This is a genomic window from Serratia sp. JSRIV004 (genome assembly GCF_019968705.1).
Lineage (GTDB): Bacteria > Pseudomonadota > Gammaproteobacteria > Enterobacterales > Enterobacteriaceae > Chania > Chania fonticola_B.
Map to the genome: position 1 here is coordinate 403700 of NZ_CP074140.1, position 115343 is coordinate 519042.

Genomic DNA, 115343 nt, shown 5'->3' on the forward strand with positions numbered 1-115343 from the left:
GTGAACAACAGATTTTCGGTATTGCCCGCGGTATTGATCAGCAGGGTGCATTGCTGCTTGAACAGGAAGGAGTCATTAAACCCTTTATTGGTGGTGAAATATCTTTGCGGAGCGCTGAATAAGCTAAAATAAGAGAGGCCATTGGCCTCTCTTACGCTATCGATTATTTCCGCAACCGTACACTTTCCACAGCGTGATTGGCACTCTTAGTCATGATTAAGCTGGCTCTCTCGCGAGTCGGTAAGATATTCTGCTGTAAATTCAATCCATTAATCTCATTCCACAGCTGGGTGGCGATATTTATCGCCTCCGTTTCCGGCAACTGAGCATAGCTATGGAAATAGGAGTCTGGGTTAGAGAACGCACCCTGACGGAATTTCAGGAAGCGGTTGATATACCAACTTTGCAATAGATCGCCAGGGGCATCGACATAGATTGAGAAATCAACAAAGTCGGAAACAAATACCCGGTGAGGATCGTGTGGATAGTCCATACCGCTTTGCAAAACATTCAATCCTTCCAGGATCAGAATATCAGGCTGTTCGATAACTTTATTGCCTTCAGGCACCACGTCATAGATCAGGTGAGAGTAAACCGGGGCAGTAACACGTTTGGCACCGGATTTAACTTCCGAAACGAATTTCACCAGGCTATGCATGTCGTAGGATTGCGGGAACCCTTTTTTCTTCATCAGGCCGCGCTCGTTCAGCACCTTGTTCGGGTGCAGAAAGCCGTCTGTGGTGATCAGCTCGACGCTACGATGTTCCGGCCAGCGGCTCAACAACGCCTGCAACAAACGCGCCGTGGTACTTTTACCCACGGCTACGCTGCCAGCAATGCCGATCACATAAGGAATGCGTTGGCCATCTGTACCAAGGAATTGCTCCAGAACTGCCTGGCGACGCAGGTTTGAACTGATATAGAAGTTCAGCAACCGTGAGAGCGGCAAGTAGATCTGCGCGACTTCCTCCAGGGAGAGATCTTCGTTAATCCCTTTGAGTTTAACAATCTCTTCTTCCGACAGCGTCAGCGGCACCGAATCCCGTAACGCGGCCCACTGGCTGCGATCGAACTGAAGGTAAGGCGTCGCTAAAGATTGATCTCTTTTTATCATAAGCCAAATTCTGCCTGTTAACGCAGGTTGGGAAAGGCGCTGGACGCCAACTCCAGATAATAATCAAACTGCATATTATAGACAGCGGGCTTTTAGGCGTAGACTTTTTTCGCAAATGTGGTCGATTAGCGGCAGTTTTTACCAATAGTGCGAACAGGCACGCAATTGAGAAAGGGCCTGTTGCAAGGCGGTATCACTGGGCAATGATACCGTTTTCAGGTCAGCTGGCGGCGGCGCGGGAGGGTTGCTGAACGGCAAACAGCCGCTTGTAGTAAATCGCTGTAGGGTGGTAATACCCGTCGGGAGCCGCGGCGTAATCGGGTATCTCCCCGAGGCAACGATAGCCCAACGAGCGATACAGCCCTTCGGCTGCAGAACCGGCCTGGGTGTCCAGATAAAGCAGCCCACGGCGGATCTCAAGCGCCATTTTTTCCAGCGTTTTCATCAACGCCTGTCCAACGCCATTGCGACGGGCGCGGCTGTGCACCAGCAGTTTTTGTACTTCGGCCCGGTTGCGGCCGTTAGGCTTTTGACACAGGGCGAGTTGGACGGTGCCAATGACGCCGCTTTCGTCTCTGGCAATCCACAATAGCAACTCTCCTTTGGCCAACGCTGGGCGCAGGCTATGGAAGTAGCTCTCAGCATCCTCGTGGGGAATTTGTGTGTCGTAACCTACTGAAGCCCCGTGAGTGACCGCATCGGTGAGCAACTGCGCCAGCTCGGCGCGGTATATGGGAAGCGTTGCCGCATTGATCAGGACAATTTTCATCGGTCATTCCTCCTGGCTATTAGGGATAATGATGATAAGCAATAAGCGCGCCAACGCGGCTAACCTGTGGGGGAGCCGCCAACCCAGGGACGAAAGCGGTATATCAGCACCATCAGAGAGCACCGTCCTCTTTGTGGTGCACCATCCCGATCGCGGCTTTAAACCGATAGACTATCTTTGATTGAGCGATATGCAAAAGTGCAGGGAAAGCATCAGCAGGGTAGGTCTAAAATAGTTTAGATTAATGCCCATATTTGATGAAATTTTGCGCCTCAACGGTGAAAAACTGCGAGCCGGATGCAGAAATCGGCTGATTTATGAGCGATAGGGCTTAGATCGCAATTTTTTTGTTGCATAGCCCGTCAGCTCTACCTAGAATGCGCTGCACTTGATGCCGGCTTAGCTCAGTAGGTAGAGCAACTGACTTGTAATCAGTAGGTCACCAGTTCGATTCCGGTAGCCGGCACCATTCAAGTATGAAGTGGTCAGTAAAAGTAGTTAAAATCTGGTGGGGTTCCCGAGCGGCCAAAGGGAGCAGACTGTAAATCTGCCGTCACAGACTTCGAAGGTTCGAATCCTTCCCCCACCACCATATTAGACCCGAGGCACTGGGTCACACCGAGCGGTAATGCTGAATCAAGCGCCGAGCGGGGAAGGTGAAAACCTTCAAACAGTTCGCGCCGCGTAACGGAAGTTGCTGGCACGAAGGGTGAAGAGTTAAGCGACGAACAATCCTTCTCTCCACCTTTAAAGTCTACAGAAAAGTCAGGTAGCCGAGTTCCAGGATGCGGGCATCGTATAATGGCTATTACCTCAGCCTTCCAAGCTGATGATGTGGGTTCGATTCCCACTGCCCGCTCCAAGATGTGCTGATATAGCTCAGTTGGTAGAGCGCACCCTTGGTAAGGGTGAGGTCGGCAGTTCGAATCTGCCTATCAGCACCACTTCTTAATTTCTCGCCCCCTGATTTTCTTTCTGTTTCCTGAATTCAACAAGCAAATGCTTGGTTGATGTGGTGATACCACCGATTTATCCGTGTCTTAGAGGGACAATCGATGTCTAAAGAAAAATTTGAACGTTCAAAACCGCACGTTAACGTCGGTACTATCGGCCACGTTGACCACGGCAAAACTACCCTGACTGCTGCAATCACTACCGTTCTGGCTAAAACCTACGGTGGTTCTGCACGTGCTTTCGACCAGATCGATAACGCGCCAGAAGAAAAAGCTCGTGGTATCACCATCAACACTTCTCACGTTGAATATGACACCCCGACTCGTCACTACGCGCACGTTGACTGCCCAGGGCACGCCGACTACGTGAAAAACATGATCACCGGTGCTGCTCAGATGGACGGCGCTATCCTGGTTGTCGCTGCGACTGACGGCCCTATGCCTCAGACTCGTGAGCACATCCTGCTGGGTCGTCAGGTTGGCGTTCCTTACATCATCGTATTCATGAACAAATGCGACATGGTTGATGATGAAGAGCTGCTGGAACTGGTAGAAATGGAAGTTCGTGAACTTCTGTCTGCTTATGACTTCCCTGGTGATGACCTGCCGGTTGTTCGTGGTTCAGCGCTGAAAGCACTGGAAGGCGAAGCTGAGTGGGAAGCTAAAATCATCGAGCTGGCCGGTCACCTGGATTCTTACATCCCAGAACCAGAGCGTGCTATCGACCAGCCGTTCCTGCTGCCAATCGAAGACGTCTTCTCCATCTCCGGTCGTGGTACCGTAGTTACCGGTCGTGTTGAGCGCGGTATCGTTAAAGTTGGCGAAGAAGTTGAAATCGTTGGTATCAAAGACACCGTTAAGTCTACCTGTACCGGCGTTGAAATGTTCCGCAAACTGCTGGACGAAGGCCGTGCTGGTGAGAACGTTGGTGTTCTGCTGCGTGGTATCAAGCGTGAAGACATCGAACGTGGTCAGGTACTGGCTAAACCAGGTTCCATCAAGCCACACACTCAGTTCGATTCAGAAGTGTATATCCTGAGCAAAGAAGAAGGTGGTCGTCATACTCCATTCTTCAAAGGCTACCGTCCACAGTTCTACTTCCGTACAACTGACGTGACCGGTACCATCGAACTGCCAGAAGGCGTAGAGATGGTAATGCCAGGCGATAACGTGAACATGGTTGTTACCCTGATCCACCCAATCGCTATGGACCAAGGCTTGCGTTTCGCAATCCGTGAAGGCGGCCGTACCGTTGGCGCTGGTGTTGTTGCCAAAGTTATCGCTTAATCGCGGATAATATTTGACGCGACATGCGATAAAAGGGCATCATTTGATGCCCTTTTTCTACGCTGTGAACTAGAACCTATCTCATCAGCGATTTTGCAGTCATAATCATTGGTGAGATGGGCTCTTAAACGGTATTGACTGAAATACGTCATGGCGTAAAACACCGGGATGCTGCCAAGCGGCATCTGTTCGGTTTGGTTTGCCTCGCATTGCGAGGCAAAGTTGTTTGTTCGAATCATTAGTGACAGGTTGGTTTATGAGTGCGAATACCGAGGCTCAAGGGAGCGGGCGCGGCCTTGAAGCGGCCAAGTGGTCAATCGTCGCCGTTCTGTTGGTTGTGGCTATCGTCGGTAACTATTACTACCGTGATTTCAGCCTGCCGCTGCGTGCGTTGGCCGTTGTCGTGGTTATTGCCGTTGCTGGTGCAGTGGCATTGATGACCACTAAAGGCAAAGCCACCGTTGCGTTTGCGCGCGAAGCGCGTACTGAAGTACGTAAAGTGATCTGGCCAACTCGTCAGGAAACGTTACACACCACGTTGATCGTTGCCGCGGTAACCGCCGTGATGTCACTGATTCTGTGGGGCCTGGATGGTATATTGGTCCGTCTGGTATCGTTTATTACTGGCCTGAGGTTCTAAAATGTCTGAAGCCCCAAAAAAACGCTGGTACGTCGTTCAGGCGTTTTCCGGTTTTGAAGGTCGCGTAGCGCAATCGCTGCGTGAACATATCAAACTGCACGATATGGAAGAGCTGTTCGGCGAAGTCATGGTTCCCACCGAAGAAGTGGTGGAGATCCGTGGTGGTCTGCGTCGTAAGAGTGAGCGTAAATTCTTCCCTGGCTATGTACTGGTTCAGATGGTGATGAATGACGCCAGCTGGCACTTGGTGCGCAGTGTTCCTCGTGTTATGGGCTTCATCGGTGGAACTTCCGATCGTCCTGCACCGATCAGCGATAAAGAAGTGGACGCGATTATGAACCGCCTGCAGCAGGCTGGTGATAAGCCACGTCCGAAAACGATGTTCGAGCCGGGTGAACTGGTGCGCGTCAACGATGGTCCATTTGCTGACTTTAACGGCGTCGTTGAAGAAGTGGACTACGAGAAGAGCCGCCTGAAAGTGTCTGTCTCCATCTTTGGCCGTGCAACGCCGGTGGAACTGGACTTTAGCCAGGTAGAAAAAGGCTGATCAAATAATCAGCAAGGCGAGCGGGTTTGTAGCTTGTCAGAGGCGCGAGATTGAACTATAATTTCGCGCCTTTTGTTTTTAGATGTCCTGCTCTTGCAGCGGGACGAAACACGGGGAGCCTCTCAGGAGGCGATATTACCCAAACGAGGAAATTTCAATGGCCAAGAAAGTACAAGCCTACGTTAAGCTGCAAGTTGCAGCCGGTATGGCTAACCCAAGTCCACCAGTTGGTCCAGCTCTGGGTCAGCAAGGTGTTAACATCATGGAATTCTGTAAGGCATTCAACGCTAAAACTGACAGCGTTGAGAAAGGCCTGCCGATCCCGGTTGTTATTACAGTTTATTCTGATCGCTCCTTCACTTTCGTTACCAAAACCCCGCCAGCAGCAGTTCTGCTGAAGAAAGCGGCTGGTATTAAATCTGGTTCCGGCAAGCCGAACAAAGATAAAGTTGGCAAAGTGACTAGTGCACAGGTTCGTGAAATCGCAGAAACCAAAGCTGCGGACATGACTGGTTCTGACGTTGCAGCGATGATTCGCTCCATCGAAGGTACTGCTCGTTCCATGGGCCTGGTAGTGGAGGATTAAGAAATGGCTAAGCTGACCAAGCGCATGCGCGTGATCCGTGACAAAGTTGATGCTACTAAACAGTATGACATCCTCGAAGCTGTTGCTCTGCTGAAAGAGCTGGCCACCGCTAAATTCGTAGAAAGCGTTGACGTTGCCGTTAACCTCGGCATCGACGCTCGTAAATCAGACCAAAACGTACGTGGTGCTACCGTTCTGCCACACGGCACCGGTCGCAGCGTTCGCGTTGCCGTATTTGCCCAGGGCCCTAACGCTGAAGCTGCTAAAGCTGCAGGCGCAGAGCTGGTAGGTATGGAAGATCTGGCTGACCTGATCAAGAAAGGCGAGATGAACTTCGACGTGGTTATTGCTTCCCCGGATGCAATGCGCGTTGTAGGTCAACTGGGCCAGGTTCTGGGTCCACGTGGTCTGATGCCTAACCCGAAAGTGGGTACCGTTACTCCTAACGTTGCAGAAGCTGTGAAGAACGCTAAAGCAGGTCAGGTTCGTTATCGTAACGACAAAAACGGTATCATCCATACCACTATCGGTAAGGTTGATTTCGACACAGACAAGCTGAAGGAAAACCTGGAGTCTCTGCTGGTTGCGCTGAAAAAAGCCAAACCATCTCAGGCAAAAGGCATGTACATCAAGAAAGTTAGCCTCTCCACCACCATGGGTGCTGGCGTTGCTATCGATCAAAGCGGTCTGAGTGCTGTAGCGAACTAATCACCTGGTGATTAATCGCTTTGACTTGGGGGTGGGATTCATCTAGAATCTTATCCCCCAAGGTTCTGCTACGTGCGGAACAACAGATTTTTCGGTTGGAGCCTGGCCTATCCAGGCCTCCGTCCAAGACCGCAGGTGTGCCGCAAGGCACTTAATCCTTCCTGCGTAGACGGTGACAGAGCCTAAAGAAATTTTTTCTTTTTTAAAAAGAATGGTCTTTGCTGGATTCTGCTCACCGTGTTAAGCCGCTCAACGGCGCGTGTTCGCACAAGCTGTTGAGTGAAGTGAGTTCCGGGGATTTCCCCGGCTAAATCCAGGAGCAAAAAGCTAATGGCATTAAATCTTCAAGACAAACAAGCGATTGTTGCTGAAGTCAACGAAGTAGCCAAAGGCGCGCTGTCTGCGGTAGTTGCGGATTCTCGTGGCGTTACCGTTGATAAAATGACTGAACTGCGTAAAGCAGGTCGTGAAGCTGGCGTTTACATGCGTGTTGTTCGCAACACCTTGATGCGTCGCGTAGTTGAAGGCACTCCGTTCGAATGCCTGAAAGACACGTTTGTCGGTCCAACCTTGATTGCATTCTCTACTGAACACCCGGGCGCTGCTGCTCGTCTGTTCAAAGAGTTCGCGAAAGCGAATGCAAAATTTGAGGTTAAAGCTGCGGCCTTTGAAGGTGAGCTGATCCCTGCGGCACAAATCGACCGCTTGGCAACGCTGCCTACTTACGAAGAAGCAATCGCACGCCTGATGGCAACCATGAAAGAAGCCGCTGCCGGCAAATTGGTTCGCACTCTGGCTGCAGTACGCGATCAGAAAGAAGCGGCATAAGCCTTTCTCTTTCTTAGCCTTTGCTTACGTATTTAAACTATTTCTGAATTTTAGGAACTTTTGTTATGTCTATCACTAAAGACCAAATTATCGAAGGCGTTGCAGCCCTGTCTGTAATGGAAATCGTTGAACTGATCGCCGCTATGGAAGAGAAGTTCGGTGTTTCTGCTGCTGCTGTAGCTGCAGGCCCTGCTGCTGCTGTTGAAGCTGCTGAAGAAAAAACTGAATTCGACGTTGTACTGAAAGGTATCGGCGCGAACAAAGTTGCAGTAATCAAAGCAGTACGTGGCGCAACTGGCCTGGGTCTGAAAGAAGCTAAAGACCTGGTTGAGTCTGCACCAGCAGCACTGAAAGAAGGCATCAGCAAAGACGACGCTGAAGCACTGAAAAAAGCTCTGGAAGAAGCTGGCGCTGAAGTTGAAGTTAAATAAGCCACTGCTTTTGGAGTGCAGTCTGTTTTAACTAACAGACTGATGGCTGGTGACTTTTTGGTCACCAGCCTTTTTGCGCTGTAGGGCGTCAGTAGAGTTTCACACTGTTTGACTACTGGCTAACCCCAATATTTCTTTCTATCGACGACTTAATATACTGCCCTCTGCGCCGCAGCCGAATCTGCCGCCACGGCAATGAAATGATTTAAGCGTGATAGAAACGAGTATTGCGGAAAGTGTTCTCGCTTTCCGGTCAACAAAACGGTGTTGCATGAACCGTCCCCTACCCGGACGGACAATAGGTTCGACTTTCCAGCGAGCTGAGGAACCCTATGGTTTACTCCTATACCGAGAAGAAACGTATTCGTAAGGATTTTGGTAAGCGTCCACAAGTTTTGGACATACCTTATCTCCTTTCTATCCAGCTTGACTCGTTCCAGAAATTTATCGAGCAAGATCCAGAAGGGCAATACGGCTTAGAAGCCGCATTCCGTTCTGTTTTCCCGATCCAGAGCTACAGTGGCAATTCGGAGCTGCAATACGTTAGCTACCGTCTTGGTGAGCCGGTGTTTGACGTTAAAGAGTGCCAGATCCGTGGTGTGACGTACTCTGCACCGCTGCGCGTAAAACTGCGCCTGGTCATCTATGAACGTGAAGCACCAGAAGGTACGGTCAAAGACATCAAGGAACAAGAAGTCTATATGGGCGAAATTCCGCTCATGACCGAAAACGGTACCTTTGTCATTAACGGTACTGAGAGGGTTATCGTATCCCAGCTGCATCGTAGTCCTGGTGTGTTCTTCGACAGCGATAAGGGCAAAACCCACTCCTCGGGCAAAGTGCTGTATAACGCACGTATCATCCCTTACCGTGGCTCATGGCTGGATTTCGAGTTTGACCCGAAAGACAACCTGTTCGTGCGTATCGACCGTCGCCGCAAACTGCCTGCGACCATTATTCTGCGCGCGCTGAGCTACACCACTGAGCAGATCCTTGACCTGTTCTTTGAGAAAATTGTTTTCGAGATCCGTGATAACAAGCTGCAGATGGAGCTGGTTCCAGAGCGTCTGCGTGGTGAAACTGCGTCCTTCGATATCGAAGCCAACGGTAAGATCTACGTTGAGAAAGCACGCCGTATCACCGCTCGTCATATCCGTCAGCTCGAAAAAGACGAAATTCGCAGCATTGAAGTACCGGTTGAGTACATCGCGGGCAAAGTGGTCGCGAAGGACTATATCGATACCAATACCGGCGAACTGATCTGTGCAGCCAACATGGAGCTGTCACTGGATCTGTTGGCCAAGCTGAGCCAGTCAGGCCACAAGCGTATCGAAACGCTGTTCACCAACGATCTGGACCACGGTGCGTACATCTCTGAAACCGTACGTGTCGACCCAACCAGCGATCGTCTGAGCGCTCTGGTAGAAATCTACCGCATGATGCGCCCTGGTGAGCCACCAACGCGTGAAGCGGCGGAAAGCCTGTTCGAGAACCTGTTCTTCTCTGAAGACCGCTACGATCTGTCTGCGGTTGGCCGGATGAAGTTCAACCGTTCTCTGCTGCGTGACGAGATCGAAGGTTCGGGCATCCTGAGCAAAGACGACATCATCGAAGTGATGAAGAAGCTCATCGATATCCGTAACGGTAAAGGCGAAGTGGACGATATCGACCACTTGGGCAACCGTCGTATCCGTTCCGTTGGCGAAATGGCCGAGAACCAGTTCCGTGTCGGTCTGGTACGTGTTGAGCGTGCGGTGAAAGAACGTCTGTCCCTGGGCGATCTGGATACCCTGATGCCTCAGGACATGATCAACGCCAAGCCAATTTCGGCGGCGGTGAAAGAGTTCTTCGGTTCAAGCCAGCTGTCCCAGTTTATGGACCAGAACAACCCGTTGTCCGAGATCACGCACAAACGTCGTATCTCTGCATTGGGCCCAGGCGGTCTGACCCGTGAACGTGCCGGCTTTGAAGTTCGAGACGTACACCCGACTCACTACGGTCGCGTGTGCCCAATCGAAACGCCGGAAGGTCCAAACATCGGTCTGATCAACTCCTTGTCCGTGTACGCACAGACCAACGAGTATGGCTTCCTGGAAACCCCGTACCGCCGCGTGCGTGACGGCGTGGTGACCGATGAAATCAACTATCTGTCTGCTATTGAAGAAGGCAACTTCGTTATCGCTCAGGCGAACTCCAACCTGGACGAAGAAGGCCGCTTTGAAGAGGACCTGGTTACCTGTCGTAGCAAAGGCGAATCAAGCCTGTTTAGCCGCGACCAGGTTGACTATATGGACGTATCAACCCAGCAGGTTGTCTCCGTTGGTGCTTCACTGATCCCATTCCTGGAACACGATGACGCCAACCGTGCATTGATGGGTGCGAACATGCAACGTCAAGCGGTGCCAACCCTGCGTGCTGACAAGCCGCTGGTAGGTACCGGTATGGAACGTGCCGTAGCGGTTGACTCCGGTGTTACTGCCGTTGCCAAACGTGGTGGTGTGATCCAGTACGTGGATGCTTCCCGTATCGTTATCAAAGTTAACGAAGACGAGATGTACCCGGGCGAAGCAGGTATCGATATTTATAACCTGACCAAGTACACCCGTTCTAACCAGAACACCTGTATCAACCAGATGCCTTGTGTGAATCTGGGTGAGCCAATCGAGCGCGGCGACGTGCTGGCAGATGGCCCGTCTACAGACCTGGGTGAACTGGCATTGGGTCAGAACATGCGCGTCGCGTTCATGCCTTGGAACGGCTACAACTTCGAAGACTCCATCTTGGTCTCCGAGCGTGTAGTACAGGAAGATCGCTTCACCACCATCCACATCCAGGAACTGGCTTGCGTGTCTCGCGACACCAAACTGGGGCCGGAAGAGATCACCGCCGACATCCCTAACGTGGGTGAAGCAGCGCTCTCCAAGCTGGATGAATCCGGTATCGTGTATATCGGTGCAGAAGTGACCGGTGGCGACATTCTGGTTGGTAAGGTAACGCCGAAAGGTGAAACCCAGCTGACGCCAGAAGAGAAGCTGCTGCGTGCGATCTTCGGTGAGAAAGCGTCTGACGTTAAAGACTCTTCTCTGCGCGTACCAAACGGCGTTTCCGGTACGGTTATCGACGTGCAGGTCTTTACCCGCGATGGCGTGGACAAAGACAAACGTGCGTTGGAAATCGAAGAGATGCAGCTGAAGCAGGCGAAGAAAGACCTGACTGAAGAACTGCAGATCCTGGAAGCTGGTCTGTTCGCTCGTATCCATGCGGTACTGGTTTCTGGTGGTATCGAAGCCGAGAAGCTGAGCAAACTGCCACGCGATCGCTGGTTGGAACTGGGCCTGACCGACGAAGACAAGCAAAACCAGCTGGAGCAGCTGGCAGAGCAGTACGACGAACTGAAATCCGACTTCGAGAAGAAGCTGGATGCCAAGCGTCGTAAGATCACCCAAGGCGACGATCTGGCACCAGGCGTGCTGAAAATCGTCAAGGTGTATCTGGCCGTTAAGCGTCAGATCCAACCGGGTGACAAGATGGCAGGCCGCCACGGTAACAAGGGTGTTATCTCCAAGATCAACCCGATCGAAGATATGCCTTACGATGAAAACGGTACGCCGGTTGACATCGTTCTGAACCCGCTGGGCGTTCCATCGCGTATGAACATCGGTCAGATCCTGGAAACTCACCTGGGTATGGCGGCGAAAGGCATTGGTGAGAAGATCAACCAAATGCTCAAGCAGCACCAGGAAGTGGCCAAGCTGCGTGAATTCATCCAGAAGGCTTACGATCTGGGTGACGGCGTTTGCCAGAAAGTTGACCTGAACACCTTCACCGACGACGAAGTCTTGCGTCTGGCAGAGAACCTGAAAAAAGGTATGCCGATCGCAACCCCAGTCTTCGATGGTGCGAAAGAGTCAGAAATCAAGCAACTGCTGGAAATGGGCGGTATCCCGACTTCAGGTCAGATTACGCTGTTTGATGGCCGTACCGGCGAGCAGTTCGAGCGCCAGGTAACCGTCGGCTATATGTACATGCTGAAACTGAACCACTTGGTTGACGATAAGATGCACGCGCGTTCTACCGGTTCTTACAGCTTGGTTACTCAGCAGCCGCTGGGTGGTAAGGCGCAATTCGGTGGTCAGCGCTTCGGTGAGATGGAAGTGTGGGCGCTGGAAGCATACGGCGCAGCTTACACCTTGCAGGAAATGCTTACCGTTAAGTCGGATGACGTCAACGGCCGTACCAAGATGTACAAAAACATCGTGGATGGCGATCACCGTATGGAACCAGGCATGCCGGAGTCCTTCAACGTACTGTTGAAAGAAATCCGCTCGCTGGGTATCAACATCGAACTGGAAGGCGACTAATCGCTATTCCAGCTCTGGCTCCCGACCTTAGGGAGCCAGAGGGTGGTTGTTCAGGTCACACGGGCGCACGATTTGTCAGCGTGCTCCCAACAGGTTTAACTCCGACAGGAGCCAATCCGTGAAAGACTTATTAAAGTTTCTGAAAGCGCAAACTAAGACCGAAGAGTTTGATGCGATCAAGATTGCTCTGGCATCGCCAGACATGATCCGTTCATGGTCGTTCGGTGAAGTTAAAAAGCCGGAAACCATTAACTACCGTACGTTCAAACCTGAGCGTGACGGCCTTTTCTGCGCCCGTATCTTTGGGCCGGTAAAAGATTACGAGTGCCTGTGCGGTAAGTACAAGCGCTTGAAACACCGCGGCGTGATCTGTGAGAAGTGCGGCGTTGAAGTGACCCAGACCAAAGTACGCCGTGAGCGTATGGGCCACATCGAACTGGCTTCTCCGACTGCGCACATCTGGTTCCTGAAATCGCTGCCTTCGCGCATCGGTTTGCTGCTGGATATGCCGCTGCGTGACATCGAACGTGTACTGTACTTCGAATCCTACGTGGTAGTCGAAGGCGGTATGACCAACCTCGAGCGTCGTCAGATCCTGACTGAAGAGCAGTATCTGGATGCGCTGGAAGAGTTTGGTGACGAATTCGACGCCAAGATGGGTGCGGAAGCTATTCAGGCCCTGTTGAAAAACATGGATCTGGAAGCCGAGTGTGAGCAGCTGCGTGAAGAGCTGAACGAAACCAACTCCGAAACCAAGCGTAAGAAGCTGACCAAGCGTATCAAGCTGCTGGAAGCGTTCGTGCAATCTGGTAACAAGCCAGAGTGGATGATCCTGACCGTGCTGCCGGTACTGCCGCCAGATCTGCGTCCATTGGTTCCATTGGATGGTGGCCGTTTCGCGACTTCAGATCTGAACGATCTGTACCGCCGCGTGATCAACCGTAACAACCGTCTGAAACGCCTGCTGGATCTGGCTGCGCCTGACATCATCGTGCGCAACGAAAAGCGTATGCTGCAAGAAGCGGTAGATGCCCTGCTGGATAACGGTCGTCGCGGTCGTGCTATCACCGGTTCCAACAAGCGTCCTCTGAAATCTTTGGCCGACATGATCAAAGGTAAGCAGGGTCGTTTCCGTCAGAACCTGTTGGGTAAACGTGTTGACTACTCTGGTCGTTCTGTCATCACCGTAGGTCCATACCTGCGTCTGCATCAGTGCGGTCTGCCGAAGAAAATGGCACTGGAGCTGTTCAAACCGTTCATCTACGGCAAGCTGGAACTGCGTGGCCTGGCCACAACGATCAAAGCCGCCAAGAAAATGGTTGAGCGCGAAGAAGCTGTCGTTTGGGATATCCTGGACGAAGTGATCCGCGAACACCCGGTACTGCTGAACCGTGCACCAACCCTGCACCGTTTGGGTATCCAGGCGTTTGAACCGGTTCTGATCGAAGGTAAAGCGATCCAGCTGCACCCGCTGGTTTGTGCGGCCTACAACGCCGACTTCGATGGTGACCAGATGGCTGTTCACGTACCGTTGACGCTGGAAGCCCAGCTGGAAGCGCGTGCGTTGATGATGTCTACCAACAACATCCTGTCACCAGCGAACGGCGAGCCAATCATCGTTCCTTCTCAGGACGTTGTATTGGGTCTGTACTATATGACTCGTGACTGTGTTAACGCCAAAGGCGAAGGCATGGTTCTGACGGGTCCTAAAGAAGCTGAACGCGTTTACCGCGCCGGTTTGGCCTCTCTGCATGCACGCGTAAAAGTGCGTATTACAGAAGAGATCAAGAATACCGAAGGTGAATCTGTTCACCAGACTTCGATTATTGATACCACCATCGGTCGCGCCATCCTGTGGATGATCGTACCGCAAGGTCTGCCTTACTCGATCGTTAACCAGCCTCTGGGCAAGAAAGCGATCTCCAAGATGCTGAACACCTGTTACCGCATCCTGGGCCTGAAGCCGACCGTAATCTTCGCTGACCAGATCATGTACACCGGTTTTGCTTACGCTGCCCGTTCAGGCGCATCCGTAGGTATCGATGACATGGTTATCCCAGCCAAGAAAGCAGAGATCATCGAAGAAGCGGAAACCGAAGTTGCCGAGATCCAGGAGCAGTTCCAGTCTGGTCTGGTTACCGCGGGCGAACGCTACAACAAAGTGATCGATATCTGGGCTGCGGCGAACGAACGTGTTGCTAAAGCGATGATGGAAAACCTGTCGGTTGAAGACGTGGTTAACCGTGACGGCGTGGTGGAACAACAAGTTTCCTTCAACAGCATCTTTATGATGGCCGACTCCGGTGCTCGTGGTTCTGCCGCTCAGATCCGTCAGTTGGCGGGTATGCGTGGCCTGATGGCCAAGCCAGATGGCTCCATCATCGAAACGCCAATCACAGCGAACTTCCGTGAAGGTCTGAACGTACTCCAGTACTTCATCTCCACGCACGGTGCTCGTAAAGGCTTGGCGGATACCGCACTGAAAACGGCAAACTCCGGTTATCTGACCCGTCGTCTGGTTGACGTGGCGCAGGACCTGGTAGTGACCGAAGACGACTGTGGTACTCACAACGGCATCATGATGACTCCGGTTATCGAAGGTGGTGACGTTAAAGAGCCACTGCGTGAACGCGTTCTGGGTCGTGTGACCGCTGAAGATGTCATCAAGCCGGGTACGGCAGACATCCTGGTGCCACGCAACACCCTGCTGAACGAGAAGACCTGTGACCTGTTGGAAGAGAACTCTGTCGACAGCGTTAAAGTCCGTTCCGTAGTTAGCTGTGAAACCGACTTTGGCGTGTGCGCCAACTGCTATGGTCGCGACCTGGCACGTGGCCACATCATCAACAAAGGTGAAGCTATCGGCGTTATCGCGGCCCAGTCCATCGGTGAGCCGGGTACACAGCTGACGATGCGTACGTTCCACATCGGTGGTGCGGCATCTCGTGCGGCAGCAGAATCCAGCATCCAGGTGAAGAACAAAGGTAACCTGAAGCTGAGCAACGTGAAGTTCGTTATGAACGCCTCAGGCAAGCTGGTCATTACCTCGCGTAATACCGAACTGAAGCTGATCGACGAATTCGGCCGTACCAAAGAAAGCTACAAAGTGCCTTACGGTGCCGTAATGGGCAAAGGTGATGGTGCAGAAGTTAACGGCGGCGAAACCGTTGCTAACTGGGATCCACATACCATGCCGGTTGTGACCGAGGTGAGCGGTTTCATTCGCTTCGCCGATATGGTTGACGGCCAGACCATTACCCGCCAGACCGACGAACTGACCGGTTTGTCTTCTCTGGTGGTACTGGACAGCGCAGAACGTACCGGTAGCGGTAAAGACCTGCGTCCGGCACTGAAAATCGTTGATGCCAAAGGCGACGACGTATTGATCCCAGGTACTGATATGCCTGCTCAATACTTCCTGCCGGGTAAAGCGATTGTGCAGCTGGAAGACGGCATTCAGATCGGTGCGGGTGATACCCTGGCGCGTATTCCTCAGGAATCCGGCGGTACCAAGGATATTACCGGTGGTCTGCCACGCGTTGCGGATCTGTTCGAAGCACGTCGTCCGAAAGAGCCGGCAATCCTGGCTGAAATCAGCGGGATTATCTCGTTCGGTAAAGAGACCAAAGGCAAACGTCGCCTGGTAATCTCTCCACTGGACGGCAGCGACGCTTACGAAGAGATGATCCCTAAATGGCGTCAGCTCAACGTGTTCGAAGGTGAAATTGTGGAACGTGGTGACGTTGTTTCTGACGGCCCAGAATCTCCACATGACATTCTGCGTCTGCGTGGTGTGCATGCGGTTACCCGCTACATCACCAACGAAGTGCAGGAAGTTTACCGTCTGCAAGGCGTTAAGATTAACGATAAACACATCGAAGTTATCGTTCGTCAGATGCTGCGTAAAGGGACCATCGTTAGCGCTGGTAGCACCGAGTTCCTGGAAGGCGAACAGGCTGAAGTATCACGCGTTAAGATTGCTAACCGTAAACTTGCTGCTGAAGGCAAGATCGAAGCAACCTTCTCACGCGATCTGCTGGGTATCACCAAGGCTTCCTTGGCGACCGAGTCCTTCATCTCTGCTGCATCGTTCCAGGAAACGACGCGCGTTCTCACCGAAGCGGCTGTTGCCGGTAAGCGTGATGAACTGCGCGGCCTGAAAGAGAACGTGATCGTGGGCCGTCTGATCCCAGCCGGTACCGGTTACGCTTATCATCAGGATCGTATGCGCCGTAAGGCTCTGGGTGAAACTCCGGTTGTTCCGCTGGTGAGTGCGGAAGAAGCGACAGCCAACCTGGCCGAATTGCTCAACGCTGGCAACCTGGGTGGCAGTGACGAATAAGTCACCTGATCCCTGACTGTACGTTTTGCAGTGAATGACTAAAGCCCTGGCTATCCTAGCCGGGGCTTTTTGTTGTACAGTGCTGTAAAGTTAAAATAACGGAACAGGCATGGACACCTCAACTTCAGTCAGTGGCAGCCGCGCTGCCAACAGCGAAATAACCTCACCAACCCAGTACTCTCAAAGCCGTGCGCGGCGTGCCGCCTGGGGAAGCTTTGTTGGCGCCGTAGTCGATTGGTACGACTTCCTGCTGTACGGAATAGTTGCCGCTTTAGTCTTTAACACCGAATTTTTCCCGCAGGTCAGCCCAACGATGGGCACGCTGGCCGCCTTTGGCACCTTTGGCGTCGGTTTTCTGTTCCGCCCGCTAGGTGGCATGGTGTTCGGGCACTTTGGCGATAAGCTGGGCCGTAAGCGCATGCTGATGATCACCGTCTGGATGATGGGGATCTCTACGGCGTTGATTGGCCTGTTGCCCTCTTTCGATTCAGTCGGCTGGTGGGCCCCGGTGATGCTGGTACTGCTACGAGCGGTGCAAGGGTTTGCCGTGGGCGGCGAATGGGGCGGTGCAGCCTTGCTGGCGGTAGAAAGCGCGCCGAAGAAGAGAAAAGCCTTTTACAGCAGCGGCGTACAGATTGGTTTTGGCGTCGGGTTGCTGTTGGCTACCGGCTCGGTTTCCCTAGTCAGCCATTTCACCAGCAATGCGGACTTTATTAGCTGGGGCTGGCGTTTGCCGTTCCTGTTCAGCCTGGTGCTGGTCGCCATTGCCTGGTGGATCCGTAACGGCATGGACGAGTCTCAGGAGTTTGAAGCCAATAAAACGCTGCACGAACGGGCCGAGAAAATCCGCAAGTTCCCAATCTTTGAGGCGCTGCGCCAGAATCCCAAAGCCTTCTTGTTGATCATTGCCCTACGCTTTGGCGAACTGCTGACGATGTATATCGTCACGGCCTTTGCCATGAACTACTCGACCACCCATCTTGGCCTGTCACGGGATCTGTTCCTGAATATCGGCTTGTTGGTGGGAGCGGTGAGCTGTGTCTCGATCCCTTGCTTTGCCTATTTGGCCGATAGCTTTGGCAGACGCCGGATCTACGTGACGGGAGCATTGATTGGTGTTGCCAGCACGGTACCGTTTTTCATGGCGCTCGAGAGCCGTAACACGGTGATGATTATCTTCTTTGCCATCATGCTGGGAAATATGGCGCACGACATGCTGGTTAGCGTGCAGCAGCCAATGTTTACCGAACTGTTCGGCACGACATATCGTTATAGCGGTGCTGGAGTGGGTTATCAGGTCGCAAGCGTGGTCGGCGGGGGCTTCACGCCGTTTATTGCCGTGTTGCTGGTGGAGTTGATGGACGGCTCCTGGCATCTGGTTGCCGCCTATCTGGCGCTGGGATGTTTGCTTTCGGCCATTGTAGGTATGCGTATGAAACCCCAGACGGCCGAATAAAGCAGAGGAACCGGAAGCGTGCGGCCAGTCCCCGCACGCTCCGGCGTTTGGTAAGCAAGGTTATCAAGAGGGGGAGATAACCTTGGTTGGCTTAGAAACGCCTGCCAACACCGCCACTATAACCAGGCCATTTTTCCCTGCCAGCTCGCCTTGGCGGCTTTGCGTAGTGTTTCCAGACCTATTGGCTTGATGGTGCAACCGTTGCAGGCAGTTGCGTAGCGCGTCCCAGATAATCATCCCAATCTTTCCACACCGGCTGTAGCCCCGCGGCACCGATTGCCTGTGCCACCTGCTGCGGCGTTCGGCTGTCGTGCGGTTCGAACTGTTCCAGCTCTGGCGGCACATCGTCGGCATAACCGCCCGGCTGGGTTTTGGAACCGGCACTGACGCTGTTGATGGCTACCGGGATCATATGGTCGCGGAAGAAGGCCGACTCTCGTGTAGATAATGAAAGCTCCACGTCAGGAGCGAATAACCGGAAAGCACAGATCAACTGTACCAGTTGCGGTTCACTCATGATCGAGGCCGGCTCAATACCCCCGGCACAGGGCCGCAGGCGAGGGAACGAGATCGAGTAACGGCTCTGCCAGTAAGTCTGTTGCAGGTAAAACAGATGCTCTGCCAGCAGATAGCAGTCCGTGCGCCAACTGCTGGAAAGCCCAATCAGCGCCCCTAGCCCGATCTTGTCGATCCCGGCGCGCCCCAGACGATCCGGTGTACTCAGTCGCCAATGAAAATCCTGTTTCTGGCCACGCAGATGGTGCTGCTGATAGGTCGCGGGATGATAGGTTTCCTGATAGACCAATACGCCGTCCAGCCCAAGGGTTTTCAGCTCGGCGTAGTCTTGTTGTGCCAGAGGCTGCACCTCCATCATCAGCGAACTGAAATGACGGCGAATGGCGGGCAGATGCTGGCGGAAATAATCCATGCCGACTTTGCGCTGATGTTCTCCGGTCACCAGCAGCAGGTGCTCAAATCCTAATGCTTTGATAGCCGCGCATTCCCGTTCGATCTCTGCCGCATCCAGCGTTTTGCGCTTGAGGTGGTTACTCATCGAAAAGCCGCAGTAGGTACAATCGTTGGCACACAGGTTAGAAAGATATAACGGCACATAGAAGCTCACCACGTTACCGAAACGCTGGCGGGTGAGCTGCTGTGCTCGTTGCGCCAGGGGCTCCAGATAGGGAGCGGCGGCAGGGGAGATAAGCGCCATAAAATCCTCCCGCGTCAGCTTGGGGCTATTCAGTGCCTGCTCAACGTCACGCGCCGTTTTGCTGTTAATACGCAGCGTCAGGTCATCCCAATCCCACCCGAGCAGGCGCTCGCTAAAATCACTGGCCATCAGCGTGTCTCCTCTGAATGACTGAGGAACGCCGTCAGCGGGCTGGATGCGGCGGCGATAGACTGGCGGCTGCCTAGCCCTGAGTTGCGTGCTAACTCTCCGGCCTCCAGTGCCAGCCGGAAAGCACGGGCCATTTGCACCGGATCCCGCGCCACGGCGATGGCGGTATTGACCAGTACCGCATCGGCTCCCAGTTCTATCGCCTCTAACGCATGGCTTGGGGCACCGATCCCGGCATCAATGACTACCGGCACTTTGGCCTGTTCAATAATGATCTCAAGGAAATCACGGGTCAGTAAGCCACGGTTAGAACCGATCGGCGCGCCGAGTGGCATCACGGCGGCACAACCCGCTTCTTCCAGCCGCTTACACAGTACCGGATCGGCACCGCAGTAAGGCAGCACCACAAAGCCCTGTTTGACCAGGGTTTCCGCCGCCTTGAGCGTTTCGATCGGATCTGGCAGCAGGTACTTCACCTCTGGGTGAATTTCCAGTTTGACCCAGTGAGTCCCCAGAGCTTCACGCGCCAGGCGGGCGGCAAACACCGCCTCATCTGCCGTTTTTGCCCCTGAAGTGTTGGGGAGTAATTTCACGCCCAACCGTTGTAGCGGTGCCAGAATGGCGTCATTCCCGCCGCGCAGGTCGACGCGTTTCATCGCCATAGTGACCAGTTGTGAGCCGGAGGCTTGTAGCGCAGCCAGCATTAACTCGGGCGTGGCGAATTTCCCCGTGCCGGTAAACAGGCGTGAGGTAAAGGTGGTATCGGCGATTTGCAGCATGTCAGCCTCCGGCAATCGCTTGAAACAGCAAGATGTCATCACCGTCCTGCACCTGACGGGTGGCCCAGTCGCTGCGTGGAATGATGACCTGGTTGATCGCCAATGCGCTGCCTGGCTGGTGGCGTTCCAGCCGTTCGAGCAGTGCGCCAATGCTTAACGGCTGCTCCAGCTCCAGCGGTTGATCGTTGAGGGTGATCTTCATGCTGGCTCTCCGCAGAGGGGGCAGGTGCTGGCTTTGCTCAATTGCAGGGTGCTCCAGCTTTGCTGCTTACCGTCGAACAGGCGCAGCTTGCCGCTAAGTGAGGAGGGTAACCCAGCCAGCATTTTTATCGCTTCCAGCGCCTGCAGCGTTCCGATCACACCGACGACCGGGCCGAGCACACCCGCCGTGCGGCAGTTGCGCTGCGGTTCGGTTTGTTCCGGGTAGAGGCAGGCATAGCAGCCGTGGGCATACGGCGGCTCAATAACCAGCAACTGGCCGCTGAACCCTACCGCGCTGCCGCTGATCAACGGCACGCTGGCTTGGATGCAGGCGGCATTCACCGCATGACGGGTGGCCATGTTGTCGCTGCAATCGAGCACCAGATCGGCACGGGCGACCGCATCGCTCAGCGTAGCCCCTTGCAGGCGTTGCTCCAGCGCGATCGACTCCACCAGAGGGTTCAGTGCTTGCAAGTGGTGCTTTGCCAACTGAGCCTTGTTGGCGGCGATATCACCAGTGCGGTACAGAATTTGCCGTTGCAGATTGGTGAGGTGTAGCTGGTCATCATCGGCCAACAGCAAGATACCAACGCCAGCGGCAGCGAGGTATAGCGCCGCCGGAGAGCCTAATCCCCCCAACCCGACGATCAGCACCGTGGCTTGTTTCAGCTTTTCCTGCCCCTCGGGACCGACATCTTCCAGCAGTAGCTGCCGGCTGTAGCGCAAGAACTCTTGGTCATTGAGCATCGCGCGACTCCTTGCCTTCAATCAGTTGCAGCAGCGTTGCCGTAGCGGCGCGCCAGTCTGGTGCCTGGGTGATGGCGCTGACCACCGCCACGCTGCCAACCCCGCAAGCCAGCACGGCGGGGACGCGCTCGATGCTGATCCCGCCAATGGCTACGGTTGGATACTGCTGTAATCCGGCGACGTGGCGTTGCAACTCGGCCAAACCTTGCGGTTCAGAGGGCATCTCCTTGGTTTGCGTTGGGAAGATATGTCCCAGTGCGATATAGGAAGGTTTGACGGCGATCGCCCGCGCCAGCTCGGCATCGTCATGGGTGGAAACGCCCAGGCGCAATCCTGCACGATGGATAGCTGCCAGATCGGTGGTGTCCAAATCTTCCTGCCCCAGGTGGACGCCGTAGGCATCATGCTTAATCGCCAACCGCCAATAATCATTGATAAACAGCCGGGCCTGATAGCGCTTGCCAAGAGCGATGGCGGCGGCAATGTCCGCCTCCACTTGCTCGTCTGGCAGATCTTTGATGCGTAGTTGGATAGTGGTAACGCCTGCCTCCAGCAGGCGGGCGATCCATTCAACGCTGTCGACAACCGGGTATAAACCCAGCCTGTGCGGTGTTGCAGGGAAGGGAGAGGTGAGGTTAGTCATTATTTATCTCCTCCTGCAAATTGGCCGCGCTGTGGTAGATCTCGCTGCCGCGTGAGCGGAATTCAGCCGACATTTTCTCCATCCCGGTCAGTTGCACTTCGATCGGCTTGGCGGCTTCCTGTGCGGCAGCATAGTCACGCACTTCCTGGGAGATTTTCATGGAGCAGAACTTCGGCCCACACATGGAGCAGAAGTGGGCGATCTTGCCGGATTCTTGCGGCAGCGTTTCGTCGTGATAGGCGCGGGCGGTTTGTGGATCCAGCGCCAGGTTGAACTGATCTTCCCAACGGAACTCAAAGCGCGCCTTGGACATGGCGTTATCGCGGATCTGTGCGCCCGGATGGCCTTTTGCCAAGTCGGCGGCGTGAGCGGCGATCTTGTAAGTGATCAGCCCCTGTTTCACGTCTTCTTTGTTAGGCAGCCCCAGATGTTCCTTCGGCGTCACGTAGCAAAGCATCGCACAGCCGAACCAGCCGATCATTGCCGCGCCGATCCCGGAGGTGAAATGGTCATAACCCGGTGCGATATCGGTGGTCAATGGCCCCAGCGTGTAGAACGGTGCTTCATGGCAATGTTCCAGCTCCTCGGTCATGTTGCGGCGGATCATCTGCATCGGCACGTGGCCTGGGCCTTCGATCATCACCTGTACGTCATATTCCCAGGCAATCTTGGTCAGTTCACCCAGCGTATGCAGTTCAGCGAATTGTGCTTCGTCATTGGCATCCTGGATCGAGCCTGGACGCAGGCCGTCGCCGAGTGACAGCGAGACATCGTAAGCGGCGCAAATTTCGCAGATCTCGCGGAAGTGCTGATAGAGGAAGTTTTCCTGATGATGCGACAGGCACCACTTCGCCATGATCGAGCCGCCACGGGAGACAATGCCGGTCAGGCGTTTGGCGGTCATCGGCACATAGCGCAGCAACACCCCGGCGTGAATGGTGAAGTAATCGACGCCTTGCTCAGCCTGTTCCAGCAGGGTATCGCGGAACATTTCCCAGGTCAGGTTCTCCGCTACGCCGTTCACTTTTTCCAGCGCCTGATAGATCGGCACCGTACCAATCGGCACCGGGCTGTTACGCAGGATCCATTCACGGGTTTCGTGGATATAACGGCCCGTGGAGAGATCCATCACGGTGTCAGCGCCCCAGCGGGTTGACCACACCAGCTTCTCGACCTCCTCTTCGATCGAAGAGGTGACCGCCGAGTTGCCGATATTGGCATTCACCTTCACCAGGAAATTACGACCAATAATCATCGGCTCGGATTCCGGGTGGTTGATGTTGGCGGGGATGATGGCGCGGCCAGCGGCCACTTCCTGGCGCACAAATTCCGGCGTGATATTTTCCGGTAGATTGGCGCCCCAGCTTTGGCCGGGATGCTGGTGGCGCAGCACTTCACCACGAATGCGCTCACGGCCCATATTTTCGCGAATGGCGATAAATTCCATCTCTGGGGTGACAATACCGGCGCGAGCGTAATGCAACTGCGTAACGCATTTACCCGGCAGGGCTTTGCGGGGCAGCGGTAGGTGCTCAAAGCGCAGATGGTCTAACCCAACATCCGCCAGTCGTTGTTGGGTGAAGCCGGAACTGACGCCGTTTAACGCTTCGGTATCGGCACGTTCGGCGATCCAGTCCGCTCGTACCTTGGCCAAGCCACGATGTACGTCGATCAACGCTTGCGGATCGCCATACGGCCCTGCGGTGTCATACACCGGAATGGCTTCGTTCTGTTCATATTGGGGCTGGTCTTTGTTGCCGCCAATCAGCGTCGGGCTGAGCTGGATCTCACGCATGGGTACCTGAATATCGCTGCGCGACCCTGCGAGATAGATCCGCTGTGAGTTAGGGAAGGTAACGCCTTGCAGAGAGTCGATAAAATCTTGCGCTTGGTCACGCTGCTGTTTACGGGCACGAGGTTGGTTCACGGTAGACATAGCAAATTCCTATCAGTGTAGTGATGTGTGGAAAATTGCTTGTCTGGAGCTCGGAGGGAGTAATGATGGTAGCCGGTAAGGCAGGCACAGCCCCTGGCGGGAGCATCTTGCCTATGGCGATAGATTACTCTTGTTCCCTTCGCGGGTATTAACCCGATCAGGTTCCGCGGATCCCGAATTAACGGTCTCAGCCTGGCCAATTTAATGAAAAATCAGCGCTAGGCACTCCGACAAGAGCCCTCAGTATAAGAGGGTAAACAAAAACTACAAGCCATCCCCCATCATCTTTCAGGCCGTAGCGTTGTTGGCTGCCTAGCTACGGCTTGAAATCTATGGGGGGATAATTAGGCTGGATGAGACATAGATTCAGTGTTCGTGGGGCCCGGTTGGCCCTGCTGCCAGGTTTCTGCCGCCAGCTGGATCAACTGATCTTCCAAGGCGAAACGTGATGCCAGGGCTTCGCCGATATCTGACAGCGCCTGATTGAGTTCTTCACACACGTCCTGATCGATAACGACTTCGGTGTAGCGGTCGTGGAACGCCATCACGGCTTCGGTATTGGCCTGTAATTTTGGGTAGAACTTGGTGGCTAGCGCCATTTTGGGGCTGGCGGATCCTTCCACTTGTTTGATAATTTTGTCATAAATGTGAAAATGCCCGGCAGAGAGATAATCCACCAGATTCTGGCAAAAGTTCTCCAGCGCTTTTTCATTGAGCGGCGTATGCTTTTCTTTGTTGGGTTTAATGCCGACTAAACTGCAGTAGGCCACCAGTAGCTGTTTGCGTGCCTGCAACCATTGATCGACTAATTCGTTACTGCCACCAACGCGCTGAGTCAGGCTTTCCAATCGGTTGAGCATGGTTGACTCCGTGTGTAAGAGAAAGAAAAAGTGGTAAGTTAATAAAATGTAACAAAGAGCATTCCTAGATTGCCAGTGAAGCAGAGGTTGTGCAACAACATATGGAACTTGCATTAACGGGTAACGAAAATGGCTGGTGGATCGTCAGCCATGAAAGCAAAATTTGGTTACCAAACGGTGAATTGCCGTTTGGTTCTGCCGCATTATTTTCCTTGCAAGGCCGACCGGCTCGGCAAATTGGCGAATGGGAGGGGGCACCGGTCTGGCTGGTGCGCCAGCCAATGCCGAAAGAGATGGGATCGGTGCGGCAACTGCTCAGTCTCGATCGCGGCCTGTTCCAACTGGCCGGGCGCGGCGTACAGCTGGCCGACTTTTATCGCTCGCACCGGTTCTGTGGCTACTGCGGTCATGAGATGCACCTTAGCCGCACCGAAAGCGCTTGTCTGTGCGACAACTGCCGCGAACGCTATTACCCGCAGATTGCCCCTTGCGTCATTGTCGCTATCCGCCGCAATGATGAGATCCTGCTGGCACAGCATGTGCGCCACCGTGGGGGGATCCATACCGTGCTGGCGGGGTTTGTGGAGGTGGGGGAAACCCTGGAGCAGGCCGTAGCGCGCGAGGTGATGGAAGAAAGTAATATCGCTATTACCAACCTGCGTTACGTGACTTCGCAACCCTGGCCGTTCCCTCATTCGCTGATGATGGCGTTTATGGCCGAGTATCAGGGCGGTGAACTGCGCCACGATCCGAAAGAGTTGCTCAATGCGGGCTGGTATCGCTATGACCAACTGCCGCTGCTGCCACCGCCTGGTACCGTGGCGCGCCGCCTGATCGAGGACACCGTGGCGCTGTGTCGGGCAGAATAAGGTACAATGGCGGCAGATAATCAAGGGAGCCCAAGAAATGAATGAGTTGAAGAACGATCGCTATCTGCGTGCGCTGCTGCGCCAGCCGGTGGATCTCACCCCTGTATGGATGATGCGCCAGGCCGGTCGTTATTTGCCAGAGTACAAAGCCACCCGTGCTCAGGCCGGGGATTTCATGTCGCTGTGCAAAAATGCCGAACTGGCCTGTGAGGTGACATTACAGCCCCTGCGCCGTTATGCGCTGGACGCCGCCATCCTGTTCTCCGACATTCTCACCATTCCCGATGCCATGGGGCTTGGGCTCTATTTCGAAACCGGGGAAGGTCCGCGTTTTTCTTCGCCAATCACCTGCCGTGCCGACGTAGAGAAGCTGCCTGCATTTGATCCGGAAGACGAGCTGGGCTATGTCATGAACGCGGTGCGTACCATCCGCCGTGAATTGAAGGGTGAAGTGCCACTGATCGGTTTCTCCGGCAGCCCATGGACGTTGGCGACCTATATGGTTGAAGGCGGCAGCAGCAAGGCATTCACCAAGCTGAAGAAAATGATGTACGCCGAGCCGCAGACGCTGCATTTGCTGCTGGATAAGCTGGCAGACAGCGTGATCCTGTATCTCAATGCCCAAATCAAAGCCGGGGCGCAGTCCGTAATGGTATTCGATACCTGGGGCGGCGTGCTGACGGGCCGTGATTATCGCGAATTCTCACTGCATTATATGCATAAAATCGTCGATGGCCTGCTGCGTGAAAATGACGGACGCCGGGTGCCGGTGACGCTGTTCACCAAAGGCGGCGGCCAGTGGCTGGAAGCGATGGCGGCCACCGGTTGCGATGCGTTGGGCCTGGATTGGACCACCGATATTGCCGATGCGCGCCGCCGTGTGGGCGATAAAGTCGCGCTGCAGGGGAATATGGATCCTTCCATGCTATACGCCGCACCGGAACGCATCGCCCAGGAAGTGGAAACCATTCTGGCCGGTTTTGGCCAGGGCGAAGGTCATGTCTTCAATCTTGGCCACGGTATTCATCAAGACGTGCCACCGGAACATGCCGGGGCCTTCGTTGAAGCGGTGCATGCGCTGTCGGCCAAATACCACGGCTAAACCGCAAGGAGACGCTGTGATCGATACTCAGGCTCTGCGCGCCGAACAGCTAAGGCGCGCCGGGGAAGTCATTCGTCACGATGATTTTCTGCAAGACCCACCGGCGTTTATCGCCGGTGCGGACGTCGGTTTTGAACAAGAAGGCGCGGTAACACGCGCCGCTATTGCAATCCTGCGCTATCCTTCACTCGAGCTGGTGGAGTATCAGATCGCCCGTATCAGCACCACCATGCCCTATATCCCCGGATTTCTCTCGTTTCGCGAGTACCCTGCGCTGATTGCTGCCTGGGAGCAGCTGCAACAGAAGCCCGACCTGATCTTTGTCGATGGCCATGGCATTTCCCATCCAAGACGCCTGGGGGTTGCCAGCCACTTTGGCCTGCTGGTCAACGTGCCGACCATTGGCGTGGCCAAGAAGCGTTTATGTGGTAAATTTTCCCCGCTGGACGTTACCGTTGGCTCGTTGGCCGCGCTGGAGGACAAGGGCGAACAGCTGGGATGGGTATGGAGAAGCAAAGAGCGTTGTAATCCGTTATTTATCGCCACGGGCCATCGCGTGAGCACCGACAGCGCCTTGGCCTGGGTACAACGCTGCATGGCTGGCTACCGCTTGCCGGAGCCCACGCGTTGGGCCGATGCCATTGCCTCACGCCGCCCGGCCTTTGTACGCTGGTTACAGCAGCATCCAGAGGTGTCGTAATGAGCGATTTCGGGTACACTGCGCGGCAGATAATGAGTAAGAGAGTAGACAATGCTACGTAACCCGATTCATTTACGCTTGGAAAAGCTGGAAAGCTGGCAGCATTTGACCTTTATGGCCTGCCTGTGCGAGCGTATGTACCCGAATTACCAGATGTTCTGTCTACAGACGGAATTTGGCGACCCGGCGGTTTATCGCCGTATCCTGGACTTGGTCTGGGAAACGCTGGTGGTGAAAGACGCCAAGGTCAACTTTGACAGCCAGCTGGAAAAGTTGGAAGAGGCGATCCCGTCGGCAGAAGATTACGATCTTTATGGCGTTTACCCAGCGATCGATGCCTGCATCGCATTAGGGGAATTGATCCATTCGCGCCTCAGCGGAGAGACGTTGGAGCACGCCATTGCCATCAGCGAAACCTCAATTCGCACCGTGGCGATGTTGGAAATGACCCAGGCTGGCAAAGAAATGACCGACGAAGAGCTGAAAATTTTGCCTGCCGTTGAGGAAGAATGGGACATTCAATGGGAGATTTTCCGCCTGTTGGCCGCCTGCGAAGAGCGTGATCTGGATCTGATCAAAGGGTTACGATCTGACCTGCGCGAGGCCGCGGTGAGTAACATTGGGATAAATTTAACGCAATAAGGCAAGAAAACGTGATTTAACGTCTGATTTGTCGTGCCTTAAGGCTTCACATCCGCACCCTGTCTGGTCTACATTTGGGGGGCGAAAAAAAAGTGGCTATCGGTGCGTGTATGCAGGAGAGTGCTGTCCATCGGCATATCCGTCGCACTCGATGCTTTGCAAACGATAAACACACTGTAAGGATAACTTATGAACAAGACTCAACTGATTGACGTAATCGCAGAGAAGGCTGACCTTTCCAAGGCTCAAGCTAAGCTGGCTCTGGAATCTACCTTGGCTGCCATTACTGAGTCCCTGAAAGAAGGTGATGCAGTACAATTGGTTGGTTTCGGTACTTTCAAGGTAAACCATCGTAGCGAGCGCACTGGCCGCAACCCACAGACTGGTAAAGAAATCAAAATCGCAGCAGCTAACGTGCCTGCGTTCGTTTCTGGTAAAGCACTGAAAGACGCGGTCAAGTCTTAATCGCGTGTTCCAGAAAGGTTTAAACAGGGGGGCGTTGGCGCCCCTTTTGTTTATTCAACGGGCACTCATGGCGGTTACGGTTGTTGCTGCCTTGAGTGCTTGTAGTTTCCGTTCAGCCCCGCCAACCTTTACCGCCAGCGGCTTTGTGGCCGATCAAGGGGTAATGCGGGTGTGGCGGATAGATGACGGCCAGCAGCGGCCAGTGGTGCTGTTGAGTGTCTACAGCCCTTATCGCGGGCCGGGTACCGTCACAACGTTGTATGAATATCAACGCGGCGTGTTGTATCAAATCAAACGCAACGATGCGGATGGCGATCGCGACTCTATTCAACTGCGTTTCACCGCCAACGGTACCGTCAGCTTTATGCAGCGCCAACTGGCCACTCAGCGCCAGAAACTCTCCAACGATGAAGTTGTGCTCTATCAATATCAGGCACGGCGGATACTGGAATTGAGCGATGCGCTAAATGCCGGTCGAGTACGGCTGTTACAAGGGCACTGGCAGCAAGGCGCGGTGAAGCTGTGCAACGGCGAAGTCGTGAAGCCGGGTTTGGATCAACAGGCTGAAGAGTGGATCATGCGGCGTGCGGCCAACAGCAGTCAGCCAGTGAACGTAGCCTGGTTGGATGGGCCGGAAGGTCGTGAGCTGTTATTGGTGGCAAATAATGACTTCTGCAGTTGGGAACCCACCAAAGATACCCTTTAGCGCATAAAAAAGGCCCTGCGAACAGAGCCTGCTGGTATCTCAAAGAGTTGTTATTGCTCGCGTGCGATAGCGCGGTAGCCGATATCCTTGCGGCAGAAGCTGTCTTGCCACTGAATACCTTCCGCTAGCTGATAAGCTAACTGCTGAGCCTGAGCCACCGTTGTGCCCAAAGCCGTAACGCATAGCACCCGCCCGCCGTTGGTCACGACGTCATTCCCTTGCATACGCGTTCCGGCATGGAACACTTTGCCATTGGCATCTTCTTGCTGAGGCAAGCCGTAGATCACATCCCCTTGGCGATAATCCGCAGGATAGCCGCCAGCCGCCAACACCACGCCGAGAGCAGGGCGTTCATCCCACTCGGAAGTCATCTCATCCAGCTTGCCTTCGGCCCCAGCCAGGCAGAGTTCAACCAGGTCGGAGCGCAGGCGCAGCATGATCGGCTGAGTTTCCGGGTCGCCAAAGCGGCAGTTGAATTCGATCACCTTGGGTTGACCATCCTCAGCAATCATCAGGCCAGCGTACAGGAAGCCGACATAGGTGTTGCCTTCAGCCGCCATGCCGCGCACGGTTGGCCAGATCACCTGGTCCATTACGCGCTGGTGGATTTCATCCGTCACCACTGGCGCTGGCGAGTAGGCCCCCATGCCGCCGGTATTCGGGCCAGTATCGCCGTCACCGACACGTTTATGATCCTGGCTGGTGGCCATTGGCACCACGTTCTCGCCATCGACCATGACGATAAAGCTGGCTTCTTCGCCTGTCAGGAACTCCTCGATCACGATGCGATGCCCGGCGTCGCCAAACGCATTACCTGCCAGCATATCTTGAATGGCGTCCTCGGCTTCCTGTAACGTCATCGCGACGATCACGCCTTTGCCTGCCGCCAGGCCGTCTGCCTTGATAACAATCGGCGCGCCTTGGCTGCGTACGTAGGCCAAGGCAGGTTCCACTTCGGTAAAGTTCTGGTAGGCAGCGCTTGGGATAGCGTGGCGAGCCAGGAAATCCTTGGTAAAGGCTTTGGAGCCTTCAAGCTGTGCTGCGGCCTGTGACGGGCCAAAGATTTTCAACCCGGCGGCCTTGAAGGCATCTACCACGCCGATCACCAGCGGCGCTTCCGGGCCAACGATGGTCAGATCGATGGCATTATCCTTGGCAAAGGCAACCAGCGCCGGGATATCTGTTGGGGCGATATCGACGTTGGTCAGATTGCTTTCCAATGCGGTACCCGCATTACCCGGGGCCACGTAAACCTTGTCTGCCAATGGCGATTGGGCTGCTTTCCAGGCCAGCGCATGTTCACGCCCGCCGTTGCCAATAATTAAAATATTCATCAGGTGCTCCATAAACGGCGTGCGCATTGAGCGCACGCAGCAAAAGGGATTAATGGCGGAAGTGGCGCATGTCGGTGAAGATCATCGCGATGCCGTGTTCGTTGGCTGCTGCAATCACCTCATCATCACGAATCGACCCACCCGGCTGGATCACGCAGGTAATACCAACCGCTGCAGCCGCATCAATGCCGTCACGGAACGGGAAGAAGGCGTCAGACGCCATGGCGGAGCCTTTGACTTCCAGCCCTTCGTCAGCGGCTTTGATCCCGGCGATCTTGGCGGAGTAAACGCGGCTCATCTGCCCGGCGCCTATGCCGATGGTCATGTTGTCGCGCGCATAGACGATGGCGTTGGATTTGACGAACTTGGCCACTTTCCAGCAGAACAGCGCATCACGCAGCTCCTGAGCGGTTGGCTGGCGTTCGGATACCACGCGCAAATCGGCTTCGGTCACCATACCCAGATCGCGATCCTGTACTAACAGACCCCCGTTGACGCGTTTAAAGTCCAGCCCTGCGACGCGATGTTGCCATTGGCCACACGCCAGCACGCGTACGTTCTGTTTCGCCGCCAGCAGAGTGCGGGCATCTGCACTGATGCTTGGCGCAATGATGACTTCAACAAACTGACGGCTGATGATTGCCTGTGCCGTTTTGGCGTCCAGTTCACGGTTAAAGGCAATAATGCCGCCAAAGGCCGAGGTTGGATCGGTTTGGTAGGCGCGCTCATAGGCGGCAAACAGGTTCTCACCGATAGCAACGCCACAAGGGTTGGCATGCTTGACGATCACGCAGGCCGGCTCGGCAAACTCTTTCACACATTCCAGCGCCGCATCGGTATCGGCGATATTGTTGTAGGAAAGTGCTTTACCCTGTAACTGGTCGGCGGTGGCCACGGAGGCCTCTTGCACATTCTCTTCTATATAGAAGGCGGCCTGCTGGTGGCTGTTTTCACCGTAGCGCATATCCTGCTTCTTGATGTAGTTCAGGTTCAGCGTACGTGGGAAGCGGCCGGAAGGCTGTTCGGTCTCACCGTGATAAGGTGGCACCAGGGTACCAAAGTAGTTGGCGATCATGCTGTCATAGGCGGCGGTATGCTCAAACGCTTTGATCGCCAGGTCGAAACGGGTTGGGTACAACAGTGAACCGTTGTTGTTATCCATCTCGGTGATCACTGCGGCGTAGTCACTGCTCTTGACCACGATGGCCACGTCTTTATGGTTCTTGGCGGCCGAGCGCACCATGGTTGGGCCACCGATATCGATATTCTCTACGGCGTCTTCCAGCGAGCAATCTGGGCGAGCGACGGTTTGCGCGAAGGGATACAGGTTTACCACAACCATATCGATCGGTTGGATCGCATGTTGTTCCATGATGGCATCATCCTGGCCGCGACGGCCCAGAATGCCACCGTGCACTTTCGGGTGCAGGGTTTTGACTCGTCCGTCCATCATCTCCGGGAAGCCGGTGTAGTCGGAAACTTCGGTAACAGGCAGACCGGCATCGGCCAGCAGGCGGGCAGTGCCACCGGTGGAGAGTAATTCGACGCCTCTCTGGGAGAGGGCTTCGGCGAATTCAACGATTCCGGCTTTGTCGGACACGCTGAGCAGGGCCCGGCGGATTGGACGAGGTTGTTGCATGGTTTTATCCCTTGGCTTTGAGTCGCAATAAAAGAGCGTTACGTGGATCTCCACCTTGTTGCTTCTTATATAGAGGGGATTTCTTCCTATATAAAGAAGGACAGGAACAGATTCAGGTAGCGCCCCGATAAAAACGGGGATTGTTTCGTCGCGGGGAATTGTAGCGAAAACGTTTGCGTGGCGCTCGTAAATTTTCCGACCAAATGCGTTCTGTGGATAAGTTAGTGCATAACCGGGTATAAGGACGGGTTTTGCTGTGGAATGCAGCAAACGGTGTTTTTTGTTGAAAATACCTGTTGCGGCCTGCGTGGAACTCCCTATAATGCGCCTCCATCGACACGGAACATGTGAACAACTTCACAGAGTCTCCGGGGGTCGCAGAGAAAAACCTGAAATTAAGGTTGACTCTGAAAGAGGAAAGCGTAATATACGCCACCTCGAGTTAGCAAGCGAAAGCGCGTAACTCACTGCTCTTTAACAATTTATCAGACAATCTGTGTGGGCACTCACAAGACGATATCCAGCTACTTCGGTAGCAAAAAAATATCAAGTCTTGAAGAGTGACCAAGCAGTCATTCATGCGAATGAATGATTACGAAAGTTAATTTTCGAGCATCGCTTCACGAGTTGAAGCAAATCAAGCTTTTAATTGAAGAGTTTGATCATGGCTCAGATTGAACGCTGGCGGCAGGCCTAACACATGCAAGTCGAGCGGTAGCACAGGGAGCTTGCTCCTGGGTGACGAGCGGCGGACGGGTGAGTAATGTCTGGGAAACTGCCCGATGGAGGGGGATAACTACTGGAAACGGTAGCTAATACCGCATAACGTCTTCGGACCAAAGTGGGGGACCTTCGGGCCTCACACCATCGGATGTGCCCAGATGGGATTAGCTAGTAGGTGAGGTAATGGCTCACCTAGGCGACGATCCCTAGCTGGTCTGAGAGGATGACCAGCCACACTGGAACTGAGACACGGTCCAGACTCCTACGGGAGGCAGCAGTGGGGAATATTGCACAATGGGCGCAAGCCTGATGCAGCCATGCCGCGTGTGTGAAGAAGGCCTTCGGGTTGTAAAGCACTTTCAGCGAGGAGGAAGGGTTCGGTGTTAATAGCACTGTTCATTGACGTTACTCGCAGAAGAAGCACCGGCTAACTCCGTGCCAGCAGCCGCGGTAATACGGAGGGTGCAAGCGTTAATCGGAATTACTGGGCGTAAAGCGCACGCAGGCGGTTTGTTAAGTCAGATGTGAAATCCCCGAGCTTAACTTGGGAACTGCATTTGAAACTGGCAAGCTAGAGTCTTGTAGAGGGGGGTAGAATTCCAGGTGTAGCGGTGAAATGCGTAGAGATCTGGAGGAATACCGGTGGCGAAGGCGGCCCCCTGGACAAAGACTGACGCTCAGGTGCGAAAGCGTGGGGAGCAAACAGGATTAGATACCCTGGTAGTCCACGCTGTAAACGATGTCGACTTGGAGGTTGTGCCCTTGAGGCGTGGCTTCCGGAGCTAACGCGTTAAGTCGACCGCCTGGGGAGTACGGCCGCAAGGTTAAAACTCAAATGAATTGACGGGGGCCCGCACAAGCGGTGGAGCATGTGGTTTAATTCGATGCAACGCGAAGAACCTTACCTACTCTTGACATCCACAGAACTTTCCAGAGATGGATTGGTGCCTTCGGGAACTGTGAGACAGGTGCTGCATGGCTGTCGTCAGCTCGTGTTGTGAAATGTTGGGTTAAGTCCCGCAACGAGCGCAACCCTTATCCTTTGTTGCCAGCGCGTAATGGCGGGAACTCAAAGGAGACTGCCGGTGATAAACCGGAGGAAGGTGGGGATGACGTCAAGTCATCATGGCCCTTACGAGTAGGGCTACACACGTGCTACAATGGCATATACAAAGAGAAGCGAACTCGCGAGAGCAAGCGGACCTCATAAAGTATGTCGTAGTCCGGATCGGAGTCTGCAACTCGACTCCGTGAAGTCGGAATCGCTAGTAATCGTAGATCAGAATGCTACGGTGAATACGTTCCCGGGCCTTGTACACACCGCCCGTCACACCATGGGAGTGGGTTGCAAAAGAAGTAGGTAGCTTAACCTTCGGGAGGGCGCTTACCACTTTGTGATTCATGACTGGGGTGAAGTCGTAACAAGGTAACCGTAGGGGAACCTGCGGTTGGATCACCTCCTTACCTAAAGATATGCAGTTGCGTGCAGTGTCCACACAGATTGTCTGATGAAAAAGTAACGAGCAGAAATACCTTTATAGGCTTGTAGCTCAGGTGGTTAGAGCGCACCCCTGATAAGGGTGAGGTCGGTGGTTCAAGTCCACTCAGGCCTACCAAATTCGCACTTGTGCTGCGTTGCACGCGATACGTTTACACCGTAAACGTCCAGTGAGCATGCCTTGCCTGAGCGAGTGGTAAATAAAGGTTTCTGCAAGTGACTGTATGGGGCTATAGCTCAGCTGGGAGAGCGCCTGCCTTGCACGCAGGAGGTCAGCGGTTCGATCCCGCTTAGCTCCACCATATCCATATGGTCCTTGATAATACTTCAGAGTGTACTGGCAACAGTATGCTGCGAAGTATTTTGCTCTTTAACAATCTGGAACAAGCTGAAAATTGAAACATGACAGCTGAAACTTATCCCTCCGTAGAAGTATTGGGGTAAGGATTAACCTGTCATAGAGTCTCTCAAATAAACAGCACGACAGTGTCTCTGTTTACAGAAACACCTTCGGGTTGTGAGGTTAAGTGACTAAGCGTACACGGTGGATGCCTAGGCAGTCAGAGGCGATGAAGGGCGTGCTAATCTGCGAAAAGTGTCGGTAAGGTGATATGAACCGTTATAACCGGCAATACCCGAATGGGGAAACCCAGTGTGTTTCGACACACTATCGTATGGTGAATACATAGCCATACGAGGCGAACCGGGGGAACTGAAACATCTAAGTACCCCGAGGAAAAGAAATCAACCGAGATTCCCCTAGTAGCGGCGAGCGAACGGGGAACAGCCCAGAACCTGAATCAGTTCTTGTGTTAGTGGAAGCGTCTGGAAAGTCGCGCAGCAAAGGGTGATAGCCCCGTACACTAAAATGCATTAACTGTGAGTTCGATGAGTAGGGCGGGACACGTGACATCCTGTCTGAATATGGGGGGACCATCCTCCAAGGCTAAATACTCCTGACTGACCGATAGTGAACCAGTACCGTGAGGGAAAGGCGAAAAGAACCCCGGCGAGGGGAGTGAAATAGAACCTGAAACCGTGTACGTACAAGCAGTGGGAGCACCTTCGTGGTGTGACTGCGTACCTTTTGTATAATGGGTCAGCGACTTATATTTTGTAGCAAGGTTAACCGTATAGGGGAGCCGTAGGGAAACCGAGTCTTAACTGGGCGAATAGTTGCAAGGTATAGACCCGAAACCCGGTGATCTAGCCATGGGCAGGTTGAAGGTTGGGTAACACTAACTGGAGGACCGAACCGACTAATGTTGAAAAATTAGCGGATGACTTGTGGCTGGGGGTGAAAGGCCAATCAAACCGGGAGATAGCTGGTTCTCCCCGAAAGCTATTTAGGTAGCGCCTCGTGAACTCATCTTCGGGGGTAGAGCACTGTTTCGGCTAGGGGGCCATCCCGGCTTACCAAACCGATGCAAACTCCGAATACCGAAGAATGTTATCACGGGAGACACACGGCGGGTGCTAACGTCCGTCGTGAAGAGGGAAACAACCCAGACCGCCAGCTAAGGTCCCAAAGTCATGGTTAAGTGGGAAACGATGTGGGAAGGCATAGACAGCCAGGATGTTGGCTTAGAAGCAGCCATCATTTAAAGAAAGCGTAATAGCTCACTGGTCGAGTCGGCCTGCGCGGAAGATGTAACGGGGCTAAACCATGCACCGAAGCTGCGGCAGCGACGCTCAGGCGTTGTTGGGTAGGGGAGCGTTCTGTAAGCCGTTGAAGGTGAACTGTGAGGTTTGCTGGAGGTATCAGAAGTGCGAATGCTGACATAAGTAACGATAAAGCGGGTGAAAAACCCGCTCGCCGGAAGACCAAGGGTTCCTGTCCAACGTTAATCGGGGCAGGGTGAGTCGACCCCTAAGGCGAGGCCGAAAGGCGTAGTCGATGGGAAACAGGTTAATATTCCTGTACTCGGTGTTACTGCGAAGGGGGGACGGAGAAGGCTAGGCTAGCCGGGCGACGGTTGTCCCGGTTTAAGCGTGTAGGGGGGTGTTCCTGGTAAATCCGGAACGCTACCAACCCTGAGGCGTGATGACGATGCACTACGGTGCAGAAGTAGTTGATGCCCTGCTTCCAGGAAAAGCCTCTAAGCATCAGGTAACATCAAATCGTACCCCAAACCGACACAGGTGGTCAGGTAGAGAATACCAAGGCGCTTGAGAGAACTCGGGTGAAGGAACTAGGCAAAATGGTGCCGTAACTTCGGGAGAAGGCACGCTGGCGCGTAGGTGAAGAGACTTGCTCTCGGAGCTGAAGCCAGTCGCAGATACCAGCTGGCTGCAACTGTTTAATAAAAACACAGCACTGTGCAAACACGAAAGTGGACGTATACGGTGTGACGCCTGCCCGGTGCTGGAAGGTTAATTGATGGGGTCAGCCGCAAGGCGAAGCTCTTGATCGAAGCCCCAGTAAACGGCGGCCGTAACTATAACGGTCCTAAGGTAGCGAAATTCCTTGTCGGGTAAGTTCCGACCTGCACGAATGGCGTAATGATGGCCAGGCTGTCTCCACCCGAGACTCAGTGAAATTGAACTCGCTGTGAAGATGCAGTGTACCCGCGGCAAGACGGAAAGACCCCGTGAACCTTTACTATAGCTTGACACTGAACATTGAGCCTTGATGTGTAGGATAGGTGGGAGGCTTTGAAGTGTGGACGCCAGTCTGCATGGAGCCAACCTTGAAATACCACCCTTTAATGTTTGATGTTCTAACTCGGCCCCGTGATCCGGGGTGAGGACAGTGTCTGGTGGGTAGTTTGACTGGGGCGGTCTCCTCCCAAAGAGTAACGGAGGAGCACGAAGGTTAGCTAATCACGGTCGGACATCGTGAGGTTAGTGCAAAGGCATAAGCTAGCTTGACTGCGAGAGTGACGGCTCGAGCAGGTACGAAAGTAGGTCTTAGTGATCCGGTGGTTCTGAATGGAAGGGCCATCGCTCAACGGATAAAAGGTACTCCGGGGATAACAGGCTGATACCGCCCAAGAGTTCATATCGACGGCGGTGTTTGGCACCTCGATGTCGGCTCATCACATCCTGGGGCTGAAGTAGGTCCCAAGGGTATGGCTGTTCGCCATTTAAAGTGGTACGCGAGCTGGGTTTAGAACGTCGTGAGACAGTTCGGTCCCTATCTGCCGTGGGCGTTGGAAGATTGAGAGGGGTTGCTCCTAGTACGAGAGGACCGGAGTGAACGCACCACTGGTGTTCGGGTTGTCATGCCAATGGCACTGCCCGGTAGCTAAGTGCGGAAAAGATAAGCGCTGAAAGCATCTAAGCGCGAAACTTGCCTCGAGATGAGTCTTCCCTGGGCCTTTAAGGCCCCTGAAGGAACGTTTAAGACTAAGACGTTGATAGGCTGGGTGTGTAAGTGCAGCGATGCATTGAGCTAACCAGTACTAATGATCCGTGAGGCTTAACCTTACAACACCGAAGGTGTTTTAGAGTAGACGACAATTTTCAGCGACGTTCCGAGATTGGTTCTGGTGGTTACGAAAGTAACGGCCAAGAATGAAACGAATTTGCCTGGCGGCAATAGCGCGGTGGTCCCACCTGACCCCATGCCGAACTCAGAAGTGAAACGCCGTAGCGCCGATGGTAGTGTGGGGTCTCCCCATGCGAGAGTAGGACACTGCCAGGCATCAATTAAGCCAAGAGGCCATCCGCAAGGATGGCCTTTTTGCTATGCGCAGAAAACAGAAATGCCCCTCACCCCCACCCTCTCCCAGAGTACCAGCCGAGAACAACTGAACCCCCGAGTGAGGGAGAGGGAGCCGTCCTGCGTCGTGGATGAGCCCGTACTGCTTCGGAAAGTGGGGAGAGGTTGGGTTTGCCCGTACCGCTTCAGGACGTTGGAAGTAAGCAGAAAGATGAAGTATTACACAGAGAGATCCGCGAGCTCGATCGGTTCCCTCTCCCTGTGGGAGTGTACAGACCGGGGACATGGTAGACAGGTGTTCAAGGACATGGTGAACACTTTTTAACATCCTTTTCCCATGATGATCGACCTATTTCTCAGGTCGATCATCCCCACTTTCGTGCTGTACCACCATATCTCGTAGTAGCCCTCTCTCTCACTTTCCTTCAGCCCGACATATTCACCGATAAAGGCCTTGCCCACTTTCAGACCCATCCCTTTCAGGCTTAGTTTTCCACTGACATCCACTTTCCTGACCAGGACCCCCTCGTCATACTCGGCTGCCGCCGGATTGCCATTGTACTGTCGCGATGAAGGCTGATAACGGGACGCTGGCACCGCCATTGACAGGGCTTCGTGTGGGCGTTCCAGGTTGTAGGTATCTCGCCAGGCGTCGAACACCTCCTGCAACTGCGCGGCATGGGTAAACCACCGTCCCTGCAGGAGCTCTGCCTTCAGGCTGCGGTGGAAGCGCTCCAGCTTACCCTGAGTCTGAGGATGATAAGGCCGAGAGTGACCCACCCGGATACCCTGACGCATCAGCCACAGTTCCAGCGCGGTCCAACTGCCCGTCGTGTCGCCCCAGGGGGCACCATTATCCATGGTCATTCTCTCCGGCAAGCCATAACGTTCGAACACCGCTATCAACTGTGACTGCACGGTGACACGTCGCTCGTCCGGGCAGTGCGCCAGACAGAGCGAGAAGCGCGAATGGTCATCCAGCAAGGTCAGCGGATGACAACGCCCTTCGGCGAAGGGGAAGTGGCCTTTAAAGTCCATCTGCCAGAGTCGGTTCGGGGCGTCATGTTCAAAGCGTCCGACGGTGGGCGCCGGTGACGGACCGCCCGGTAGCAGGTCATGGCGGCGCATGAGGTTATGCACGGTGCTGGCGGCCGGTAACGTATGCCCCTGCATCTCGAGCCACCGCTTGAGCTTGCGTGCGCCCCACATCGGATGGGCCAGGTGTGCAGCGCGGAGATGTTGGACAACGGTGTCAGAGGTTCTGCTGGGGGAATGGTGTGGCGCTCGAGAACGTTCGTTCAGACCGGCGCGCCCATCAGAGTGCCAGCGATGTAACCACTTGTATGCGGTAGCAGGCGCTATGCCGAACTGACGGCATAGCGCACGGATATTAGCGCCTTCTTGCGAGGCGAAAAGCACAAACTCGGTACGTAATGACATGGCAGATCTCTCATCCCACGGCATAAGCAACTCCACTCAGAAGTACTCATACCTATGTTGTAAGTGTCTACCATGTCCCCGAACAAGTGTTCATGATGTCCCCGGTCTGTACAGGGAGAGGGTTAGGGTGAGGGGTAATACTCGATCTGCAAATAAACCTGCCAGAAGACCCAGCAGGCTAACTCTTTAAAGCAGGGCCGAGTCAACCTCAGCCCAAATGAACGCCTTAGTGTGCACTTCCCTGCGAAATCCCCAGCCCGGTTTGTGAACGTACAAACTGGGCGCGGAATTTCACGCGCTCTTGCTGCCCAACCAACGAATTGTCGGTCACAGAGAAGAACCAGGTGCCGATAAACGCGACGAGCATAGAGAACAGCGCTGGATATTCGTAAGGATAAATCGGTTTGGCATGGCCGAGGATCTGTACCCAGATAGTTGGGCCCAGGATCATCAGGATCACTGCGGTTAACAGACCAAGCCATCCGCCGATCATTGCTCCCCGCGTGGTCAGGCGTGACCAGTACATGGAAAGAATGATGATTGGGAAGTTACAGCTGGCTGCAATGGAGAATGCCAGCCCCACCATAAAGGCAATGTTCTGCTTCTCAAACAGGATCCCCAGCGCAATAGCCACCACTCCGAGCAACACCACGGTGATTTTGGAAACTTTCAGCTCATCACGCTCGGTTGCTTTGCCATTTTTGATGACGCAGGCATAGAGATCGTGAGAAACCGCAGAAGCCCCTGCCAAGGTTAGCCCGGCAACCACCGCCAGGATCGTGGCAAATGCTACCGCAGAGATAAAGCCAAGGAAGAAGTTCCCTCCCACCGCGTTAGCCAAATGCACCGCTGCCATGTTGTTACCGCCCAGCAATGCGCCACTGGCATCCTTGAAGGCCGGGTTGGCACTGACCAGCAGGATCGCACCGAAACCGATAATAAAGGTCAGGATATAGAAATAACCGATAAATCCGGTGGCATAGAACACGCTCTTACGCGCTTCTTTGGCATCGCTAACGGTGAAGAAACGCATCAGGATATGTGGCAAACCGGCGGTACCGAACATCAATGCCAGACCCAGGGAGAGGGCGGAAATAGGGTCGGAGACCAGTCCACCCGGGCTCATGATGGCAAGCCCTTTCGGATGCACCTTCACGGCTTCGGCAAACAGGGTATTGAAGTCAAAGTTGACGGATTTCATCACCATCAGCGCCATAAAGCTGGCACCGGCCAACAGCAGCACGGCCTTGATGATTTGCACCCAGGTGGTCGCCAGCATGCCACCGAACAGGACATACAGCACCATCAATATGCCGACCAAGATAACGGCGACGTGGTAATTGAGGCCGAATAACAGCTGGATCAATTTACCCGCGCCCACCATCTGGGCGATCAGGTACAGCGCCACCACCACCAGGGAACCACAGGCCGATAGTGAGCGGATCGGCTTCTGTTGCAGGCGGTAAGAGGCCACGTCGGCGAAGGTATATCGGCCAAGGTTGCGCAGCCGCTCGGCAATCAGGAACAAAATGATTGGCCAGCCAATCAGGAAGCCGATGGAATAAATCAGCCCATCATAGCCGGAGGTATAAACCAGCGCGGAGATACCGAGGAACGATGCCGCAGACATAAAGTCGCCGGCGATAGCCAGGCCGTTTTGCAACCCGGTGATGCGCCCGCCAGCGGTATAGTAATCCTGACGAGAGCGGGTACGTTTGGAAGCCCAGTAGGTGATGTAAAGAGTGGCACCGACGAACAGCAGGAACATGATGATGGCCTGGATGTTCAGCGGTTGGCGCTGTACTGCACCACCAATGGCATCGGCATGGCTTAGGCCTGGCAGGGCCAACAGTGCGGTAGCTGAAAGTAGGCGCTTCATTGCTTCACCTCGCGCAGGATTTCAGCATTCAGGCGATCGAATTCACCGTTGGCACGATAAACATAGATCCCGGTTAACACGAAAGAAATCACGATCAATCCCACGCCAACCGGGATCCCACGGGTAATGGTTAATCCGGGACCGAGTGGAGTCCCCAACCACTGAGGATCGAAGGCGATCAGCAAGATAAAGCCGACGTACAGCGCGAGTGTGATCAGTGACAGGAGCCAGGCGAAACGGCTGCGCTTTTGCACCAGCTCCTGAAAGCGCGGGTTTTCTTCAATCCTTTGATAAATATCTTCATTCATCCGAGTTTCTCCAATAGGTATTGAACAAGTACGCCACGCGATACCCTTCCAGCTGGCAAATTGGCGCTCTGCGGGCCGCCTTGACCCATCCCAGCCAAATGTCTGGGATCGGCTTTACTGCAGTTGAAAGCTTTCAGGTATACAGGCCGTTCAGCTGCGTATGGCAGATGAACGGCCGGAGGCAGCGCGGATTAGGATGGAACTTTCATTGATTGTTTCTCTTCCAACAGTTTTTCGACTACAGCCGGATCCGCCAGCGTTGAGGTATCCCCCAGGTTGCTGGTATCACCGGCGGCAATTTTGCGCAGAATACGCCGCATAATTTTGCCAGACCGCGTTTTTGGTAAAGAGTCGGTCCAATGGAGAATGTCAGGCGTGGCTATTGGCCCGATTTCCTTACGTACCCAGTTACGTACTTCGGCATACAGTTCCGGCGTTGGCTCTTCCCCATGATTCAGGGTGATATAGGCATAAATCGCCTGGCCCTTGATGTTATGCGGAATACCCACCACCGCGGCCTCGGCAATTTTGGGGTGAGATACCAATGCGGATTCAATTTCGGCGGTGCCCAGACGGTGGCCGGAAACGTTCAGCACGTCATCGACACGGCCGGTGATCCAGTAATAACCATCTTCGTCACGGCGTGCGCCGTCACCGCTGAAGTACATACCTTTAAAGGTAGAGAAGTAGGTTTGCTCGAAGCGGTCATGGTCACCGTACAGGGTCCGCGCCTGACCCGGCCAAGAATCGGTGATCACCAGGTTGCCTTCACAGGCGCCTTCCTGCGGGGTGCCCATATTGTCGACCAATGCAGGTTGCACGCCAAAGAATGGGCGAGTGGCGGAGCCAGCCTTCAGCTCGGTAGCACCTGGTAGCGGGGTGATCATGAAGCCACCGGTTTCGGTCTGCCACCAGGTATCAACGATCGGGCATTTGGCGTTACCAATCTTGTTGTAATACCACTCCCAGGCCTCTGGGTTGATCGGCTCACCCACGGAACCCATAATGCGCAGCGAATCGCGTTTGGTGCCTTCGATTGCTTTATCGCCTTCGGCCATTAGGGCGCGGATTGCCGTTGGTGCGGTATACAGGATATTGACCTGATGCTTATCCACTACCTGCGACAGACGGTTTACGCCTGGGTAGTTCGGCACGCCTTCAAACATCAGCGTAATGGCACCGCAGGCCAATGGGCCATATAACAGGTAGCTATGGCCGGTAACCCAGCCCACGTCGGCGGTGCACCAATAGACGTCGCCATCATGGTAATCAAAGACGTATTTGAAGGTCAGTGCGGCGTAAACCAGATAGCCCCCAGTGGTATGCACCACGCCTTTCGGTTTGCCGGTTGAGCCTGAGGTGTAGAGGATAAACAGCGGATCTTCCGCGTTCATCTCTTCCGGTGGGCAGTCGGCAGATACGCCTTCGGTCAGCTCATGCCACCAGAGATCGCGCCCTTCTTGCCAGTACCCCGGCTTGCCGGTGCGTTGGAAAACCACCACGTTGTTGACGCTTTTCACCCCTGGGTTCTTCAGCGCATCATCGACGTTCTTTTTCAGCGGTACCGCGCGGCCAGCACGCAGCCCTTCATCAGCAGTGATCACCAGTTTGGCGTTGGAGTCGATAATACGACCCGCTACGGCTTCTGGGGAAAAGCCCCCAAAGATCACCGAGTGCACGGCGCCAATGCGCGCACAGGCCAGCATGGCGACGGCGGCTTCAGGCACCATTGGCATATAGATGGCCACCACATCGCCTTTTTTCACCCCGAGCTTTTTCAGCACGTTGGCGAACTGGCAGACATCGTGATGCAGCTGTTTGTAAGTCACTTTGGCTGATTGGGTAGGATCGTCACCTTCCCAGATGATGGCGGTTTGGTCGCCGCGTTCGGCCAAGTGGCGGTCCAGACAGTTCGCTGACAGGTTAAGGGTACCGTCTTCAAACCAGCGGATGCTGATGTGGCCGGGATCGAAGGAGGTGTTCTTCACTGAGGTATAGGGCTTGATCCAATCGAGGATCTTGCCGTGCTCGCCCCAGAATGCCGCTGGGTCTTGTACAGATTGTTGATAATACTGCTGGTATTGCTCCGGATTAATCAGGGCACGATCTGCAATTGCAGAAGGAATGGCGTGTTTGTGCAGTTGGCTCATGGTTTTTCTCCTTAGAATTGTTAATGATATGTCAACTGATGGTTAAGTATAGTTTGCCATGACGGTTTGTTTCTTTTTTGGGCGGCAGATCACGCAACGAAGATGTTGATTTGTAATAGTTACTGTCGTAATTGTGTTGTGTAACTGTTTGGTTGACGGTGAAAAGACGGGAATGGGCGTATTTCTGTTAAAAAAGTTTTTAGATAACTAAAAATATAGCGCGAGATATCGGCTTGATGGTGCCGGAAACAATAAGGCCAAGGTTATATTTTACAGCAGATCTGATCTTATTAATGGCTGCTATAAATACTTAGCGCCATTGTTAGCAGCAACCTATCGGAGGCTTATTTTATCTGTCTTTATTATGTCTGTTTTCTTGAAAATACAAATAAGATGTTTGGTGAATGATTTTGCGATCATTTATTAGTTGTGTGAATCATATTGAGAGTTATCTTAGTCTGTTAAAGGGGGCATGTGAGGAGTTTATTTTCTTTTACAAAACTTTTTGTTAACAATATATAAACATAATTTCAGACTAAATATGCAAATGCAATGACAAATCACGCACTTTTATTTGGATTAAAAATCGTCCTATCCAATGGGCTGTTGTTCTGCTCAAGCTAAAATTATGTTTTTTAGAACAAGTAATTATGTTGCGATTCGTTTTTTGTTTGTTGGTTTTTTGCTGGTGAAACGGACAAAATCGAGATGAAACAAGGCTTGCAGAAGCCCGCCTTCAGATGGTACAGATTTATACTGCGTTACACCAAAGGCAGTTGGCGTAGAGGTTCACAAACATAAGCCTGTAATAAATGATTAAGTATTCCTTCCGGAGCCTAGGTGTGTTTAACACGTTGGTACGGAGTCTTTGAGGACTTTTTGGGTATGAAAAATGTAAAAATCAGCCTGGCCTGGCAAATCCTGATCGCGTTGGTATTGGGTATTATCTTGGGCGCAGTGCTGCATAATCAAACGGAATCGCGTGACTGGATGGTCAGTAATATATTGAGCCCCGCCGGTGATATCTTTATTCGTTTGATCAAGATGATCGTGGTGCCTATTGTTATTTCCACGCTGATCGTCGGTATTGCCGGTATTGGTGATACCAAAAAGCTGGGCCGTATTGGATTGAAAACCATTATCTATTTTGAAGTGATCACCACCATCGCCATCATCGTGGGTGTGACATTGGCTAATGTTTTTCAACCCGGGCACGGCATCGACATGTCGGCGCTGACCGCGGTCGATATCTCACAGTATGAAAAAACGACGGAACAGGTGCAAAGCGGCTCACATAGCCTGGTGGCCACCATCCTTTCATTAATTCCTTCTAACGTGTTCTCGTCGATGGTCAAAGGCGACATGCTGCCGATCATCTTCTTCTCGGTGCTGTTTGGCCTGGGCTTGTCTTCCTTGTCGAAGGAGACCAAAGAGCCGTTGCTGAAGGTGTTCAAAGCGGTGGCCGAGAGCATGTTCAAGGTGACACACATGATCATGCGTTACGCCCCTATTGGGGTGTTTGGTCTGATCTCGGTCACGGTTGCCAACTTCGGTTTCGCTTCGCTCTTGCCGTTGGCCAAACTGGTAGTGCTGGTTTATTTCGCTATTGCCTTTTTTGGTTTGGTGGTTCTGGGGGCCGTTGCACGGCTGTGTAACCTGCGTATCTGGACGCTGATCCGCATCTTGAAAGAAGAGCTGATCCTGGCTTACTCAACGGCCAGTTCGGAAACCGTGTTGCCGCGTATTATCGAAAAGATGGAGGCCTACGGCGCGCCAAAATCCATCACCAGCTTTGTGGTGCCTACCGGCTACTCTTTCAATCTGGACGGTTCTACGTTGTACCAGAGTATTGCCGCCATCTTTATTGCACAGCTGTACGGTATTGAGCTGTCGCTGGGGCAAGAGATCATTCTGGTGCTGACGCTGATGGTGACCTCAAAAGGGATTGCCGGTGTGCCGGGTGTCTCCTTTGTGGTGCTGTTGGCGACCTTGGGCAGCGTAGGTATTCCGCTGGAAGGTTTGGCGTTTATCGCCGGCGTTGACCGTATCCTCGATATGGCGCGTACGGCTCTGAACGTGGTGGGCAATGCGCTGGCGGTGTTGGTGATTGCCAAATGGGAACATCAGTTCGACCGTAAAAAGTCGCTGGCCTACGAACAGGAGTTCCTGGCCAGTAAAGTGACCCCTGCCAATCAGGCTTAAGTAACTCCCTCTTTTTCTCTCAAAACCCGCCGTTGGCGGGTTTTTTATTGAATGATGGCCAAATTGTTCCAATACTAGCGCTCTCTGTAAGGTCTGCTCAGGATGAGATTTACCCAATGAAAAGATATGCGCTGTTGCTGGTGTTGTTATCCCCCTATGTTCAAGGGCAGACGCTGGATGCCAACGATCCGCTACGGCGTGTCATTCTGGATCAGATGCGTGCCAATGTCAGCTATCCCACTGATATCCTGTTTGTGGTTAAACAACTGAGCGTTTCCGGCTCGCAGGCGTATTTCTGTGCCACTGCCAAAACCAATGATGGCAGCGGTAGCGCCAAAATTAACGGCAAGACGGTGGTCTACGATCGAGAATTGCAGCAGTCAGCGGAAGGCTTCTGGACGACGGTGAGCAATTTTGACTCTTATGTCGACTCACCAGCGCAGGCCCAATGCCATAGTACTCTTCAAGATGAACCCGCTGCGAGCGGGTGCCAAAACGTCGGTCTTTATGATGCCGAGCGTAAGCCGTTGCTTGATGCGGTCCGGCGCAGTTATCAAGGGGCTATTACCCAACCCAGATTTGTGGTTTCTCACCTGTGCACAACCGGCAAGATGGCGTATTTCTGCGGGCGGCTGGAAGGGGAAGAGAGCCAGGATCGGCAAGGGATGAATTACTACGATGCCATTATGGCCAAAGATGGCAAGGCAGAGTGGCAGGCGCTGATGGTTGAAAGCAAGACCGTGGAGAAGTGTAACTTCAGTGGGCCTGCCGCGGCGATCACCGAACAAAAGTTGCTGGAAGCGGTGAATCAGCCACTCGTTCAGGAGATCGATGATGGCATCAAGGTTGAGATGCTCACTCAGTTCCAGCTATTCCAACAGGCGGTCAAGACGGCGGATATGGCCTATTTAAAGGCGCATATTGTCTTCCCGCTTGAGAACGTCGCTGATACCTTTCTGGCAGGAACGCCTGATGAACATCAACAGAGCATTACCCCTGCACTGTTTGACCACTATGCGCAGCAAATCAGGGATGGCTTGAAGGAAATACCGCTGCTGGGTGTCAATCTCGCTAAAAAGCAGGTGACTGATTTCCGGGTGAACTCATTAACCCCTTTGGAGCAAGCCAGAAAATACTTCCCAGCCGAGGAGGACGGGCAGTTCTATTACAATGATGGGACTAAGAAAGTGTTGGTTGAAGGCACCTGCGATTCGGTCGGATCGGGGGATTTTGAGGGTGGAACGCTCGCTGTATTTATCGGCACTGGCTCAAACCTGATGATCCCTGGGCTGTCAGAGGTTTGTGAAGGGGGAATGCGTGTGGAGTTTACTCTACAGCAAGGGACGTTGATGCTGACCAGAATTGATTTTGTCGGTTAAGCCGCTTACAAACCTTAACCGGCTCACAGCGGGGCGCTGCATGCTGCGCCCGCCTATCTAATCAATCTCTCACTGGCGCTGCATGAACTTACGCAGCGCTATCATGCCGGTCATCAAGATGGCACCTGGCAACCAAACCCACAGTAATTCCGACATGATCACCGCATGCCCAGCAGGAGTCAGGTATTTCTCGAGGCTAAACGGCGCTACGCGGATCACCTGCCAAGGCGCAAAGAAACGCTCATCACTCCATGGCCACAGCCAGCCGACGCCTTTGCCCCCGGTGGTCACCGAATCCAGCAAACTGTGGGATAACAGCGAGATAAACAGGAATAACCAGGTCTTGACGGGGTTAACCTTGAACCAGCGGTAGAACAGCAGTGCCAAGCTAGGCATCAGGAACGCAAACAGCAGTGAATGCGTGAAACCGCGATGGCCAAACTGATTGCCGTAAGCCACGCCGAATTTAAACGCTAATACGTCGGCATCCGGCAGCATAGACAGTATCACGCCCGCGAGCAGCAAGCGGGGCGGTATGATTTTCTGGCCCAACCCTAAACCAAGACATAACGGCACTGCGGCGTGGGTAACGATCGTCGGCATAACTCTCTTCCATGATGAGGGGCAACACTGTGCTTATTATGGCATAGCCATATCGGGCCGATCGCCACTTCGCTGCACCATCGAAATAATGATGCTGAATAACTCTTCCTTTGCCTGGGCTGCCGTAATCGCGCCACAGCTGGTGGCGTAGGACAACCCTTCCGCAGAGCCGAGCATACCCCATAGTGCGGCGTCCTGAAGCTGGTTATCGCAGCAGAAGGGGGCAAAGAGTTGGCGGCATTTCTCGATGAACACCACGGCGTAATCATTCCTGATTTTCTCAAGCTCGGGCGTACCGGCTAGTGCAGCCATGACGCTAGGCATTTCACGGCCTTGCAGCAGCACGCACTCAATGTAGGAAGTGGCAATCACCGAGGCTAAGGCCTCCAGCTCCGGTTGGGTATTTTGGATGGCTTCATCCATCCGCGCGGTTTGACGATAATCAAATTCTTGATATAGCGCGGCAAACAGGCCCGAACGGTTGGTGAAATGGTCATACACGACCGGCTTGGTGACGCCCGAGCGTTCTGCCAGATGGCCGAGCGTCAGCGCTTCGGTGCCTTCTTCATGAATGATTTCCCATGCGGTTGCCAGCAACTGCTGATAACGCTCTTCTCTCGATAGCCGAACTCGCGAATGTGGTTTGGAGACCATAGCCATGTTTACCCGTTGACAGCGTTATATACTAAAGGTAACTTACCGGCGGTAACTTACTGTTGGTATATAGAGTACGTTTTATACCTCGCCCTGACAATAGGAGCCACCCCCAATGCACGCACTCATCGTTGTTTCCCATCCTCTCGATATGTCATTAACCCATGGCGTTGCAGCCGCCATTGCCGAAGGGATAGCGGCCGCCGATCCTGCCAATACGTTTGAAATTGCCGATCTCACTCAGGAAGGTTTCGATCCGGTGTACGGTGCTGCTGATATCGCCGCATTTTTAAAAACGGCCACCGTTCCCGCGGATATTCTGGCCGAACAGAAGCGTATCGATAGCGCGGATGCCCTGGTTCTGGTGTTCCCAATCTACTGGTGGAGTATGCCTGCCTTACTGAAGGGCTGGGTAGACCGCGTATTTTCCAATGGCTGGGCTTATGAAGAGACGGCAGATGGGGCGGTGGTCAAGAAATTGGGGCATTTACCGGTGCATTTGGTTGCTCTTGGGGCGGCAAGCAAGGGTGTTTATGACCGTCACGGCTTTACCGATGCCTTTAACGCACAGATAACGCACGGTATTTTTGATTATTGTGGCGCTTCGGTTAAGACATCTGAAATGCTACTGCTGCCAGAACTGGGGGAGCCAAAGGCTTACCTCGATGCAGCGTGTCAGATCGGGCGCACTGTTTTTCAACCCGCTTACGCCGAGTAGTCCGCTGAGGAGGGAGCGCAATAAAGCTTCAAAAAATCAGTTGCGAGCGCCCCTCACCTTAGGTCGTATTATCCCGTTACTTTCCCTCACTAAAGACTCTCGATCAAATCCCCCAACGTTATCATCAGCATCATCGGATCGAGGGGGGAAGGTTCAAATCCCACTCGTAGATAGAATTCTCTGACTTCAACGGATAACGCATGCACCAGCATCCCGCGAATGCCAATGGTTTCCGCAACCTGGATAACCCGTAATTTTAAGGCTGATCACTTTGAACTGGGGGCTGTTATCCCTACAACTCGGCACATACTGCGATTACGTGGCCCAAGATAATTCTATGTGGCTTAATAATAATTAATCATGAAGGTCACTGCCGCATCCGCTTTCCCCGGTGTTATTTGATCGCCGGTCTGTATGTATCTAGCCACCAATGGCAACGTCTGCGTGGTCGCATCATTATTGATCATGTTAAAGCTTCTGCTACCAGCAAAATTGACCAGGGTAGGGGATGCATCATTGACACTACCATAAGCCATTTGAATACCTACCCCCGTAGCACTTTCCGCTCCAGTCTTAATCCCTAAAATCCCTTTGGCACTATCAATAATAGCGGTATTGGGTGCCAATTTAAGCTCCAGTGAATTAGGGGTGGAACTGTTTGTTGGACTTCCCTCGCGGGTAAAAGTTCTTAACTGAAACTTAGTGCCGTGGAAGCGTGGGCAATTAGTCAAACGTATTGATGCATCTTGCCAGGTAGAGGCAGAAGCTGGCCCCTTAAAGTTCTGAGCGATATTGACGGTTCCCATCGCTACATTCACATCCGGCGTTTGGCAAGTTTGCGACACTATATTGATGCTACCTGAAAAATTGATCGCGTTTAAACTCAGTGGAGAGCCCCCCGTTGGGGTCGCTTGCACATCGACGCTAGGTAAATCACTCCCCCTGATCGTACCTGGTGACACCGGCCCAATCTTAATCAATATCAGATCAAATTCTGTACCAACCGTTCCCGTAAAGGGCACATTACTGCCAACAGGGATGGTTTGTCTGTCAGTTGGAAATGCCCTTCCCCAATAAGACACGACAGCCCCTATACCAGGTACACCTGTTTCATAAACCTGTCCTGGATAGGGTGAACCATTCCAGGCTGATAGAGGTTTTGGCGTGCTGGTAGTCACGTATCTTGCCAGTATGCTGTAACTGGTTGGTGACGAAGTACAAGTAAACGTGGGAGAAGGTGCGTTTCCTGCTGTAGCGCTGCCACCGATATAATGTGAAAGCAGTACGGTTCCATTCGGCGTATCCGGCCCCACGGTAATATTCTGAGCTTGCAGAGGTACCGCTGCGACAAACCTATTATTACCTGCAGCAAACGAACAGGTTGCCGCGCTCGCGCTATGCGCATAGATTGCCGCCATACCCAGCAGCAGTGTTATCAGACTCATTTTATTGATTAATATACTCATTTCTCTACCTTACGAACCGCTATATACAAGGGTTTTATCGCTGCTGTTATGGGGCTGTGCTGCGCTGGGTTGGCACACCGAGTTAAACTGCTGAATAGCGTTCTGCGCATTGCTCTTTGCCTGTGGTATTAATCGGTAACCCAGGCTGCATTGCATTGCACGCCCCTCACCCCATTTCACTGTCAACTGCCCTTTATCCTGCGCCACACGCGCATGCACTTGCCCGCCTTGCCCCACGGAACCGACACTGTTGTCCTTGCTATCAAATACCTCAGCGCCAAAGATCAATGGTTCACCTAGATATGTGGCATCGATCAGGATAGGGGTCCCTTTCTTGGTCTCATATTTCACTTTGACTACCGCACCTGCATGAGGAACTACTCTCTGCCGGGTGTTATCCAGCTCAACATTGGCAGAAGAGCCTTTCGGATCGATGCTGACGTCATTCAACTGATAGGCATTCAGATACGGTACTAGCGCATAACCACGGGAATCGATGGTCACGTTCTGATAAGACGACACGCCAGCCCCCTCCGCCCCTTTGGCTTCAACCAGGGCATAAGTCTCCGAGGTATAGGGGGTTAAGGTCACGCCGCCTGAATGCCCGATCACCGTCCCGCTCATACCTGCCGCCATGCTGCGATAACCTTTGCCGGTGCCGTAGCTACCGTTTACCGCAGTTGCTGAGTTGTTAAAGCTACCGCTGACCGAGCCATTGGTACCCACTCCCTGGTTGGCATTCATCGCCGTTACTGCATAACCCAATTGACTCTGCTCACCTGCCGTACCGGTAATACTGACCTGCTGACCGTAACGGCCACTGCTGTCGTGGGAAAGGTCCGTGCGCAACTGAGGAGTATGCATCCTGTCTTCACGACCCAGCGGCAAGCTAAAGCTGAGCAGATAATTATTCTGGTTATTTCCCAGGCTGGAATAGCTGCGGTTGGCACTAATGCTATAGCTCAAGCGCTGGTATTGGTTGCTGTAACCCACCTGAAATTGCTTCTCGCTACCTTCTCTATTCCAATAGTTCTGCATTGAACCACTTATATTCAACTGCCCCCAGCCTTCAGCCAGCCCCTGTCCTGCCGTGACGGTGAAACGATTTTTGGCACGTGATACCGATTCCGGAAAATCTCCCCTGGTTACCGCATCACGGCTTTCCATGGCGGTCATAAAATCCAGATAACCATCAGAGGAGAAGCGGGACGCCGCCAGCGACAGGTTACTATTGGTTTCAGCAATCACTTTGCTGTAACTGAGGTGATAACTCTGCCCCTTAAAGGTTTTGCCAAGCTGCTCATCTGCCTTATTTTCTACCTGAGCACTCGCCTGGGTGACGTCAAAAGCCACGGCTCCGATGGGGGTACCAACGGCAGCGCCTAACTGCAATGCGGTATAGCCCTGGCTTGCCTGCAAACCGGTGTAACCGGTGATGGTATTGGTCAACCCACGCTGATAGGTCAACTGATAGAGCTCGGGGTTACTACGCAGATTGCCGCTGCGTAATCTGCCAGCGGTAACGGCGTAGTGTGATGAGCCCGGGCGCAACAGTTGCGCTGCAGATGCATAGGGCACCCGGAAGCGTTGCTCAGTGCCATCCGCTTCACGCACCGTCACCTCCAGGTCGCCACCATACCCGGTTGGATACAGATCGTTGATCAGAAACTCACCGGGCGTGACCGTGGTTTCATAGAGCACCTGGTCGTTCTGGCGTACCGTCACTCTGGCATTGGTACGCGCAATCCCTCTGATATCTGGCGCATAGCCGCGTTGTGAGCCTGGTAGCATACGTTCATCACTGCTCAGTTGCAGGCCGGTGAACGGCAAGGTGTCAAACAGCTGCCCGTGCGTATTGGCTTGTCCAACGACTGCGCGACCCATGATTTGCGGAATATCCCGCTGTAAATAGGTGTTGCGGTTGCTATATTGCGCAGGCCCGTTCTCCATCCAGTTGTAAGCACCGTTATGCCGTAAATACCAGGCGTCAATATTCAGCCCTGCATTCACCCCGGCATACAGTGAGTTAAAGGTTTTGCCTTGTGACTCGCTGGAATATCCATTCACGTTATAACCGAACATCAGGGCAGCAATACCGCTGTCCCATAATTCCGTGCTGACGCTGCCACGTGCTGATTTCAACATATAAATCTGAGGGATCAGTAAATCCAGACGCTGTTCGCTGCTGTCAAAATTAACTTGGGCGTCAGGTAATTTACGTAGAAAATCGACACATTGCACTCCTGAATCCGTCGTATTTAAAATTTCCGCCGGCAATTTCTCATAATCAAAGGCGATGTTTTTTATTATTTCAGTGGTCAAGCATGGATAAACGGATTTGTCTTCACGTGACTTAAATTCAATTTCTTTATTATCGACTAGCACATTATTGACATATATCGCGGTGCGGTATATCCCTGGTAGTGCAGAGGCACCGTGGGTAAAACGGCTTAGGTCAACCGACGCCTCGTCATCCATTTTCAGGAAAAAAGCATCAAACTCAATACCCTGGGTAGCTTCTTGAGGCGCTATGGCAACAGTATTAGCATTTGCACTACCAACAAAAAAAGTCGACAAAATAACCAGGGCTAAAGGTGATAATTGACTCTTCAAGCCGTGGGGTGAAGCTTTTAACATGATAACTCTCTTGAAGATTGCTTGCTGAATATTGATGGATGGCTAGTTAAATAAATTACGCGTATAACTTAAACCATTACTATTTAATTTCGGCGTTAAATGAATTAATGGCGCCGTAGTCGTTAACAAATTCACCGCTCACTGTATTCCCCTTATTAGCAGGTATTGCCAAGGTCAGGGCAGATCTCGGTGCTACCATCTCGCCTTCAATTTTTTTGCCATTTACCGTCAGGCTGACAAAAGACACATAATAGGGTGTTGGGTTGAACGCCTGCAGGCTACTGCCTTTTACGCTCCAAGTGACTGCCTGAGCGGCATCATTCGCGTTACCTGCCAATCCTGCTGGGCGATAAAACACTTTAATGCGTGAGCGAAACGCCATTTGCAGGTAGTTTTCATCAGATTTTGCCTGTTTCTTAGTGGGCACTTCCAGTACGTTGAGCCAAAATACCGACTCTTTATCCATGGGTAACGACCCCCCTGAGTAACTAATCCGTAACGTCTGGCCCTTGCCTCCTTCTACCCGGTTTATTGGGGGGCTAAGTATAAAGGGAACCTTAATCGCTGCCGGTTTGGCATTAATATCACCTGTATCCAACCAGCTTTGGATCAAGACGGGAGAATTACCCGTATTATCAAGTCTGACGCTGACTTCTTTTTGATCCGAAGGGTAAATAACTCGTGTCCCATTAATCACGATACTTGCCAAACTATGAGTACTGAATAGGGCCAGCACGGCCAAGCCAGCTACTCGTAAAATGCTTTGAAAGGGAAAACGCATAAAGTCTCCTGAAGTAGATTATTTGGGAGGGGGAGCCCCTCCCTCAAGGCATTACTTGTACTGAATAGAGTAAATAACACTGCTGACGACGGTGCCTGGGGTGGTTGCACCTTCAGCATAATACTCAACAAAATAGGGCAAGTTAGTGCTACCAGACTCGACGTTTACAAACGAGTTGCCGTTGATCTGATCCGCGTTACCCGCTTTGATCACCGCTTGAGAAGCACTGGTACCATCACGCAATTGCAGGCTGACGTTTTGTGCCGTACCGGTGTTCTTAAGGCGGCCGGTAAGCACATCTACCGTTGCACCAGCTTCAAAGAAAGCGGAGGCGGTTTTCAAACTACCGCTGCAGTTGGCCAGTGCCAGGGTGAAACCGGTGAGCCCGGCCGTCTGTGCCGCACTTCCTAGCTGACCAATACTAACAATTGGCAGGGTAACCGTCGGGTTGCTAGCTTGGCCGTCGACAACGACCTCGCAGGTGTTATTACTTAACTGCCCCTGAAAATTGATGGTACCGCCAGAAGCAGCCTGAGCCAGACCAGAAGAGAGCATGACGCCTGCGATAGCAGACAGAATAAATTTGTTCATTTACTTTCCTTAATTACAGTTAACAAAGCGTCGTGTTTATAAAAAGACGCTGTGAATAAGTACGTTAGTTGTTGAATAATATGAGACACCTCTTCCAAATAGAATTATCTCTCACAGACTTATCAGTAATAAGAAGGCTGTATTAAACCTTTCCTATATAAAGAAAAGAGATGATGTTCTCTTTTAAGTGATGTGCCTTTCAACGAGGTGTACTTTAGGGGGTAAATATAATCCCTGTAAATATAGTTTTTTCTATTGGTGATAAAAATAAGTTATTTAAAGCAATAAAACCCTTATAAAACAACGACGGCGTATTTATAATTATTTTTAATATCCCTGAAGTTTTTTGTTATACGGTGAGTTTATTACTTTTAATTATCACCGATAGAAAATACTTCCTTCACAACGACCAAGTAAAATCCTATACTTGCTGAAAATAAAGGTAGGGTTGCGCTTGTTAATGTCTGAGGTACCATCTTTAACTTAAAGCTATTAGCAATGCAAAATATTCTGATGGCTTTCATTACAGGGAAAGGTAATCTCACCGGTAAATATCGTAGCTGCTAGAGTAATGATAGTAGCAATGAGTATGGTGTTTTAAGAAGAAAATCTTACCAAAAGCGTCATATCCCAAAAACCATGAGGAAGTAATGAGAAGGAAAAAAGTCGTTTTGCAATGCTCCTGTAATTTTATGCGAGCAGGGTTAGAGGCATTAATTAAAGAGACGGATTTGTCGGTCTCTCTTGATATTGTAGACAGTAGCGGTAGTTTTTCAGAATGCGAGGACGCTTTAAACATCTTGCCGGTAGTGAATTTAGTCATCCTAACGGTCTGTAACCGTGATTATAACCTGACCTCACTGTTGCAACTTGTTGGAGAGCGTTTGCCGAAAATGCATCCCAACAGCAAAGTGATACTGATAGGTGATATAGCCGATGTCAACCCACTAAAATGTTACTTTAGTGGGTTGAGAAACGTCAGTATGATACTGGATAAGGCAATAACGATTGATGAGTTAAGTAGGGAATTGCTGAGCACGACCGTGAATAAAGAGTCAGGTTTCGGAAAACGTTCCACAATGCTTACACCGCGTGAATTAGAGATTCTGCGCATGCTGCTGGATGGTGACACCGCGAGAAAGATAGCTGACGACTTGAAACTAAATTTCAGAACAGTAAGCCATCATAAACGTGCAGCCTTGGCCAAGCTGGGGGTTCGTTCATTATGCCCCTTGGTGAATCTGATGGGGAAAAGAAAATATAACAAGAGCGCCTCGCCTTGGGAGAGGGTATTGGGTCAAATTAGTCTGTAAGCGATATAGCAAATCGAGTCGTAAAGTAAGATAAATTCATGGATATAAAAGGGAAGGAAAACAGCATAATGCTGGTGGTAGTTCGTTACTGATGTATTAACGGCCTATGCCTTAATACATTACCCACCAATCTTGTGGGTCGTTGCCATAGCGGCATCAGGATAAGCCATCAATATCTCGCTTTATCTTGTTATTGCCTGTTTTTAACTAAGATAAAACGAATTAATAGCAGCGTCGTTCCCTGATCGGTTTTGTCTTAAGAGGGTTTTATGTCCCTATAATGGAATATAAAAATCAATAATATAGTGAGAAACAGATATCATCGTTATGAAAAATCTGCCCAAACCTAACCAGCTTAAAGTGTTCCAGTCGATTATCGAACACGGGAGTTTTCGGGCTGCAGCCAAAGCCCTGCATCAGACTCAGCCTGCATTGACACAATCAATGAATGAACTTGAGAAAATGTTAGGCACTCCACTTCTGATGCGTGGACCGCGTGGGGTGGTACTGACCGAAGCAGGTAAACTTTTTGAGCCGCGAGTTCAATTGGTGCTGAAAGAGCTGGAGCGCGCAGTCAATGAAGCAAAGCAGCTTAGTGCCACCTCTCAGGGAACCATTGAGTTGGGGAGTTCGTCGTTACCCTTTTTTACCATGTTGCCAGCGGCAATCCAGCGTTTTAATAAACGCTTTCCGCAGGTCAACATTAATCTTACGGAAGGCCAAATTTCTGAGCTATTACCTGCCCTGCGAGGGGGAGAATTAGACTTCGTCATCGGTGCAACGTCGCCGGAAACGATCCTGGCTAGCGAATTTATTGAAGAGCCATTCTTTACCACTCCTTTTGCCGTGGTGGCACACCGAGATCATCCATTGGCCAAGAGCACCTCGCTGAGCCAGCTCAAACAGGCCAAATGGTATTTACCCACAGCGAAAATAGGTTACTTCGGTGAACTTGATGCACTGCTGTTCCCAGAAGGTGAAGAGAACTCACAGACTATTATTCGGGGGGACACGGCGGCCATCACGTTGCAGATGGTGATGAATGCTGGCTTTTTGACCGTGGCCGCGAAAGAGATGCTTCGGGTACCTTATCTAAGCCAGCAGTTGTGCATAATACCGATCGAAGAGCAATTACCCGATGCGTCCTACAGTTTTATCTATTCTCATCGTTTACCGTTGACGATGCATGCCAGGACCATGATAGATAAACTGCAATGGGAATGTAAGATCTATCCTTGGTCCGGGGAGGTTGAGTAATCAATGGCTTTACCCGTCGTCCTTCAAGTTGCCGCGGTGGCGACTAGCCGCAACTTGAAGTGACTTGAGGATAAATCGTTCCGCTTCCCCATCTGGGGTTTGTTAATAATCAATAAAAACTAGATAAAGTGAATATTGAATTATGCTTTAGGGCTGATGACAAAATTTACGCTACCCGTGTGCATCCCTTCCTTAGTCGCCGCGTTTTTAAACAGGTTGATCTTTGGCGTCCAACACATCTGGCTACGGTCAGGAGTGCTACTGGCAGTCTGCGTCAATGTGATGTATTTAGTACTTGCTGTCGGGAAACTGAAGTCGTTTGCCGTCACTCCGTCGTTGCTGGCCAACTGCAGGTTATAAAACAACTGGCTAGCAGTGCCTTGTAGGGTAAATAAACTACGTCCACTTTGCATGCTTGCGGTGTTTGTTACACTCAACGCGTAGGTTTTATTTTTTACCCCTGCCGTTACATAGTTGATACACAGATTATTACTGGCGATATTACTAATCGATGCCGCATAACCGTTTCCACTTGCCGAAATATCGGGTAAGTTGCTTACATCAAGGGTATTCATCTGCCACACCGCCGAACTCATGCTGAATGCTGGCTCAGGGATATCGACATCTTCAGGCTTGGGAATATTCGCTATAGAAAGCTGGCATCCATTAGCCGCAATATAAATAACACTGGTCTGAGCACCGCCACTCTGCCCTGCGCCGCTCATGTTTTCGGTTGTGAGGCGAGCACGTAAACCCGGGTATGCCCCCGCAGTGTCCGTAGTAAAATCTATGGAAATAAACGAACTGAACATAATTACGTTAGCGCTCGGAACACCGTAAAAACTCAATGCACGAGTGCCGATATTGTAACCTAAGTTAGCATTGGCAACCACATTACTAAAAGTGCTAGTAGAGCTGTTTTGTGGATGAACGATTAAATTTGTACCCAATGTGGTTGGCACTTCGACATAAAAGTTACTCCGAGTAGTCACACTCCCCCCTGCCACGGGGGTCACCACGTAGGTGAATTTTGCCTGAAACTTATTAGTTCCTAATTTGGTAACAGAGCAATTGGTGATATTTTGGTTATATTGAGTTGCCATTACGTGTGTGCTTAATGCCAGCAGAGAGCAAGCCATCAAACGCGATAAATTTACTATTATCTTCATATCTCTCTCGCGATTAGCGCGTAAACTTCCAATTGATTTTTTCAACTCACGCCATTGCTGTATTCACAAGGGCGTTCTAGTTTTTCTTAAACTTTAACTTCAAACATCATTATCAGTTTACCGACATAATTGCCCGATATCTTCCCCAGCACACCTGTAGGTTGGCGGGCGGAGACGGAAAGCAGATAGCTGCCCGTCGAGATGCCTCCCACCTGTGTAGGATTGCTGAAATCTACCGGCGTAGCACTCAGTGGTTTTAGCGTGGTTGCGTTGCTGCCAAGCCCTACTTGTTCGGTGGTAAAAGACAGAGCTGCGTCGGTTTCATGAGTCAGTATCAGCGGATTAACCAGTGAGACCCTAAAGTCTTGCCCATTGCGGATGCTGACCTGAACCGGTACCTGAGCCTGATAGCGCGTGATGTCACTGCCCACGCTGTTGCTGAGTGTTAACGTGTCATACCAACCACCGCCGGGTTTCTCTACCGTGATCTGAACCAGATTGGTGAGGGTAATGCTGATGGGCACGCTGCCCAGCGCGGTGTCAGCAGCATTTACCGTGCTCCCTGTCAGCAGTAAGACTGCCATTATTGCCTGCTGCCATAACTTCATGCTGTTCATCCCTTTATTATCTGCTCTCATTTGCTGCACTGAAGGCTGAAGGGCTTGTTCTGCACATTACCACTCAATGTGCTCCCTGCCATTTGCCTTGGTGTGCCGGGGTAGACATTAAAATCATCCACGGCTTGGCCATTCAGCTTCAGTTCGCTGAATGCTACTCGCACCGTGCCGGTGGCCTGCAACTGTAGACTGCTGGCTTCACAACTGTGCTGCCAGGTAGCAACCTGCTTAACCGGCAACTGGCGTACCAGGCCGTTAAACCCCAGGCTGACCAACATTACATTGTCTCGGGTACCGCTAATGCTGGCTTTTTGCTGGGGAATAACCGCCAGGCGGTACACCCTCTCTCTTTCCGGCGTTTTTAGCGCCGTTAACTGCACCGGTTTCTGCTGGCGTGGTCCCAGCGAGAGTTTGAATGGTGCAGCATACAGATAAGGATCTTTGCTCATCCCCAGAGGTATCAACTGCTCCTCATCGATAGGCACGCCGGGATTACCGATCTCAAACAGAGTGATGCCAACAAATTCCGGCGAATCGCCGGTGTTGCTGACCTGTACCTCCGCCTGTTCCCCCTGCATCTCAACAATTTTCGGGCTGATATCAATCAGTGCCTGTGCCACCCCAAAAGGGAGGAAGCACAGCAGTAGTGCTGTGACCTCACGGGCAACGGATGTCAAACGGCTGGCCATCGGCATTTCCTTTCAGGTTTTTTACCGGGAACACCAATGGTGTGCCTGGGAACACTTTTTGTTCCTTTGCCATATTGTTTGCCGGGGTCGCTTGCAACTGCTTGAACAACGAGTGCACGCTACCATTGGATGTCAGTTGCAGACCGCCTACAGTACATTGATGGCTCCAGGCCCTGGTCTGTCCCCCTGAAGAAGGCAAGTGATGGACTAAGACGCCATAAGCCACACCGAAGGTCAGTGGGGCGCTGATTTTTTCTTTGTTTTCATCTCCTACCACCTTGATGCTGGACACCGGGACGATATACAGCCGGTAGAGCGTCTCTCTGACAGGGGCTTTCAACGCGACCAGATTGATATCGCGTTTCTGGCCCGGCCCCAGCGTCAGTTTGGCCGGGCTGGCCATCATCTCAGGGACGGTGATATCACCAATGGCTGTCTTGCGCTCTGGGGTCTCACCAGGGTTCTCGACACGCATCAGATCCACCTTCAGATAAAGTGGTTTATCGCCGAGGTTGCTGACCTGTACGGTACGGGGTTGCTGCCCTTCGACGGTGCTACGCGCTGGCATTACCATCAGTTGGCCATCAGCATGGGCCAGGTAACTTAGAGCCAGAAGGCTGACTACCACCCCAGACTGCAATTGTTTAATCATGGTTTTCCTTATTCATTCTCATCAATTCTTCGCTGTTCCCGCAGGCGACATCCTCAGGGATATCCGTTTCAACCTGCTATACAGAGATAGCGTTTATCTTTTGGTTTGCTCATGTCGCAGCGGTATCGCCCCTGCTTACCGGTCACGGTGATTTCTTTAATCAACGTCGTGGACGCCAGTGAGAACAGGCCATTCGGGTAGACCGTATCACCTGTCTCGCTTACCGTGCCGCTCACCGGCCCTCCATGGTTATTGACTAGGAAGCCGTTATACAGCAGGTTCATTTCCACCTCGGCTTGCACCGGATACACCTGCCCAGGGTGGGCGCGTACTACGTTGGCGGGCAGACGGATATTCATGTCCATGTCTGCATCTACCGACTGCGCCTGGGCAAAAGTCACGTCCTGATAGCTGGCCAATGGCACCGCATAAGTACCGCCACCACCAACCGGGTTGCCTTCCACCTTGAAGCCATATTTCGCGTCACCCAGTTTCGGGGTACGAACCAGCATGGCGGCACCACTCGGGCTGGTGCGCCCCAAGGCAAATCCATCCTGGCTTGCGGCAAACATGCCGTTGTAGTTGAAGCTGCCACTGGTGATATGGTCGTCGACCCCAACGCGTAAAGAAGCATCCCCACGGGTGCCGTTGCGGCGGGCATTCAAGCCAACCGCATTGGTGCGGCCAACGTCACTGAAATCAATACCGGCGGTGGTGGTACCGGTGCTGTCCTCAAATTCACGGGCGTAACTCCCACCGGTATAGAGTTTGCCGTTGTTATAGGCGGCGTTCAGGGTGCCGGTATTGCGGTCCAGCATGATGGTGGTATTCAGGTACAGCCCGTAATTGTTGCTGCTGTTGTCATAACCACCTTTCTGCACACCCATGGCGATCACCGCCCAAACCCCGTTGCCACGCCAGTTCCAGGTGCTCTGCAACTGATGTCGTTCGCTGTTGCTATAGCGGCTGTAGTTGTAGCCCAGGCGGGTCGGGCCGAACTGGCGGCTATAGCCAAATGCGGTGCTGTTGTTGGCCGGGTAGAACTCGGACACCGCGGTATTCTGGTACTGCGAGGCGGTCAGGTACCCCAATTGCTGGTTGCCTGCGCTCAGGCTGGCGTAGCCACCAACGCGTTTTTCCCCGGCCATCACGCCCACGGTCGGCGTCACTTCCATGTCCGCGACTTGCATTGGTCGGGTGAGGTTATGTTCCATCGCCCAACGGTTGCCGGTCCCTTTTAGCAGTGCGCTGCTGGCCGCAAACCAGTTGGTCTGAAAGCTGGCCCCTGCGCTGAGGAGGCTTTTCTCTGTATCAAGCTCTTTACCCAGCGTGACATACCAGCCAGTGCTGCCGCCGTAATTGATATTGGCAATCTGTTGGTTCTCACTGCTCACCACTTGGCCGCTGCGATTGACCAATCGAACCTCGACGCTATAGAAGCCGCCGGGCAACTGGTTATAGTCAATCTCGTTACGACCGATCACCGCTGGCAGACGGCGGATAAGACGGCCATCACGATAGAACTCGTAGTCACCGTCAGCGGTAGCGAACAGCACCATCTTGCCGGCGGACTGGTTGTCGCGCTTCAGGTTGTCCTGGCTGCCCAAGGTGACAAACTGGTCAAAGCTCGGGTTGAGTGACGTGCTGACGCTGCCAGCGGCGGTATCGCGGCTGTCCTGACGGCCACTGCGCAGGTAGGTATTGGCGAAATTCTTCTGCAAATACCAGGTACTTACGCCCTGATCGATGGTCCGAGTATCGAAATTTTTGCTGTCGTTGTAATACCAGCTCAGGTAGCCATAGCTCTGTGAAGGCAGACCAAGGTAACCCTGACCGAAGGCGGAGACAGCACGGTACTCGTTGGATGCGGTGCGCACATCCAGCGATTGGTTGTGGATGAAGCCCATCATGGTCTGGGGCTGCACGTAACGCTTGCTGCCATCGGTGATAGTTAGTGACTGCTTGACCTTGTCGAGCGAGACGGTTTGGCCCTTGATGGTATAGTCACAGCCGTTGGGGCAGACCGCATAAGGTATCTGTGCCAGTACCTTGTTCAGTAGCTCGATCTGCTCGGTTGAAATCCCATTTTGGCGATAAAGCGCCTCATCAAAAGTGAGCCGATTTTGCTGGGCAGACCAACTGACCGGGCCAGGTAGAGGAGTGCTGTCGAGGGTGGCGAGAAATTGCATGGAGGAATCCCGCTCGGCCTCAGAGAAACCTGCGGGCACCTGATATTCAATTTGAGCTCCCTCAGCATAAGTGGCTGCTGACGGAGTCAATAATAATAAACCTGTTGCCCATCCTGGGATACTTCTGCCCATCTTATATTCCATATATAGAGACTCAACAATACGGCCAGTAACCTATTATTAATTTTTTGATTTTAATAATTAACAAGCCACACCCTATCTATTTTTTTTACTAGATATACAGAAAGATTCCGTTATAAAAACAGAAGATGGCGTTCGTCGTATGCTATTAGGGTTATCCGGAGATAACCCTAAGTTTATTAAGCAATTAAGCGTCATTTAGCGCTTTGTGATATCTACTCTACAATAATTCGAGTTACATGAAGGTGACACACGGTACCCCCCAAGAATGGGCGAGTAATAACCGTCAACACAGAGGCAACTAGACGTATGAAGAGGATAACGTTATTAAGCCTTTGGCTCGAACAACATGACCAGATCGCCCTGGTATGAACCATTGGTGCTACCGGTCGCATTGGTTGGCGCCTTGGCATCGATTTTCAGCGTATAGGTGTTGTCATATCCACCTGGAGCAGTAGTGGTTTGCATCACTTTCAGCGGGGTACCCTGAACGACGGTTTTACCCGCAAAACTGACCACTACGTTAGACAACTGGGCACCATCAGCACGGTTGATGGTCAGTGGCTGAACCAGAGATACGTTGACTTCGTTGTCGGTGGTGTAAACACGCACTGGCAGATCGTTAGAAGCAAACTCAGTCTGGGTATAATCTTTGGCAAACAATTCTTCTTTGTCATACCAGGTGCTACCGTCTGGCTTAGAAACAAAAATAGCATCGTTGATGTTAGCTACGATGGTAATTTCTTTTTTCACGCCGTTGGCGGCATGTGCCATACCGGCCGACAGCAGAGCTGTAGCAACAACAGACAGAAGGAGCTTTTTCATTGTGACTTTCCTTATTATTAAAACTAACAGACGTCCTTGTCATCAAGGATCGCTTTGATTTACCTGTTCAAACCAAACAGGGTGAAAAAAACCCTTATTAAAGGATTGTTTGCAGTCTGCTTAGCGCTATTTACCTTTGTCCACATTAGACATTATGGAATAAATGAAAACGTACTACATGCAGCTGAGTTTTTAGACGTATCTCTCATGTGCGTGAAGAATATAGCCCCACGCAACAACGATTACAAGCCAATATATTTTTATCAGTGATAGGGGAAGTTAATACTCAATCTATAACTGGAATCGCTATCGATTGAAATTATGTTATCACCGATAAAAATTACTTTATTTACGTTCTTTAAGATACCCAATACAATGGTGAAAATTTGGTGGCAAGATGAACAGGGAAAAGTACAGCCATGAAGTTATCATAGTCAGAAGATCAATGATTATCCTGCAGTGAATATTTCCCATGAAAACTGAAGCTGGACATTAATTTAATCACGGAAGGTCGAGGTTCTTGCTTGCGATGATTTCACCTATCAGCATTTACAGTTAATTCTCGAAATCATCTTTTGCAGGGAGGATCTTAATCTTTTTATTGATGTTTTACATTCCATTGATTTAACTTGTTAATTTCAATTATATGCAATTAATTAAGATATCCATTTTATTGATGTAAGAGTCACATCTTCATTATCACTCAAGTTATAACTTAATGATTAGTATTATTTTTAATTAAGCTAAACATCCTTTAAATACTTGAAAACAGGTAAGCCTGATGCATTGGGCCCCTCCTGCAAGTATGTCTTTTCAATTTATCTATAAGGTAGTTGCAGTGAAAAAGCACGATTTACCTTCACGCCGCAAGGCTGGAGCATTTAAAAAATCTCGGATAGCCACATTGTTAGCTTGGGCTAACATTGTTACCCAAGTGGTTTTCCCGATGAGTATTGCCTATACCCCGGCAGTCATGGCGGCGAAAGATACCCATACTGAGGATGAACAGGCGGTTGCGACGGCAGCAAGCCGTTTGGCGGGTGTGTTAGCCAGCGGCGATCCAACCAAACAGGCCGAATCTATCGCTCGTGGTGCTGCGACCAGTACCGCGAATGACGCCGTTGAAAACTGGCTGAATCAATTTGGTACTGCCAAAGTACAATTGAACCTGGATGACAAACTTAATCTGAAAGGCAGCCAATTAGACGTTCTGTTACCCCTGCAAGATACCCCAAGCCTGCTTACCTTCAGCCAACTGGGTACGCGCTATATTGACGATCGCCTCACGCTCAACGCTGGCATAGGGCAACGTCATTTTATCGATCAGCAAATGTTTGGCTATAACCTCTTCCTGGATCGCGATATCCAAGGCAGTCACTCACGCATCGGTATTGGTGCTGAATATGCACGTGATTACCTGCGGATTGCTACCAACGGCTATTTTGGCGTGAGTGGTTGGAAGAACTCGCGCGATCTGGACGGTTTTGATGAAAAAGCCGCTAATGGCTTTGATATCCGTACAGAAGCCTATCTGCCATCGATGCCACAATTGGGTGGCAAGCTGGTTTATGAGCAGTATTTTGGTGATGACGTCGGTTTATTTGGTAAAGATAAGCGCCAGTCCGATCCTGCTGCCGTCACTTTCGGTGTGAATTATTCTCCTGTGCCCTTGGTTAGCTTCGGCGTAGACCACAAACAGGGAACCAGCGGTATGGAGGATACTCGTTTCAATCTTTCCCTCAATTATTCCTTCGGCACCGAACTGTCAAAACAGCTCGATCCGGCCAATATGGCGGCAAAACGTACGCTGGCAGGCAGCCGCTACGATCTGGTAGACCGCAATAATGAAATTGTTCTGCAATATCGTGAGCAGAAGTTACTGAGCGTGGTGATGGATCCGCTGTTACAGGGGGATTCCGGCCAAACTATTGAGTTACCGATCACCGTCACCAGTAAGCATGGTGTTGCTTCATTTGAGTGGAAAGCAGACCTGTTTACCGCCGCTGGCGGGAAAATCATCCCTAATGGTCAGGGGTGGCAGGCCGTGTTGCCATCGTATAACCTGTTGGAAAATAACAACTATCCTATCAGCGTGACCGTCATCGATAAATCGGGTAACCGTTCTGAGCCTGCTCAAGGGGAAGTCGTAGTTACCGGTTTTGGTATTGCAGCAACCTCTAATCTGAACATTAAAAATGCGCGTTTGCCTGCAGATGGTCGCTCTACAACGCAAGTAGAATTGTCACTGAAGGATGGCAGCGGTCGTCCAATCAGTGGGATCGCCGGGCAGATTACGCTGAACAGCCAATTCCAACCGCCATCAGCGGCAAGCAAAATCAGTCCTGCTTCTGCCACAGTACACCCCATTGCTCATGCCATAGGTGAGGTAAGCGAATCCAAAGATCGCCCAGGTGTCTATCTTGCCACGTTCACTGCTGGCAGCAGCGTGGGTGTAGTGAAGATCACGGCAAGCGTATCCGGGTCAGCGATAGCAGTGAAAGAGGCTTCCGTAACGTTATCGGCAGACAATGCCTCGGCCAAGATCGACGAGAACGGGCTGACCGGCAAGCTGGGTAATACCTTGGCCAACGGCAGCGATGTCAACACCGTGCAGTTGCCGGTGAAAGACGCACAGGGCAACCCAGTGCCGGGCTTCGATGTCACCTTTACTGTGACCAACCCGGATGGCAGCACCCGTCAGCAGACGGTGACCACCGACGAGAACGGCATCGCCTCTCTGCCGGTGACCAGCGACAAAGCGGGCAGCGTGAAGGTGGAAGCAGAGGTGGGCGGCGTGACCAGCAGCACCGAGCTGAGCTTCGTGGCTGACAATGCCTCGGCCAAGATCGACGAGAACGGCCTGTCGGGCAAGTCAGGCAGCACCGTGGCCAACGGCAGCGATGTGAATCTCGTACAGTTGCCGGTGAAAGACGCGCAGGGTAACCCGCTGCCGGGCTTTGATGTCACCTTTACCGTGACCAACCCGGACGGCAGCACCCGTCAGCAGACGGTGACCACCGACGAGAACGGCATTGCCGCTCTGCCGGTAACCAGCGACAAGGCAGGCAGCGTCAAGGTAGAAGCAGAAGTCGGCGGTGTGACCAGCAGCACCGAGCTGAGCTTCGTGGCTGACAACAGCACGGCCAAGATCGACGAGAACGGGCTGACGGCAGAAGCGGGTAACACCGTGGCCAACGGCAACGATGTGAACCTCGTGCAGTTGCCGGTGAAGGACGCGCAGGGTAACCCAGTGCCGGGCTTTGACGTCACCTTTACCGTGACCGATCCGGACGGTTCGACCCGTCAGCAGACGGTGACCACCGACGAGAACGGCATTGCCGCTCTGCCGGTAACCAGCGATAAAGCAGGCAGCGTCAAGGTAGAAGCAGAAGTCGGCGGCGTGACCAGCAGCACCGAGCTGAGCTTCGTGGCCGACGGCAGCACCGCGACCATCGACGAGAACGGCCTGACCGGTAACGCGGGTAACACCACCGCCAACGGCACCGACGTGAACACCGTGCAGTTGCCGGTGAAAGACGCCAAGGGCAACCCACTGCCGGGCGTTGACGTCACCTTTACCGTGACCAACCCGGACGGCTCTACCCGTCAGCAGACGGTGACCACCGACGAGAACGGCATCGCCGCTCTGCCTGTCACCAGTGACAAAGCAGGCAGCGTGAAAGTGGAAGCAGAAGTGGGCGGCGTCACCAGCAGCACCGAACTGAGCTTCGTGGCCGACAGCAGCACCGCGACCATCGACGAGAACGGCCTGACCGGCAAAGCGGGTAACACCACCGCCAACGGCACCGACGTGAACACCGTGCAGTTGCCGGTGAAAGACGCCAAGGGCAACCCACTGCCGGGCGTTGACGTCACCTTTACCGTGACCAACCCGGACGGCTCTACCCGTCAGCAGACGGTGACCACCGACGAGAACGGCATCGCCGCTCTGCCTGTCACCAGCGACAAAGCAGGCAGCGTGAAAGTGGAAGCAGAAGTGGGCGGCGTCACCAGCAGCACCGAACTGAGCTTCGTGGCCGACAGCAGCACCGCGACTATCGACGAGAACGGCCTGACCGGTAACGCGGGTAACACCACCGCCAACGGCACCGACGTGAACACCGTGCAGTTGCCGGTGAAAGACGCCAAGGGCAACCCACTGCCGGGCGTTGACGTCACCTTTACCGTGACCGATCCGGACGGCAGTACCCGTCAGCAGACGGTGACCACCGACGAGAACGGCATCGCCGCTCTGCCTGTCACCAGTGACAAAGCAGGCAGCGTGAAAGTGGAAGCAGAAGTGGGCGGCGTCACCAGCAGCACCGAACTGAGCTTCGTGGCCGACAGCAGCACCGCGACCATCGACGAGAACGGCCTGACCGGCAAAGCGGGTAACACCCTGGCCAACGGCAGCGATGTCAACACCGTGCAGTTGCCGGTGAAAGACGCCAAGGGCAACCCACTGCCGGGCGTTGACGTCACCTTTACCGTGACCAACCCGGACGGTTCGACCCGTCAGCAGACCGTGACCACCGACGAGAACGGCATCGCCGCTCTGCCTGTCACCAGTGACAAAGCAGGCAGCGTGAAAGTGGAAGCAGAAGTGGGCGGCGTCACCAGCAGCACCGAACTGAGCTTCGTGGCCGACAGCAGCACCGCGACCATCGACGAGAACGGCCTGACCGGCAAAGCGGGTAACACCACCGCCAACGGCACCGACGTGAACACCGTGCAGTTGCCGGTGAAAGACGCCAAGGGCAACCCACTGCCGGGCGTTGACGTCACCTTTACCGTGACCAACCCGGACGGCTCTACCCGTCAGCAGACGGTGACCACCGACGAGAACGGCATCGCCGCTCTGCCTGTCACCAGCGACAAAGCAGGCAGCGTGAAAGTGGAAGCAGAAGTGGGCGGCGTCACCAGCAGCACCGAACTGAGCTTCGTGGCCGACAGCAGCACCGCGACCATCGACGAGAACGGCCTGACCGGTAACGCGGGTAACACCACCGCCAACGGCACCGACGTGAACACCGTGCAGTTGCCGGTGAAAGACGCCAAGGGCAACCCACTGCCGGGCGTTGACGTCACCTTTACCGTGACCGATCCGGACGGCAGTACCCGTCAGCAGACGGTGACCACCGACGAGAACGGCATCGCCGCTCTGCCTGTCACCAGTGACAAAGCAGGCAGCGTGAAAGTGGAAGCAGAAGTGGGCGGCGTCACCAGCAGCACCGAACTGAGCTTCGTGGCCGACAGCAGCACCGCGACCATCGACGAGAACGGCCTGACCGGTAACGCGGGTAACACCACCGCCAACGGCACCGACGTGAATACCGTGCAGTTGCCGGTGAAAGACGCCAAGGGCAACCCACTGCCGGGCGTTGACGTCACCTTTACCGTGACCAACCCGGACGGCAGTACCCGTCAGCAGACGGTGACCACCGACGAGAACGGCATTGCCGCTCTGCCGGTAACCAGCGATAAAGCAGGCAGCGTCAAGGTAGAAGCAGAAGTCGGCGGCGTGACCAGCAGCACCGAGCTGAGCTTCGTGGCCGACAGCAGCACGGCCAAGATCGATGAGAACGGGCTGACCGGCAAAGCGGGTAACACCCTGGCCAACGGCAGCGATGTCAACACCGTGCAGTTGCCGGTGAAAGACGCCAAGGGCAACCCACTGCCGGGCGTTGACGTCACCTTTACCGTGACCAACCCGGACGGTTCGACCCGTCAGCAGACGGTGACCACCGACGAGAACGGCATTGCCGCTCTGCCGGTAACCAGCGACAAAGCGGGCAGCGTGAAGGTGGAAGCAGAGGTGGGCGGCGTCACCAGCAGCACCGAACTGAGCTTCGTGGCCGACAGCAGCACCGCGACCATCGACGAGAACGGGCTGACCGGCAAAGCGGGTAACACCCTGGCCAACGGCAGCGATGTCAACACCGTGCAGTTGCCGGTGAAAGACGCCAAGGGCAACCCACTGCCGGGCGTTGACGTCACCTTTACCGTGACCAACCCGGACGGCTCTACCCGTCAGCAGACGGTGACCACCGACGAGAACGGCATCGCCGCTCTGCCTGTCACCAGCGACAAAGCAGGCAGCGTGAAAGTGGAAGCAGAAGTGGGCGGCGTCACCAGCAGCACCGAACTGAGCTTCGTGGCCGACAGCAGCACCGCGACCATCGACGAGAACGGCCTGACCGGTAACGCGGGTAACACCACCGCCAACGGCACCGACGTGAACACCGTGCAGTTGCCAGTGAAGGACGCGCAGGGTAACCCAGTGCCGGGCTTTGACGTCACCTTTACCGTGACCGATCCGGACGGCAGTACCCGTCAGCAGACGGTGACCACCGACGAGAACGGCATTGCCGCTCTGCCGGTAACCAGCGATAAAGCAGGCAGCGTCAAGGTAGAAGCAGAGGTGGGCGGCGTGACCAGCAGCACCGAGCTGAGCTTCGTGGCCGACAACAGCACGGCCAAGATCGACGAGAACGGGCTGACGGCAGAAGCGGGTAACACCCTGGCCAACGGCACCGATGTGAACCTCGTGCAGTTGCCAGTGAAGGACGCGCAGGGTAACCCAGTGCCGGGCTTTGACGTCACCTTTACCGTGACTAACCCGGACGGTTCGACCCGTCAGCAGACCGTGACCACCGACGAGAACGGCATCGCCGCTCTGCCGGTAACCAGCGACAAAGCGGGCAGCGTGAAGGTGGAAGCAGAGGTGGGCGGCGTGACCAGCAGCACCGAGCTGAGCTTCGTGGCCGACAGCAGCACCGCGACCATCGACGAGAACGGGCTGACCGGCAAAGCGGGTAACACCGTGGCCAACGGCAGCGATGTCAACACCGTGCAGTTGCCGGTGAAAGACGCCAAGGGCAACCCACTGCCGGGCGTTGACGTCACCTTTACCGTGACCAACCCGGACGGCTCTACCCGTCAGCAGACGGTGACCACCGACGAGAACGGCATCGCCGCTCTGCCTGTCACCAGTGACAAAGCAGGCAGCGTGAAGGTGGAAGCAGAGGTGGGCGGCGTGACCAGCAGCACCGAGCTGAGCTTCGTGGCTGACAGCAGCACGGCCAAGATCGACGAGAACGGCCTGACCGGTAACGCGGGTAACACCACCGCCAACGGCACCGACGTGAACACCGTGCAGTTGCCGGTGAAAGACGCCAAGGGCAACCCACTGCCGGGCGTTGACGTCACCTTTACCGTGACTAACCCGGACGGCAGCACCCGTCAGCAGACGGTGACCACCGACGAGAACGGCATCGCCGCTCTGCCGGTAACCAGCGATAAAGCAGGCAGCGTCAAGGTAGAAGCAGAAGTCGGCGGCGTGACCAGCAGCACCGAGCTGAGCTTCGTGGCCGACAACAGTACGGCCAAGATCGACGAGAGCGGGCTGACCGGCAAAGCGGGTAACACCCTGGCCAACGGCAGCGATGTGAACCTCGTGCAGTTGCCGGTAAAAGACGCGCAGGGCAACCCGATCCCGGGCTTTGATGTCACCTTTACCGTGACCAACCCGGACGGCAGCACCCGTCAGCAGACGGTGACCACCGACGAGAACGGCATCGCCGCTCTGCCGGTAACCAGCGATAAAGCAGGCAGCGTCAAGGTGGAAGCAGAGGTGGGCGGCGTGACCAGCAGCACCGATCTGAGCTTCGTGGCTGACAGCAGCACGGCCAAGATCGACGAGAACGGGCTGACGGCAGAAGCGGGTAACACCCTGGCCAACGGCAGCGATGTGAACCTCGTGCAGTTGCCAGTGAAGGACGCGCAGGGCAACCCGATCCCGGGCTTTGACGTCACCTTTACCGTGACCAACCCGGACGGCTCTACCCGTCAGCAGACCGTGACCACCGACGAGAACGGCATCGCCGCTCTGCCGGTGAGCAGCGATAAGGCGGGCAGCGTGAAAGTGGAAGCAGAAGTGGGCGGCGTCACCAGCAGCACCGAACTGAGCTTCGTGGCCGACAGCAGCACCGCGACCATCGACGAGAACGGCCTGACCGGTAACGCGGGTAACACCACCGCCAACGGCACCGACGTGAATACCGTGCAGTTGCCGGTGAAAGACGCCAAGGGCAACCCACTGCCGGGCGTTGACGTCACCTTTACCGTGACCAACCCGGACGGTTCGACCCGTCAGCAGACGGTGACCACCGACGAGAACGGCATTGCCGCTCTGCCGGTAACCAGCGACAAAGCGGGCAGCGTCAAGGTGGAAGCAGAGGTGGGCGGCGTGACCAGCAGCACCGATCTGAGCTTCGTGGCAGGGGATGTGGTTGCTGAAAACTCCAGCCTGGAGACGGCCTCCGCCAGTATTGAGGCGAACGGGACAGACGCCACGGTGATTACGTTGACGCTGAAAGACAGCAACGATAATCCAGTCACCGGCCAGACCGTGACCTTTAGCACTACGCTGGGTAGCATAGGTAGTGTAACTGAGGGCAAAAACGGGGTGTATACCGCGACGTTGACAGCAGGTAAGGCTGCGGGTACTGCAACACTGGGGGTTAAAGTAGGTGGAAACGCATTAGGTGTGACAGGCTCCGTCACGTTAACACCAAGAGCAGTAGGCACGGCCCAATCGGGGTTGATTGCAAGCAAAGCCAGTATCAATGCCGATGACCGTACGGGTTCTACTATCACCCTGACGGCCAAGGATGAGTACGGTGACGCAATCACTGGTCTGGATCTTGAGTTTGTTGCCGATCTGGCGAACACCGAGATAACGGCGGTTGTTGACAATAACAATGGTACTTATACCGCAAGTATTAATGGTACCAAGACTGGTGTTGCCAATATTACCGTATTGTCTTCCGGTGTCGCGTTAGAGGGGCTGACAACAACGGTGACAATAACGCCGGGCGCATGGAATGCAGCGCAAGACACACCAATAATAGCGGTGAGTCAACCGATTGTATATTCAAGGTTCGCTAATGACTCCTACAAGAGAAATTATGTCACTGTAGAGGCGCTACCGTTATACGATAATCACGGTAATAAAATTGCAGGGGAGTTGACATATACGTTAGGTGATGCAAGTGTCAAAGATATAAGTGGAGCGGTAACTAATGTAGGTTCCGCGATTGATCTGAAACGGCTAAGTGGCACCAGCTATAGTTTTGCTATCGCAAGTGATAATTATTCGAGCCAAGCATTGGCTGACGAGAATAAAATTGTCAGGACAGATGTTACAATCACGGTAACGGGTGTTAAAGATGATTTTAAAATAACGCCAGTCAATAAAAAGTTTGTTTTAGGGAATGGCTAATAAGCCAGGTCGTCGGGCAATGTACTTTTGCTTGACGGCTATAGTGCCCGGCACTATGACTTAGTATAAAAGCCCCTGTTTTAATAGGGGCTTTTTTTGTCTTCGATCTGGCATCGTTGAACCATGGTCAGTTGTTGGTTTTGTCTCATTGTGTACATCTCTTGCAGGAGAAAAAAAGGTGAGTTTAATAACAGTTGAATTTTCCTTCTCAATTATCACAAATTATACACTTGGTCGTTAAGCTATCAGAACTGACACTCTTAAATAAAGAACTCGCGTTTACATTTTCCGCATCTGCATCTAAGCTTAAGTTGATTCATTCCAGAGTTGTCTCAATATAAGGTGAGTTATGAAAGAACTTCCAAAAATCAATCAGCTCAGGGATTTTCAGGCGATTATCTATTATGGAAACATCAGAACCGCTTCACAGGCCTTGTTCAAAACCCAGCCTGCGATGACCAAAAGCATCCAGGAGTTAGAGCGGATTTTGGGGGTGACCTTATTATCCAGAGGGCCACAGGGCATGGTGTTAACCAAAATGGGGCGTGTTTTTGAACACAGAGTTAACACGCTACTTAACGATCTGGAAAGAGCCGTAGATGAGTTGCATCAATTGAGTCAACAATCTCAGGGCAACGTAGTCTTTGGTTGCTCGCACCTGCCAGCTTTAAGTGTTCTCCCTTCTTTAGTCAATAAATTTCAAGTGGAACACCCAACATCCAATATTACCATTATTGAAGGGCAACTTTGTGAACTGGTGAGTTCACTTCGGTTAGGGCGATTGGATTTTTTTATTGGTATCGCGTCACCTGAAATATCAATGAGTGAGTTTATTGTCGAGCAACCGATCAATGCGGAATTTTGTATTATTGCCAGAAAGGGGCACCCTCTCTCTCATTGCCGCTCATTAAGCGAATTGCAAGGGGCGAAGTGGTATTTCCCCAGTACCAGAACCGGGTATTATAAAGAACTAGAGAAATTTATTTTCCCAAATGGGAAAACGAGCAAGGATATCGTGATTTATGGAGACTCATTGAGCATTGGTGAGCAAATGGTGTTAAATGAGGATTACTTTTTTATTGGACCCAGGGCAGTTCTCGATATTTCTTATGTAAAAGATCTTATCACCGTGATACCTATAAAAGAAAGATTGCCTGATGCCCTATATGTTATTATCCACAAACAACAACATGGGCTGACTCCGCTGGCAAAACAACTGATGGATGAAGTCAAAGCGGCGTGTTTAAAACTTCTCTCTGATGAGAATTGATTTTACGGAAGTTTGCTCCTCGGTGCTGGCTATCCAAGAAGGTGCGACCTAATTTGATCGCACCTTCCTTGACCAGACAGAGTCTTTTATAGTGGGAAACGTAATATGGCGTTAAGATCGGCACCGGAAGGTAAATCGTCGCTGCGTACGGCTAAAACTCTTGCTCCGGTAGCCATCGCTCTTTTGGCAATCTCATCAATTAAATCGTAGGCGTCATCCTCATCGTTGTCACTGAAAGTGATTAATCCTTGCTCATCAATGATGCCTTTCAGCTTGCAGTCGAGGTTAATCAGTAGCAAATCAATGGCGCCGAACGTGGCTGCTCTTGCCGCATCTGAAAGATCCTGAGTGACCCGGCGTTCTCCTAAGCGCGTTTCAAAGCGCGAGGCTAACGCGTTCAATTGCTCCTGATAATAGTTATCCATTAATGGCCGCACCAACGTTACCAATTCAGAAGTACCAAGGTGCTCTGCATTTTTGAAAAGCGTTTCATCTGCCAGGTTGGCCAACGAGTTTGTTGAACGGTAGATCGAGGCCAGCGGCTCGGTACTGACAAGGATAAGCGGAGAATCATGTCTGGCAAACAGTGGACGTAACGCTTGGTCAATTTTGCGAGTATATTGCGCGAGTCGCACTTTATGATGTGTCGCTCCATGATGGTGGTCATTCAATGCTGCATCCCCCATAGCATCCTTCATGGAGGTGGGCATCTCTGGCACTGTCATCTCTTCTGCGGGAGCGTCAGCAAAAAACTCGATCAGGCGCGTCTGGTTTTCAGAGAGTGCGAGGATGTAGGCCGAATGTGGGAAGGTTAACGCACGCAGTAGTGGTTTAAGGTAGAAACGTTTGCCCACCTCAAGTCGATTGGATAGCTCATTTGCCAGCCGGTAAGTTCGGATACTGTCTGGTGTTGCAAGCACCGCCAGGCTACGTGCATGCAGGTCCCAAAATGACTCATCTTCCAACACGGAACAAAGCTGTTCTTCCAACAAGGCAACACGGCGTTTATCCAGGCCACTGTCTGCAACCTGCAACAGCGCCTCCTTGATGAAGTTACCAAGTTGAATTTTACTGGCCTCTAAGTGCTGACGTAGAGGCGAGGTTTCAAGATAAATCGAGATACAAGCATCCGCATGAATATCGGCTAAATAGGTATATTCTTCACGGCTAGGGATATCAACATAAAGCATGTGCACCTCGCAAAATGACAAGATTATTTAGGTGGTACGGCTTCTTTGGGGTCTTTCCGCTAACATCTGTGGTGGGAGCCTTAAGCAGACAAACAGCCCGTACCTTAACAATAGTTGCTTCCTTGATGACCGGGGGACAATCAGGTGTTTTTTTATGCTGTTTTAATGAGGTACCCGTAACCCGGATCGCCTGATGTCATTCCTGTCACTTCTCAGAAAAGCGGTTGGTATGAACGAGCAAAAGCATGTTGCCGTCGTCTGCGAGCTTATAGGACTTGTATTACGTTTGGCTGCACGGATTTTTTGCGTCAGTGGAGCCATAGACAGGCCTACTGATAGTGAAAGAGGGGCAATATTAGCGAATCAGACTTTACTTTTGATTGTAGTCGCACAAGGGCTTGATGCTGAGTAAAGCTAGTGGGGGCTGGTTGGATGAGAGTATTAGGCAATCGTTGAGTCAGGCTGGAAAGCAAAAAACCCGCCATAGGCGGGTTCTTCTAAATAGTGGTGCCCGGACTCGGAATCGAACCAAGGACACGGGGATTTTCAATCCCCTGCTCTACCGACTGAGCTATCCGGGCAACGGGGCGCATTAAACCGTATTGGCCGTGCGGCGTCAACGGATTTGTGACGAAAAACGTGAAAACAGCGCCGATTGCTGGCTTTTCAGGCAAAGGCCGCGTAATTCTACCTCTGTTGCCACCAGATCACTGCATATCACGCTTTAGCTTAACGCACCGAACTGACGGCATTGGGCAATATGCAAGATATCTTCGGCCAGCCGTTTGGCGACGGCCACATCCTGCAACTGGCGTTTTATCAACAATTTACTCAGGCAGCCTTCCTGTACCAGCTCCATTTGCTGCGCTACCGAATCGGCGTCGTCGGCATCCATCTCACGTAACAGATCGCGGGTGAAGTCCAGCGAGGTGATCTTCTGCTGTTCGGCCAGTTGATGGATCGGGTGGTCGCTCTCTGGGAAGAAGCTACAGGCGGCAATAAACAGGCAGCCAGGGTAACGTTCATTCTGCACGTGTTCTGCCAGCACGTCGTAACGCGCCAGCAGCTTTTGCTGCGGGCTCAGCGTCTCATCAAGCTGCAACTGGCGGCGCCAGGTATCAATCTGCTGGCCGTGGTAGCGCAGGCAGTCATACAGCAGTGCCTCACGGTCCGGCCAGAACGGTTTGAAATCGCTGTATGGCACACCCAGTTTTTCTGCCAGCATTTCCAAGGTGGTGGTCGCCAGGCCCTGTTTTTCCAACAGCTCCAGGGCTGTATTTAAAACCTGTTCACGTTGCACTAGTGCTCCCTCCAAAAAATGTTCTGAAACTCAGTGTCGCTTACCGAGTGGTTTTCTGCAAATGTGCGTCGAAGGCTTCTGCGTTCATAAAGCCCGTCACGCGGGCTGCGGGTAACTCTTTGCCATCTCGGTCAAAAAACAAAATGGTCGGCAGGCCAAGCACCTGCAAGTGCTTGAGCAACGCTGCCTGCTCGGCATTGTTGGCCGTTACGTCGGCCTGCAGCAACACCGTATCGGCCAATTGGGTCTGCACCGCTGGATCGCTGAAGGTGTACTTCTCAAACTCTTTACAGGCGACACACCAGTCCGCGTACAGGTCCAGCATCACCGGCTTGCCCTGCGCCTGTTGCAGCGCCTGATTAAGCTGCTCAACGTTATTGATACGGGTGAAATTCAGATGTGGCTGGGCCGCCTGCTCAGAGGAGGTGTTACCGAATGCCCAGTCTTGCAATGGACGCGCCGAAATCACCAGCGCCGCCAACAACAGCACTTGGACGGCTCGCGTCCAGCCACGGGATGATTTCAGGCTCAGGACGAATGCCCAGCCGAAGAATGCCAGCCCGAGCAGGCTCCACAGGCGCAACCCCCAGACGTCGCCGATCACCCGCTCAAGCAGGAACACCGGCAGCGCCAGGATCACAAAGCCAAAGGCTTCCTTAACGTACTGCATCCACGGGCCGCTGCGTGGCAGCAGGCGGTTGCCGAACAGCGTCACAATCACCAGCGGGATACCCATCCCCAAGGCATACAGATAGAGTGTGCCACCACCGGCCCACATGTTACCGCTTTGGGCGATGTACAGCAGGATGGCGCTGAGAGGGGCGGTGGTGCATGGCGAGCAGATCAGGCCTGCCAGAGCGCCCATCACAAACACGCCCACCAGTGAGCCACCCTGCTGGGTGTTGCTCCAGTTGGCCAGCCGCGTTTGCAGTGACGAGGGGAGCTGCAAAGAGTAGCAGCCGAACATGGACAGAGCCAAGGCGACAAACAGCACCGACAGACCGATCAGCACGTAAGGGTGTTGCAGCGCGGCCTGGAACTGCAACCCGGCGGCGGCAACCACCAGGCCGAGCAGGGTATAGGTCAGCGCCATGCCTTGCACATACACCACGGCCAGCACCAGAATGCGCCCGCTGCTGTGTGGCCGCTCACGGCCCAGGATAATGCCGGAAATCAGCGGATACATCGGCAACACGCAAGGGGTAAACGCAATACCGATACCAATCAGCAAGGCCCACAGGGGGGAGAAGGGCAGATTGGCCGGTGCTGTTTCTGCTGGTGTTACGGCTACCGGTGCTGCGGGCTCTGCGGCAAGTGCCACTGCGCTCAGCGGGATCACGCGGGTTTCCGGTGGATAGCAGAAACCGGCCTCAGCACACCCTTGGTAGGTGACGCTCAGGCTGGCATTGTCACCCGCCTGCAACAGGGGAATGCTCAGGGCCAATGGCTCCTTGAATATCGCTACTTCACCAAAGAATTCATCTTTATGCTGCAGCCCGGCAGGCAGCTCGAACTGGCCTAGCGTTGCCTGCTGTGGCACCAGCTTGATTTGCTGGCGGTACAGGTAGTAACCAGGGCGGATTTGCCAGCTTAGCGTCAGCTGGGGGCCCTGTTGTTTAAAATCAAAGGCAAATGCCTGATCGACGGGGACGAACTGGTTGCCCGCGTTTTGGCCGAACAGTGAAGCCTGAGCCGCAGTGGGCAGGAAGAACAGGCTGCAAAGCAGCAATATCAGTTTAATGAGGCGTTGATCCATGACAGGTAATCTTTATCTCCAGCCATCACCGGCAGCACCAACAGTTCGGGTGTCTGGTACGGGTGATGTTGTTTCAGGTAGGTGAGTAGAGCTTGTTGATGCTGGCGATCGCTTTTAAACAGCATCTGCACTTCGTATTCCTGTTGCAGTTTCCCTTCCCAGTAATACAGTGATGTTGCCCCAGGCAGCAGCGTGGCGCAGGCCGCCAGTTTCTCCCCCAGGACGCGTGCCGCCAGCTCTTGCGCTGTGGCTTCATCGGGTGCGGTACAGAGTATGACGATAGCTTCGCAATCAGACATCTTTGGCCCTCTCAACCAGGTTTGGTAACAGGGCACTATACCCTGAAGCGGGGTTGGCTAGAAGGTTAGATTATCAGCAGCAGGGGAATGAGGAGGAGAAAGCGGGGCCGAAGCCCCGCTTGAGGATCACAGAATAACGCTGCCAATCAGGAAGCCGAAGATGACGGCAAACGCCACGCCCAAGGTGCCAGGGATCAGGAACGGGTGGTTAAACACGAAGCGCCCGATGCGCGTCGTTCCGGTATCGTCCATCTGTACCGCCGCCACCAGGGTAGGGTAGGTTGGCAGAATGAACAGGCCAGAAACGGCAGCAAAGGAAGCGATCGCCGTCAGCGGGGTGACGTTCAAGGCCAGCGCCATCGGCATCAACGCCTTGGCAGTGGCGGCCTGAGAGTACAGCAACGCCGAACAGAAGAAGAAGATCACCGCCAGTAACCAAGGATGGGATTGGATCACGGTACCCGCAGTCTCTTTGATCCAGTCAAGGTTGGCCTGCACAAAGGTGTCACCCAACCAGGCTACGCCCAGGATACAGATACAGGCGCTCATCCCGGCCTTAAAGGTGCTGGAGTTCAAAATCAGGTCGGTTTCGATGCGACACAGGATGGTGGTCAGGGTGGCCACGCTCAGCATGATGATCAAGATGGCATTGGTGGTGTTCATCAGCGGCGTCGTCACCAGACCCATGCTTGGGCTGTTGATGATGGCATACGCCACTACGCTCAGTACGCCAGCCAGGAACAGCAGCACGGAGGTTTTCGCACGCGGTTTGATCACGATTACGTTCTCACCACGCAGGGCAACCAGGCCTTCTTCGAAGCGCTTTTGATACACAGGATCGTCAGACAGCTTGGAATCAAACAACCAAGTGACCAGCAGCGACATCAGTATCACGGCCAGGAAGGTGGAAGGGATCACCACCATCAGCAAGTGTAGGTAACTCACGCCGTGGCCTTCCATAACGGAAGACATGTATACCACCGCTGCCGAGATAGGCGAGGCGGTAATGGCAATCTGCGCGGAAACCACGGCAGTAGACAGTGGGCGGCAAGGTTTGATGCCTTGTTCTTTGGCCACTTCTGCAATCACCGGCAGGGCCGAGAGGGAGATATTACCGGTACCGGCGAAGATGGTCAGGAAATAGGTGACGATTGGGGCCAGAATGGTGATGTATTTTGGGTTCTTGCGCAGCAGTTTTTCGGTTTGCTGCACCAGATAGTCCATCCCGCCAGCGACCTGCATGGCGGCGATAGCGGCGATAACCGCCATAATGATTGAAATAACGTCGAAGGGAATGCTGCCTGGCTTAACGCCAATCATCGCCAGCACCAACACCCCAAGACCGCCTGCAAAGCCTATTCCGATACCGCCCAGCCTGGCCCCCAAAAAGATGGCCAGTAGAACGATCACCAATTCTACTACTAGCATAGTGTTTACCCCTTAAAATGGATTTTTATGAAAACCAAACGTTACAAATTTGTGTTTTCGGAAAGAAAAAAGGCACGCTATCCAGAGGATTAGCGTGCCTTTCAGGCTACCGGATGAGTCTATTATTGTTCATTTTCATCTGTATAGCGTTTCGCCTTATATGCCGGGTGCATCAGGTTCTCTACGGAGAAGATATCATCCAGCTCAGCTTCGGTCAGTAAACCGCGTTCCAGCACGACTTCACGTACGCTCTTGCCGGTTTCAGCACAGATCTTGCCGACAATGTCACCGTTGTGATGGCCAATGAACGGGTTCAGATAGGTGACGATACCGATAGAGTTAAATACATAGTACTCGCACACTTCTTTGTTGGCGGTAATACCGTTAATGCATTTTTCCAGCAGGTTATAGCAGGCATTGGTCAGGATGTGAATGGATTCAAACATCGCCTGGCCAATCACCGGTTCCATCACGTTCAACTGCAGCTGGCCTGCTTCGGCGGCCATGGTAACGCAAGTGTCGTTGCCGATCACCTTAAAGCAAACCTGGTTAACCACTTCTGGGATCACCGGGTTCACTTTGGCTGGCATGATGGAAGAACCGGCCTGCAGTTCAGGCAGATTGATTTCGTTCAGGCCAGCGCGTGGGCCGGAAGACAGCAGACGCAGGTCGTTACAGATCTTGGACAGTTTGACCGCCAGGCGCTTGTGCGCACTGTGCACCATCACGTAGGCGCCACAGTCGGAAGTGGCCTCGATCAGGTCTTCGGCAGGGACCACCGGCAGGCCACTGACTTCCGCCAGTTTCTTAACCGCCAGATGTTGGTAACCTTCCGGGGTGTTCAGCGCGGTACCGATCGCCGTCGCGCCCAGGTTCACTTCCAGCAGCAACTCTGCGGTACGGTGCAGGTTACGGGTTTCTTCATTCAGCAACACGCTGAAGGCGTGGAATTCCTGGCCCAGGGTCATTGGCACCGCGTCCTGCAACTGGGTACGGCCCATTTTCAGGATGGTTTCGAACTCTTTGGCCTTACGGTCAAACCCTTCACGCAGTTGGTTGATAGCATCGATCAGTTTCTGGTTGGAGGCGTAAACCGCGATGCGGAACCCGGTTGGGTAAGCGTCGTTGGTAGACTGACACTTGTTGAGGTGATCGTTAGGGTTCAGGTATTGGTATTCACCCTTCTGGTGACCCATCAGCTCCAGGCCGATGTTGGCCAGTACTTCGTTGGTGTTCATGTTCAGCGAGGTGCCAGCACCGCCCTGGAACACATCCACCGGGAATTGATCCATGCATTTGCCTTTATCCAGTACTTCATCACATGCCTGGATGATGACGTCGGCAATTTTACGTGGGATGGTTTGCAGCTCTTTGTTTGCCATGGCGGCGGCTTTTTTTACCATCACCATGCCGCGCACAAACTCAGGAACGTCGCTGATTTTACTGTTGCTGATATAGAAGTTTTCAATCGCACGCAGAGTATGAACACCGTAGTAGGCTTCTGCAGGGACTTCACGTGTTCCTAATAGGTCTTCTTCGATACGAATGTTGTTTGACATGAGAACCTTCTCTATGTTGCTGCCGAATATAATTATGTGCAGGATAACAAAATAATGTTGCCGAGCGGGTCTACTGCGGAAGTATTGACCGCAGCTATTGTCGCTACCCAGATCATATGCTGGTTGGTAATAAATGAATGAACGTAGATCACTATATGGTGCTTCAGCAAATGACAGCTTTTGGTTTCTGTGAAGGGCTTCACGTTTGCGGCAAAGAGAATAAAAAAGATCGCCCGGTTGAAATGGCGGCGGGAAGCCCCCATTGTATGAAGGTTGGCCGATTGGCGGCCCCATTTATCACGTATGCGCCATCGGGCGGGTACGCCGACTCTACCTAGAGGAGAGAACCAGGTGCGCTGGTTACCGTTACTGCTGATATTTCTACTGGCTTACATAGAGATATCCTTGTTTATCAAAGTTGCCGCCGTGTTCGGCGTGGCAATGACGCTGCTGCTGGTGGTGTTTACCTCCTGCGTCGGCGTTTCCCTGGTGCGTAATCAGGGCATGAAGACCTTTGTGCAGATGCAACAGAAGCTGGCGGCGGGCGAAAGCCCGGCAGCGGAGATGGTGAAAAGCGTTTCACTGGTGCTGGCGGGCTTCCTGTTGGTGATACCGGGCTTCTTCACCGATTTCCTTGGCCTGTTGCTGCTGTTGCCGCCGGTGCAGAAATCGTTGACGCTGAAGTTGATGCCGCATCTGAACATTTATCGCCCAAGCGGTTGGGGTCAAGGCGGAGGTGCCGCTAATGGCAACACCTTCGACGGAGAATTCCAGCGCAAGCAAGACGACCGCTACACCTTGGATCATCAACCCGACGATCGCGACAAGCGTGACGATCGCTGATATTTCCCCTCACCCTAACCCTCTCCCAAAGGGAGAGGGGACCGAACGTGCCACATTTGCCCCCGCTACCTGACCGCGACTCTGGACTACCCCCTCTCCCTAAACAAGTGCCCATGTGTTATCCGGTCCGTATAGTGGGAGAGGGTCGGGGTGAGGGGGGAGATTGGCCGCGTTTTTGCTAATGGCGTTCACCGCAGGCCATCAAATCGAAAATTTTTTTGCTGCTGCCCCTTGAAGGGGGATGGAACGCCCCCATTTCAAATCCCACGGAGCCGGTATCAATAATCTGGCGCACAACCCTAAATCTGATAGAAACCTTCTTACAGGAGAGCGTTCAATGAGTATTCGTCCATTGCATGACCGCGTTATCGTCAAGCGCAAAGAAGTTGAATCAAAATCTGCTGGCGGCATCGTTCTGACTGGCTCTGCAGCGGGTAAATCTACTCGTGGTGAAGTGGTAGCCGTTGGTAAAGGACGTGTTCTGGAAAGCGGCAACATCCAGCCGCTGGATGTGAAAGTAGGCGACATCGTGATTTTCAACGACGGTTACGGCGTGAAAGCAGAGAAGATCGACAATGAAGAAGTGTTGATCATGTCCGAAAGCGACATTCTGGCAATTGTTGAAGCGTAATAACGCTTTATAAATCTTCTGAACTGAACGAGTTGAAGGGAAATACCAATGGCAGCTAAAGACGTAAAATTCGGCAATGACGCTCGCGTGAAGATGCTCCGCGGTGTGAATGTTCTCGCTGATGCAGTAAAAGTGACTCTGGGCCCGAAAGGCCGCAACGTAGTGCTGGATAAATCCTTCGGCGCTCCTACCATCACCAAAGATGGCGTATCTGTTGCTCGTGAAATCGAACTGGAAGACAAGTTCGAGAACATGGGTGCACAAATGGTGAAAGAAGTTGCCTCTAAAGCGAACGACGCTGCGGGCGACGGTACCACCACTGCAACCGTACTGGCTCAATCCATCATCACCGAAGGCCTGAAAGCTGTGGCTGCCGGCATGAACCCGATGGACCTGAAGCGCGGTATCGACAAAGCGGTTATCGCTGCAGTTGAAGAGCTTAAAAAACTGTCTGTACCTTGCTCTGACTCTAAAGCTATCGCTCAGGTAGGCACCATCTCTGCAAACTCCGACGAAACTGTGGGTAAACTGATTGCAGAAGCGATGGAGAAAGTGGGCAAAGAAGGCGTGATCACCGTTGAAGAAGGCACCGGCCTGCAAGACGAGCTGGACGTGGTTGAAGGTATGCAGTTCGATCGCGGCTACCTGTCTCCGTACTTCATCAACAAGCCAGAAACCGGTTCTATCGAGCTGGAAAGCCCGTTCATCCTGCTGGCTGACAAGAAAATCTCCAACATCCGTGAAATGCTGCCAGTGCTGGAAGCCGTTGCGAAAGCGGGCAAACCACTGCTGATCATTGCTGAAGATGTTGAAGGCGAAGCGTTGGCTACCCTGGTGGTTAACACCATGCGTGGCATCGTGAAAGTGGCTGCGGTTAAAGCACCTGGCTTCGGCGACCGTCGTAAAGCCATGCTGCAAGACATCGCTACCCTGACTGCCGGTACCGTGATCTCTGAAGAGATCGGTCTGGAGCTGGAAAAAGCTACCCTGGAAGATCTGGGTCAGGCAAAACGCATCGTAATCAACAAAGACACCACCATCATCATCGATGGCGTGGGCGACGAAACCACCATTCAGGGTCGCGTCTCCCAGATCCGTCAGCAGATCGAAGAAGCGACCTCTGACTACGATCGTGAAAAACTGCAAGAGCGTGTTGCTAAACTGGCTGGCGGCGTTGCCGTTATCAAAGTTGGCGCCGCAACTGAAGTTGAAATGAAAGAGAAGAAAGCCCGCGTTGAAGATGCCCTGCACGCTACCCGTGCTGCGGTAGAAGAAGGCGTGGTTGCTGGCGGTGGCGTAGCGCTGATCCGTGTAGCAGACAAAATTGCTGGCCTGAAAGGCGATAACGAAGACCAGAACGTGGGTATCAAAGTTGCCCTGCGTGCTATGGAATCTCCACTGCGTCAGATCGTGATCAACGCCGGTGAAGAAGCTTCTGTGATTGCCAACAAGGTGAAAGCAGGCGAAGGCAGCTTCGGCTACAACGCTTACACCGAAGAATACGGCGACATGATCGCGATGGGTATCCTGGATCCAACTAAAGTGACCCGTTCTGCTCTGCAGTACGCGGCCTCTGTAGCTGGCCTGATGATCACCACCGAGTGCATGGTCACTGACTTGCCGAAAGAAGACAAGTTAGACATGGGTGGCGCTGGTGGTATGGGCGGCATGGGTGGTATGGGCGGAATGATGTAATTCCCCTCACCTCTGTGAGCTAACCACAAAACCCGGCTTCGGCCGGGTTTTTTTATTCCTTTCTTCTGTGTGGGGCTGAATATCGTGCCCGTTTTTTTCAACGTCAGCGGCTAACGATGCGTCAGTGCTGAATTTGATGATATTTTTGCAGACCGTATCTATTAAGCGTGTAAACTGATAGTTCATCAGCTGTCGCTCAAGACGTTGACCAGGCACCTGTGGCCGGTGGCAACGGATGCTTAAGAGATGGCAACGCTTTCTGATAAGCTTTTGCGTAATTCTCAACATCATATGGGGAACAAGATGCGGATTAAAGCCTTACTGGGTCTATCGGCAGCGCTGCTGCTGGCAGGGTGCAGCAGCACCAATGAACTGACCGCCGCAGGTCAACAGGTCAAATTTACCGACACCAAGCCCGCAGCAGAATGCCAGTTGGTAGGCGAAGTCACCGGCACTCAGAGCAACTGGCTGTCGGGGAGTGGTGGTGAGGGCAGCTCTATGCGCGGCGCGGCTAACGATCTGCGCAACAAGGCAGCAGCAATGGGCGGCAACGTGATTTACGGTGCGACCAGCCCAAGCCAGAACCTGCTTTCAAGTTTTGCACCGCTGGACAGCAAAATGATCGGCCAGGTGTATAAGTGCCCATAACGCTGGCATAAGCACCCGTATAAAACAAAAGAGGAATGCCTAGGCATTCCTCTTTTTGCATTCATGTAGGCCACTTAGCTTTGCGTCAGGCGTAGATCCAACGGTGTTTTGCTGGGTTCGCCGCCGACTTCACGGGTCAGACGGGGTACCAGATAGCCGGAAACCTTGCTTAGCAAACTTTTCACGATCGCACGAGCCTCGTCGTCGCTGACCATAAAGTGGGCCGCGCCCTGCACTTTATCCAACACGTGGAGGTAGTAGGGCAGGATACCCGCATCAAACAGGGCGTTACTCAGCGTTGCCAACGTATCCGCGTTATCATTGATCCCCCGTAGCAGCACGCTCTGGTTCAGCAGCGTCACTCCGGCGCTACGCAACTGTGCCATACTGGCGCGCAGCGGTGGGTCAATCTCGTTGGCATGATTGATATGGGTGACCATCAGCACCTGCAGGCGCGATGCCGAGAAGCGTTGGCACAGCGTGGCGGTGATGCGGGCAGGGATCACCACCGGCAAGCGAGTATGAATACGCAGGCGTTTGAGGTGTGGGATGGCCTCCAGTTCCCCGATCAGCCAATCCAGCTCATGGTCTTTGGCCATCAGCGGATCGCCCCCGGAGAAAATAATTTCATCCAGTTCCGGGTGTTGACGGATATACTCCAACGCTTGAAGCCAGTTTGCCTTGTTGCCCTGGTTCTCCTGATAGGGGAAATGACGGCGGAAACAGTAGCGGCAGTTAACCGCACAGCCGCCTTTTACCAACAGCAGGGCACGGTTGCGATACTTGTGCAGCAACCCCGGCACCACGCTGCGCTGTTCATCCAGCGGATCGGTCGTGAAGCCTGGGGCATCGATGAATTCTGCGCTGGCGGTGAGTACCTGGCGCAGCAGCGGGTCATTGGCATCACCGGGTTGCATACGCGCGGCAAAGGCTCGCGGCACGCGTAGCGCAAACAGGCGGCGTGCATCGCGCCCCTGTGGCAGTTCCGGGTGCGTATTTAGTGACAGAAGCTGCAGTAATTCATCTGGGTCGGTAATAACATCGGCGAGTTGATGCAACCAATCTTCTCTATGCGCCGTGTTTTGGGTTATAATGTGTGCCATTTTTTTGGCTAAGCTACCAGTTTAAATTTTCAGAGGGCCATCATGGCGACTTATTCTAGCAACGATTTCCGTCCGGGTCTTAAAATCATGTTCGAAGGCGAACCTTACGCTGTCGAATCCAGCGAGTTCGTCAAACCAGGTAAAGGCCAGGCTTTTGCGCGTGTAAAAATGCGTCGCCTGCTGACCGGCACCCGCGTTGAGAAAACCTTTAAGTCTACCGACTCCTGCGAAGGCGCGGACGTGGTAGATACCAACATGAACTACCTGTACAACGACGGTGAGTTCTACCACTTCATGCACCCTGAGACTTTTGAACAGCATCAGGTTGAAGAGAAAACCGTTTCTGACGTGGCGAAATGGCTGCAGGACAACGCGGAATGTATCGTCACCCTGTGGGATGGCCGTCCTATCGCTGTGCTGCCACCGAACTTTATCGAAGCAGAAATCACTGATACCGATCCAGGCCTGAAAGGCGATACCGCAGGGACCGGCGGCAAGCCAGCTACCCTGAGCACCGGCGCCGTAGTTAAAGTGCCATTGTTCGTGCAGATTGGCGAAGTGATCAAGGTTGACACCCGCTCTGGCGAATACGTCTCCCGCGTTAAATAAGTTTCAACACAGAGGAACCCCGTGGTTCCTCTGTGTTATCCCTTCCCGTCACACGTTGGCAGAACCGCATGATGAAGAAAACGCTGTTGGCCGTGGTCTCTCTGTTGTTGCTGATGTCTCTCAGCGGCTGTAATACCTTCCGTGGTTTTGGTGAAGACGTTCAACACCTAGGCGGCGCGATTTCCCGCAGTGCCAGCTGATACCGATTAGCGCCATTAATCGGATAATGCAGAAGAATCCGTTTATTCCGGCAACCCTCCTGATTTTTACTACGCTTAGAGAGCTACACTTTTTCACTAATAACGAATAAGGGTAATCTTATGCTGAAGAAAACTATGTTCGCCATTTTTTCCTTGTTGATCCTGTCATCGCTGGTGGGCTGTAATACTACCGAAGGTGTGGGCAAAGATGTTGAAGCTGGTGGTCAGGCGATCCAGCGTAGCGCACAGTAAATTCCTTTGGGTTCAACGGTATTCCACGGCAGCGCTTGATTTTCCCTTCCGTGGAATACCCATTTAATTCTCTTGTTTGCTATAATCCACGTCTTCAATCAGCCAAGTGGGACGACCCGCCTGCGCTTCTGTTGTTTGGGGACGACCCCATAAGTTCTGGAGCCAGTGTCATGGCATGGATCATTTTGCTTTTTGCGGGCCTGTTAGAGGTCGTCTGGGCTATTGGCCTGAAATATACCCACGGTTTTACCCGTTTGACCCCCAGTTTGATTACCGTCGCTGCGATGGTGGTGAGCATGGTATTGCTGGCGCACGCCATGAAAACGTTGCCTGCGGGCACGGCTTACGCCGTGTGGACCGGGATTGGGGCGGTGGGCGCGGCGGTAATGGGCATGGTGCTGCTCGGTGAGTCGACCAATATCATGCGTATTCTCAGCCTGTGCCTGATCGTGGCCGGGATCCTGGGGCTAAAATTCAGCAGTCAATGAGTGGGCTGCTGATTGACCCAGATTAACGCTTCGGTATCAAAGCCGTAGCCCTTGGCAATCTGCACCAGTCTGTCGCGCGTGGCGGCTTCCAACGTCGGCGTGCGCGACAATATCCACAGATAGTCGCGGTTTGGGCCACTAACCAGCGCATAGCGGTACTCCGGATCGAGTTCGATGACGTTATAGCCGCCATAGAAAGGGCCGAAAAATGAGACTTTCAGCGAGGCCGTTTGCGGCGAGCCGATAAAGTACGCCTTGCCTTCGCTCTCCTGCCACTGCTGTTTTTTGCTATCGAAACCCCGGTTAATCACCTTCAGACCGCCGTCTGTGCGCGGGCTGTAATTGGCCGTAACCTGCTCCAGGCCTCGTTCAAAGCGATGATCCAGACGCGCGATTTCATACCAGGTGCCCAGATAGCGTTTGCTATCGAAGTTATCTATGACCTTGACGTCCTTCGGGGGTGTCACGCTACAGGCAACGGAAGCGAGGGCGGATAAAATGACGCAAAGCTTTGACCAAAAACGCATGAGTGACTCCTGTTTTTCAGTTACAGATAAACAGTGTAGTCGAAAGAGTGGGAGTAGCGGAATAGGCGGCCAACGGGAGTTGGCCGCCAGAGGTCTTACAGCGTGACGACCCCGATCAGGGTAACGACGCTCAGGATGGCTGCCAGGCCGTAGAACACCCATTTGCCTGCAGGCACGTGGATTTTCAGATCGTGCATGGCATGGTGGATACGGTGTAGCCCGCACCATAATGGCAAAATGATCATCAGCAGCAGGAACAGGCGGCCGATCCAGCTTTGGCAAAACGCCAGGACGCGCTCATAACCTAAAGCTTCGCCAGGGAACAGGCCGAGTGGCAACAGGATGCCGACCAGCAGCACGATAGCTGGAGCAACGATCGCTCCCCACATACCGCCAGCGCCAAATAATCCCCAGAAAACCGGCTCGTCAGAGCGTTTAGGTGATTGATTTATCATGTTTCCTCCGGATTACAGTAACGCTACGGCGAGAATGATCACGGTGACGACGATCGTCACTGCCCACAGCGCCTTAACGATTGGCTCCGGCCCCATTTTCTCGCTGTTGACGACAATGTTGGCGGCTTTCGGTGCCAGATCGAACCAGGTTTTGGTATGCAGTGCGGCGGCCAGCAGGGCGATGATGTTAATCAGCAGCACCAGCGGGTTTTGCAGGAAGCCGACAAACCCGGCCCAGCTTTCAGGGCCACCCTTCAGGGCAAAGACGCCGTAGATCAGCACGATGCTGAACCACACCGCCAGCACCGAAGTGCCTTCACGCAGCATGTAGAAACGGTAGAAACCCAGCTTTTGCCACCAGGTTGGCGTCATGGTACGCACATAGGGCTTACGTTGTGTTGTCATTGCTGTCTCCCCTCCCTTATTGCGGTTTCAGCATTGCGATCATGAAGTCTTTGGCACTCTCTACCTTGCCCTGCTGGATCGCAGCGGCCGGGTCGACGTGTTTCGGACAGACTTCAGAGCAGTAGCCAACAAACGTACAGGACCAGACACCGTTCTGGCCGTTAAGCAGCGGCATACGCTGTTTCTTGCCGTGGTCGCGGTTATCCAGGTTATAACGGTGCGCCAGCGTAATCGCCGCCGGGCCGATGAATTCCGGATTCAGGCCGAACTGTGGGCAAGCGGCATAGCACAGGCCACAGTTGATGCAGCCGGAGAACTGGTGATACTTCGCCATTTGCGCCGGGGTTTGCACGTTCGGGCCATCTTCCGGCTTGCGATCGTTGCCGATGATGTAAGGCTTAATCGCTTCCAGGCTCTCGATAAAGTGGGTCATATCCACCACCAGATCGCGCTCGATCGGGAAGTTGCCCAACGCCTCAACCTTCATGCCATCGGTATATTCACGCAGGAAGGTTTTACAGGCCAGCTTAGGCACACGGTTGACCATCATGCCGCAAGAGCCACAGATGGCCATACGGCACGACCAGCGGTAGGACAGGTCTGGCGCCAGGTTATCTTTGATATAGCCCAGTGCGTCCAGCAGCGAAGTCTGCTCATCGTAAGGTACGCTGAAGGTCTCGAAATGCGGCTCGGCGTCGCGTTCCGGGTTATAGCGCATGACCTCGATTTTCAGGGGTTTCAGCTCAGCCATTCGCCTGCTCCTTATCCTTTCTCTCTTTGTCCTGCGCTTCGGCTGCGGCGCCATAAACACGCTGGGCCGGTGGCAGTTTGGTAATTTTCACGTCGCTGTACTCCAGGCGTGGTGCACCGTTCGGGTTATGGAACGCCAGCGTATGTTTCAGGAAGTTCACGTCGTCACGTTCGGTACAACCTTCGTCGAGACGCTGGTGTGCGCCGCGCGATTCTTTACGGTTGAAGGCCGAGTGCGCCATACATTCGGCAACGTCCAGGCCATAGCCTAGCTCGATGGTGTACAGCAGATCGGTGTTGAACACGCTGGAGTTGTCGGTAATTTTGACGCGCTTGAAGCGCTCTTTCAGCTCCGCCAGCTTATCGATGGTTTTCTGCATCAGCTCCGGCGTACGGTAGATACCACAGCCTTCTTCCATCGACAGGCCCATTTCATCGCGGATCTTCGACCAGTTCTCGCTACCTTCTTGCTTCATCAGATTGCTGAGGCGGGTTTCCACGTCGCGGCCTTGTGCTTCCAAAGCGCTGCCGTTGGCCGGGCCACTTTCCAGCGCGCGGCGGGCTGCGTGTTCACCTGCCACACGCCCAAACACCACCAGCTCAGCCAGCGAGTTGGAACCCAGGCGGTTCGCGCCGTGCAGGCCAACCGAGGAACATTCGCCGACGGCGAACAGGCCTTTGATGCGGGTTTCACAGTTTTGATCGGTTTCGATACCGCCCATGGTGTAGTGCGCGGTTGGACGGACCGGGATTGGATCCTTAACGGGATCGACACCCACGTAGGCTTTCGACAGTTCACAGATGAACGGCAGACGCTCCAGCAGTTTCTTCTCGCCCAGGTGGCGCAGATCCAGATAGACCACGTCGCCGCGCGGGGTGGCGATGGTGCGGCCAGCACGCCATTCATGCCAGAAAGCCTGCGACACTTTGTCACGCGGGCCCAGCTCCATATATTTGTTTCTTGGCTCACCCAGCGGGGTTTCCGGGCCCATACCGTAGTCTTGCAGGTAGCGGTAGCCGTCTTTGTTAACCAGAATACCGCCTTCACCGCGGCAGCCTTCGGTCATCAGGATGCCAGAGCCTGGCAGGCCGGTTGGGTGATATTGCACAAACTCCATATCGCGCAGTGGCACGCCGTGATGGAACGCCATCCCCATACCGTCGCCGGTGACGATGCCGCCGTTGGTGTTATAACGATAAACACGGCCCGCACCGCCGGTGGCCATGATGACCGCGTTGGCACGGATCTGCACGCGGGTGCCTTCCATCATGTTCATGGCAACTACGCCGCGCGCCTGGCCATCATCCACCAGTACGTCCAGCACGAAGTGCTCGTCGAAACGTTGGATTTGTGGGTACTTCAGCGAAGTCTGGAACAGAGTGTGCAGCATGTGGAAGCCGGTTTTATCGGCGGCAAACCAGGTACGTTCAATCTTCATGCCACCAAAGCGGCGCACGTTGACCGAACCGTCTGGCTTACGGCTCCACGGGCAACCCCATTGCTCCAACTGGGCCATTTCACGTGGGCAGCTGTGAACAAAGTGGTCGACCACGTCCTGCTCACACAGCCAGTCGCCACCGGCTACGGTGTCCTGGAAGTGATAGTCGTAGCTGTCGTGATCCTGAGTGACTGCGGCGGAGCCCCCTTCGGCGGCTACCGTGTGGCTACGCATTGGATATACTTTAGATATCAGTGCGATTTTCAGTTGGGGATTGGCTTCCGCGGCGGCTATAGCGGCCCGTAAACCAGCTCCCCCGGCACCAATGATGGCTAGGTCGGCGTTAAAGGTTTGCACTGCACTCCTCCAATGTTCTCGTTAAAACGACAATTTAATTAATCTATGCTTAATATTTATAAAGGTGCTTCGGGTGCTAAGCTAAATTCAGTGACTTTTTAAACTAAACACTAAGGATAGATTACCGCTACCGAATATAGGGTTATCACTATACCTAAAGTTAAGTAGTAGAAATTTGATGTGATCGATTGTTTTGCCTTTTAACCGTTACGCAAGAGGCATTCCTGCAAAAATAAGGTGTTGCCTCGCCTTTGTCTTTGATTAGCGCGATTGTCGGTGGTTTATATGGCTTATATGTTTTTTATGATTTTAATGTAGACCAGCGCACACAATAGCCAAGAATTTGTTTGCTTGAGAGGATGCGAGTAGACTGCACCCCCTGTTTGATTTCGGAGTAATTACCATGAGCGAAACGGCAAGCTGGCAGCCAAGTGCACCCATCGCCAATTTGTTGAAGCGCGCAGCGATACTGGCTGAGATCCGGCGTTTCTTTGCCGATCGTGGCGTATTGGAGGTGGAGACCCCGGCGATGAGCCAGGCGACAGTCACCGACATCCACCTGGTCCCGTTCCAGACGCGTTTCGTCGGCCCGGGCGCGGCAGATGGCCTGACGCTGTACATGATGACCAGCCCGGAATACCACATGAAGCGCCTGCTGGCGGCAGGGAGCGGCCCGATCTATCAGCTGGGGCGCAGCTTCCGTAATGAAGAAGCGGGGCGGCATCACAACCCTGAATTCACCATGCTGGAATGGTATCGCCCGCACTATGATATGTATCGCCTGATGAACGAGGTGGACGATCTGCTGCAACAGGTACTGGATTGCGACAGCGCCGAAACCCTGTCCTATCAGCAGGCGTTCCTGCGCCATCTGGATCTCGATCCGCTGTCGGCGGAGAAGGCACAGCTGCGTGAGGCTGCGGCCAAGCTCGATCTGAGCAACATTGCCGATACGGAAGAAGACCGCGATACCCTGCTGCAACTGCTGTTTACCGTGGGCGTCGAACCCCATATCGGCCGTGATAAACCGGCATTCGTTTACCACTTCCCGGCCTCACAGGCCTCGTTGGCAGAAATCAGCACCGAAGATCACCGTGTCGCAGAGCGGTTCGAGGTCTATTTCAAAGGTCTTGAGTTGGCGAATGGTTTCCGCGAGTTGACTGACGGCGATGAGCAGCGCCAGCGCTTTACGCAGGACAATCGTAAACGCGTGGCGCGTGGCTTGCCGGAGCACCCGATTGATAACAACCTGCTGGATGCCCTGAAGCATGGTATGCCGGAGTGTGCGGGCGTGGCATTGGGCGTCGATCGTTTGGTGATGTTGGCGTTGGGAGCCGAAAGCCTGAGCGAAGTGATCGCGTTTCCGGTCAGCCGGGCATAACGTTTTTGCCTCAATGAAAAAGGGTTCGGCTTGCCGAACCCTTTTTGCTTTTATAGCCCGCCCGACTCGCGGCGCGTGTTGCGCGGTGGAGTTGAAGGCGGTGTGCGGCCATTACTGGTCATGCGCGACAGCGTCTCGGTGCGAACCTGGAACGGTGGGTATGGCAGCGTGATGCCGTGTTCACGGTAACCCGCCAGGATCAACTGGTGGATCTCATGGCGTAACGGCATGCGGTGGCCCATTTCGGCGGCGTAGATACGCAGTTCGAAGATCTGAATACCCTGTTGCAGATCGACCAGATAGGCTTCCGGTGTTGGGTTATCCAGCACCAGTGAGCAACGTTCGGCAGAGTTGATCAGGATCTTGGTCACCTCTTCCGTATTCGCCTCTGCCGGTGCCGGTACGGTCAACACCACACGAGTCAGCGTGTCGGACAGCGACCAGTTGATAAACTGCTCGGTGATAAAGGCCTTGTTAGGCACGATAATCTCTTTGCGGTCCCAGTCTGAAATGGTAGTGGCACGGGTATTGATCTTGGTAACCGTGCCCGTCAGGTTACGGATTGTCACCGTATCGCCGATGCGGATCGGTTTTTCAAACAGAATGATCAGGCCTGAAATAAAGTTGGAGAAGATCTCCTGCATACCAAAGCCCAAGCCCACGCTGAGCGCGGTGACCACCCATTGCAGTTTTGACCACTCGATACCGATCCAGGAAAAACTGAGGATCGCCCCGAACAGCAGCAACAGATACTTGGTGATGGTGGTAATGGCGTAGCCGGTGCCAGGCGTCAGATCCAGATGCTGCAACACCGCCAACTCGAGCAATGCTGGCAGGTTACGCACCAGCTGCATGGTGACGATCAGCACCAGGATGGCGATCAGCAGCGCCCCCAAGGTGATCGGCTGAGCGATATCGATGCCATTCACCGTGGAATTGACATCCCAGAGCTTGATATTTTCCAGGAAGCCGAAGGCCGAGTGGATCTCTGACCACAGGACGATCAACGAGACCAGTGCCACCATCGTCAGGATCGAACGCACCAACCTCAGCGACTGGGCGCTGATGGCATCCAGATCGATTTCCGTTTCATCTACCTCAATCGCACCTTCGATGCTGTTAGGGGTATGTGTGGATTCTTCTTCGCCTTTGGCACGCTGCGCCAGGATATCGGCACGGCGCTGTTTGGCACGATCAAAGGCGATGCGACGCCGTTGGATCAGCATCCAGCGGCGGATAATGTGGTAAATCACCAACAGCAGGAACCAGATGGCAACCGAGGTCTCCAGGCGTGCCAGCAGCTTCTGTGCGGTGGTCAGATAGCCGACGGTGGAAGCCAGCGCAGCAATCAGCGGTGCGGAAAGCAACAGCCCCCACAACGCGGTGTTAATCAGATTTTCACCGGAGCCTTTGTTATCCAGATACAGTGGAATACCGGCCCGCTTCAAGCTGTTGGTGACCAGAGCCAGCGCCAGACAGAGCAGAATGAAGCACAGGCGGCCAAGGGTATTGGCGAATTCACGATCGTTGAGATTGTCGAAGGTGATCAGCGCCATAATCAACGGCACGATCAGCCAGATCGACATCTGGTAATAACGCATGGCGCGGGAAACCTGCTTCACCGGCCAGCCGAAATGCACGATGAACAACCCCTGCGGATGGGCGAAGGCGGCGCTGATCATACAGATCCACAACACTGGCAGCGTGGCGGTGACGCCCTCACCAATTGCGACAGCAACCGGATACGGCCAGGCATTCTGCAAGCCGAAGCCCAGCGCTGCCCACAAGACTGGCAGCGGCAAGGCCACCAGGATTGACCAAAATACGGTACGCAGCGTCAGCAGGAATTCATCTTGCGTGACCTTGCCTACTCTACTGCTGGCCCGTGCCAGGAACGCATGGTAATGCTTGCGCGAACTGATGCTGAAAATCACCAACAGCACCGCACCAAACAGCGGGATCAAGGTTTCCCGGCTAGTGACCATCATCACAAAAGCGCCGCTGAGCTGCGTCAGGGTATCCAGTGACAGTACACGGGTCAGATCCTGTGCCACATTGAGCGGATACGACAGGGTGATGGGGCTGACATCTGGTACCCAGAACAGGTAACGGTGCGCTGCATCCTGAATTTCGTTCAGCGCATCGACCAACTGGGTGTTGGCCACCTTCAGTTTGGTCAGCTCAAGGATCTGGGTATCGCAGCCGGAAAGCAGCGAATTCAGTAGCTCACGCTGGGTGCGTAGCTGGGCATCGACGATACGCTGCTGGGCGCTGGTCAGGGGGCTACCGTCGTCTTGTTTAAGCTCTTTAGCTCGCTGAGGCAGGCTCTCCAGCTGGTTTTCAAAATTCAGGCGTTGAACGCGCAGATCGGCCATGGCGCTGTCCAACTGCCGGGGTTTTGGCATTTCAGGCAAGATGGCGACCTGGGCGCGCAGGGTTTCCCCCAGTGCAGTAGAGGCGCTCAACCATTGGGACTGCTCAATGATGGTGCTCAATGCTTGGCGTACCTGCAACGTTTGTGCGGCGGCCTGGCGCTGTTGGGAAGAGATCAGATCCATCTGTTGCGCCTGATCGTTCAACGCAGCAGAAAGTTCACGGTTGATTTGCAGCTGCTTGCGCAGGCTGGCGGGTAAATCGCCATTCTGTTCGGCCAATTGCTCGGTTTTTTCCAGCGCCCGTTCCGCTTCCCGTTGGCGTTGGCTGTTGAGGTTGTTACGCAGCGCCTGTAACTGGACATCAATTTTTTCATGCCGCGTTTTGTAGACATCGGCACGCATCCGCGCCAGTTCCTGGCGGTTATTGGCCGAGAGTTGAGCCAGATCCAGCTCATCCACTTTCGCTTTACGTGCCGCCGCTTCTGCCTGTAACAGAGCAAGCTGCGCCAGTGCCAACGGTGTGGTTTGGTTATTGCCTTGAGCCTGTAGGCGGCGCTGAACTTCCGTTAACGCGCGCCGGGCTTCGGTTTGTTGCTGTGGCAGTTGGCTGAGAGAGTCGCTGATCTCGCGTGTCCGGTCCTGCTCCTGTTGCAACAAGCGGGCCTGTTCCAGCAGTTGGCTGCTGGTTTGCAGGATTAACTGTTCCAGATCGCTGGCGGGCAGGTTTTCACCGTTGGGCAGGATTTTGGTTTCTTCGAGGGTAAGCTGGCGGCGCAGTTCCTGCGTCATCTTCGGGAAATCGTCGATCACCCGCTGATACTGCTGGGAATTGTTCTGCGACTCTTTGCGTTCGGTGAGCCAGTTGATGGCGCTTTGCAGCGCCTCAACCGTTTCCGCCTGATTAGGCGCGTTTTTATTGCCCTCGGCCAGCTTCAGTTCTTGCCGTAACTGGGACTCGTTGGGGATCGCGGCGGCGAGAGCCGGCTGGATCAGTAGCAGGCTGAGCAATAAAGCGATAATCAGGCGCACAGCATCAATTCCCTTCGAAGGTGGCTTCTGGCGCGGCTGCGGCTTCAGCAAAAGCCTGGCCCATCCGGGTTACGGTGCCGTTGTTCAGGTGCGGAGCGAACTGTACGCTGCCAGGTGTGAACAGGTTGATGACCGTGGAACCGAGTTTGAAGCGGCCCATCTCTTCACCTTTAACCAGTTGGATCGCGCCTTCCATGCCTTCGGCTGGATAGGTCCAGCGGCGGATGATGCCTTCGCGGGGGGGCGTTACGGTACCGGCCCAGACGGTTTCGATGCTGCCCACAATAGTCGCGCCGACCAGGATCTGCACCATCGGCCCAAAGGCGGTATCGAATACGCAGATCACACGCTCATTGCGCGCAAACAGATTCGGCACGTTGGCGGCAGTTAGCGGATTGACCGAGAACAGATCGCCCGGCACGTAGATCATTTCGCGCAGTACGCCGTCACAAGGCATATGGACACGGTGATAGTCGCTTGGGGCCAGATAGGTGGTGGCGAACAGGCCGTTACGGAAAGGCTCCGCCAACAGATAGTTACCGGCCAGCAGGGCTTCCAGCGTGTAATTATGGCCTTTGGCCTGGAAAATCTGATCGTCGCGGATCGCACCGAGCTGGCTGATGGCACCATCTGCTGGCAGTGCCAGCACGTGAGGCTCCGCTACGATCGGGCGTGCGCCATCACGTAATGGACGAACGAAGAATTCATTGAACGTGGCATAGGAGGCTAAATCCGGGTTCTGTGCTTCCTGCATCTGCACGCGGTAATAGCGGGCAAACGCTTTTACCACCAGCTTCGTCAGCCAACCGGCCTTTTTATCTGCGCCCCAGCCCGCCAGGCGGGTTAACGCCAGCTTTGGCAGCCAATACTGTAATTTAATCTTGATGCTATCCAGCACATTAACCTCTTGAAAGGGGATATAAGGGCGAGGGGGGCGATTAGCGCAACCCCCGCACTGTGGATCAGTTATCTGCGTCCGGGAAGTTTTTGCGGGTTTTAACCTGCGCCATGCTTTCCAGAATACGGTGATAGTTGTCGAAACGCTCTTTGGCTATCGCGCCACTTTCCATCGCGGCGCGAATGGCGCAGCCCGGATCGGTGTCGTGGCGGCAGTCGCGGAATTTACAACCGCCCAAATAGTCGCGGAATTCGACATAGGCCTGGGTGACCTGCTCTGGCTCCAGATGCCACAGACCAAATTCACGCACGCCGGGGGAGTCAATAACATCACCGCCATGTTGGAAGTGATACAACCTCGCCGCCGTGGTGGTATGTTGCCCCAGGCCGGAGACGTCGGAAACCTGATTTACCAGAATTTGCTTTTCCGTCTGCGGCAGCAGGGCGTTCAACAGGCTGGATTTGCCCACGCCGGACTGCCCGGCAAAGATACTGATGCGGTCGACCAGCGCCTGCTCAAAGGCTTCCATCCCTTCGCGGGTCTGGCTGGACACTTCGAGAACGCGGTAGCCAATATGGCGATAGATGTCCATCATTCCGTCGACTACCTTACGCGCTGCGGCGTCCAGCAGGTCGATTTTGTTGAGCACGATCAGCGGCTCGACTTGCAGCGTTTCGCAGGCGACCAGATAGCGATCGATCATATTGAGTGAAAGTTCGGGCAAAATGGCCGACACGATGACGATCTGATCGATATTGGCGGCGATAGGTTTAACGCCGTCGTAGAAATCAGGGCGGTTCAGCACCGAGGTGCGTTCATGCACCGCTTCTACGATGCCTTTGACCCCCGCATGAGTGCCTACGCCAGGGCGCCAGACCACGCGATCGCCGGTAACCAGCGAACGTAGGGTGCGGCGAATGTTGCAGCGATGCTGGACGCCGTCTGCGGCTTCCACGTCGGCATGCATGCCAAAGCGGCTGATGACGATCCCGTCTTGCGGTTCGCCCAATTGGGAATCATCCAGCTCCGGCTTGTTGTCAGTACGCTTTAGGCGACGCTGATGGTTGGCCTGTACGCGGCGTTCTTGACCTTTGGACAGTTTGTTCTTACTCACTGAGCCTCACTTGAATCGGCATTTATCGCTCGGGGCGAGCAAAAAGGCTATGATACACGCTATTTTATATTAAATAACCGTTCTTGACCGCCACGCACGCTGGCATTAGCCGCGGGTTTGCCCGTGGTTTGTTTATCTTTCGGCTTTTACGCAGGAAAAATCATGACAGGAAACGAAAACAACCTGATTTGGATCGATCTGGAGATGACCGGGTTGGACCCTGAACGCGATCGTATTATCGAGATCGCGACATTGGTGACCGATGCCAATTTGAATATCCTTGCCGAAGGACCGGTGATCGCGGTGCATCAATCAGATGAGCAACTGGCGCGAATGGATGACTGGAATGTGCGCACGCATACCGGCAGTGGGCTGGTGGAGCGCGTTAAAGCCAGCAAACATGACGATCGTGCCGCCGAGCTGGCGACTATCGCTTTCCTGCAAGCGTGGGTGCCAGCAGGTAAATCACCTATCTGTGGCAACAGCGTTGGTCAGGATCGCCGTTTCCTGTTCCGCTATATGCCGCTGCTGGAGGCCTACTTCCATTACCGTTATCTGGATGTCAGCACCCTGAAAGAGCTGGCACGCCGCTGGAAACCGGAAATCCTGCCAGGCTTCAAGAAGCAGGGTACCCATCAGGCGTTGGATGATATCCGCGAATCCGTTGCGGAACTGGCGTACTACCGCGAGCATTTTATTCAGCTGTAGCCGGGAGCAGGTTCATAAAAGGGGGCGGAGGAGTAATCCTCGCCCCCTTTTCTATTGCGCGGTTAATCATTTTTCCTATCGTTTGGCCGTAGCCACATATCCAGAAAGGCGCTTAACCAGGCAATACCCTCACGGTCATACCTTTGCCCGTTGAGTTGCTGTTCGGCCAGGGACTGTGCCCCTGGCTGGCTTAATTTATGTTCGGCAGCCCTACCCCAGCGTTGCATGGTCTGGTAGCTGACCTCGGGGTGGAATTGTACGCCATATGCCTGCCTGCCGTAACGTATGGCCTGATGACAAAATTGCTCACCTGTTGCAAGAAGCTCCATGCCTTCGACAGTGTCGAATCCCTCGCTATGCCATTGATAAACATGTGTCGGCCAAACACCTAGCTTTCGACCTGGCCGGGTTGGGTAAATGGGCCAGTAACCAATCTCGACTCGTCCATCGTCTCTGGCCATCACCCGACCCCCGAGATGACGAACCATCATCTGTGCGCCAAGGCAAATGCCTAAAAAAGGAACGTCTTCACGCAGGGGGACTCCTATCCATTCAATTTCGCGCTTAACCCAGTCTGTATTGTCATTTGCACTCATGGGGCCACCAAAGACGATCGCACCGCTGTGCTTGGCGAGTGTATCGGGTAACGGATCATCGAGCGGTGGGCGGCGAATATCAAGGGAATAGCCCCGTTGCAGCAGCAACTGACCAACACGCCCGGGAGCGGATTGCTCCCGGTGTAAAACGATGAGTACTGGCAAAGATGCCGGTTTAGCGATTGTTTTCATATCATTATCTTTTTGGGGAAACCTTACAGACGAATGCGCTGCCCACGTAAATCATCGTAGGGAACCATCACATGCTCGCGATAGGCTGGGCGGCTTTGTAACCGTTGATACCAAGCCTCCACGGCAGGGAGCGGCGGGCGTTCGATATCCAACGAAAAATAGCGATACAAGGTGGCCCCGGTGGGAATATCAGCCAGGCCAAAACTGTCCCCGCTTAAAAAAGGTTGTCGGCTTAGTATTGTCTCCAGCACCTGGAAATGACGAGAACAGCGGGCCACCTTGTCATGGAGAGTTGGCCAGTCCCGTTCGGCCTCAGGGGTGCGGATCAGCCCCCAAAAAACCCCCATCATCAGATCCGGTTCCAAGGTGGTTTGGCACCAGTCCATCCAGCATTCCACCTGGGCCCGTTTTCGCGGGTCATCAAGCCAAAAATGACTACCGGCAGCAAGGAAGCGCAGGATGGTATGAGATTCCCAGACAACCTGCCGATCCAGGTCGATCACCGGGATATGGCGGGTTGGATTAATGACGGCAAACTCCTCTGTGTCACAATCGCCAAATTGCCCACCAAAAGGAATAAGGTGATATTGCAGGCCTAATTCACCGATAAGCCACATCACTTTCTGCACATTAAATGAGTTTTTACGCCCCCAAACGCTTAGCATGGCAACTCCCTCTGTGAGCCAATGGATGCGGTGGTCAACCGGGTGAAACCGTCGTTGAGATCCGCGATCAAATCTTCGGGATCTTCAAGCCCAATATGCAAACGAATGCCTGAACTCCCTGCGGCCCAGCGTGCCGCTGCGCTTGGTTTATCGAGTGCAAATGGGATTGCCAGGCTTTCGAAACCGCCCCAGGAATAGCCAAGGCCAAACAGCCTGAGCCCGTTTAAGAAGGCGGCAATCGCCTGTGCCGGGAAAGGACGCAGTACTATTGAGAACAGGCCCGATGCACCTTTAAAGTCACGCTGCCAAATGGGATGGCCTGGGCAGTCTTCCAGGGCCGGATACAGCACCGCCTGGACTTCTTCCCGCCCGGTTAACCAGCGTGCGATAGCCAGCGCGTTACGTTGATGCTCACGCAGCCGAACGCCAAGCGTTCTTAAGCCACGCAGTGCCAGATAAATATCATCAGGGCCGACACATAGCCCCAGATCGCCGTGCAACTGCTTTAGTTTTGGCCAGAGCCGTGCCGTTGCGGATACGGTACCGAGCATGGCATCGGAATGCCCTGCCAAGTATTTGGTGCCCGCTTGAATGGAGAGATCGACGCCGTGCTCATGGGGTTTGAAAAAGAATGGGGTGGCCCAGCTGTTATCCATGATGACGGTAATTCCACGCTGGTGCGCAATACGGGCAATAGCGGCAACGTCTTGTAGCTCAAAGGTGTTGGAGTTGGGGCTTTCAATGTAGATGGCACGGGTACGCCGAGTGATTAATGCCGCGATGCCGCTGCCTATAGTGGGCTGGTAGTAATAAGTCTTGATCTCCAGACGGCGTAGCAGGGTATCGCAGGCATGACGCACCGGTGCATAGCTACCCCGGGTCATTAACAGGTGGTCACCGGGTTTCAGGCAGGTGAGTAACGCCAGATTACAGGCCGTAAGGCCGGAGGGGCATAATACCACCCCTGCGCCCCCTTCCAGTTGGTTCAAGGCTTGTTCCAGGGCTTCAGAAGTGGGGGTGCCACGCCGCCCGTAAATATACGGCTGGGTTCGGTTGAGTAAATCCTGCACCGTTGGGCTCAACACGGTAGAACCGTGGTAGACCGGTGGGTTTACAAAGCCGTGGTACTCACTGGATTTACGCCCCGTATGAGTCAGCAAGGTGTTACAGCCTACGGTTAGGGATGAGGAGAGGACCTCGTCGTGTGAGTGATTTATGGCCATAACAGGTTACGCTCCCAACGTTGATCGTCGCCGTCACGACGATATCGCAGGCGGGTAAAGTGGCGATTACTATCGGCTTGCCAAAATTCGACTTCTCTGGGAGCCAGTGCAAACAGAACCCAGTGTGGAGAGATAAGGCCAGGTTCGGCGCTAAGCCGATACAGTTGTCCCTGTATGGCTGTCTCCAAGTCCCTTGGGGACTCGAGTATTTCACTTTGCCGTGCTGCCAGAATAGCGGCACGAGAGCGTTCTGGGCGGCGTGAAAAATCGGCAATGCTGGCTTCCGCAGACAGGGGGACGACAGGGCCACGCAGACGGATTTGTTGGGCTAACTCAGGCCAGTAACAGGTGAGTGCAGCATAGGGGTGATGATCGAGCTGTTGGCCTTTAGGGCTGCGCATATTGATGGCGAAGTGCCAACCCTGCGTGGTGACATCCAGCAGCACGACGGCGCGCGCATCGGGCATGTTTTCACGATCGACGGTGGATAAGGTCATCACGTGGGGTTCCATCACCTGCAAGGCAATGGCCTGATCCAGCCATTGTTCAAACAGTTCCTGGGGTGTGCCGGGAGCGACTGCGGTATCGAACGGTGTGGGGGCATAACCGGAAAACACCTGCAACTGAGCCAGCTTGGTTTTCATATCCATTAGCATGCCATTACTCCCTGTGAAATTGAGCGGCGAATGTAAGAAGCCGCTGTGCGGCAAGATAGTCGGGCACTTCGGTGAGGAAGCCGTTCACCACGGCGGCGGCAACGCGCTTGCCATTTGCTGCCTGGCATGCGGTTTCGAACGTGGAGATAATCTGCCTGGCCTGTGCAATTTCCTGAGCCGAAGGGGTTAACGTTTGATTCACCAGCCCCACAAATTGCTCATTAACAATGGCTTTGGCCCGATACCCCATGCTGCGGGACTGGCGCATATCGCGTTGTGCACCTTCGTTATCCGAATAGCTGTAGGGGCAATCAATCGGTGTAATGCCCATTGCCGTACATTCGACCAAAAAGCGCTGGCGTATGTAGCTTAATTCGCTGCCGGCCCGGGTTCTTTCCGCACCGATATCGGCCACCATATCTTCAGTGCCGACCAGAATGGCGCGAATACGCGAACTTGCCTGTGCAATGGCGCAGGTATTGATGAGCCCGCGAGCGGATTCGATATTGGGGACCAATTCTGTCGAACCAGGCTCAATGTCGTAGCGTATTTCAAAGTGATGAACCGCTTTATCCAACTCTGCAACCTGTTGTGGCGTGGAAACCAAGGACATCATGATGATGTCTGGGCGTGCGGACATCACACTATCAAGGTCTTCTAGCCCCCCGTCATCAAGCGGGTTGATGCGTACTGACGTCAGTGAACCCGCGGCGTGCCAGATGGGCAGGATCTCTTTGGTCAAGTGCCTGGCTTGTGGTCTTAGTGCTGGGGGGGTAAAAGTCTCCAGTTCCTGTATCAGGACATCAGCCCCACTCTCTGCCCCTTGTCGCAAGGCATCGCGATCGGCCCCAGCTAAAAATAGCCATGAACGACGTGGGTTTGACGGTGTTATGGGTGCGGATAATGGCATTAACGATCCCCTGTGTTAAAAGGCTGTATCAAGCGATGAGTATTGGAGCCGTTATAACGAGTCCTGGAAATTCATTACTCGTTGTTTCATGTCATCAGGTACTGGGACCGATTTATTAATCAGGTAATCAAAACAGACATGCGTAGAGGCACCTTGCGCAATCAGTGTCTTGTCGCCATGCTGGTTTTTATGGATTTCATAATGCATTTCAAAACTTTTGCTGCCGAAATTGATCACGCGGCAGCTGACCTCTAAATTATCGCCTAATATAGCCGGCGCAATATATTCACAAGAGGTTTTCACCATGATTTGCGGTAACTTTTCGCTGTAAGGGATCGCTAAAAGGGTGTGCATATATTTTACATAGGCATGCTGAATATATTCGTAATAAACCGGGCTGCTGACATGCCCCATTGAATCAGTGTCACGGTATTTGACTTCCAGCGCAATGATGAAGGCTTGCTTTTCCATAAGTATTCTCCAACGTTATGACGAAAATAGGGAATTAAATTATCGAGTTGGGTCAATGCACTGCTTATAAATCGGCAGGCGATTAATCTGATTGAAAATATTCTTTTTATGCATTTCTTCTGTTCCTCCCACGCTGCAAAAACCGAGCGCATCGCGAACAAAGTCGGCTATTGGCCCTTGCTGATAGCCGATACTGCCGTACAGTTTGAGCAAGCTGGTGGCATTATTGACCAAATCATTGGCACCCATAATTTTTGCCATGGAACTGACCATCAATAATTCCTGTTCCGTATGCTCATTGAGCAAGTGACTTAACGCCCCATAAGCCAGCCAGCGGCTGCGCTCGATCCCGAGCTGTATTTCGACGATGCGTTGCTGAACGTACTGGTGCCGATCGATGGTGCTGCCAAAGCTTGCCCGGCTGTGGATGTAAGACAAGGCGTCCTTCATAAAGCAGGTGGGAATAAGCGCGGCGACCAAGCCGTAATATATTCTGCCTAGTGATATGATTTGTATTAAGTTTTTATGGCCATCGCCCGGTTTGCCAAGCAGTTGTTCAGGGGGGATACGCACATTTGCAAAACGTATGCTGCCGGTAGGCAAATCTGCCAGCCCTAATTTATTGTCTGGTGTTTGGTAGGTAACCCCTGTGGTTTCGCGATCGACGAGTGCCAAAGCGATACCACCCTGATTTTCCGTATTGGCCAGGCGAGTGACAACCAAGGTAAATTGAGTGATAGGAGCGTGAGCAATATTGTATTTTTCGCCTGTCAGCAGATAACCTTGTTCATCTTCAATGAGCATGGTTTTAATGTTACGCGTATCGGTTCCTGTCTCTGGCTCGGCTATGGCGGTTGCACTTAACTCTCCCCGTAGGATGGCAGGGAAATACCGTTCACGCTGCATGTCATTACCGTACAGCGTTAATGCGCGTACCATGCCCGCTTGAGCAATAATCGATAACAATAAACCGGGTTTCCGGATGGATGACGCGACCCCTTCAAGCGCCGTGGTGAAATGCCACCATCCTAACCCATTACCCCCATATTCCGATGGCACGATATACTGCCAAAGCCCTTCCTGTAAAAGCCGTTGCCATCCTTCGGTATTAAATTCACCGAGGGAGTTGTTTTCCTGATGGGCTAATGAGGTACCCACAGCATAATATTTTGCTCGAATTTCTCTTTGCTCTTCCGTCCAGTCGAATTGCATTTTTAACCCCTCCATGTCTCTCGCTATGATCCTTTGACGTCACCATAACAAACGTATTTTTTCATCAATGAAAAAACTGATAATCTTTCGGCTTGGCTTTTCTGGTTTAGCGTTACTGGTTATATTTAAACAATAAAAAGGAAGCCGGATAATGATTTTGGCACTAAAAATAATGAATTTTGGCCATATTAGCGAATCACTGTGTCGCCCTATTTCGACGCTGTTGGGAGATTCAGCGATACTGACACCCGACAGCGCCGAAAAATGCGCTAACGGTTATCAGCACTCATCAACTTTTCACCTAATGTCAGCGCCTCTTCCAGGGTTGCCGCTGTTGCCAGCGGGGTGCCGAAAAACTTCATCATTTCTTTGGCATGAGCCATTTGTTGTTCACGCTCTTTAGCATCAGGTTCGACGCTAATCAGGGCGCGGCAGATGCTGCCAAACTTTTCCTTGTTCGCTTTGAACCAGCGCATACGGCATTTGCGATCGTCATTGCTTTCTTCTTTAGGGCGATTGGGGGGGAAAACGATCACGAAGGGGAGAGCTTGAGCGATCAGGCTATTGAGTTCCTCTTCCCACCGTTTGGTGTAACCAGGCACGATGGCCTGGTTACGCATGATCACCAAAGGGAATTGTCGAATGTCGTAGACGGTAAAGCGTTGTGAACTCAGTGTCATGGTGATTCCTCTGTCTATTAAGGTGAATGGGATGATGACTATGCTTTGGCTTTAGGCACAAAAGGCGGTTTGGCAAACCAAACCAGCACGATGGCTAACAGAAATACGCCAGCCAGCGCATAAGAAATATCATTGAAGGCGATCTGTGTGGCCTGCTCGGAGAGCAGGCTATTCAGCCGTTCATAGCCTAGCTGCGCCTGGCCCTGCCCTAAAGCCGCGACCGCCTGGTGAGTATCTTGATCGTAGGCCGTCAGGGACTCGCCTAATTGGGCGTGATGGGAAATCGCACGGCGATCCCACATCAGGGTGGTGATGGAGACCGCCAGGCTGGCACCCAGCGTACGCATAAAAGTGGCAAGCCCTGAGCCAGCCGCGATCTCGTCTGGCTTGAGGTCGGAGAGCAGGATGGCGTTGATCGGCATGATAAACAGGGCCAGCCCCAACCCCTGTAACAGTTGGATCAGCGCGATATGCTGGAAATCAATCTCAATGACAAAGCCTGAGCGCAGGTAAGAGGCTGTAGCTAGCAGGATGAAAGCCCCGCACACCAGCCAGCGCATGTTGAAACGCGGCGCATATTTGCCCATAAAGGGCATCAGTAGCAGCGGCAAGATCCCCATGGGAGCGACAGCCAACCCCGCCCAGATGGGGGTGTAGCCCAAGGTGCGCTGTAGCCAAAGTGGCATGATGACGTTGGTTGCGTAAAACGCGGAATAGGCACCGATCAGCGCAAGCGTACCCACCCGGAAATTGCGATGACGAAATAGCTGCAAATTGACGATCGGCTGTGAGTCGGTCAGTTCCCAGATCACAAAAAACAGTAAGCTGACCACGGCAACGATAGCCAGCACGACGATCTGGGTAGAGTTGAACCAATCCTCTTCGTTGCCTTTATCCAGCAAGATCTGGAGTGCTCCAACCCCCAGGATCAACGCGACTAGGCCAACTCGATCCACCTTGGCACGCTGGGTGCTCTCGGGGCGACCATGCATTTGGCTGGCAACCAGCGTGCAGGCAAAAATGCCGACGGGAATATTGATCAGGAAGGTCCAACGCCAGGAGTAATAATCGGTGATCCACCCGCCGAGCAAAGGGCCTGCAACCGGAGCGACCACGGTGACCATGGCGATCATCGACAGCGCATAACCCCGTTTTTCCGGCGGATAAATAGACAACATCAGCGCTTGGGTCGTCGGGATCAGTGGCCCGGCCACCGCTCCTTGTAACACGCGACAGAGAATTAACATTTCCATATTGATGGCCATTCCGCACGCTAATGAAGCGGCAGTGAACAATCCCATTGACCAGAGAAACAGCCGCAGTTGGCCAACACGACGTACCAGAAAACCGGTGAGTGGCAAGGCAATCGCGTTGCTGGCGGCAAAACTGGTGATCACCCAGGCGCTCTGGCTACTGCTGGCTCCCAGATTACCGGCGATGGTCGGCAAGGACACGTTGGCGATAGTGCCATCAAGCACGTACATAAATACCGCCAGAGCCAGGCCAAAGGTGGTCCAGTTGACGCTGGGCGGACGGAAATCCTGGGCAGGGATAGCGGAGCTCATATGTCCCCTCCGTTGGCCTTAACGATCTGTTCGATCAAGGCGTCTGATTGACTCAGTTGATCAAGATAGACATCTGTCGCCAGCAAGGGCTCTGGCGAGCGTTGAGCTAATAACGCACCGCTGCGGTCATGCACATCCACATTGACCTGCATGGACAAGCCAATGCGTAGCGGGTGGCTAATGAGTTGCTCGGGCTGAGTGAGGGAGATCCGTACCGGTACACGCTGAACGATCTTGATCCAATTCCCCGTTGCATTTTGTGCTGGCAGCAGCGCGAATGCGGCACCGGTTCCAATACCCAGGTTCTGAACTTGGCCGTTATAGCGTATGGTTTTGCCATAGACATCGGCATAGATCTCTACTGGCTGATCGATGCGAATATCACGCAGTTGAGCTTCAGTGAAATTAGCCTCGACCCAGACTTTATCCAGCGGCACGACGGCCATCAGCGCTTCGCCTGGCTGTACCCGCTGTCCCAACTGCACCTTGCGTTTGGCGACATACCCTGTGACCGGGGAGACGATGGTGGTGCGTGAGCGATCGAGGTAAGCGACACGCAATGCCGCTATCGCTGCCAGTACTTCTGGGTGCGAAGTCAGGCTGGTGTTATCAACTAATGAGAGAGTTTGCTGGTACTGTTGCTCGATAGCGTCCAGCGCGCTCTGTGCCTCCAGAAAAGCGTTGTTGGCATGGGCTAACTCCTCTTTGGAGATGGCATGAGAAAGGGTGAGTGCGCGGCGTCGTTGGTAATCGGCGCGTGCTTTGTCCAGCGTGGCCTGGCGGACAGCGATTTCGGCCTTGGCACCGCTGACCGCACTATACAAACCACGTACTTTGCGCACCACGTTGGCCAGATGGGCCTTGGCATTGTCCAGTGCCAGTTGGCTGTCACCAGGATCGAGCACAACCAGCGTATCGCCAGCGAACACCAATTCACCATCATCGGCGTTGATGGACACCACGGTGCCATGAAACTGTGGCGTGATCTGTACGACATCACCCTGAACATAGGCGTTATCGGTGCTGGCATACCAGCGGCCATACATGCCATACCATCCCCCCCAGAGAATAGCGGCAAGCAGACAGGCTGCCCCCAGTAAATACAGCAGCCAAGGGCGTTTACTTTTGGCAGGGGTGGGGGAAGGGGTCTTAACGTCATTCATTAGGGGCCTCTGGTTGGTCAATGAGCGGAGAATGTATGAATAATGGACAATTGACGAAAAGTTGGGTAACGTTATTTAGGCTAAAAACAATGAGAAACAATCATGACGGTAGCGGTGCTTGCCAACCATCCCTCCGACCTCAGTGAACGAGCCGATGGCCCTTCACTCATCGCTATGTGGGGTGAAGACGATCCGGGGCTTGAGTTTTGTCTGGGGACGCGCGAATACGATTGGCACCATCATTTGCGGGGGCAGTTGTTCTGCGTGGAGAACGGCTTGTTGCATGTTCGCACCAGGCAGGGATCCTGGCTGTTACCCCCGAACCGCGCTGGCTGGATACCCTCACACGAGCCGCACAAGGTCAGCATCAGCGGCGTCATGAGCGGCTGGACGGTGCTGATTACGCCTGATGCGAGCAAAGACTTGCCCGACCAACCCTGCGTGATTGGCATCAGTGAGTTGATGAATGCGCTAGTACGCCGTGCGGTGTCCTGGTCGTTTGAAGAGACTTTGCAGGTTGAACAGGAGCGGATGATTGCGGTGTTGTTGGATGAAATCCGGCGTTCGCCCCATCAGCCGCTGCATTTGAGAATGCCTACCGACCGGCGCTTGTTACGGATCACCAATGCGATCCTTGCCGAGCCTGATAACACCAGAACCTTGCAAGCCTGGGCGGCTTGGGGAGGGCTTTCCCCCAGCACCCTATCGCGATTGTTTATGGCCGAGACGGGCAACAGCTTTGCACAATGGCGTCAACAGGCAAGGTTGTCTCACGCGTTGGAAATGTTGGCTAATGGTATGCCTGTGAGCAGTATTGCGGATGCCTTGGGGTACGCGACCCCCAGCAACTTTATTGCGATGTTTAGACGGTGTTTCGGCGATTCTCCCGCCCATTATTTCTCCAAGCGCAAGTCGCTGTGATTCGGACCATTGGTTGTTCACCGTGATGAGAGACCAAATCCTGACCTTGGTTGCCCGCAAAGCAGGTTTTTACCTATCCCGGCATGAAAATTCACCATTTCGGTGCTTAAAGCAGCAATCAGACAAAATTCGCGTTTTTTTGCTTTCAGGGGCTTGCGGCGAAAAGGATTTCTCGTATAATGCGCACCCCGTACCGATGAAGAATTTCGTTTCATTCGCCATCGTTACGCCGGGCGGGAATAGCTCAGTTGGTAGAGCACGACCTTGCCAAGGTCGGGGTCGCGAGTTCGAGTCTCGTTTCCCGCTCCAACTTCAAAAATGCTGCTGATGTAGCATGATGAAGAAAAAGTAGTTAAAGTAACGCCCATGCGACGCGGGAATAGCTCAGTTGGTAGAGCACGACCTTGCCAAGGTCGGGGTCGCGAGTTCGAGTCTCGTTTCCCGCTCCAAAAATTTCAAAGGCCATGTTGTTCATTGTTGGCCGGATGCTTCAAGCATATCAATGCGGGAATAGCTCAGTTGGTAGAGCACGACCTTGCCAAGGTCGGGGTCGCGAGTTCGAGTCTCGTTTCCCGCTCCAAATTTATCTCCAGTTTAGATTCAATCCTACGCCGCTTCTGGTGTGACTTTCTTTCAGTTATACATACTCAGAAAATAGGTTGTGAACAGAGTTATCCACAGATCCTGTACATAATACCTTCTGTGCAAAAATGCAACGCCTCACAAATGAAATTTATATCTTATTGATAATAATCAATATTTATTTCTTATAAAACGTTATCTCGATCACTTGCTCTTTTTGTGACGCTTGAAAGACAACGCATTTTTATTTTTATGCACAAATCCACAGGGAGAGTCTGAGGGTTTTCTAGGCATCCCTCGGTAATCCTTTCTCGACCGCCCGAATTAGACGTTTTTTCTGCATAGTCTGCACCTCAACCGCCAGGGCTTCACGGCGTGCAAGCTGTTGAGCCAGTGCCCAACTGATATGCTCGTCCAGCATCGGATCCTGACCCTGCCGGGTCTGCAAGCTGATAACGATCTGATCCAGATAAGGGGCGTTGCCGAGTGCTACCGCGATATTGCGTAACCAGCGCAAATGGCCAATACGTCGGATGGCAGAGCCTTCGGTGATACGGAGAAACTTCTCCTCATTCCAGCCAAACAGTTCGATCAGTTGCGGAGCATGCAGCGCAGCGCGGGGGCTGAAATCGTCTTCATCCGTCAACTGCGAGAAGCGGTTCCACGGGCAAATGAGCTGGCAATCGTCGCAGCCGTAGATTCTATTGCCCATCAGAGGGCGGAATTCTTCTGGAATAGCACCTTCCAGCTCGATGGTCAGATAGGAGATGCAGCGTCGGGCATCGACGGTGTAAGGGGCAACTATCGCACCGGTGGGGCAAGTGGTGATGCAGGCGACACAGCGGCCACACTGCTCTTCCTGCGGCTTATCCACCGGCAGGGGCAGATCGATTAACAACTCGCCCAGGAAAAACCAGGAACCGGCGTCGCGGTTGAGGATCAGTGAGTGTTTACCAACCCAGCCAATGCCGGCTTTTGAGGCCAAGGCTCGCTCCATGATGGGGGCCGAGTCCACAAAGGGCCGGAAATTCAGTTCACCGCAGTAAGCCTGGATTTGATCGCCGAGTTTTTTTAGCCGCTGGCGTAGCAGCTTATGATAGTCACGCCCCAGCGCATAACGGCTAACGTAGCCCAACTGCGGGTTTTTTAACGTACTGGCGAACGCGGCTTTCGCGGGGAGATAGTTCATGCGCACGCTGATCACCCGCAGTGTGCCGGGCAATAATTCATGTGGCCGCGCGCGCATCATGCCGTGACGTGCCATCCACTCCATCTCGCCGTGGTATTGCTTATCCAGCCACGCCTGCAATCGGGGTTCTTCCGCGCTGAGATCGGTATCGCAGATCCCCACCTGCTGGAATCCTAGCGATTGCCCCCATTGCTTGATATGTTGGGCGAGTTGATCGAGATCGAGGGGGTGTGTCATGACGGGCCATAGTGAGAAACAATACTGTTCCAGTTTACCACACTCTGTTTGGTCTGCAGACTGGATCCGCCAGGCAGAACCTGCTGCTGCCGCAACGCTGGGTCTCTCCTTGTATTCGTTAATGGAGCGTGCCGGTGCGGCGGCTTACCAGCTGGCGTGCGACCGGTATCCGGCCAGCAGGCATTGGCTGGTGCTGTGTGGGCATGGCAATAACGGTGGCGATGGTTACGTGGTTGCTCGTCTGGCCCGTGCGGCGGGTATCAAGGTGACACTGATTGCCTGCGAAGGCGTTCGTCCATTGCCACCAGAGGCTGCCAACGCCCGGCAAGCCTGGTTGGCAAGTGGCGGAGAAGTCCTGCCCGCGACCAGCCGTTGGCCAGAGGATGTCGATCTCATCATTGATGGTTTATTAGGCACCGGATTGGGGGCGGCCCCCAGAGCGCCCTATGATGCCCTGATCGAAGCGGCCAACCGAGCCGAGGCGCCAGTGGTTGCTCTGGATATCCCTTCTGGCCTGCTGGCTGAAAGCGGAGCCGTGCCGGGAGTCTCGATCCGTGCGGCCCTTACGCTGACTTTTATTGCACTCAAACCAGGGTTGCTGACCGGGCAGGCGCGTGATTGGGTGGGGCAACTGCATTACAGTACGCTAGGATTAGCGGATTGGCTGACAACACAGTCCCCGCAGATCGAGCGTATTACGGCTGACGATTTGGGCAGATGGCTGAAGCCTCGCCGCCCTTGTTCTCATAAAGGGGAGCATGGTCGTTTACTGCTGGTGGGTGGCGATCACGGTTTTGGCGGAGCCATCCGCATGGCAGCGGAAGCCGCACTGCGTACCGGGGCTGGACTAGTGCGAGTGCTTACTCACAGTGAGAACATTGGGCCGCTGCTGACCGCCCGGCCTGAGTTGATGGTGCAACGCCTGAGTAATGATATCCTGCAACAGGCGCTGGACTGGGCCGATGTGGTCGTGATTGGCCCGGGGCTTGGCCAGGGCGATTGGGGCCGCAACGCGTTGCAACAGCTGCAAGCCAGTGATAAACCAACATTATGGGACGCTGATGCGCTTAACTTACTGGCATTACACCCCGAGAAGCGTCAGAATCGTATTATTACCCCGCATCCTGGTGAAGCCGCGCGATTATTGAGCTGCCGCACCGCTGATATTGAGAGTGATCGCTTACTTGCAACCCGCAGGTTGGTCGCGCAATACGGCGGCGTTGTGGTGCTGAAAGGCGCAGGTACCTTGATCGCCGATGAGCATGGACAGGTGGCGATCGCCGACGTTGGCAATGCTGGCATGGCATCCGGTGGCATGGGAGATGTGCTGTCGGGTATCATTGGCGGTTTGCTGGCGCAAAAGCTACCGCTGTATGATGCTGCCTGCGCGGGCTGCGTAGTGCACGGCGCAGCGGCAGATCAGGTTGCTGCAAAACAAGGAACAAGGGGATTACTGGCCACCGATCTGCTGGCGGTGATCCCTTATTACGTTAACCCTGAGTTGGCAAAATAGACATTATCGAATGAAAGAACTCGTTTTACCGCTGCCGGATGAGGCAGCCACAGTCGCACTGGGGGCCGTCTTGGCCCAGGCATGCGATCGTGCCAGCGTGATTTATCTTTATGGGGATTTGGGTGCCGGTAAAACCACCTTCAGCCGCGGCTTTCTGCAGGCGTTAGGCCATCAGGGCAATGTGAAAAGCCCAACCTATACGCTGGTGGAACCTTATGCGCTGCAACCGCTGGCGGTCTATCACTTTGATCTTTATCGCTTGGCCGATCCGGAAGAACTCGAATTTATGGGTATCCGCGACTATTTTGCCCAGGACTCGATTTGCCTGGTGGAGTGGCCGCAGCAGGGTACCGGCGTGCTGCCCGATCCCGATCTGGAACTGCATCTCAGTTACCAAGACGAAGGGCGTCAGGCGAAGCTCCAGGCGGTTTCCGCCTATGGCGAACAATTATTAGAAAGTATCCAGAGGCAACAAGGATGACGCAGCAATGATGTATGGGTTAAGAAGATTTGCTGTAATTGCCTTGCTTGCGCTGCTGGGGCCGTTTGGTGCCTGGGCGGCATCGTCCCTCTCCGACGTCAAAGTGACCAATGCTCAGCGTGAAGCCACGGTGTCAGTGAGCTTTACTGGCCCTCCGGAGTATACCTTCGCCACGTTACATGGCCCGGATCGGGTGGTGCTGGACGTTACCCAAACTGGCAAGGTGGGCGGCCTACCGTTGAACTTCAGCGGCCAGAACCTGGTAAAAAGAATTCGTTCCAGTCAGCCGAAAAATGCGCAAAGCGTACGCTTGGTGTTTGATTTAACCCAACGTGCCAAAACCCGTGTAGCGACGCGTCAAGAGGGTAACAGTTACATCGTCGTCTTCACCATCACCTCAGAAGCCAGGACGGCGACTAACACCGTTCGTAAGGCACCAGTTCCTGTGCCTGTGCCGGTGGTGAGTGAGCCAGTGCGTAAGGCGCCGGTCACGTCAAGTAGCGCCAATCCATTTACTCCGAAGTCGGCTGCGGTATCAGGCACGGCAACCAGCATTACCCCACGTAGCAGCCGGGTGTCCGCCGGTTCTGGCGATCGGGTGGTGGTGGCGATCGACGCCGGCCATGGTGGACAGGATCCTGGCGCTATCGGGCCAAACGGTCTGAAAGAGAAAAACGTCACCATTGCTATCGCGCATCGTCTGCGTGCGTTGTTGGATGCCGATCCGATGTTCAAAGCGGTGATGACGCGTAACGGGGATTACTTTATTTCGGTGATGGGCCGTTCTGATGTGGCGCGCAAGCAGGGGGCCAACGTGTTGGTGTCCATCCACGCGGATGCCGCGCCGAATCGTAGCGCCAAAGGGGCTTCGGTTTGGGTATTGTCCAATCGCCGGGCTAACAGCGAGATGGCCGGTTGGTTGGAACAGCACGAGAAACAGTCCGAACTGCTGGGCGGTGCGGGCGATCTGTTGGCCAATAGCCAGGCCGACCCTTATCTGAGTCAGGCGGTGCTGGATCTGCAGTTCGGTCATTCGCAGCGCGTCGGTTATGACGTAGCCGTCAAGGTATTACAGCAGTTACAGGTCGTAGGTTCATTGCACAAACGCCGTCCGGAACACGCCAGCCTGGGAGTGCTGCGTTCACCGGATATTCCATCTTTACTGGTGGAAACCGGGTTTATCAGTAATAGCACGGAGGAGCGACTGCTGGGCAGTAGCGCATATCAGGATAAAATTGCACGGGCGATCCACAACGGCCTGCGCAGTTATTTCCTGGCGCATCCGCTACAAGCCGACCCAAAGGTGGAAAACCGCCCGCTGGACGTCGCAGCGGCGGTTAACTCCACGACAGACGATCTCAGACAGCCTGAGCCGGTGACCAGCCCGGCCAGAAGCAGCGCCAGCGTAGGAAAAACGCAGATCCATGTGGTGAAGCGGGCGGAAACGCTTTCCGGCATTGCCGATAGTTATGGCACCAGCATGGCGGCGCTACGTGAGCTGAACAAACTGAAAAAAGATGGCGTCTGGGTTGGCCAGCGTCTGAAGGTTCCTGCCGGGAAAAC

The 115343-nt window shown here is 53.5% G+C and carries 92 protein-coding genes, 10 tRNA genes, 3 rRNA genes, 1 pseudogene and 1 riboswitch (2 of these 107 running past the window's edge); of the genes and pseudogenes, 51 read left to right on the forward strand and 55 right to left on the reverse strand.

The genetic code is table 11. The features are described 5' to 3' along the window. Positions 1-122: the 3' portion of a bifunctional biotin--[acetyl-CoA-carboxylase] ligase/biotin operon repressor BirA gene (gene birA / locus KGP21_RS01760; protein WP_037376753.1), read on the forward strand. It extends 841 nt beyond the left edge of the window; the window shows 122 of its 963 coding nt (coding positions 842-963); its start codon lies off the left edge, out of view; it ends in the stop codon at positions 120-122. 41 nt (positions 123-163) lie between these two features. On the opposite strand, the gene coaA is transcribed toward birA, so the two are convergent. Beyond that, complete coding sequence (gene coaA, locus KGP21_RS01765) at positions 164-1114, reverse strand: type I pantothenate kinase (protein ID WP_021808140.1); 951 nt, start codon at positions 1112-1114, stop codon at positions 164-166. 220 nt (positions 1115-1334) lie between these two features. Next, on the reverse strand, positions 1335-1883 hold the full coding sequence (locus KGP21_RS01770; protein ID WP_021182235.1) for an N-acetyltransferase: 549 nt from the start codon (positions 1881-1883) through the stop codon (positions 1335-1337). Positions 1884-2276: 393 nt separating this feature from the next. On the opposite strand from KGP21_RS01770, the gene KGP21_RS01775 reads away from it, so the two are divergent. From KGP21_RS01775 to shiA, 14 genes are all read left to right on the forward strand, one after another. Beyond that, positions 2277-2352 (forward strand) — tRNA-Thr (locus KGP21_RS01775). A 38-nt stretch (positions 2353-2390) separates the two neighbouring features. Continuing rightward, positions 2391-2475: transfer RNA gene (locus KGP21_RS01780), tRNA-Tyr, on the forward strand. 195 nt (positions 2476-2670) lie between these two features. Continuing rightward, a tRNA-Gly gene (locus KGP21_RS01785) sits at positions 2671-2745 on the forward strand. Positions 2746-2751: 6 nt separating this feature from the next. Next, a tRNA-Thr gene (locus KGP21_RS01790) sits at positions 2752-2827 on the forward strand. Between the two features lie 111 nt (positions 2828-2938). Continuing rightward, a complete protein-coding gene (gene tuf, locus KGP21_RS01795; protein WP_046808053.1) occupies positions 2939-4123 on the forward strand; it encodes an elongation factor Tu in 1185 nt (394 codons plus the stop codon). Between the two features lie 256 nt (positions 4124-4379). Then, positions 4380-4763 (forward strand): preprotein translocase subunit SecE, encoded by a 384-nt coding sequence (secE, locus tag KGP21_RS01800; RefSeq protein WP_021182153.1) that lies wholly within the window; start codon positions 4380-4382, stop codon positions 4761-4763. Position 4764: 1 nt separating this feature from the next. Next, a complete protein-coding gene (gene nusG / locus KGP21_RS01805) occupies positions 4765-5310 on the forward strand; it encodes a transcription termination/antitermination protein NusG (RefSeq protein WP_021182154.1) in 546 nt (181 codons plus the stop codon). Between the two features lie 157 nt (positions 5311-5467). Then, positions 5468-5896 (forward strand): 50S ribosomal protein L11, encoded by a 429-nt coding sequence (rplK, locus tag KGP21_RS01810; protein ID WP_021182155.1) that lies wholly within the window; start codon positions 5468-5470, stop codon positions 5894-5896. A gap of 3 nt (positions 5897-5899) precedes the next feature. Further along, entirely contained in the window at positions 5900-6604 is a 705-nt protein-coding gene (gene rplA, locus KGP21_RS01815; protein WP_021182156.1) for a 50S ribosomal protein L1, read from the forward strand. Positions 6605-6934: 330 nt separating this feature from the next. Beyond that, complete coding sequence (rplJ, locus tag KGP21_RS01820) at positions 6935-7432, forward strand: 50S ribosomal protein L10 (protein ID WP_021808069.1); 498 nt, start codon at positions 6935-6937, stop codon at positions 7430-7432. Positions 7433-7497: 65 nt separating this feature from the next. Next, positions 7498-7863, forward strand: a complete 366-nt coding sequence (rplL, locus tag KGP21_RS01825; RefSeq protein WP_021182158.1) for a 50S ribosomal protein L7/L12 — start codon at positions 7498-7500, stop codon at positions 7861-7863. A 332-nt stretch (positions 7864-8195) separates the two neighbouring features. After that, complete coding sequence (gene rpoB / locus KGP21_RS01830) at positions 8196-12224, forward strand: DNA-directed RNA polymerase subunit beta (RefSeq protein ID WP_021182159.1); 4029 nt, start codon at positions 8196-8198, stop codon at positions 12222-12224. A 118-nt stretch (positions 12225-12342) separates the two neighbouring features. Then, on the forward strand, positions 12343-16566 hold the full coding sequence (gene rpoC, locus KGP21_RS01835) for a DNA-directed RNA polymerase subunit beta' (RefSeq protein ID WP_021808068.1): 4224 nt from the start codon (positions 12343-12345) through the stop codon (positions 16564-16566). A gap of 109 nt (positions 16567-16675) precedes the next feature. Next, on the forward strand, positions 16676-18022 hold the full coding sequence (gene shiA, locus KGP21_RS01840; RefSeq protein ID WP_223537015.1) for a shikimate transporter: 1347 nt from the start codon (positions 16676-16678) through the stop codon (positions 18020-18022). 178 nt (positions 18023-18200) lie between these two features. Here the strand turns inward: shiA and thiH are convergent, their stop codons facing one another. The 7 genes from thiH to KGP21_RS01875 all read right to left on the reverse strand — a co-directional run bounded on the left by thiH (position 18201) and on the right by KGP21_RS01875 (position 24530). Continuing rightward, positions 18201-19364 (reverse strand): 2-iminoacetate synthase ThiH, encoded by a 1164-nt coding sequence (gene thiH, locus KGP21_RS01845; RefSeq protein WP_059199057.1) that lies wholly within the window; start codon positions 19362-19364, stop codon positions 18201-18203. Further along, on the reverse strand, positions 19364-20143 hold the full coding sequence (locus KGP21_RS01850; protein ID WP_059199056.1) for a thiazole synthase: 780 nt from the start codon (positions 20141-20143) through the stop codon (positions 19364-19366). Before KGP21_RS01850 ends, thiH begins: the two co-directional genes overlap by 1 nt. 1 nt (position 20144) lies before the next feature. Continuing rightward, positions 20145-20345, reverse strand: coding sequence for a sulfur carrier protein ThiS (gene thiS, locus KGP21_RS01855; RefSeq protein ID WP_021808064.1), 201 nt, complete (start codon positions 20343-20345; stop codon positions 20145-20147). After that, positions 20342-21091 (reverse strand): HesA/MoeB/ThiF family protein, encoded by a 750-nt coding sequence (locus KGP21_RS01860; RefSeq protein WP_071682781.1) that lies wholly within the window; start codon positions 21089-21091, stop codon positions 20342-20344. The genes thiS and KGP21_RS01860 overlap by 4 nt, the downstream gene beginning before the upstream one ends. Continuing rightward, positions 21081-21734 (reverse strand): thiamine phosphate synthase, encoded by a 654-nt coding sequence (thiE, locus tag KGP21_RS01865; protein WP_059199054.1) that lies wholly within the window; start codon positions 21732-21734, stop codon positions 21081-21083. Before thiE ends, KGP21_RS01860 begins: the two co-directional genes overlap by 11 nt. Continuing rightward, complete coding sequence (gene thiC / locus KGP21_RS01870; RefSeq protein WP_223537018.1) at positions 21727-23670, reverse strand: phosphomethylpyrimidine synthase ThiC; 1944 nt, start codon at positions 23668-23670, stop codon at positions 21727-21729. The genes thiE and thiC overlap by 8 nt, the downstream gene beginning before the upstream one ends. Before the next feature lie 117 nt (positions 23671-23787). After that, a riboswitch (TPP riboswitch) is annotated at positions 23788-23910 on the reverse strand. Positions 23911-24014: 104 nt separating this feature from the next. Then, positions 24015-24530 carry an Rsd/AlgQ family anti-sigma factor gene (locus tag KGP21_RS01875; RefSeq protein WP_021808060.1) on the reverse strand — a complete coding sequence of 172 codons (516 nt, stop codon included), beginning with the start codon at positions 24528-24530 and terminating at the stop codon, positions 24015-24017. A gap of 101 nt (positions 24531-24631) precedes the next feature. On the opposite strand from KGP21_RS01875, the gene nudC reads away from it, so the two are divergent. The 6 genes from nudC to KGP21_RS01905 all read left to right on the forward strand — a co-directional run bounded on the left by nudC (position 24632) and on the right by KGP21_RS01905 (position 29014). Continuing rightward, positions 24632-25399 carry an NAD(+) diphosphatase gene (gene nudC / locus KGP21_RS01880; protein ID WP_059201909.1) on the forward strand — a complete coding sequence of 256 codons (768 nt, stop codon included), beginning with the start codon at positions 24632-24634 and terminating at the stop codon, positions 25397-25399. 37 nt (positions 25400-25436) lie between these two features. After that, on the forward strand, positions 25437-26501 hold the full coding sequence (gene hemE, locus KGP21_RS01885; RefSeq protein WP_223537020.1) for a uroporphyrinogen decarboxylase: 1065 nt from the start codon (positions 25437-25439) through the stop codon (positions 26499-26501). A gap of 16 nt (positions 26502-26517) precedes the next feature. Further along, positions 26518-27201, forward strand: coding sequence for a deoxyribonuclease V (gene nfi, locus KGP21_RS01890; protein WP_021808057.1), 684 nt, complete (start codon positions 26518-26520; stop codon positions 27199-27201). A gap of 51 nt (positions 27202-27252) precedes the next feature. Then, the gene (locus KGP21_RS01895) at positions 27253-27843 is read left to right on the forward strand and encodes a YjaG family protein (protein ID WP_021808056.1); all 591 of its coding nucleotides are present in this window, start codon (positions 27253-27255) and stop codon (positions 27841-27843) included. 189 nt (positions 27844-28032) lie between these two features. Continuing rightward, a complete protein-coding gene (gene hupA, locus KGP21_RS01900) occupies positions 28033-28308 on the forward strand; it encodes a nucleoid-associated protein HU-alpha (RefSeq protein WP_021182173.1) in 276 nt (91 codons plus the stop codon). Between the two features lie 67 nt (positions 28309-28375). Continuing rightward, a complete protein-coding gene (locus KGP21_RS01905; RefSeq protein ID WP_021808055.1) occupies positions 28376-29014 on the forward strand; it encodes a DUF1481 domain-containing protein in 639 nt (212 codons plus the stop codon). A gap of 50 nt (positions 29015-29064) precedes the next feature. Here the strand turns inward: KGP21_RS01905 and purD are convergent, their stop codons facing one another. Together purD and purH are read right to left on the reverse strand one after the other, a co-directional pair. Beyond that, on the reverse strand, positions 29065-30348 hold the full coding sequence (purD, locus tag KGP21_RS01910; protein WP_209555371.1) for a phosphoribosylamine--glycine ligase: 1284 nt from the start codon (positions 30346-30348) through the stop codon (positions 29065-29067). Positions 30349-30397: 49 nt separating this feature from the next. Continuing rightward, on the reverse strand, positions 30398-31987 hold the full coding sequence (gene purH, locus KGP21_RS01915) for a bifunctional phosphoribosylaminoimidazolecarboxamide formyltransferase/IMP cyclohydrolase (RefSeq protein ID WP_094983315.1): 1590 nt from the start codon (positions 31985-31987) through the stop codon (positions 30398-30400). A gap of 646 nt (positions 31988-32633) precedes the next feature. Between purH and KGP21_RS01920 the strand changes: the two genes are divergently transcribed. The 5 genes from KGP21_RS01920 (at position 32634) to rrf (ending at position 37854) form a co-directional block, all read left to right on the forward strand. Beyond that, positions 32634-34174, forward strand: a 16S ribosomal RNA gene (locus KGP21_RS01920). 75 nt (positions 34175-34249) lie between these two features. Continuing rightward, positions 34250-34326, forward strand: a tRNA-Ile gene (locus KGP21_RS01925). Positions 34327-34434: 108 nt separating this feature from the next. Beyond that, positions 34435-34510 (forward strand) — tRNA-Ala (locus KGP21_RS01930). A gap of 219 nt (positions 34511-34729) precedes the next feature. Continuing rightward, positions 34730-37637, forward strand: a 23S ribosomal RNA gene (locus KGP21_RS01935). A gap of 101 nt (positions 37638-37738) precedes the next feature. Next, positions 37739-37854, forward strand: a 5S ribosomal RNA gene (gene rrf / locus KGP21_RS01940). Together the 16S, 23S and 5S rRNA genes with 2 tRNA genes alongside form the textbook arrangement of a ribosomal RNA operon. Positions 37855-38193: 339 nt before the next feature. On the opposite strand, the gene KGP21_RS01945 is transcribed toward rrf, so the two are convergent. From KGP21_RS01945 to acs, 4 genes are all read right to left on the reverse strand, one after another. Continuing rightward, entirely contained in the window at positions 38194-39348 is a 1155-nt protein-coding gene (locus KGP21_RS01945; RefSeq protein ID WP_371822648.1) for an IS481 family transposase, read from the reverse strand. 190 nt (positions 39349-39538) lie between these two features. Continuing rightward, complete coding sequence (actP, locus tag KGP21_RS01950; RefSeq protein ID WP_021808071.1) at positions 39539-41191, reverse strand: cation/acetate symporter ActP; 1653 nt, start codon at positions 41189-41191, stop codon at positions 39539-39541. Continuing rightward, positions 41188-41499: a DUF485 domain-containing protein gene (locus tag KGP21_RS01955; RefSeq protein WP_021182245.1), complete on the reverse strand. Its 312-nt coding sequence runs from the start codon at positions 41497-41499 to the stop codon at positions 41188-41190. The genes actP and KGP21_RS01955 overlap by 4 nt, the downstream gene beginning before the upstream one ends. A gap of 191 nt (positions 41500-41690) precedes the next feature. After that, positions 41691-43649: an acetate--CoA ligase gene (gene acs / locus KGP21_RS01960; protein ID WP_094982063.1), complete on the reverse strand. Its 1959-nt coding sequence runs from the start codon at positions 43647-43649 to the stop codon at positions 41691-41693. An 885-nt stretch (positions 43650-44534) separates the two neighbouring features. Between acs and gltP the strand changes: the two genes are divergently transcribed. Together gltP and KGP21_RS01970 are read left to right on the forward strand one after the other, a co-directional pair. Further along, positions 44535-45851, forward strand: a complete 1317-nt coding sequence (gene gltP, locus KGP21_RS01965; RefSeq protein ID WP_223537023.1) for a glutamate/aspartate:proton symporter GltP — start codon at positions 44535-44537, stop codon at positions 45849-45851. A 116-nt stretch (positions 45852-45967) separates the two neighbouring features. Beyond that, a complete protein-coding gene (locus KGP21_RS01970) occupies positions 45968-47230 on the forward strand; it encodes a hypothetical protein (protein WP_223537026.1) in 1263 nt (420 codons plus the stop codon). A 69-nt stretch (positions 47231-47299) separates the two neighbouring features. Here the strand turns inward: KGP21_RS01970 and KGP21_RS01975 are convergent, their stop codons facing one another. Then, positions 47300-47833 (reverse strand): metal-dependent hydrolase, encoded by a 534-nt coding sequence (locus KGP21_RS01975; RefSeq protein ID WP_094982065.1) that lies wholly within the window; start codon positions 47831-47833, stop codon positions 47300-47302. Positions 47834-47869: 36 nt separating this feature from the next. Beyond that, the gene (locus KGP21_RS01980; RefSeq protein ID WP_223500684.1) at positions 47870-48493 is read right to left on the reverse strand and encodes a TetR/AcrR family transcriptional regulator; all 624 of its coding nucleotides are present in this window, start codon (positions 48491-48493) and stop codon (positions 47870-47872) included. A gap of 109 nt (positions 48494-48602) precedes the next feature. On the opposite strand from KGP21_RS01980, the gene KGP21_RS01985 reads away from it, so the two are divergent. Continuing rightward, positions 48603-49205, forward strand: coding sequence for an NAD(P)H-dependent oxidoreductase (locus KGP21_RS01985; protein WP_059199492.1), 603 nt, complete (start codon positions 48603-48605; stop codon positions 49203-49205). A gap of 89 nt (positions 49206-49294) precedes the next feature. Here the strand turns inward: KGP21_RS01985 and KGP21_RS01990 are convergent. The 5 genes and pseudogenes from KGP21_RS01990 to KGP21_RS02010 form a co-directional block, all read right to left on the reverse strand. Beyond that, positions 49295-49459, reverse strand: a pseudogene (locus KGP21_RS01990) (GNAT family N-acetyltransferase); the annotation flags it as partial. A gap of 90 nt (positions 49460-49549) precedes the next feature. Further along, a complete protein-coding gene (locus KGP21_RS01995; RefSeq protein WP_094982066.1) occupies positions 49550-50671 on the reverse strand; it encodes a fimbrial protein in 1122 nt (373 codons plus the stop codon). A gap of 9 nt (positions 50672-50680) precedes the next feature. Next, the gene (locus KGP21_RS02000; protein ID WP_094982067.1) at positions 50681-53308 is read right to left on the reverse strand and encodes a fimbria/pilus outer membrane usher protein; all 2628 of its coding nucleotides are present in this window, start codon (positions 53306-53308) and stop codon (positions 50681-50683) included. 79 nt (positions 53309-53387) lie between these two features. Next, entirely contained in the window at positions 53388-54089 is a 702-nt protein-coding gene (locus KGP21_RS02005) for a fimbria/pilus periplasmic chaperone (protein ID WP_094982068.1), read from the reverse strand. A gap of 51 nt (positions 54090-54140) precedes the next feature. Then, positions 54141-54680: a fimbrial protein gene (locus KGP21_RS02010; RefSeq protein ID WP_094982069.1), complete on the reverse strand. Its 540-nt coding sequence runs from the start codon at positions 54678-54680 to the stop codon at positions 54141-54143. A gap of 650 nt (positions 54681-55330) precedes the next feature. Between KGP21_RS02010 and KGP21_RS02015 the strand changes: the two genes are divergently transcribed. Both KGP21_RS02015 and KGP21_RS02020 read left to right on the forward strand, forming a co-directional pair. Further along, entirely contained in the window at positions 55331-55993 is a 663-nt protein-coding gene (locus KGP21_RS02015; RefSeq protein WP_094982070.1) for a LuxR C-terminal-related transcriptional regulator, read from the forward strand. A gap of 327 nt (positions 55994-56320) precedes the next feature. Beyond that, positions 56321-57250: a LysR substrate-binding domain-containing protein gene (locus tag KGP21_RS02020; RefSeq protein WP_037376703.1), complete on the forward strand. Its 930-nt coding sequence runs from the start codon at positions 56321-56323 to the stop codon at positions 57248-57250. Positions 57251-57390: 140 nt separating this feature from the next. Here the strand turns inward: KGP21_RS02020 and KGP21_RS02025 are convergent, their stop codons facing one another. The 6 genes from KGP21_RS02025 to KGP21_RS02050 form a co-directional block, all read right to left on the reverse strand. Next, positions 57391-58419 carry a hypothetical protein gene (locus KGP21_RS02025; protein ID WP_094982071.1) on the reverse strand — a complete coding sequence of 343 codons (1029 nt, stop codon included), beginning with the start codon at positions 58417-58419 and terminating at the stop codon, positions 57391-57393. An 86-nt stretch (positions 58420-58505) separates the two neighbouring features. Next, the gene (locus tag KGP21_RS02030) at positions 58506-59003 is read right to left on the reverse strand and encodes a hypothetical protein (protein WP_141234346.1); all 498 of its coding nucleotides are present in this window, start codon (positions 59001-59003) and stop codon (positions 58506-58508) included. Between the two features lie 50 nt (positions 59004-59053). Further along, entirely contained in the window at positions 59054-59725 is a 672-nt protein-coding gene (locus tag KGP21_RS02035; RefSeq protein WP_094982073.1) for a hypothetical protein, read from the reverse strand. After that, positions 59694-60374 carry a pilus assembly protein gene (locus KGP21_RS02040; protein ID WP_094982076.1) on the reverse strand — a complete coding sequence of 227 codons (681 nt, stop codon included), beginning with the start codon at positions 60372-60374 and terminating at the stop codon, positions 59694-59696. The genes KGP21_RS02035 and KGP21_RS02040 overlap by 32 nt, the downstream gene beginning before the upstream one ends. A 71-nt stretch (positions 60375-60445) precedes the next feature. After that, the gene (locus KGP21_RS02045) at positions 60446-62566 is read right to left on the reverse strand and encodes a TcfC E-set like domain-containing protein (protein WP_172413941.1); all 2121 of its coding nucleotides are present in this window, start codon (positions 62564-62566) and stop codon (positions 60446-60448) included. A 468-nt stretch (positions 62567-63034) separates the two neighbouring features. Next, positions 63035-63532 (reverse strand): CS1 type fimbrial major subunit, encoded by a 498-nt coding sequence (locus KGP21_RS02050; protein WP_021808090.1) that lies wholly within the window; start codon positions 63530-63532, stop codon positions 63035-63037. Positions 63533-64478: 946 nt separating this feature from the next. Between KGP21_RS02050 and KGP21_RS02055 the strand changes: the two genes are divergently transcribed. Together KGP21_RS02055 and KGP21_RS02060 are read left to right on the forward strand one after the other, a co-directional pair. Continuing rightward, positions 64479-72815 carry an Ig-like domain-containing protein gene (locus KGP21_RS02055; protein WP_223537032.1) on the forward strand — a complete coding sequence of 2779 codons (8337 nt, stop codon included), beginning with the start codon at positions 64479-64481 and terminating at the stop codon, positions 72813-72815. A gap of 349 nt (positions 72816-73164) precedes the next feature. Then, positions 73165-74085 carry a LysR substrate-binding domain-containing protein gene (locus KGP21_RS02060; RefSeq protein WP_059199504.1) on the forward strand — a complete coding sequence of 307 codons (921 nt, stop codon included), beginning with the start codon at positions 73165-73167 and terminating at the stop codon, positions 74083-74085. Positions 74086-74171: 86 nt separating this feature from the next. Here KGP21_RS02060 and KGP21_RS02065 read toward each other — a convergent pair whose 3' ends face one another. Then, positions 74172-75275: a hypothetical protein gene (locus KGP21_RS02065; protein ID WP_094982821.1), complete on the reverse strand. Its 1104-nt coding sequence runs from the start codon at positions 75273-75275 to the stop codon at positions 74172-74174. A gap of 193 nt (positions 75276-75468) precedes the next feature. On the opposite strand from KGP21_RS02065, the gene KGP21_RS02070 reads away from it, so the two are divergent. Then, positions 75469-75687: a hypothetical protein gene (locus KGP21_RS02070; RefSeq protein WP_037376542.1), complete on the forward strand. Its 219-nt coding sequence runs from the start codon at positions 75469-75471 to the stop codon at positions 75685-75687. Between the two features lie 93 nt (positions 75688-75780). Here KGP21_RS02070 and KGP21_RS02075 read toward each other — a convergent pair. From KGP21_RS02075 to aspA, 6 genes are all read right to left on the reverse strand, one after another. After that, positions 75781-75856: transfer RNA gene (locus KGP21_RS02075), tRNA-Phe, on the reverse strand. Between the two features lie 143 nt (positions 75857-75999). Continuing rightward, a complete protein-coding gene (locus tag KGP21_RS02080) occupies positions 76000-76575 on the reverse strand; it encodes a transcriptional regulator (RefSeq protein WP_021807590.1) in 576 nt (191 codons plus the stop codon). A 40-nt stretch (positions 76576-76615) separates the two neighbouring features. Beyond that, entirely contained in the window at positions 76616-78331 is a 1716-nt protein-coding gene (locus KGP21_RS02085) for a protein-disulfide reductase DsbD (protein WP_223537035.1), read from the reverse strand. Then, positions 78307-78630, reverse strand: coding sequence for a divalent cation tolerance protein CutA (gene cutA / locus KGP21_RS02090; protein WP_021807588.1), 324 nt, complete (start codon positions 78628-78630; stop codon positions 78307-78309). Before cutA ends, KGP21_RS02085 begins: the two co-directional genes overlap by 25 nt. 126 nt (positions 78631-78756) lie before the next feature. Further along, positions 78757-80058 (reverse strand): anaerobic C4-dicarboxylate transporter, encoded by a 1302-nt coding sequence (locus KGP21_RS02095; protein WP_024484767.1) that lies wholly within the window; start codon positions 80056-80058, stop codon positions 78757-78759. A 122-nt stretch (positions 80059-80180) separates the two neighbouring features. Continuing rightward, on the reverse strand, positions 80181-81617 hold the full coding sequence (aspA, locus tag KGP21_RS02100) for an aspartate ammonia-lyase (protein WP_021807586.1): 1437 nt from the start codon (positions 81615-81617) through the stop codon (positions 80181-80183). A gap of 351 nt (positions 81618-81968) precedes the next feature. On the opposite strand from aspA, the gene KGP21_RS02105 reads away from it, so the two are divergent. From KGP21_RS02105 to KGP21_RS02120, 4 genes are all read left to right on the forward strand, one after another. Next, on the forward strand, positions 81969-82460 hold the full coding sequence (locus KGP21_RS02105; protein ID WP_223537039.1) for an FxsA family protein: 492 nt from the start codon (positions 81969-81971) through the stop codon (positions 82458-82460). 337 nt (positions 82461-82797) lie between these two features. After that, positions 82798-83091 (forward strand): co-chaperone GroES, encoded by a 294-nt coding sequence (locus KGP21_RS02110; protein ID WP_004952634.1) that lies wholly within the window; start codon positions 82798-82800, stop codon positions 83089-83091. A 48-nt stretch (positions 83092-83139) separates the two neighbouring features. Next, a complete protein-coding gene (groL, locus tag KGP21_RS02115; protein ID WP_021807582.1) occupies positions 83140-84786 on the forward strand; it encodes a chaperonin GroEL in 1647 nt (548 codons plus the stop codon). A 303-nt stretch (positions 84787-85089) separates the two neighbouring features. After that, positions 85090-85434 carry a DUF4156 domain-containing protein gene (locus tag KGP21_RS02120; protein ID WP_024484770.1) on the forward strand — a complete coding sequence of 115 codons (345 nt, stop codon included), beginning with the start codon at positions 85090-85092 and terminating at the stop codon, positions 85432-85434. A 74-nt stretch (positions 85435-85508) separates the two neighbouring features. Here the strand turns inward: KGP21_RS02120 and epmB are convergent, their stop codons facing one another. Beyond that, complete coding sequence (epmB, locus tag KGP21_RS02125) at positions 85509-86537, reverse strand: EF-P beta-lysylation protein EpmB (protein ID WP_024530203.1); 1029 nt, start codon at positions 86535-86537, stop codon at positions 85509-85511. A 42-nt stretch (positions 86538-86579) separates the two neighbouring features. Here epmB and efp point away from each other — a divergent pair, with 42 nt between their 5' ends. From efp to sugE, 4 genes are all read left to right on the forward strand, one after another. Next, positions 86580-87146 (forward strand): elongation factor P, encoded by a 567-nt coding sequence (gene efp, locus KGP21_RS02130; protein ID WP_024484772.1) that lies wholly within the window; start codon positions 86580-86582, stop codon positions 87144-87146. A gap of 68 nt (positions 87147-87214) precedes the next feature. Then, the gene (locus KGP21_RS02135; RefSeq protein ID WP_021807578.1) at positions 87215-87346 is read left to right on the forward strand and encodes an entericidin A/B family lipoprotein; all 132 of its coding nucleotides are present in this window, start codon (positions 87215-87217) and stop codon (positions 87344-87346) included. Positions 87347-87466: 120 nt separating this feature from the next. Next, complete coding sequence (locus tag KGP21_RS02140) at positions 87467-87598, forward strand: entericidin A/B family lipoprotein (RefSeq protein ID WP_223537042.1); 132 nt, start codon at positions 87467-87469, stop codon at positions 87596-87598. Between the two features lie 170 nt (positions 87599-87768). Further along, on the forward strand, positions 87769-88086 hold the full coding sequence (gene sugE / locus KGP21_RS02145) for a quaternary ammonium compound efflux SMR transporter SugE (protein ID WP_021182101.1): 318 nt from the start codon (positions 87769-87771) through the stop codon (positions 88084-88086). Here the strand turns inward: sugE and blc are convergent. The 5 genes from blc to frdA form a co-directional block, all read right to left on the reverse strand. Next, the gene (gene blc, locus KGP21_RS02150; RefSeq protein WP_021807576.1) at positions 88080-88613 is read right to left on the reverse strand and encodes an outer membrane lipoprotein Blc; all 534 of its coding nucleotides are present in this window, start codon (positions 88611-88613) and stop codon (positions 88080-88082) included. The two genes, sugE and blc, sit on opposite strands and share 7 nt — an antisense overlap. 95 nt (positions 88614-88708) lie before the next feature. Continuing rightward, positions 88709-89068, reverse strand: a complete 360-nt coding sequence (frdD, locus tag KGP21_RS02155) for a fumarate reductase subunit FrdD (RefSeq protein ID WP_021182103.1) — start codon at positions 89066-89068, stop codon at positions 88709-88711. Between the two features lie 12 nt (positions 89069-89080). Next, positions 89081-89473 (reverse strand): fumarate reductase subunit FrdC, encoded by a 393-nt coding sequence (frdC, locus tag KGP21_RS02160; protein WP_021182104.1) that lies wholly within the window; start codon positions 89471-89473, stop codon positions 89081-89083. 16 nt (positions 89474-89489) lie between these two features. Next, positions 89490-90224 carry a succinate dehydrogenase/fumarate reductase iron-sulfur subunit gene (locus KGP21_RS02165; protein WP_223537044.1) on the reverse strand — a complete coding sequence of 245 codons (735 nt, stop codon included), beginning with the start codon at positions 90222-90224 and terminating at the stop codon, positions 89490-89492. After that, positions 90217-92019 carry a fumarate reductase (quinol) flavoprotein subunit gene (gene frdA / locus KGP21_RS02170; protein ID WP_021807575.1) on the reverse strand — a complete coding sequence of 601 codons (1803 nt, stop codon included), beginning with the start codon at positions 92017-92019 and terminating at the stop codon, positions 90217-90219. Before frdA ends, KGP21_RS02165 begins: the two co-directional genes overlap by 8 nt. Before the next feature lie 403 nt (positions 92020-92422). Here frdA and epmA point away from each other — a divergent pair, with 403 nt between their 5' ends. Next, positions 92423-93400: an elongation factor P--(R)-beta-lysine ligase gene (gene epmA, locus KGP21_RS02175; protein ID WP_021807574.1), complete on the forward strand. Its 978-nt coding sequence runs from the start codon at positions 92423-92425 to the stop codon at positions 93398-93400. A gap of 50 nt (positions 93401-93450) precedes the next feature. On the opposite strand, the gene mscM is transcribed toward epmA, so the two are convergent. The 3 genes from mscM to rsgA all read right to left on the reverse strand — a co-directional run bounded on the left by mscM (position 93451) and on the right by rsgA (position 98816). Next, entirely contained in the window at positions 93451-96804 is a 3354-nt protein-coding gene (gene mscM / locus KGP21_RS02180; protein WP_021807573.1) for a miniconductance mechanosensitive channel MscM, read from the reverse strand. A 4-nt stretch (positions 96805-96808) separates the two neighbouring features. Further along, on the reverse strand, positions 96809-97702 hold the full coding sequence (gene asd / locus KGP21_RS02185; RefSeq protein ID WP_021182109.1) for an archaetidylserine decarboxylase: 894 nt from the start codon (positions 97700-97702) through the stop codon (positions 96809-96811). 64 nt (positions 97703-97766) lie between these two features. After that, positions 97767-98816, reverse strand: coding sequence for a small ribosomal subunit biogenesis GTPase RsgA (gene rsgA, locus KGP21_RS02190; protein ID WP_021182110.1), 1050 nt, complete (start codon positions 98814-98816; stop codon positions 97767-97769). Positions 98817-98978: 162 nt separating this feature from the next. On the opposite strand from rsgA, the gene orn reads away from it, so the two are divergent. After that, entirely contained in the window at positions 98979-99524 is a 546-nt protein-coding gene (gene orn, locus KGP21_RS02195) for an oligoribonuclease (RefSeq protein WP_021182111.1), read from the forward strand. Between the two features lie 62 nt (positions 99525-99586). Here the strand turns inward: orn and KGP21_RS02200 are convergent, their stop codons facing one another. The 10 genes from KGP21_RS02200 to KGP21_RS02245 all read right to left on the reverse strand — a co-directional run bounded on the left by KGP21_RS02200 (position 99587) and on the right by KGP21_RS02245 (position 108857). Then, entirely contained in the window at positions 99587-100312 is a 726-nt protein-coding gene (locus KGP21_RS02200) for a glutamine amidotransferase (RefSeq protein ID WP_094982815.1), read from the reverse strand. 23 nt (positions 100313-100335) lie between these two features. Next, positions 100336-100977, reverse strand: a complete 642-nt coding sequence (locus KGP21_RS02205) for a glutathione binding-like protein (protein WP_223537045.1) — start codon at positions 100975-100977, stop codon at positions 100336-100338. After that, positions 100971-102200 (reverse strand): cystathionine beta-lyase, encoded by a 1230-nt coding sequence (metC, locus tag KGP21_RS02210; protein WP_051363762.1) that lies wholly within the window; start codon positions 102198-102200, stop codon positions 100971-100973. The genes KGP21_RS02205 and metC overlap by 7 nt, the downstream gene beginning before the upstream one ends. Then, the gene (locus KGP21_RS02215) at positions 102191-102856 is read right to left on the reverse strand and encodes a pyridoxal 5'-phosphate synthase (RefSeq protein ID WP_094982813.1); all 666 of its coding nucleotides are present in this window, start codon (positions 102854-102856) and stop codon (positions 102191-102193) included. The genes metC and KGP21_RS02215 overlap by 10 nt, the downstream gene beginning before the upstream one ends. Before the next feature lie 4 nt (positions 102857-102860). Further along, positions 102861-103766 carry a CoA ester lyase gene (locus KGP21_RS02220; RefSeq protein ID WP_037376538.1) on the reverse strand — a complete coding sequence of 302 codons (906 nt, stop codon included), beginning with the start codon at positions 103764-103766 and terminating at the stop codon, positions 102861-102863. Positions 103767-103817: 51 nt separating this feature from the next. Then, positions 103818-104237 (reverse strand): thioesterase family protein, encoded by a 420-nt coding sequence (locus KGP21_RS02225; protein ID WP_021807566.1) that lies wholly within the window; start codon positions 104235-104237, stop codon positions 103818-103820. Between the two features lie 39 nt (positions 104238-104276). Then, complete coding sequence (locus KGP21_RS02230; RefSeq protein WP_223537046.1) at positions 104277-105449, reverse strand: acyl-CoA dehydrogenase family protein; 1173 nt, start codon at positions 105447-105449, stop codon at positions 104277-104279. A gap of 269 nt (positions 105450-105718) precedes the next feature. Beyond that, a complete protein-coding gene (locus tag KGP21_RS02235; protein WP_021807564.1) occupies positions 105719-106129 on the reverse strand; it encodes a hypothetical protein in 411 nt (136 codons plus the stop codon). A 38-nt stretch (positions 106130-106167) separates the two neighbouring features. Continuing rightward, a complete protein-coding gene (locus KGP21_RS02240; RefSeq protein ID WP_209530364.1) occupies positions 106168-107694 on the reverse strand; it encodes a DHA2 family efflux MFS transporter permease subunit in 1527 nt (508 codons plus the stop codon). Next, positions 107691-108857 carry an efflux RND transporter periplasmic adaptor subunit gene (locus KGP21_RS02245; protein WP_218519954.1) on the reverse strand — a complete coding sequence of 389 codons (1167 nt, stop codon included), beginning with the start codon at positions 108855-108857 and terminating at the stop codon, positions 107691-107693. The genes KGP21_RS02240 and KGP21_RS02245 overlap by 4 nt, the downstream gene beginning before the upstream one ends. Before the next feature lie 102 nt (positions 108858-108959). Between KGP21_RS02245 and KGP21_RS02250 the strand changes: the two genes are divergently transcribed. From KGP21_RS02250 to KGP21_RS02265, 4 genes are all read left to right on the forward strand, one after another. Further along, positions 108960-109778, forward strand: coding sequence for a helix-turn-helix domain-containing protein (locus tag KGP21_RS02250; protein WP_021807562.1), 819 nt, complete (start codon positions 108960-108962; stop codon positions 109776-109778). A 233-nt stretch (positions 109779-110011) separates the two neighbouring features. Further along, positions 110012-110087: transfer RNA gene (locus KGP21_RS02255), tRNA-Gly, on the forward strand. A gap of 64 nt (positions 110088-110151) precedes the next feature. Beyond that, positions 110152-110227 (forward strand) — tRNA-Gly (locus KGP21_RS02260). Between the two features lie 55 nt (positions 110228-110282). After that, positions 110283-110358 (forward strand) — tRNA-Gly (locus KGP21_RS02265). A gap of 288 nt (positions 110359-110646) precedes the next feature. Here KGP21_RS02265 and queG read toward each other — a convergent pair. Next, a complete protein-coding gene (gene queG / locus KGP21_RS02270) occupies positions 110647-111786 on the reverse strand; it encodes a tRNA epoxyqueuosine(34) reductase QueG (RefSeq protein WP_059199518.1) in 1140 nt (379 codons plus the stop codon). On the opposite strand from queG, the gene nnr reads away from it, so the two are divergent. The 3 genes in view from nnr to amiB are tightly spaced (at most 10 nt apart) and all read left to right on the forward strand, a layout consistent with a single transcriptional unit that may run on beyond the window. Next, positions 111785-113299 carry a bifunctional ADP-dependent NAD(P)H-hydrate dehydratase/NAD(P)H-hydrate epimerase gene (nnr, locus tag KGP21_RS02275; protein ID WP_223537047.1) on the forward strand — a complete coding sequence of 505 codons (1515 nt, stop codon included), beginning with the start codon at positions 111785-111787 and terminating at the stop codon, positions 113297-113299. The two genes, queG and nnr, sit on opposite strands and share 2 nt — an antisense overlap. A gap of 10 nt (positions 113300-113309) precedes the next feature. Beyond that, positions 113310-113780 (forward strand): tRNA (adenosine(37)-N6)-threonylcarbamoyltransferase complex ATPase subunit type 1 TsaE, encoded by a 471-nt coding sequence (tsaE, locus tag KGP21_RS02280; RefSeq protein WP_021178997.1) that lies wholly within the window; start codon positions 113310-113312, stop codon positions 113778-113780. Positions 113781-113787: 7 nt separating this feature from the next. Further along, positions 113788-115343, forward strand: the 5' portion of a protein-coding gene (gene amiB, locus KGP21_RS02285) for an N-acetylmuramoyl-L-alanine amidase AmiB (protein WP_021807558.1). It continues 187 nt past the right edge of the window; 1556 of the gene's 1743 nt are visible here — the first part of the coding sequence; its start codon is at positions 113788-113790; its stop codon lies off the right edge, out of view.

Excerpts from the sequence above, each read along its gene's own strand:
- KGP21_RS02110 (WP_004952634.1), top strand. The coding sequence starts at position 82,798 with ATGAGTATTCGTCCATTGCATGACCGCGTTATCGTCAAGCGCAAAGAA.
- epmB (WP_024530203.1), bottom strand. The coding sequence starts at position 86,537 with ATGGCACACATTATAACCCAAAACACGGCGCATAGAGAAGATTGGTTG.
- KGP21_RS02140 (WP_223537042.1), top strand. The coding sequence starts at position 87,467 with ATGCTGAAGAAAACTATGTTCGCCATTTTTTCCTTGTTGATCCTGTCA.
- KGP21_RS02070 (WP_037376542.1), top strand. The coding sequence starts at position 75,469 with ATGTCATTCCTGTCACTTCTCAGAAAAGCGGTTGGTATGAACGAGCAA.
- efp (WP_024484772.1), top strand. The coding sequence starts at position 86,580 with ATGGCGACTTATTCTAGCAACGATTTCCGTCCGGGTCTTAAAATCATG.
- KGP21_RS02010 (WP_094982069.1), bottom strand. The coding sequence starts at position 54,680 with ATGAACAAATTTATTCTGTCTGCTATCGCAGGCGTCATGCTCTCTTCT.
- KGP21_RS02005 (WP_094982068.1), bottom strand. The coding sequence starts at position 54,089 with ATGCGTTTTCCCTTTCAAAGCATTTTACGAGTAGCTGGCTTGGCCGTG.
- actP (WP_021808071.1), bottom strand. The coding sequence starts at position 41,191 with ATGAAGCGCCTACTTTCAGCTACCGCACTGTTGGCCCTGCCAGGCCTA.
- KGP21_RS02220 (WP_037376538.1), bottom strand. The coding sequence starts at position 103,766 with ATGCCATTATCCGCACCCATAACACCGTCAAACCCACGTCGTTCATGG.
- nusG (WP_021182154.1), top strand. The coding sequence starts at position 4,765 with ATGTCTGAAGCCCCAAAAAAACGCTGGTACGTCGTTCAGGCGTTTTCC.
- acs (WP_094982063.1), bottom strand. The coding sequence starts at position 43,649 with ATGAGCCAACTGCACAAACACGCCATTCCTTCTGCAATTGCAGATCGT.
- KGP21_RS01980 (WP_223500684.1), bottom strand. The coding sequence starts at position 48,493 with ATGGCTATGGTCTCCAAACCACATTCGCGAGTTCGGCTATCGAGAGAA.
- thiH (WP_059199057.1), bottom strand. The coding sequence starts at position 19,364 with ATGGCCAGTGATTTTAGCGAGCGCCTGCTCGGGTGGGATTGGGATGAC.
- orn (WP_021182111.1), top strand. The coding sequence starts at position 98,979 with ATGACAGGAAACGAAAACAACCTGATTTGGATCGATCTGGAGATGACC.
- KGP21_RS02120 (WP_024484770.1), top strand. The coding sequence starts at position 85,090 with ATGCGGATTAAAGCCTTACTGGGTCTATCGGCAGCGCTGCTGCTGGCA.
- thiS (WP_021808064.1), bottom strand. The coding sequence starts at position 20,345 with ATGAAGATCACCCTCAACGATCAACCGCTGGAGCTGGAGCAGCCGTTA.
- frdD (WP_021182103.1), bottom strand. The coding sequence starts at position 89,068 with ATGATAAATCAATCACCTAAACGCTCTGACGAGCCGGTTTTCTGGGGA.
- shiA (WP_223537015.1), top strand. The coding sequence starts at position 16,676 with ATGGACACCTCAACTTCAGTCAGTGGCAGCCGCGCTGCCAACAGCGAA.
- KGP21_RS02245 (WP_218519954.1), bottom strand. The coding sequence starts at position 108,857 with ATGAATGACGTTAAGACCCCTTCCCCCACCCCTGCCAAAAGTAAACGC.
- frdC (WP_021182104.1), bottom strand. The coding sequence starts at position 89,473 with ATGACAACACAACGTAAGCCCTATGTGCGTACCATGACGCCAACCTGG.
- KGP21_RS02095 (WP_024484767.1), bottom strand. The coding sequence starts at position 80,058 with ATGCTAGTAGTAGAATTGGTGATCGTTCTACTGGCCATCTTTTTGGGG.
- KGP21_RS02235 (WP_021807564.1), bottom strand. The coding sequence starts at position 106,129 with ATGACACTGAGTTCACAACGCTTTACCGTCTACGACATTCGACAATTC.
- queG (WP_059199518.1), bottom strand. The coding sequence starts at position 111,786 with ATGACACACCCCCTCGATCTCGATCAACTCGCCCAACATATCAAGCAA.
- KGP21_RS02200 (WP_094982815.1), bottom strand. The coding sequence starts at position 100,312 with ATGAAAACAATCGCTAAACCGGCATCTTTGCCAGTACTCATCGTTTTA.
- sugE (WP_021182101.1), top strand. The coding sequence starts at position 87,769 with ATGGCATGGATCATTTTGCTTTTTGCGGGCCTGTTAGAGGTCGTCTGG.
- KGP21_RS01860 (WP_071682781.1), bottom strand. The coding sequence starts at position 21,091 with ATGCTCAATGACCAAGAGTTCTTGCGCTACAGCCGGCAGCTACTGCTG.
- blc (WP_021807576.1), bottom strand. The coding sequence starts at position 88,613 with ATGCGTTTTTGGTCAAAGCTTTGCGTCATTTTATCCGCCCTCGCTTCC.
- KGP21_RS02035 (WP_094982073.1), bottom strand. The coding sequence starts at position 59,725 with ATGGCCAGCCGTTTGACATCCGTTGCCCGTGAGGTCACAGCACTACTG.
- rplA (WP_021182156.1), top strand. The coding sequence starts at position 5,900 with ATGGCTAAGCTGACCAAGCGCATGCGCGTGATCCGTGACAAAGTTGAT.
- KGP21_RS01970 (WP_223537026.1), top strand. The coding sequence starts at position 45,968 with ATGAAAAGATATGCGCTGTTGCTGGTGTTGTTATCCCCCTATGTTCAA.
- KGP21_RS02065 (WP_094982821.1), bottom strand. The coding sequence starts at position 75,275 with ATGCTTTATGTTGATATCCCTAGCCGTGAAGAATATACCTATTTAGCC.
- KGP21_RS02215 (WP_094982813.1), bottom strand. The coding sequence starts at position 102,856 with ATGCTAATGGATATGAAAACCAAGCTGGCTCAGTTGCAGGTGTTTTCC.
- rplJ (WP_021808069.1), top strand. The coding sequence starts at position 6,935 with ATGGCATTAAATCTTCAAGACAAACAAGCGATTGTTGCTGAAGTCAAC.
- KGP21_RS02225 (WP_021807566.1), bottom strand. The coding sequence starts at position 104,237 with ATGGAAAAGCAAGCCTTCATCATTGCGCTGGAAGTCAAATACCGTGAC.
- KGP21_RS01905 (WP_021808055.1), top strand. The coding sequence starts at position 28,376 with ATGGCGGTTACGGTTGTTGCTGCCTTGAGTGCTTGTAGTTTCCGTTCA.
- secE (WP_021182153.1), top strand. The coding sequence starts at position 4,380 with ATGAGTGCGAATACCGAGGCTCAAGGGAGCGGGCGCGGCCTTGAAGCG.
- aspA (WP_021807586.1), bottom strand. The coding sequence starts at position 81,617 with ATGTCAAACAACATTCGTATCGAAGAAGACCTATTAGGAACACGTGAA.
- nudC (WP_059201909.1), top strand. The coding sequence starts at position 24,632 with ATGGAACTTGCATTAACGGGTAACGAAAATGGCTGGTGGATCGTCAGC.
- KGP21_RS01955 (WP_021182245.1), bottom strand. The coding sequence starts at position 41,499 with ATGAATGAAGATATTTATCAAAGGATTGAAGAAAACCCGCGCTTTCAG.
- thiC (WP_223537018.1), bottom strand. The coding sequence starts at position 23,670 with ATGTCTACCGTGAACCAACCTCGTGCCCGTAAACAGCAGCGTGACCAA.
- hupA (WP_021182173.1), top strand. The coding sequence starts at position 28,033 with ATGAACAAGACTCAACTGATTGACGTAATCGCAGAGAAGGCTGACCTT.
- KGP21_RS02045 (WP_172413941.1), bottom strand. The coding sequence starts at position 62,566 with ATGCAATTTCTCGCCACCCTCGACAGCACTCCTCTACCTGGCCCGGTC.
- groL (WP_021807582.1), top strand. The coding sequence starts at position 83,140 with ATGGCAGCTAAAGACGTAAAATTCGGCAATGACGCTCGCGTGAAGATG.
- KGP21_RS02230 (WP_223537046.1), bottom strand. The coding sequence starts at position 105,449 with ATGCAATTCGACTGGACGGAAGAGCAAAGAGAAATTCGAGCAAAATAT.
- coaA (WP_021808140.1), bottom strand. The coding sequence starts at position 1,114 with ATGATAAAAAGAGATCAATCTTTAGCGACGCCTTACCTTCAGTTCGAT.
- KGP21_RS02205 (WP_223537045.1), bottom strand. The coding sequence starts at position 100,977 with ATGCTAAGCGTTTGGGGGCGTAAAAACTCATTTAATGTGCAGAAAGTG.
- KGP21_RS01975 (WP_094982065.1), bottom strand. The coding sequence starts at position 47,833 with ATGCCGACGATCGTTACCCACGCCGCAGTGCCGTTATGTCTTGGTTTA.
- cutA (WP_021807588.1), bottom strand. The coding sequence starts at position 78,630 with ATGTCTGATTGCGAAGCTATCGTCATACTCTGTACCGCACCCGATGAA.
- KGP21_RS02060 (WP_059199504.1), top strand. The coding sequence starts at position 73,165 with ATGAAAGAACTTCCAAAAATCAATCAGCTCAGGGATTTTCAGGCGATT.
- nnr (WP_223537047.1), top strand. The coding sequence starts at position 111,785 with ATGACGGGCCATAGTGAGAAACAATACTGTTCCAGTTTACCACACTCT.
- metC (WP_051363762.1), bottom strand. The coding sequence starts at position 102,200 with ATGGCCATAAATCACTCACACGACGAGGTCCTCTCCTCATCCCTAACC.
- KGP21_RS02085 (WP_223537035.1), bottom strand. The coding sequence starts at position 78,331 with ATGGATCAACGCCTCATTAAACTGATATTGCTGCTTTGCAGCCTGTTC.
- KGP21_RS02055 (WP_223537032.1), top strand. The coding sequence starts at position 64,479 with ATGAGTATTGCCTATACCCCGGCAGTCATGGCGGCGAAAGATACCCAT.
- tsaE (WP_021178997.1), top strand. The coding sequence starts at position 113,310 with ATGAAAGAACTCGTTTTACCGCTGCCGGATGAGGCAGCCACAGTCGCA.
- KGP21_RS02000 (WP_094982067.1), bottom strand. The coding sequence starts at position 53,308 with ATGTTAAAAGCTTCACCCCACGGCTTGAAGAGTCAATTATCACCTTTA.
- KGP21_RS02250 (WP_021807562.1), top strand. The coding sequence starts at position 108,960 with ATGACGGTAGCGGTGCTTGCCAACCATCCCTCCGACCTCAGTGAACGA.
- rplK (WP_021182155.1), top strand. The coding sequence starts at position 5,468 with ATGGCCAAGAAAGTACAAGCCTACGTTAAGCTGCAAGTTGCAGCCGGT.
- KGP21_RS02015 (WP_094982070.1), top strand. The coding sequence starts at position 55,331 with ATGAGAAGGAAAAAAGTCGTTTTGCAATGCTCCTGTAATTTTATGCGA.
- thiE (WP_059199054.1), bottom strand. The coding sequence starts at position 21,734 with ATGACTAACCTCACCTCTCCCTTCCCTGCAACACCGCACAGGCTGGGT.
- tuf (WP_046808053.1), top strand. The coding sequence starts at position 2,939 with ATGTCTAAAGAAAAATTTGAACGTTCAAAACCGCACGTTAACGTCGGT.
- hemE (WP_223537020.1), top strand. The coding sequence starts at position 25,437 with ATGAATGAGTTGAAGAACGATCGCTATCTGCGTGCGCTGCTGCGCCAG.
- KGP21_RS01985 (WP_059199492.1), top strand. The coding sequence starts at position 48,603 with ATGCACGCACTCATCGTTGTTTCCCATCCTCTCGATATGTCATTAACC.
- epmA (WP_021807574.1), top strand. The coding sequence starts at position 92,423 with ATGAGCGAAACGGCAAGCTGGCAGCCAAGTGCACCCATCGCCAATTTG.
- KGP21_RS02025 (WP_094982071.1), bottom strand. The coding sequence starts at position 58,419 with ATGAAGATAATAGTAAATTTATCGCGTTTGATGGCTTGCTCTCTGCTG.
- KGP21_RS01850 (WP_059199056.1), bottom strand. The coding sequence starts at position 20,143 with ATGCTGCAAATCGCCGATACCACCTTTACCTCACGCCTGTTTACCGGC.
- KGP21_RS02050 (WP_021808090.1), bottom strand. The coding sequence starts at position 63,532 with ATGAAAAAGCTCCTTCTGTCTGTTGTTGCTACAGCTCTGCTGTCGGCC.
- KGP21_RS01770 (WP_021182235.1), bottom strand. The coding sequence starts at position 1,883 with ATGAAAATTGTCCTGATCAATGCGGCAACGCTTCCCATATACCGCGCC.
- KGP21_RS02165 (WP_223537044.1), bottom strand. The coding sequence starts at position 90,224 with ATGGCTGAGCTGAAACCCCTGAAAATCGAGGTCATGCGCTATAACCCG.
- KGP21_RS02030 (WP_141234346.1), bottom strand. The coding sequence starts at position 59,003 with ATGGCAGTCTTACTGCTGACAGGGAGCACGGTAAATGCTGCTGACACC.
- gltP (WP_223537023.1), top strand. The coding sequence starts at position 44,535 with ATGAAAAATGTAAAAATCAGCCTGGCCTGGCAAATCCTGATCGCGTTG.
- purD (WP_209555371.1), bottom strand. The coding sequence starts at position 30,348 with ATGAATATTTTAATTATTGGCAACGGCGGGCGTGAACATGCGCTGGCC.
- KGP21_RS02020 (WP_037376703.1), top strand. The coding sequence starts at position 56,321 with ATGAAAAATCTGCCCAAACCTAACCAGCTTAAAGTGTTCCAGTCGATT.
- rpoB (WP_021182159.1), top strand. The coding sequence starts at position 8,196 with ATGGTTTACTCCTATACCGAGAAGAAACGTATTCGTAAGGATTTTGGT.
- KGP21_RS01995 (WP_094982066.1), bottom strand. The coding sequence starts at position 50,671 with ATGAGTATATTAATCAATAAAATGAGTCTGATAACACTGCTGCTGGGT.
- KGP21_RS02240 (WP_209530364.1), bottom strand. The coding sequence starts at position 107,694 with ATGAGCTCCGCTATCCCTGCCCAGGATTTCCGTCCGCCCAGCGTCAAC.
- purH (WP_094983315.1), bottom strand. The coding sequence starts at position 31,987 with ATGCAACAACCTCGTCCAATCCGCCGGGCCCTGCTCAGCGTGTCCGAC.
- KGP21_RS01875 (WP_021808060.1), bottom strand. The coding sequence starts at position 24,530 with ATGCTCAACCGATTGGAAAGCCTGACTCAGCGCGTTGGTGGCAGTAAC.
- KGP21_RS01895 (WP_021808056.1), top strand. The coding sequence starts at position 27,253 with ATGCTACGTAACCCGATTCATTTACGCTTGGAAAAGCTGGAAAGCTGG.
- rplL (WP_021182158.1), top strand. The coding sequence starts at position 7,498 with ATGTCTATCACTAAAGACCAAATTATCGAAGGCGTTGCAGCCCTGTCT.
- KGP21_RS02135 (WP_021807578.1), top strand. The coding sequence starts at position 87,215 with ATGATGAAGAAAACGCTGTTGGCCGTGGTCTCTCTGTTGTTGCTGATG.